Source organism: Halopenitus salinus (genome assembly GCF_055397165.1).
In genome coordinates this window covers 2,174,073-2,288,690 of sequence record NZ_AP043853.1, presented here as the reverse complement: position 1 = coordinate 2,288,690, position 114,618 = coordinate 2,174,073, and the positions used below count along the sequence as shown (strand labels likewise).

Genomic DNA, 114,618 nt, shown 5'->3' with positions numbered 1-114,618 from the left:
GCGTCCTCCCGACTGTCCCGGAGGACGAAGTCAATCCGATCCTATACCCGCGAAGTGACCTCAGCGACATCGACGACGCAACGCGGGAGTTCTACGAAACGGTCTTCTCACTGCGGGAGTTCCGCGACCCGAAAATCGACCGCCTTGCGGATGTGCTGAATGGCTACGATCATGAGAAGGTACTCATCTTCACGCAGTACCGCGCAACGGCGGACTACGTTTATCGGACGCTGCGAGATAGTCCCGATGCACCACTCACGGAGGCAAACAGTGCGGTCGTGAAGGGTGGCGACGAAAACAAACAAGATGTCATTCAGCGCTTCGCCCCTGAGGCCTCTGGCTATCAGCAAACACTATCTGAGTCAGGGGAATCAGAACTCCAGTACGTCGTGGCAACTGACACCCTTAGCGAAGGGGTCAACCTACAGGACGTATCGGTCCAGGTCTCGTATGACCTGCCGTGGAATCCGATGCGAATCGTCCAGCGCGTAGGACGTATCGATCGGATCGGGAGTACCGAGGAGAAGTACGTCCACAACTTCTACCCGGACGGGGATATCGAAGCGGCGATTAAGCTGCTAAAGCGGCTCCAAGCGAAAATTAACGACATCGCACTCATCGTCGGGAAGGAGAACAATATCCTCGACCCGAACGAAGACCAGCTTTTGGAGCAAACCGGCGTTGATACCGAGAAGACGATTGGGGAGCTACAGGTGGACGAAATCGAGGACTCACTCCAGAAATCGCGGGAAGTTGAGGACGTTAATGAACTCGATGACACGAGTAAGAATCCGCTGCTCCGGAATGCTGGCAGTAACGAACACGCGGCGTACGAGCGGTATTTGCTGAAGAAGGAATTGAACGAAGATTTCGGCCTCTCAGAAGACGACTTTGAGTACGCCGCAGACTACTTTGAGGAGTCCCCGGAGGAACGCGAACGTCTATACACGAACGTTACGGACCATGATTCAGGACCACGCCCGGGTGTGTTCGGGCTTGCGCACCTCTGGTTCGATGATGACGACCACGAATCACCACTGGGGCGTGTACGACGGGCCTTCTACTACAAGCCATTCACCGACGACGTGAAGGAACGACCAGTCAGCACGCTCAAGATTGATCCTTCAGTTAGTGGTAAGCCGATCACAGGGGACGCGGAGAATGTGATGTCGAATCGTGAGGCGATTCAAGATGTTCTGAATAGTCGTCTGGAGACGATTCGGGAGGGCCAAACAGAACAGATATTCAAGCAGGGTAATAGCATCTCGCCGGAACAAGAGACGATTCTGAATTTCATCGACCAGCATCTCCAACCAAAATACGCCGGGAGGTCTGCTCCGGTGGACGAGTACGAAACACTCGAAGAATGGGCTGACGACCTTGGGGAGCGCCTTGAAGCGGTGAAGCTGGCGAACACTGGCGAGGATCGGATTCTCCGGGATACGTTCCGGTATAACGATCAGTATGACTCGTTCCCAGATTGGCCGCCTGAGGAATTCCTAGAAGCGCTAGAAGACTTCCTAAAAGAGAACGTAGAGGGGTCGACGGAGTACCAAGCGAAACTTGTAGGCGAAAGCGATGTTCAGGCACAGTTGATGTGCTGGGGTGTGGTAGGCCGCTAATTACGAGAGCGGACCGTTCTCTGTAAGTTGTTCGTATTTCTTCTGGACCTGGTCAAAGTACTCTTCCGTCATCAGTCGTGGGTTAGAAACCTGGTAGAAATCGTCTAGGATGAACTCCATATCCTCATGTTCTAGATCATAGGCGTGGAACGCCGCAGCGTCAAGTTCTACGCGAATGCGCTTTCGAGCTTCCTGATCGGTTATCGGGTTGAGTCCGCCAAGACGCTCCCGCATTTCTTCGAACTTATCACCATAACAGTTGAGTCTCGCGGCCCGCTCGGAAATATACTCAAACCAGTCGTCACCTTTGGTCAGCCGAGGAATCTGGGACTCATTGAACTTGTACGTAACAACGGTCGTGTCGATTTTGGTCCGCATAATGAAGTCAAACGGAATACTATTCAGCAGACCAAGAGCCACGAACAGCTCCCAGCCAGTGAATGCCTTATTATAGGCTCCGTGGAGTGGGGATTCTTGGAGATCCTCTTCGGTAGGGGAAATTTCGTAAGGACGAACCGTGATTAGTTTGTCGTGACAGATAACATCCTTCGGAACTACAGACGCAATCATCGTCCGCTCATTCGTTGAGTTTGTGATGTTCCGGAAGACTATCCGATATTCCGACGAATCAAGCAGGATATCATCCATAGACAACGGTTCACCTCGGTACTGCTCTAATAGGTCATTCACGAACTGTTTCTGGGATTTACTCGTTTGCTTACCACCAAACTCAGTATAAATCGCCTTTTTAAGATTCCCACTATTGAATGCGCGTTCACGGGCACGATGTTTGGCACTCTTGTCGGGCGCATCGTCTTCTGCCAGGCTCCAATATTCAGCTGGTTCCGCTGACCCGGGTATCTCACTATTGTAAATAAACTGGTGAATGTTCCGACCACCGTAGACTGGATACTCACCCTGTTCAAAGAACCGGTCGGCATCGCGGGCACTATGGATCTCTCGATGCGGATGGATGCGCCATGTACCTTCCACGTCATCTTGAATTGATGGATGGTCTAGCAGCTTCGTGAGGACATCCACCTCCTGCTGGCTCGACACGAATGGGAAAATCCGTGCTTCGGGGGAGTACTCTTCGAGAACCTCGCGGGGAATTTTCGCAGTCTCCTGTTCAAGGTTTTGGAGGATAGATAGGTCATGCTGCTCAAAGATGCCCTTTAGATTTTCAGTGTATCCATCCTGCTTGAATGTCACTACCGCGAAATTGTACCGATCGTCAATCCCGTCGAAGATACCCTTATTTTCGAATCCGACAAGTGACGTAATTGTGGATTCGTTGAGCATCTTCATCCGCATATCCTTCGAGAAAGACCCGTTGAAGATGACCCCTGGAAGAACCTGAGCTATGTATCCGTCTGCCTTGACGAGGTCGAATACTCTCTCTACGAACAGTCCAGCGATGTTATTCTCATTCGGATCCTTTCGGCCGGCAACCTTCGGTGTCTGGAGTTGGTATTTCGGACCATCCGTGAAGTACCTCATCTGTACCTCTATGTTTTCTTGGTACTCTTCCCACTGTTGAGCTACTTCGTCATCCTCCAACAGCTCACTCTGAATCTCATCTTTCTCAGAGGGACGCCGAGTTCGGAACCGTTCGTCGTACTTTGGGAAGAAATCGTCTCGACTTGGCCGTATCTGATCCCATGGAGGGTTTCCGATTACCACATCAAACCCTTCTTGTGCGAAGACATTGGCGAACTCCAACGGCCAATGGAGCGGTTCCCATTCACGTATTTTACCCACCGTGATTTCGTCCTGCCCTGCGTCTTGGAACTCTCGTCGAAGAATATGGTCAAACTTTCCACGGTGTTCTTCAATCCGTTCTTCCGCTTCCTGACGCCATTTACGCGCCTCTCCGCTGCTTTCAGTATTTTTATGTTTTTGGATTGCTTTTTGAACGTCCTCAAACCGAGCTTTCTGCTCCCAGGAATCAAGATCGCTATCGCCATTATCATCTCCTTCAATCTCGATTTTTGCCTGGCCGAGGAGACTATTCCCCTGTCGAATATTGAAGTCGATGTTCGGGAGGGGTTCCACCTCGTTCGGCTCGTCTTCGATGTCCGCAACCATCGACAGCCACAGTCGTAGCTTACAGATATCAACTGCTCCGTCGTCGATATCGACGCCGTACAAATTATTCAAAATGACTGTACGCTTCGCGTATAGCGATGCCCCACCCTGCCCTTCGGTAAACTTCTCCAGTTCATCGCGGGTACGAGCGTCTAACTCCCAGGCTTTGCCTTCTTGTTCGAGTTCTTGGAAGTACTCAATGCTCTGGAGGACCCAATGATATGCTATAATATACTATTCTACAGTAGAAAACAAATAACACTCTAAGATATTGGGTTCTACTCTCGATTTTTAGTCACACCGGCACGGCCAGTCCAGTCAGAACTAAGGGAAAAGTCACCGACAACATTGATAACAAGACGTGGCTTTGTGGGAATATGACTCTCCAGCAGATCACAGCGGACGATATCGCGAACTGGGTTTCGCTTGGAGATATTGCGGATTCATTCGAGAAACGGGGGCTAGAACGGCGTCCGGATCTAGGCGGAGACAACGAACTTGTGCTCAAACTTGCTGATGATGAGTTCATTCGCTTAGTGAATGCTTCACCTGGAGAAACAGCAACAGACCATACACCGGACAATCGGTCTCAGCACACGAACCTCGTCGCCACGGACAATTTTGAGGAATTCACGTTTCTCACCCGGATGCGGAGTTGGGAAGGGCAGCAACACGGTCGCATCAAACATCAGAAGATGTCCTTTACCAAGGACCAATTCACCCGTGAGGACGGGGAGAAGAACACTATCCTAAAAAAGCTCAACTCTATCGAAAAGGGCTCTTCTACGGCAATCTATGATACGCTGTACGATACACAAAAGGTCGTCAAGGAGTTCTACCAGGAGTTTGAAGCGCTACGGACTGACCTCGTTCAGGAAGTCTCGGGAATCCCCGAGGACCGTGGTGGCGCAAAGCAACGCTACGTACAGGTTATTCTCGACCGGATGATATTCCTGTACTTCATCCAGGAAAAGCGACTCCTCGATCGTAATCCGAATTACCTCCACGAACAGCCAAATGAGGTCGTTGACACAGGTAATGACCGATACGAGAACTTCTATTGCCCGCTGTTCTTTGACTACCTCGCAGAAGACAGTCAGAACCCCGCCTTCGGAAGTCTCCCCTATCTTAACGGTGGGCTATTCGCGAAGAATCCAGTTGAAGAGGAATTCCCAGACGCCAAGCTCGGTGAATCGGCAGGAGAGACAAACGCCCTTTTCGATGATATTCTAAACTTCCTATCGGACTGGAACTGGAACGTAGACGAACGCCTCGATATTGTTGATCCCAAGAATCTCTCCCCGGCGATTCTGGGCCATATCTTCGAGCAGACGGTGAACCAGAAAGAGATGGGCGCGTACTATACGCCCGAAGAAATTACTGGGTTCATGTCTCGCAGGACAATCCACCCGTACCTGCTTGACCAACTCAATGAGGCCGTTGATGCCGACTATGACGAAATTGATGATGTCTTTGGCTTCCCGGCGGCGAAAGCTAGGGGTGGGACCGAAGCCGTAGCGGATGGTGGAGCGATTACTCAGCAAGTTCCGACTGAAAATGTCGAGACGAAGCACGTCGAAACGCTCTATCACGATATTCTGAAAGAGGTGCATGTCCTTGACCCGGCAGTCGGAAGTGGGGCATTCCTTCTCGCCGCCCAAGATGTCCTCGTTGATATCTACCTCCAGAGCATTGAGTACTTCCAAGAACTCGAACAAGAAGGCAAAGCCTGGGAGTTAGACGCTCGTACCCGTGATGAGCTAGAAGAAATTAACGAAGGGCGAGGCGGAGCGTCGCTGTTCGCAAAACGCACAGTGATACTGAACAACTTGTATGGCGTGGATATTGATGAGGGTGCGGTCGAAATTTGTAAACTGCGGCTGTGGCTGTCAATGGTTGCGGACATCGAAGATGAGCCGAGCGAAGTAGAACCTCTCCCAAACATCGACTTCAACATCCGTCAGGGGAACTCGCTCATCGGTTTTACTGAGGTTCAAGAGATCGCCAATGATGAGGGTGATGCGTCTCTGACTAACTATGGTGGTGGGGTGGGTCAGAGTGTCCGAGAAATGTATGACGATGTTATTACTGCTGTAGAACGCCATCGGGATGCTAGATCTACAACTGAGGCGACAAATGCAAGAGATTTAGCGGAGTCGCATATTGAAAGACATAGCCGAAGTCTCAATAAGAAGATTCTAGAACAGTTCCAAACAGCAGGATTAGAAGACGCCACGCTTAGAGAAGTTGAAAACAACCATCCCTTTCACTGGGTGCTGGAATTCGCAACCGTCTATCGGGATGGCGGGTTTGATGTTATCATCGGTAATCCTCCCTGGGAAGTCCTGTCGCCAAATCGTGATGATTACTTCGTAAAATACGATGAGGCATTCCGCACTCGGATGCCCGATAGCAAAGATTCAAAAATGGAGGAACTCCTCCAAGAAGATTCCATAGCAGAGGGGTGGGAGGAGTACAAAGAGGAACTGGAACGGGGGGCAGCATATTTCAATGAGAGTGACGAATACCAACTTCAAACTCCCGAAGTGAACGGAAAACAAGTACAGAATGAAAATGACCTATCAATGCTCTTCTTTGAGCGTGTTTTTGATTTACTAGGTGGTGGAAGTTACACGTCTCTGATACTACCTGGGAACATCTTTAACGGTGCTTCTGCCAAGGACTTGCGCAAGCACGCATTAGACCATACTGAAATCCAAGATATAATCGGATTCGAAAACAAGGGCATATTCAAGGAAATCGACTCTCGATACCGATTCGGAATTATTTCCTTGAGGAATGGGGGGAATACAGAAGAGGTGAGAGGCATATTTGAACAGAACAGCCTTGGCGTTCTTCGGAATGTTGAACAAAACACTTTCCTTATTCCAAGTCGTGTTCTGGATCAATACTCTCCAGAAGCTCGAATTTTTCCAAATATAACCTCTGAAAGAGAGGTGGAGGTACTCAACAAAATCCTATACCATCCACCCGTTTCTGCGGATATTGATAATACCTGGTATGCGTCAATGTATGCTGAAGAGCTACATCGGGCAAAGGAATCTGACTACCTTGTCGAAGAAAAAGACAAAGGCGATTATCCTGTCTTCGAAGGTAAGAATATCTATCAATATTCGTATGATGATACATATGCCGATGACTTGGCTCCAATTTCTCTCTGGAGCGTTAACGAAAATAGACCTGAAAAGAGCGGAAAGCATCGGGTGAGGATGAAAAATTTCCGATCACATAATCCAGATATTAGCATAAAGAAGGCCATCTATCAGAAATTCAATGGAACCGGGTCACAGAAAGGATTCGTAAATAGTCTACTAGAGGAATACGACCGGCCAGAACTATCAAAAGAGGATGTTCTTCTAGATTGTACTGAATACCGTATAGCAATACGTGAAATAGCGAACTCAACAAATGAACGAACGCTGGTCGCGTCAGTCATCCCAAAGGGCGCAATCACAGTTCACACCCTCTCAACAATTCGCCCATACAAAGTAAATCCTACTGAGGAGGATCTAAGCGAATATCCGATGCACGATATTTATGAACGGGTGTTTACTGACCAGGAATTATTCGCTGCTCTCGGGGTCCTCAATAGTATCCCATTTGACTATCTGATGAGGACGAAGGTGGATACTCATATTGTTAAGTATAAATTCGAAGAATCACAGATGCCGCGTCTCACAGACGGAGACAATTGGTTTAATTATATTTCTGATCGGGCTGCAAAACTCAACTGTTATGGTGATCAGTTTAAGGAAATGCGCCAGCGGCTAGGCGATATTCAGCCAGCAACCATTACCAAAGAAAGGCGTCGTATTCAGGCCGAAATTGACGCGGCAGCCATGCACGCCTACAACTTGGACAAAAAAGACGTTCAGTTTATTCTCGATGACTTCCATCGGGTGTCAAATCCTCGGATTATGGACAGGGACTACTTTGAAATGGTCTTTGAAAAATACGATGTGCTCGAACAGAATGGTCCCAAGCCATAATCGCTAGTGGATAGCGTCGAGTGCGCGTCGGGTCATTGCGCCGTCGACATTGAGATACTGCCGTGCGGTGTTGATATCTTCCCAACCGAACATTGCCCGAAGCGCGGCTAAATCCAGCCCGCGACTGGCATGATGTGACGCCGCTGTTGCCCGTAATCCGTGTAACGACGTCGCATCGCTGGAAAGTTGTGGCGCGCAATCCAGTGCCGTGTTTAGTCGTCGCTGTAAGGTCGAAAAGGAGTACGGCCAGCCGCCGTGTTCCGCCACCAAGAGTTCGATAGCAACCCGAACCCGGTACGAGAAATGAAACGGGATTGCTCGAGTCGCCGCCTCCGTTTTCGGGAGCCAATATTGGGCTGCGATATCGTCAAAGTCACGTTCGGGGTTGTGGCGTACTCGCTGTTCGACCGCTTGTCGGCAATACCCGCAGATGTCGCCGTCTCGTCCTTTGGTACAGGTATGGTGGTCAGGGATTTGGATCATCTGTCGCTCGAGGTCCACCCATGATTCGCTTAGATGAGTCGTCTCCCCTGGGCGTAAGCCGAGTCGGCCTCCGATAAGAATCGCAGCGCGGGCTTCGAGTCGACGCGTTGGGTCATCAATGCGTCCTGCGCCTTCTAGCAAGAGTTCAAATTCCCGCTCGCTAAGTGACTTTTCACGTGTGGGCGCCATACTGGGCGTGGGTGAGCGGGCAGTAACGTTGTTCTGAATAAGAGTTGTAAACGGTTATTAGATGATATCGGACAGATGGTATTCAGATAGAGCGGATATGCGAACTAGTTAATCTTCAGAATTTCGGTTATCGTCCTGGTCTTCGTCAACAGTAACACTATGATCTTCTGGCTCGTTATCTGACGCATTTATCCCGAAATCGAATCGGCCACTATCCCGAAGCTTGTGGATATTGGCCTCGGGGTCCCGGTATTTTGTCATAGGTAGGTCAGAATACTTGGTGATACCATCATCAAAAAGGGAAACATCTTTTAGACTCTTTTTAGATCTTCCAACACTAGCAACGACACTATTCGTTTTTAGACCGGTGTCTTCAGTAATCTCCCGAATCTCTTCATCGGTAACATGCGGGTTTGGCTCTCGTTCTCTGATATTTTGTGCTTTGATGAATTGATGGAGCAGCACCAAACTTCACCACAACTGGCGACCTCATTTCTAAAACCTAGTCGATTGACTTCGTGAGAGAGAACACGAGGAAGGGGATCAGAAGCGTGGCAATAACGCCCTCAAGACTTGTCAGGAATCGACCGGGCAATCCATAAAACGTTTCACTCGGACCGAATACCAGTGTCGCAAATGCTTGAAAGCTTAGCGTAATTCCGGTGAGGAAGTTGTCAGCTGTTGTCCCAGTGCCGCAGAGCATCCATGTGTATATCACGGCAAATATGCTGATCGTTCCAATCGCAATCAGAACCGGGCGACCAGGATCCTCGCCATAGCCGCAAATCCAGTCCAGTAACCGCAACTCGAGCCATTTGAACAGGGAGTCCCAGTGCCGGTCCTCACTCCACCTGTCTCGAAGAATATCGCCTCGATACTGCATTTCACGTTTGTAAAACCCGGCGCGGGCATCTTCTTGGTTGGAAGCTCCCGCACTGGCACGGGCTGATTGGTACGTCTGGTAGGCTTCCAGTTGGCCGGGATCAAAGTCAGCGTCTTCAAACTCTGGGGTAACATTCAATCGCCAGGTAGGGGCGAGTTCGGCTGTGTAGTCGTCGAACGGGAAATTATCGAAGTCGGGTGCAACAAAATGTGCCTGCTGTAGATCGTCGCCGTTGATATTGTGGAATTGAATATTTCCAACGGTGGTTTGGTAGAAAGCAAATCGGAAACAGCCGCTGTCTGGTTGGTGAAGATCGCCTTCCTCAAGAGATCCACCAATAAACCTGATTTCGGCGTTCCTGTCTACGGGACATCCTCGCCAGCTAATATCGTGTACATCGGTGTTTCTAAACCTCGCATCCCCGATTTCGTTCTGTTGATGATCGCCGTTGATTGTAACCTCAACGAGGTTCAGCGAATGAATCTCACAGCCGATGATGGCGAAATCTCTAATGACGGAATCAGTTACCCCGATTGAGTCATATTCGCCATCGCTAATGTGGAGTGACGGGAGATCGGAGGACTTGATATGGAGTTCGTCCACGTGATCAGCTGAGATGACGAGTTGATCGACATCGATATCAAAGATATCCACTTTGTCCGTTGTGACATCGCTAAACCATGCCTTCTCGCAGGTTATCTTAGAAGCCCGGAGCGTTTCCCCGAACATTGCTTGAACCCACAGTTCCTCGTCGATGGTTGCGGCATCTAGGACCAGTGTGTCTATTGTACAGTCTGAAATCCGCAGATCGCCGGCCACATCTGCATACGCTAGCCCTACGCCTTGGAGTGTCGAGCCTTCGATTTCGAGACCGTCGTCAAACGTTGACTCTTCCAGACGGAGCTTGTCCGTGAACTCAGCCTCACTGATGGTACAAGAACACTCGAACGTAGTCTCTTGCCCATCAACTACAGTCTCAAACATCGCATTATCAACAGTAAATTCCTCGTAAAATGTCGCCTCAGTCAGAATTACGGAGAGATTGGCGTTGGGGCAGCGGAAGACATCGATATGTGCTTCGTGGAACCCGGCACGGTCGATCTCGGCCTCTGCAAGGTCGATTTCGGCAGCTGTCAGTCCTTCTCCGTATATTCTGTCTAAATCCGCCATCACTGCCGAAAACGTGCCGTCAATTACGACGCGTTGGAGGCCTAATGCGTGGTCAAACACGGCGTGGGAGACATCAAAATCAGTAAACGTACTGTAGTCTAGCAGTATGGCGCTTCGTACCTGAGCATTCGTAAATGACAGTTGTTGAAATGTGTTCGCCCGCAAGTTGATCGGCCGGTCTGCTGTGTTCCGAAGTGAAAGAAAATCCAGCGGTAAATCGTCAAGAGTCGCTCCATGTAATTCATTTTCCTCTCCCCGGAGGATGTCCTCGATAAACCGTTCCCGAAACTCCCCCTCACCAATCCCTGCAGCATCTCGAGCATGGCTCGACATGTGGAATATACATCGCTCAGTGTTCTCTCCGTATTGCTCGTGGGGACAGTCCCACGTCCAGTGATCAATAATATCTACCCCGCGCTCCTTCTGCCAGTCCTGCGAGTCAAATGAATATGTACACGAGGCCATGTGTGCCGGAAATGCGATGTTACCACTGAGAACATTCGGTGTTCACATAAAACCCAATAATTGACAGTTAGAGCAATGGATGTTCGCGCCCGCGTATCGTGTTGTCCAGCCTCGGTATGTAGGCGTCTCTATTGTCAAAATCCAAGTAGATTGGTGACTGGGGCGATAGCGTGCTCCTCTGTATCTACTAATCCGGACGACAAGCGTTCCCGCACATTCATGTGGCTGATTCGCACCCAAGTATCTCGCACGACTATCAGCCTCTCCTTGAGCTGGTAGAACCCTCGACAGGCAGTAAGCACGCATCTGATCAGATAACACACGACAGACCCACCGAAATAGACTCCCTAGGAACGATTTTAGCACACCCTAAGGAACTCGTTCAAACCTCCCCTAAGCTTATTACTCTCGCCGGGTTTGTACATTACGAGTCCCAGACGGAGGCGGGGTCCGTACGCAGTCCGCACGGTTCCAACGAAATCACGGGGGATTATACGTTCCCTCGAAACCTGCAAAATGGCTCGCAGGACGTTGAAACACGAGAAAACCGGACTGTTACGGACCGTACGGACTGCGTATGGGTTGGGGCGGATTCGAACCGCCGGCCTGCTCCGTGTGAAGGAGCCGTCATAACCGGGCTAGACCACCAACCCGCACCGATCGCTACCCGACGTTCCGACTTAAGGATTACCTTGTCGCGACCGGCGGCGACGCCGGTTACTCCTCGTCGGCGTCGGTGCCGCGATAGTCCGCGAGCTTCTCGCGAGCCGAGACGACGGCCTCGCGCGCCTCGCCTTCGGCCCGCTCCTCCAGCTCGCGAAGGTCATCCCTGATCGCGTCGATCCGCGAGGGCTCCGGCTCCTCTTCCTTGCCGACGAGGTCTCGAACCCGCGCCTCGATCGGCTCCAGTTCCTCCTTGATGCCCGCAGTCGCGTGTTCCGCCGCACGTCCCAGGTAGTATCGAGCGTCCTCGAAGTGCTTGCTCATACCTGCTCGTTGGCGGCCGACGGATATAGTCCTTGTGGGGACGACAGAATGTGGTCCTCTCATGTCCCCCTCGCCGGGATCGCCGCTCAGTACGTCGGCGGATCGCCGCTCAGTACGTCGGTGACTCCTCGCGTTCGCCCTCGCGGGCGTTGACCACGCGAGCGAGGGTGAAAAGCGCGTCCGAAAGCCGGTTCAGATACGCCACGACCGTCTCGTTGATCGACTCCGCACGCGCGAGTTGGACGGCCCGACGCTCCGCCCGGCGGACGACCGCCCGGGCGTGATGGAGGGCCGCCCCCGAGTCCCCGCCGCCGGGGAGGACGAACGACCGGAGCGGCTCCAGCTCCTCGTCGAACTCGTCGATCGCGGTCTCCAGCGCGTCGACGTGGTCATCGTCGATCCGGGGATCGTCCGGATCGGGATCCGGATTCGCGAGGTCGGCCTGGACGACGTGCAGCTGGTTTTGGACGTCCGCGAGCAGGTCGTCGACGTCGTCGTGTCCGGTCGGCCGGACGGTCCCGATCAGGGCGTTCGCCTCGTCGACGGTGCCGTAGGCCTCGATCCGGGGGTCGGTCTTCGAGACCCGCTCCATCGTCCGAAGGTCGGTCTCGCCGGCGTCGCCGCGGCCCGTGTAGATGCTCATGCGAGCGTCCGCTCCACGTAGGTCTCGATGTTCGCGCTCTCTGCCATGGTCACGCCGCGCTCCTCGTCGACGAGCACGGGCACCGCACGCTGGCCGCTGACGCGTTTGACCTCGTCGCGATCGGAGTGCAGCGGGTCGACCCACTCGATCCCGTATTCCACCTCGGCCGCATCGAGCGCCTCCCGGACCGCCTCACACCACGGACAGCCCTCGAGCGCGTACAGGGTGATCGCCATGGCGGGCCTTGGCCCGCGAGCGTATCAAGGTTGGCGGCCGGATGACCGTGATCGTTGACGGCCGGATGACCGTGATCGTTGACGGCCGGATGACCGTGATCGTTGACGGCCGCACATCGCAATTGCCGGCGGTGCGATCGGGACGGCTCTCCCAATCGACCTACTCGTCGTGATACTCGCGGATCGTGGAGCGCCAGTCGTCCGGGATCGGTACGGAGGTCTCCGCCTCCGTGTCGTAAAGCACCTGCACGGATTCGGCCTCGGCCGCGACGCCGCGGTCCGTGCGGACGGTGTACTCCATCGGGATGCTGGAGGTGCCGACATCCGGAACCGTCACCTCGACCGTCGCCGACTCGTCCTCGAGGAGGATCGGATCGCGGTAGTCGATGGAGAGCGTGGCGATCACCGTCGACGTCTTCGCGATGTCCTCCTCGAGAACCCGACGAAAGTAGTCGGTTCGAGCCTGTTCGAGATACGTCGCATAGACCGCGTTGTTGACGTGCCCCATCGCGTCGATGTCGCGAAATCGGACGTCGATGCTCGTGACGAAGGCGTCCATACCGGGGTGAGACCGGGCGGGACCATGTAGCCATCGGCCGCGGATCGAGCGATCGTGTTTCGATCCGACACCCATCCGCGGTCGCCCACTTCCCATCCGCGATCGTTCAGGTCAGTCGTCCGCGACCGCAGCAGGAGCGATCGGCTCTCGTCCGTTCGTCTCGTGCCGTTCGAACGACGGCGTCCACTCCAGAGCGCCCTCGTAATGGAACGCGCGGTGATCCCGCGTCGGGTCGACGACCGTGAGGGAGAGCCAACCGTTGTCCAGTAGCTTCGCCACGGTCTCCTGGTCGGCGAGGACGTCGTTGACGCGTTCGACGGGGGCGTGGACGACCGTCGAGAGGCGAAGCGGCTGGTGGTACGGTTCGTCGGAGGCGGACATCACGGACTGCTGCGGGAGGCCGGTCATCAGGTCGCCGCCGTTGCCCTGATAGACGCCGATGTTGCCGACGGGATTGTGGGTCACCTTCGACCCGCTGCCGTACGCGGCGTTGTCGACGGTCGAGAAGTAGTACTGGGCGTTTATCCACTGGGTGACGACCACCGGCCCGGCGAATATCGCTTCCAGCGCCTCGCCGTCGGGATCGGTCGACCAGTCGTACGAGTGGAGGAACGCGCGACCGTCGAGGTCGAGATCGCTCGTGAGTTCGCGGGGGCCGACGACGAAGCCGGCGTTGCCGGCCAGCCCCCACTCGGGACGGGTCTCGGCCCAGTCGGCGGCGCGACGCTCCGTCTCGCGGACGCCAGAGGATCCGTCGCCGCCCATCGACTCGACGCGCTCTGCGGCCGCGTTCGCGCGAGCGGCGTCGAGGTCCTCACGCAACCGCTCGAGGTCGTCCGCGTGACTCTCGGGCACGTCGCGGTCGTACAGCTCGATCTCGTCGGTCGTCGTGTTGTGCTCGCCGGCGAGGAAGACGGTGTCCTCGGGGACGTCGAAACCGCGTTCCCGGAGCGCCGTCTTGACCTCGGGATCGTTGCAGATGGCCGCGAGTACGCGGGCGTTCGGTCCCCCGGGGCTGCCGGCACAGGCACCGCAGTCGAGACTCGAATCGTAGGGGTTGTTGGTCGTCTCGCTGGCGTGGCCGGTGAAGACGACGAGCCGGCCGAACTCGGTCCAGCCCATCAAATCGAACGCGGTGGCGGCGTACTCGACCTTCTCCTCGGTGGTCAGTCCCACCGGCAACTCGCCGGCGTACGTGTTCGGATGGTGGACGAGCGGGTCACAGAACTCGTGGTCGTCGGGCGCCAACCCGTCGGCGACGTCGAACAGGTCGCGAACGCGCTCGGGGACGAGCGTGCGGGCCGCGAGCGCGAGGCCGTACCCGCTCCCGGCGCTCTCGACGTAGCCATAGGCCGTGGTGGCGTTGGCCTGTAGCGTCTCGATGACTTCGTCCGCGGCCCCGCGGATACCCGACCAGCGGTCGTATCTCCCCTGCGTGTCGTCGTCGATCGGAACGTCGGTGATGTGGTGTTGTGGCTCGAGGATGGGCGGGCACGCATCGACCGACACGTCGGCGTCGTATCCGTGGTACTCCATCGGAATGCCGAAGAAGCCGGCGTATCCGTGGGTCTCGTAGTTGCCGGTCGCCTCGACGTGACGCCGGATGACCTCCGAGCGGGTGTCGATACAGAAGACCAGTTGGGCGTCCGGCCGATCCGACGTATCGCCGTCGTCCAGCGATCGGCTCTCCGCGGCGACGGTTTCGACGAGGGTGTCGCGATACGTCGCCTCCCACGCGCGCAGGAACGCCCCGGCGAGTTCGTCGGCCGGGGTCACGTCGACGGCGTCGTTCGACGGCTCGATGTCGGCGCCGACGGCATCCAGCAGTGCCAGCCGCACCGCCAGGTAGCCCTCCAACGAGATCGGGTACGTCGACTGCCAGGATCCCTCGTCGTCGACCCGCTGTTTGATGAACCCGGTCCAGCCCGGAAGGGCGGCCAGTTGCTCCTCGAAGATCGACGCCCACCGGTCCTCCGGGTGCGGCTCGAGCACCGTCCCGATGGCCTCCGTCGGCGTCGCGGGCAGGTCGGCGAGGACGCCTTCGTCGGGGATCTCTCCGTCGTATTCGGCCACCTCACGGAAGGCAACGTAGAATCCCGAATCGCGGTTCGGCATCGACCAGTGGGCGCTGCCCTCCTCGAGGAAGGCCGACAGCCACTTCGTCAACGCGCGGTCGACGTGGTCCTCGACGGTGTCCGAATCATCCCCCTCGGCGTTGGCCGCATCGGACATGCGGTCGAGAAGCACCTCGGGATCGTCGTCGTAACCGGCCTCGTGGAGCTCCGATTCGAGGGTTTCGGGGTCAATCCGGCCGCGTTTCAGCGCCTCCCGGAACGTCTCGGGGTCGGGGTAGCCACGGCCACCCCGGAGGTCGGCCGCCCGTACGACCGCCTCGTCGAACGGCCGATGTTCGAATCCCGAGAGGGGGTTCGCCGTCACGAACGAGTGGATGGGCCAGAGGGATCCGACGGTGGCTGCCGCTTCGTCGATGGCGTCGGAAATGGTGGATTCAGTGCTCATTGTAGTCCTCCGTGGAGGTCAACACCGTATCCGATGACGGTTGGCTGGCGTTCAACAGAGCCACGTAGAGACGCCGGCTGTGTTCGTGGATGCCGGTCTCGATGCCGAGGTAGATCCCGACGAAGACGGCGGCGATGACGCCGTGTATCAGGGTCAGTTCGGTGGTTGCCGTGTCGACGGCCAAAAGCCCCGAGACGCCCTCATAGACCACGCCGTAGACGGCGATGGCGGGAAAGAAGACCAACGGAACCGCAACGTAGCGGGCCGTCACGGAAAGCGTGGTGTGCTGGACCGCGCCGCGGGCCGCATGGAGCGTGGTGAAGACCACGAAGAATATCAACAGGAGCCCGCTGTCCGCGTTCGCTCCCTTCCCCGTCAATGCCGCGAACAGGACGCCGCCGCCGAGGCCGGTCAAAAGCGCCACGACGATTCCGACGACGCTCGTCACGTGCCCGACCGTGTGCTTCGTCGTCCCGCTCGGGGCGGCGTGTTCGATCTGTCCGCCCGCGCCGAGGAACTGGTAGGCCTTGTAGAAGCCGTGCAGGATGAGGTGGGTGATGGCGGCCCCGAAGAAGCCGAGTCCGGCCTGCATGATCATGAACCCCATCTGGCCGACCGTCGAACAGCCGAGCTTGCTCTTGACGTCAGTTTGGACCGACTTCAACAGCTTCCCGCCGATGGCGCTCGCCCCACCGACGGCGACGACCGCGAGCATGAGCGCGTGATCGACGGTGATGACCGGCGCGAAGCGAGTGAGCAGGATGCCTCCAGCGTTGACGAATCCCGCATGCATCAGCGCCGACGCCGGCGTCGGTGCCGTCATCGAGGAGAGCAGCCAGCCGTGAAACGGGACGAGAGCGGATTGAATCATCGCCGCGAGCACGAGCGCGACGGCGGCGACGAGCCACGCCGGACCGCCGAGCGCGCCGTCGGCCGCAGCGATCCCGGAGACGGTCGTCGCTCCGGTCGCCCACCACAGCGCGGTCAACGCGATCCCGAGGAGCGCGCTGCTGGCGAAAAAGTACTTGCGTGCGACCGTCCCGGCCGCCCGCGCCTGGTCCCAACCGCTGACGATGCCGACGAGCTTCGCCATCAGCACGCCCATCGTCAGCCACAGGAGCCCGAACAGGGCGATGTGATCGGCCGCGACCAACCCCATCACGACCACGGTGAAACCGAACACCGTGGCGAAGAAGGTCGTTTCGTGGGCGCTTCCCGCCATGTAGCGGCGCGAGTAGCTGTGAACGATGCCGCTGAAGAAGGTGACGACCACCCACATCAGCGCGGTCAGTCCGTCGACGACGACCAGGCCGGGGATCTCCCACGTGGCCCCGGTCCGGATTCGGACGCCGAGCGTGGCGATGCTCGCGAGCAAGAGGGACCACGCGAGCCACGTGAGTGCGACGGACGCGAACGGCGACTTCGCCGTCGCGTCCGGAAGTGCTCCGACCGTCGTGGTTGAGTCGTGTCCTGACATCGTTCGGCACGTCCGTGATCCGTCACGACAACCGAGGAAAACTCGGGAGTCGTTTTCCGTCTTCATCACCACTACGAACATACTGGTTATTAAATCCACCTATATTACCAAAACGTTCTTTAGAAAGTGTATTATAGAACGTTATGTTTAGAAAAGGGATGACGTGACCAGAGAGGAAGGAGAAGCGGTCGCCATCGGTCGTACACGGCCGGTTCGACGCGATCGCATGGCGGATCGAGACCACGTGGAGGACGCCGCGAACGACGACGATCGCGGGTTTCGAGATCGGACGAGGTCACGGAAGCGAGCAGGACCACGAAATCGAACTGGGCCCCGGGATCGAACTGGAACCACGGGAACGGCGCTTCCGGTAGACGGGTCGTTTCGCCCCTCTCGAGGCAGCTCGGACGACTGATCCGGTCGATCCGATACGTACCGTTCGGTGTGTGACCGGGCGGGTCCCGGATACGTCGCCGGCTACTCGTCGTTTTCGGGGTCGAACTTGCCGAAGGGGGTCGTCTCGTGGCTCCGAACCAGCACCTCGTCGGCGACCGTCAGTCCCATGTCGAGGAGTTCCTGCGCGACGGGCGTGATGTCGCTATCCGACTCGCCGATGACCGTCACGAGGAGGTTCTGTTCGCCGGTGACCAGTTCTTGAACCGATACGACGCCGTCGATCGCCAGGATTTCGGGGATGAGGTCGCCCCGTTCGGATATCGAGGCGGTACAGTAGAGCAACATCCGAAGCGGGTAGCCCGCCGTCTGATAATCGACGCTGGCGCTGTATCCCTTGATCACGCCCTCGGACTCGAGGCGCTGGATGCGCTTGCGGACAGTGCTGTCCGAGGTGTCGGTTCGCTCCGCGATGTCCCCGGACGACATGTTTCGAGCGTCCTCTTGTAATGCGTACAGAATCGCTCCGTCCACGTCGTCGATCTCCTCGTCAGCCATGCAGGTGTCAACAAAGGTACCGGACCTTTATAGATTCGCAAGGCAGGGACCGACGGCTCGCCCGTTTGCGGTCGCGAACGATGAACCGGCCTCAATCGCTGGACCAGCACATTGTATATTGCGTTATCTGATTTATAGACTGCCCATCGACGTGAGGAGACGCCGCTTTCCCTCGATCGACGACGGTCGGGTCGGGCTTGGGAGACAGACGTCCCCGCCGAAACAACATCTTCAACATGATTCCCCGTAAATCCGCGATCATGGCGCTGGAGAAATCCGTCGACTGCCCGCGTTGTGAGGAGGCGCAGACGTTCTACAGAACCGCGGCGATGACGCTACACCTCGGCGAGAAGCGGAAGTGGCGGTGTCCCGAGTGTTCGTTCGGGTTCATCGAGGTGAACGGGATCGACACGCTTCCGGCCTGAGTCGAACACGACGATCGGCGATCGCGCGCGACTGTTCTTTTCGCGGATGACTCGAACGGGGCTTTGGCGGATGATGCGAACGAGGTGTATCCTGTTCGCGACGACTCGAACGAAGAACCACGGTTCGAACGGATGACGCTCGTGCGTTTCTCGTGGGAATCCGATCGTGGCCAATCCACACCGCGGCACCGATCGAATCACGGTCACGGGGGAGCCGGAGAGTGATACCCACGCGGCAGAGCCGGAGCGTGGTCTCACGACGGCGTCGAAGGATTCGCTATCGCTCTCGAAGGCGAGCGGAGAGTCCCCGAGATCGGCGTGAAACCCCCGGGATCGACGGCCGTATTTACACGGATCCGGCAAAGCGGCGCGAATACGGCGAGCGTGTGCGTCCGGATAAATCACATAGAGCGATATCAAATGTGGAATTCCGTATCCAGACCGACTGTATCAATGCAGATGGCTTTGAGAACCTCTCCTCCTTGCTTCGTACAGTCACGCCTCGGCCGTCCGTACCGTTGAGGATCCGGGTTAACGATACGGGTTTCCGAGAGATCCGTGAAGTGGCTATTCCATGTTCGCGCGAACCGATGTCCCGACTGGACATGGTGGGACTACAAATGAGCAACTCAGAACAACGAATCTCGACCGAGACGGCACTACGGCTGCTGATCAAACAGCAGCGACGACAGATCCTCCGCCGGGTGGGTGACGCTCCAGGCGCGACGACCGTCGACCAGCTCATACGACATCCGGAAGGGACGGATTCACAGCAACCAGAAGAAAGCGGCTCCGTAGAACGTCGGGATCTCGAACTTCACCACGTTCACCTGCCGATATTACAGGACGCGAACGTGATCGAGTACGACGCCAACCAGGGAACCGTGCGTCGAAGCCGGGAGTTCCAAGACGTCCTCTCCCTGCTTGAGGCCATCGACGATCACCGAGAGGACGCATCGCCTTCCCCCTGATCGCGGACTCGCTCGATTCGATCCGGATCTCGATCGGTTCGTGTTGAGTATGCGGGTGATTACTCGTCGTGCGAGTCGTGGTCGTCGTCGAGTTGCCAGGTGAACAACGCTTTCAGGACGACCACCAGGCTGTTCGTCCGGCCCGCACCCCAGATCGCAGTCTCATCGCGTGGTTCCGGCGGATGCTCACCGTTACCGTCGACGAGGACGCTCACGAGCGTCCTCTCTCGATCGACCATCAAAAGTCGGCCGGCGGGCGTGTCCGACCAGTCCCAAAGCGACTCGAAGGGTCGTGCGCCGGGGACGGTTCGTTCGAGGCGGTCCTCAGTACCGTCCGACATCTCCGCGAGGCGGATCGACACGCCATCGTCGCTTGCACGAGCTAAACTTTCGACGATCTCCTCCGTGAGGAGCTCCTCGGCGGTCATATAGACGACTTCGTCGTCAGCCGCCGAAATGAGATCAACCACGCGCTCGGCCACGGTTTCGCGGCCGGTCACCGTCCAGACGCCCCGTTGTTGACTGGACCGGTTCGTGGTTTCGAGCCCATCGAGGGCGTCCGTGAGGGCCGTCACGCGGCGGTCGTATTCCTGTTCAAAGTGCCGGCCAGCCGTCTCCGTCGAAATCGCCCAGAATCGTTTGGGGTTCGATCGCTTCACGTCGACGAGGCCGCGGTCACGAAGTTCGTCAGCTGCGTCGTAGACGCGTGTCCGGGGGACATCGGCGAGTTCACTCACATCTCGGGCGGTTCCTTGGCCGAGACTGACGAGTGCAACGAACGTCCGGGCGGCGTAGGCACTGAGCCCGAGGGCCTTCAGTTGCTTGATAGCTGTGGACCGTGCGTGGTCTGATGGGTCGCCGGACATTAGATCCTCACCAATCCCGTGAAAATCACCAGGTGTGGTGATTTCTGGCGTGTAGCGACAGAGAGGTTGGGACCAGATCTGCGACTACACGCCGACCTACTGTCCGTGCTACCCCCACATAGATGTATTGTGATTAAGTGAGTAAATGGGTGTATTGTACCGTTTTCGCTGGTCTCGAAAAGCTCGATTAGGCCGCTATCGTGTGATCATTCGAATTACACGGGAGAATCTCGGTACGACGTACTAAACACCCAGGGAACGAACGGGACGATTGCAGCCGAGGTTGGGACCAATGGATGATGTTACAAACCAAGAACAAGCGATCGAATTGCTCCAGGAACTCGGGCTCAAAGAGTACGAGGCCAAGTCGTTCGTGGCGCTCACACGCAGACACCGCGGGACGGCCAGGGACATCAGCGAGACATCCGAGGTGCCCCGAACGCGGGTCTATGACGCGATTCGCGTGTTGGAATCGAAAGGACTGGTGGAGACTCAACATTCAAACCCACAGGTGTTTCGAGCGGTCTCCATCGACGAGGCCGTCAATACCCTCCAGTCGGAGTACGTCGAGCGCACCGAGTCCCTTCGAAGCACCCTGAGCGATCTCGAGCCGACCGATGATGGAGAGTCGACGGAGGCCACCCACGAGGTGTGGGCCATCTCGGGCGACCAGGGCATTACCAGTCGGACACGACAGTTGATCGAGGGTGCGACGGAGGAGTTGATCCTCGTGATCGGCCACGGAAGTATTTTGACCGACCGATTGGTCGAACAGTTGCGGTCGGCCCAGGAACGGGGCGTGAACGTCATTATCGGGACGGTTGACGAGGATCTCCGGACCGCGGTTCGAGACGTCCTTCCGGATGTCGAAGTGTTCGTCTCGGGGTTGGACTGGTTGAGCCGGTCACCGCTTCCAGGTGACGATACCGAGATCAGCCGGCTGTTGCTGGCCGACCGCGAGGCGATCCTGGTAAGCTCGTTCACCGAAACTGGGGGAGACGGCCGTGAACACGAGCAGGGGGTCTTCGGCCGCGGATTCAACAACGGGCTGGTCGCGATCGTTCGACGGCTGATGGCCACGGGGCTGCTGTCCGGGAACGACCCCGAGGTCGAGAAGCCAGAGTCCGGCTCGTGACCGTCGGAGCGGGCGGAATTTGCAGTGTGACGAGATCGGCCGTTTGAGGGGGGATCTGAGGAGGTTTTCGCTGATCGAACCGGTCAAATTCGCGCATTAGGGGCCGCTAGACTCGTTGTAGTCTCAATTTCCGTTTGTAGTCTCGACTTCCGCTCGTAGTCTCAACTTCCGCTGGCTTCACCGATCGACACGTCGCACGAGCGAAACGACGACCAGACGCGGCCGAATCGGGCGAAACGAGCGAAGTCGATCCAACATGCCGGATCGACGACCACGATCGGAAGATGAGTGTTATTGAAGAGAAAATATTATCAATATGGCGTATACAGGAGTGGATAGGATATAGAGTCCAGACGATGCCAGAGTTACAATCCGTCGGGATAGACACCGACCTCAGCCTCTTCAAATACGATAATCTAGAACAGTTACCCGTTCAATATCGAGAGTTGGACGAGGAAGATCGAACGGAACGGATCGAGAGCGCACGCGAACGACTCGGCGACGACGTCGTCGTCCTCGGTCACAACTACCAGCGACGGGAGATCGTCGAACACGCCGACTTCGTGGGCGACTCCTACGAGTTGAGCAAACGCGCCGCGGCGGCCGACGCCGAGTACGTAGTCTTCTGTGGGGTCACGTTCATGGCCGAGTCGGCGGACGTCATCACCGACGACGACCAGACCGTGATCCTCCCGAGCATGGAGGCGTCGTGTCCCATGGCCGGGATGGCCGAGGCGCTGCAGGTCGATACGGCCTGGGAGGAGCTGACCGCCGCCGCGCCGGACTCGGAGATCGTTCCGGTCACCTACATGAACAGCTACGCCGACCTGAAGGCGTTCTGTGCCGACCAGGGCGGACTCGTTTGCACCTCCTCGAACGCCCACGAGGCCTTCGAGTACGCGCTGGATCGCGGCGACACCGTGCTCTTCCTGCCGGACAAACACCTCGGAGAGAACACCGCCCATCGTCTGGGGATGGCCGACGCGATCGCCGAATGGGACCCCTGGGATCCGGACTCGAAGGACGCCGCCGCGGTGGCGAAGGCGGACGTCATCCTGTGGGACGGGTACTGCCAGGTCCACGAGCGCTTCACCGCCGACCACGTGGCGAGCGTTCGCGAGCGGTTCGACGACGCGAACGTCATCGTCCACCCCGAGTGTCGCCGGGAGGTCGTCGAGGCCGCGGACGTGGTCGGATCGACGGCGACGATCCGGGAGACGGTGGCGGACGCCGACCCGGGCGACACCTGGGCGATCGGCACGGAGATCCACCTCGCCGAGCACCTCGGACGGTGGCACCCGGAAGTGAACGTGGTGCCGCTTTGCGGGGACGCCTGCATGGACTGCAACGCGATGCGACAGGTCGATCCGAACTACCTGACCTGGGTGCTGGAGGAGCTCGTCGCGGGCGAGGCGCGAAACGTGATCGAGGTACCCGAACGCGAGGCCGAACTCGCCGGGCTCGCGATCGAACGGATGCTGGAGCTTTGAACATGGACGACCGAACCACCGACCTGCTCGTGATCGGCAGCGGAATCGCGGGCTGTGCGGCCGCGCTCGCGGGGGCTCGAGCGGGCGCCGAGGTGACCCTCGCGACGAAGGCCAGCCGACCCGGAGATTCGACGAGCTACTGGGCACAGGGCGGGATCGCCGTGACCCGCGGCGATCCCGAGGCGCTCGAGCGCGACATCCTGGCGGCCGGCGACGGCGAAAGCGATCCCGAGGCGGTCGAAGTGCTCGCAAACGAGGCGGACGGGGCTGTCCGGGACGTCCTCGTCGACACCCTCGACGTCGAGTTCGATTCGGACTACGGACGGGAGGCCGCCCACGAGGAGGCGCGCATCCGACACGTCGACGCCTCGACGGGAAAACACGTCCTCGTGCCGTTCCTCGAACACCTCGCGTCCCGCGAGGAGGTCACGCTGCTCGAGGACGCCGCGGCCCTGGAGCTTTGTACCCACGAGGGGCGCGTCCACGGAGCGATCCTCGAACGAGGGGACGAGCGGGCGCCCTGCTTTGCGGGCGCGACGATCCTCGCGACCGGCGGGATCGGCGCCTGCTACCGACGCTCGACGAACCCGCGGACGGCGACCGGAGACGGGATCGCGATGGCCGCCCTCGCCGGTGCGGACGTCGCGGACATGGAGTACGTGCAGTTCCACCCGACCGCCTTCGCCGGTGGAGCCGGCGATCGGGACGCCAACGGTGGAGCCGGCAACGATACCGACCGCGACGACGGCGGGACCTTCCTCCTCAGCGAGGCCGTCCGCGGCGAGGGTGCGGTGTTGCGGAACGCGGACGGCGACCGGTTCATGCCCGACTACCACCCGGACGCCGAACTCGCACCGCGCGACGTGTTGGCGCGTGCGGTCGCCGCCGAGCGCGATCGAACCGGCGAGGTGGTCCTCGACGTGGAGCCGATCGACTTTACGGGTAGCTTTCCCGACCTCGCGGACGCCTGCGCGCAGCGAGGCGTCGAGATCGAATCGGGAATCCCGGTCGCGCCCGCCGAGCACTTCCTGTGTGGCGGGATCGACGTCGACACGGTGGGGCGGGCGTCGCTGGATCGCCTCTTCGCGGTCGGCGAGTGCGCGCGGACGGGCGTCCACGGCGCCAACCGGCTCGCGTCGACGAGCCTGCTCGAGGGGTTGGTGTGGGGGCTACGCGCGGGCGAGGCGGCCGCAGGCTTCGAGCCCGAGCCGATCGAGGCGCCCGAGCTCCTCGATCGCGATCCGGACCTGCCCGAGCGGTTCGCCGCCGAGAAGTTCACCAGGCTGCGGCGGGTCATGGACGAGCATCTCGGGATCGTCCGGGACCCGGGCGGAATCTCGCGCGCACAGGCGGTCCTCCGCCGGCTGAAGGGCGAGGTCGACGCCTACACCCGGACGCGAACGAGCCGGGAACTCTACGAACTCCGCGGGGCGTGCGTGACGGCGCTGCTCGTCGCCAGAGCGGCGGCGGAAAACGACGAGTCCCGGGGGTGTCACCACCTCGAGACGGAAGCGGAGGGGGAGAACGGCACCGAGAAAGAGGAGGCGCCCCTCGATGCGGATTGAACGGTCGACGGTCGAGGCGTGGCTCCGCGAGGACGTCGGGCATCACGACGTGACCAACGACGTGCCGGGCGAGACGACCGGGCGGCTCGTCGCGAAGGAGCCGGGCGTCGCCGCCGGGATCGATGCGGTCGCGGCCGTCTTCGAATATCTCGACGTCGAGGTGACGGACGCCGTCGCGGACGGAACGACGGTCGAACCGGGTGATGCCGTGCTCTCGGTCATCGGGCCGGCTGCGGACGTCCTGCGCGGCGAGCGCGTTGCGGCCAACGTCGCCGGCCACGCGTCCGGGATCGCGACGCGGACGAGGCGGGCCGTCGACGCGGCCCGGACCGTCTCGGAGTCGGTTCGGATCGCCGGGACGAGAAAGACGACGCCGGGACTGCGCGGACTGGAGAAACGGGCGATCGTCGCGGGCGGCGGCGACACCCACCGGCTCGACCTCTCGCACATGGTCATGGTGAAGGACAACCACGTCGCCGAGATGGGGCTCGAGACGGCGATCGAGCGCTTCCGGGAGCGGGCCTCCTTCGCGACGCGGATCGAGGTGGAGGCGGAGGATCCGACCACGGCCGAGCGGGCGGCCGCGGCCGGCGCGGACGTCGTCCTCCTGGACAACATGGAACCCGAGGAGGTCGAAGACGCCGTGGATCGCATCGAAAGCGCCGGAGAAACCGCGGCGATCGGGGACGAGGTGATCACGGAGGCGAGCGGCGGGATCGCCCCGGACGACGTCCGCGAGTACGCGGCCACCGGCGTCGACGTGATCTCGATGGGATCGCTGACCCACAGCGCGCCGGCGCTCGATCTGTCCTTCCGGACGGGCGGGTCCGGTGATTCGGACGGCTAGAGCCCGACTAAAGACCGGACTCGTCGGCGTGCGATCGGACCCACAGCTCGCCGATGCGCGAGAGGCGCGTCCGGTAGGACTTGCCGTGTTCCTCGCGTTCGATGTAGCCCTTGCCGCCGGGACCGAGCTGGTCGACGTTGTAGATGACCTTCGAGCGGAACGAGTCGGTGTACTCCTCGCCGAGCTCGCGCGCGAGCGTCTGGGCCAGCTCGGAGACGGACTCGAAGACGCCGTGTTCGCCGAGGGTGAAGAGGATGAGCTCCTCGAAGGGTTTGACGTTCGAGAAGGAGGCGACCGGCAGCTCGATGATGTGGTCGTCGCCGAACTGTTTCGCGCCGATCGTCGTCCCGCGCTCGTCGAACTCGGCGAGGAGGTCGCGGGCCTCGGCGAGGTGTTCGGCGAGCCGGTCGTCGCTCCCGTCGACCTCGCCGTCGCGCAGGTCCTCGAGGAGGTCACACTGCGTCCGGAGCGCCTCCGCCAGCTCCGTCTCGAGGTACTTCTCGGGGACGGTGTAGTAGGTGTGGATGCGGTCGCGATCGCCCTCGCGTTCGACCATGATCGAGTGGGCCGCGGTGGCGAAGGCGAACGAGACGGTCCGCGGCATCGCCGAGACGTTGACCCACACCTCGCTGCCGGCGTCGAGCTCGTCGTTGATCAGCCCGTAGGCCTGCTCGAAGGCGGCGTCGTAGTCGTAGACGTCCTCGACGACGAACCGCTCGGTCTCGGCGCCGAGCAGGTTCCGGAAGTCCTTCTCGAGCTTCTCGGCGAGCCGCCGGGAGTACTCGACGTTGGCCTCGCTGCCGACCGCGCCCTCGAGCAGCACCACCTGGTCGACGTCGAGCTGGTCCCGCACGAGCGGGGCGATGAGCCGGTCGTAGTCGAAGCCGACCGGGACGATGTGGGTCTGCATACGCTATACTACGTCGGGGCGTTTATATATCCCCTCAAGTAGCATACCGTTCAATTGTACATCGTTCGTGTGCGTGCCTGCTCCCGTCACGGGCTTCGTAAGAATCGGCAGGTGTTACGGTGTTAACTCTACGTGTTCGAACTCGGCAGGAAGGAGCTCTTAGAAGGAGAAGGTCGACTCAGAAATCGCCGATCGTCCGATCGCCACCGAGGATACGTCGATAGACGTCGTCACCGCTTGCATCGGCTAGCTCACCACAGAGTTCCCGCAGGTCGTCAGGTACCGTCCACTTTTCGAGGTAGTTCTGAATCGACTTGCCTTGCTCGTAGCGATGACGAAGGAATTGGGCTTTGTCAAGCGGGGTCAATCCATTGTCGCCCTCGCCGTTCACCCGTTCTTGGATGTACGCCTGCCGCTTTTCGTCGTCCCACGTTCCGAGGATGAACTCTCCGGCAGCCATCCGGTAGAGAAGCGTCTGTTTCATCTTATCGGGGTTTGCACTCGTTCCTCGCGTCAGCATATTCAGGTCGTTGTACGTGGGGTCATCTATCTCAAGCAGGTCAAGGAATACATCAACCTCGCCAATATCACTCCCCTGTTGGATGATACCATAGATTTCGTCCACAACCTCTTTGGCGCTCATCACTTCCCCGCCACGCTGTACTTCCCCGTGATGTTTCGAGTATTCGTGGAAGGCCCGTCCCATCTCGATAACCCCAATGTTGCCCTCGGAGAGTTCGCGATTTTCGGTGAGGCGCTGATGAGTTTGCTTGGCCGTCCGAACGATATTCCGGCGGAGCGAGTTCCACGAAATTGGCTGTCTGTCGCCCGCAGGGCGGGCAACAATGATAATGTCGAACTCAATTGATTCTCCCCCGATGAACTTGTTCATATCCGCAGAGATGGGATAGGTTGCAGTTACCTCGAAACCAACTTCGCAAAGCGATTCAAGTAATTCACCCCACGATTCGGAATTGCTGTGGTGGTAAGTAAACGTGAGAACGCCGTCCTCTTTGAGTGCTTTGTGAATTGCAGAGAACGCTTCGTGAAGTTCCGACTCGAACTCTTCCGACCCCTTCCCGAGATACGGATTGGCAACTATACTCTCGGCTCGTGGCGTTTTTTCTTGGTCGAACCCTTCGTATTCGTCTTCAAGCAAGATTTTCTGCCAAACATAGAAGAAGTCAGAAACTTCTGAATAGATGATATTATCGTAGTAGGGTGGGTCAGTAATGACGGCATCATATTCATCTTCAGCCTCAATCAATCGCATATCTCCCTGATGAACGCTTGCGTCCTCTCCAATCGGCTTGTTGAATGGCGGGCTTTCTTTTGTGTCTCCGCCTTCTACGTACCTTTCTGTTGGTGAATTAGCGTACTCTACTCCCTTCTTCACCATTTCCCACATTGAGGTGAAAGTTCCTGTACCGTATTCCGTTCCCCAAACGTTGTTTTCGATTGGTTCTGTAGGCGGGGTAAACGAATTATTCTTAAATATATTCGTGTTTTTATTATAATTTGGATTGTATATATTCATCAACGTGTTGTAATTCAACGCTTCAGAAAATGTTAGGAGAAGAAATTCTCGGGTATTAGAATCCTGAATCGTGCTTATAGATCTCAGTATACTTCCGAGGCAGAGCAATTGTCTCTCATTGTACATATCCGACCAATGTGTGTAGTTGTGTTGGAAAACATCGTTTCCGGAAACTTCGGATGCCGCTGTTATCGCCCCTTCAGGTATCTCCTCTTCGGGAATGTACTCTCGTAGGTCTTCACGCCTTTCCCACTCCGATTGTGCCTGTTGAACCCGGTCAAAGTCGGCCTGTTCGGCCTCTTTGTATCCCTTGTATGTACCTCTTGACTCACCCGCTTCATCGCAGACCTGGCAGTAATATTCTATCCCATACAATCGGAGATTGTAGCCCTCTTGTTCCTCAATCGCATCTACAATATTGTACTTCTGCCCACATTCAGGACAGGCGTATTTTCCACCCCGACTCGTGTTACCCTCACTTGGAATCCATTCAAATCCGCAGTTTTCGCAGGTTGAATCACTTCGGTAATCCTCAACGTGTACGACCTTATCGCAATCCGGACACACACAAACGTCTTCATCATCGTGTTCATATCGCCCTGCCGCTAACCGGAAGTCGTTGAAGAGAGGAACGTCGTGGCCACAAGAGACGCAATCAACTTCCTTTACCCAAAAGTTGTACATTACGTCGGCATCGTGGTCGCCATGCGGACACGGGGTCTTGTAGTAGTCAAGAATCTCGTCGGCTACGTCTTCTTTGACTTGCTCGAATGCTTCTTCAAGTTCCTCAACGTCGCTCTGCCCCGCGTCAAGTTGCTTCTTCGTGACGAACCACGCGACCGGATTTAGGTCGTATCCATCCGCTTCAATACCGAAACGTGAGGCTTCGACAAGAGACGTGCCACCGCCCATAAATGGGTCGAGAATCTTCTTGTCTCCAATCCTCACATCTTTTGGATAGAGTTCCCACAGACTCTCCGGGTCGGCCATATCGACGCTTTCAATTAGATTCTCAACCTCGCTGTGGCCCCCACCGAAAGCCCCGAGTGTTCCGTTCTCGCCCGGCTCGTGAACTTCGACCTTATCAGAGTCATCCAAGAGGGAATACAGAGAGATAGACCGAAAGACACAGCCGAGACGCCGTGCCCACCACTTGTGCATCGTGTAGATAGGCCGGTAGTACTGCTTTGCGCGCCCTTCTTTCTGTGCGATTTCATTCACTCGCTCAATCGGGAACCCCCGTTCAATCGGGAGTTCCTTCCGTTGACTTCGCTCAGAAGAGCGACCCGTTTCCTTAGACATAGTGGATATGTCCATCCAACCTGTCCGAGTGTCATAAATCCCGCCGACTACTCCGGCCCGCGACCGCGTCTTTGAGTGTAAGGCATCTCCTGATGAAGCGAGGGTTCACCTATAATCCAACAGGATCTGCATACGGATGCCGCTCTCCGAAAACCGGACGACATTAGCCTGTCAGAAGAGTACGCTCCGCGACCTTCGTAGTCTGAAGCGTGGCGGAATCAGTTACGCCGAACTCCAGCAACAGATGATATACAAACCGACACTAATCGCAACCCGTGCCCAATAGTTAAGAGCTCTCAGCGGATATTTGCGATCGAGATGGCTAAGAAACGTGACGTCCCCACGGCTGAGAAGGTTGCCACAGTGGTTGACGGTGACGTAGTGACCGCTCAGCGTGCGCTCCGTGCTGTCAAATTCAACGACGACGCGGACGAATAGCGGTTTCTGTGTCCTCTGATTCTTCATCTGAGTGCGAATTCCAAATACAGGAGATCGCCGGACTAGCCGTAAGGCCGGATAGAGGGATCAGCGATGGCAACAGAACGCGTCTGAGCGTAGCCAAGCGTACCCTTGATCAGAATTACTTTGAGATAGATGAGTATGTTGACGGGGATCTCGAGACGAATCCAATATTCATCTGCCACAATGATGAGCGGGAAGAGGAAGGGTTTGAAGCACTCCGACTCCTCCACAATTACCTCGCATCGCTCTATTCGTTCAATGAGACGATTCGGGTACTCTTCAATCAGCATTCCCCCGATGGAATATCTCTAGCAAGCCGTGACTTCACCCCGACTTCAGGGGGGACAGACCGACTTCTCTATAGCAGAAAATTGGCCTTCCTTCGCGGGTTGAGAACTGATTTCCAACACGGTGGGTTCTCTTGTTTTGCCTTCAATAAAGCGGGAGATCTTGGGGATTTCGCCGGCTATCACATCGTGTTTGAAAGAGAGGCGTTTATGAATGACAGCGGCCTGAGCGACCCAAATCGCTTCCTACGACACACCAACACAAGCGAACAGCAGTATCCCCTGTGTTTCCTTGGACTATTCCATAAGAATACTCTTCAGACCTTTTATGAAGATACTGACGAGTGGTTCTGTTCGTACTAAACAGAATTTCGTCCGATGTTCTCTCTCCGCGTGAAGACGACGTGGGTCTGCATACGCTACAGTTCGTCGGGGTCGTTAAATATCCCGTCACGTCACGGAGGTAGCGATCGCCGACCGCCCGCGATTCGGACCCCTGCTGTTTCGAACCCCCCTCACTCGTGTATCTTCTCGCCGCGGTGGAGACGATCGGCGATGCGGAACGTCTGATCGCGCTCGCGCCGGGTCGGGGTGTGTGCGGCGAGGTAGCGGGCGGTTCCGATCAGGTAGCGGTCCGAGCGCTCACCCGCGGTCCGGCTGCCGCGGAACGCCGCCTCGACGTTCTGGAAGACGTGGAATCCGACGTCCTCGCGAACGAGCGCGTGTCCCAGCCGCTCCCTGAGACGGGCCGGATCGCCGCCCGCCGCGAGGAAGTCCGCCACGCGTTCGCCGGCCGCGTTCACCTCGCCCTCCGTCTCGAACGTCTCGAGGAGCCCCCGGAGGGCCGCCTCGGAGTCGACGCTCGCGTCGCCGTCGGGCATCGGTGCCGGCGGGGTGTTGAGGAAGCGGTCGAGGTAGACGTTCATCGCCGCGTCGAAGACGCCGCGGTGGAGCTCCCACGCGTCCGTGCGACGCGTCGCGAAGTACACCGCGTTCGCGTAGGTGAAGGTGTGGTGAACCGTGTTCCAGTCGCCGAACTCGTTCCCCGTCGAGAACCGCACCACCCTCGTGGCGGCGGCGTCCCGCACGACGCCCGCGAGGTCCCGCGGCGTCGCGCCGGCATCGACCGCATCGAGCAGCGCGTCCGCGATCGCCTCGGGATCGTCGCCCAGCAGGGTCTCGAGGAGGTCGTCCGGTTCGGTCCACCCGTCGCCCGACGCGCGCTCTGGAAGCTCCTCGAAGGCGTCGTCGAGGAGGGCGGCGAGGTCGACCGGCTGGCGCCACTCCGCCGTCTCCTCGGCGCGCTCGGCATCGGTGAGGCTCGACACGAGGCTCGGGAGGACCCGATCCGCGCGATCCCACCCGACGTGATCGAGCGACTCGAACGCCTTGTTCAGGAAGTCGAGCGTGTGCCCGCCGTCGAGATAGCGGTGGTCGGTCGCCGCGGCGAAGAGGAGGTTCGCGACGGTCGCCTCGTCGAACGCCTCGATCGCCGTCCGGAGACACCGCTCCGCGCCGTCGCGATCGCGCACCTCGACGGTCTCTCTGAACCACGACTTCAATCGCTCGCGCGAGGGGTCGCGCGTGTCGAAGGCCGGCTGGTCGAACCGCGGCGGCTCGCCCGCGCAGTCGCCGGCCACCTCGACGATCCCCTGATAGAGCGCCCGTCGACGGTCATCGTCCGCGAGGTCGTCGAGAACGTTCGCCATCGCCGTGTGGATCGTGAGCCCGGACGACCACCCGGCCTCGCGGAACTCGGTCCCGAACGTGAGGGCTTGACCGAACGGCTCGACGTAGTCCACGCCCGCGTCGTCGAGGCCGACGACCGACTTCGCGATCACGAGCCGGAGGTTCTCCTCGAGGCCGGTGCGCAGCCGCTTGCGCCAGTGTACCCGGGGCGGGTCCTCGCGCTCCTCCTCGGGGCGGACGTAGACGTCGCCGTCGCGCACCGCCACGGGATAGGTCGGCACGTCGTCGGCCCACGGATCGAAGGTGTCCCCACACGAGAGGTCGAACCGGGCGTGGTGCCAGTGACACGTGAGGATCCCCTCGTCGACCGTCCCCTCGTCGAGCGGGAACCCCATGTGGGGACACCGGTTGTCGACCGCGTGGACCTCGCCGCCCTCGTAGAAGACGGCGATCGCCTGCCCGCCGGCAGCGAGGAGGCGTCGCCCCTCCCGGGCGAGGTCGTCGAGCGAGGCCACGTGGACGAACTCCGTGTCGTTCATGGTACCAACTACCATGCCCACGGGCAAAGCGTTGCTGCCGCTGGCTCGATCCCGACAGGCTTTTAGGTCACCCTAAAAGGAGTGGAACAACGATGAGTCAGGACGTCTGCGTCGTGGTTCCGACGATCCGCGAGTACGAGTGCATGCGGTCGTACTTCGAGAACGCGCGGGAACACGGCTTCGATCTCTCGCGGCTGCACGTGGTACTGGTCACCGAGGACTTCTGTGATACCGAGGAGATGGCGGCGATGCTCGCCGACGAGGGCGTCTCGGGGGAGGTCTTCGACGGGACGCGTCGCGAGGAGTGGTACGAGGAGCACGGGATATCGGAGTACGGCCACCTCGTTCCGGCGGCGAGCCACGCCGAGACGAGCTTCGGGCTCCTCTACATGTGGGCGAACGACCGCTTCGAGTACGGGTTCTTCATCGACGACGACACCCTTCCGGAGCCGGAGGACGACTTCTTCGGACGCCACTTCGAGAACCTCGCGTTCGAGGGCGAGATCGAGTCGGTCTCCTCGGACCAGCGGTGGGTGAACGTACTCTACCAGCGCGCGGACGAACACGGGCTCTACCCGCGCGGGTACCCCTACGCGGCGATGGACGAGACGGTCGAGACGTCGACGGAGACCGTCGACGACGTCGTCGCCTCCCAGGGGCTCTGGACCAACGTTCCGGACCTGGACGCGGTCCGAATCCTGATGGATGGCGACCTGCAGGGGCAAGCACAGACCCGCACGAGCCGGTCGGACTTCACCGGTGACTTCGTGGCCGCGGAGGGCAACTACCTGACCGTGTGTTCGATGAACCTCGCGTTCAAACGGGAGGTCATCCCCGCCTTCTATCAGCTCCCGATGGACGACAACGAGTGGGACGTCGGCCGCTTCGATGACATCTGGAGCGGCGTGTTCTTGAAACGCGCCTGCGACGTCCTCGGAAAGACGATCTACAACGGGTTCCCGCTCTGTGAGCACAACAAGGCGCCGCGGTCGACCTTCGACGACCTCCAAAACGAGGTCGCCGGCCTCGAGCTCAACGAACACCTCTACGAGATCGTCGACGACGTCGGCGGCGACGCCGACTCCTTCGCCGGCGTCTTCGAGGCCATGGGCAGGGAGCTGGCCGAGGGATCCCACGAGGAGTACAACAACGGTGCGTTCTTCACCCACGTCGGCGAACACATGCTCGAGTGGATCGAGTGTCTCGACGCGCTCGAGACGCCGGCCCGGACCCCTGCTGCGGCGGACGACTGAATCGACGACTATTTAATGATTTAGGTTGACCTAAAACACATGACGTCATCCGACCCTTCACGCGAACGAGAGGACACGGAATCACGGGAAGGAGAACCTCACGACCGGCGCGAGACCGCCGATCGTCGGACCTTCCTCGCGACCGCGGGCGCGATCACGGCCGCGGGGCTCGCGGGCTGTACCGGAAACGGCGGAAATGGCAACGGGAACGGCGGAAATGGCAACGGCGGCGGCAACGGAAACGGCGGCGGCAACGGCGACACCGGCTCCGACGTCGGGCAGATCGGGTCGGGTCGCGAGGGACGCGGCGCCCCCGGCGGCACCTCCATGGAGGAGATGCCCGACCTCGAGGGCGAGCTCACGGTCTACTCCGGCCGCGGCGAGTTCCTCGTCGGGGAGCTCGTGAGCTACATCGACGAGCTCTACGACGACTTCTCGCTCACGGTCCGCTACGGCGGCTCGACCGACCTCGTCAACCAGATCGCAACCGAGGGCGAAGGTACCTCGGCCGACGTCTTCTACTCCGTCAACGCTGGGTCGCTCGGCGCGCTCGCCGACGAGGGGTACGCCGCGTCGCTCTCGAGCGACCTCACGGACCTCATCCGTTCCGAGTTCCACACCGAGAACTGGATCGGAACCTCCGGCCGAGCGCGAACGGTCCCCTACAACACGAACGACGTCTCGGAGGACGGCCTCCCGGACGACATCATGGCGTACCCCGAGGAGTTCGACGGCGATCTCGGCTGGGCCCCCTCGTACGGGTCCTGTCAGGCGTTCGTCACCGCCATGCGGATCATCGAGGGCGAGGAGGCGACCCGCGAGTGGCTCCAGGGCGTTCTCGATGCGGGCATCCAGGAGTATCCCGACGAGTTCGTGACCTGTCAGGCGATCGCCGACGGCGAGATCGACGCCGCGTTCACGAACCACTACTACATCCAGCGCGTGCTCGACGGGAACCCCGAGGCGCCGATCGCGACCTCGTTCACCGAGGGCGACGCCGGGGCGGTCTTCAACGTCGCCGGCGCCGCGGTCGTCGAGGGGACGGACGTTCCGGACGTCGCGGAGAACTTCGTCCGCCACCTGCTGTCGGCGGAGGCGCAGGACTACTTCGCGACCTCGACGTTCGAGTACCCGCTCATCCCGGGCGTGGAGCCGGTCGGCGACCTCCCGACGATCGACGAGCTCGACGTCCCGGACATCGACCTCGCGCAGCTTTCCGACCTGGAGACGACCGTCGACCTGATGCGGGACGTCGGCGCCCTCTGAGATCGGTACCGACTCGCCTCCGTCGACCCGCACCCGAATCGTGTTAGAACGAATCCGCGCCACGATCGACCGGACGCTCGCAGCCGGCCAGCGCCGGGTGCGCCGAGCGCTACCGGAGACGTGGCTGGCGGCCCTGATCGCGGGAGTTTCGGGAGTCGTCGTCTTCACCGTCGCGTCCACCGTCTTCGCCTATCACTCGAGCAACCACGACGAGGCGGTCTATCTCATGCAGGCGGCGATGCTGCTCGAGGGGCAACTGGAGCTTCACGCCGGTGAACTGGCGGACGCGTTCCACCCGTGGTTCTTCATCGAGGACGGAGGGCGGCTCTACCCGAAGTACTCGCCGGTTCCGTCCGCGATGTACGCGGTCGCGATGGGCCTCCTCGGCGAACCGCGCGTGACCCTCGCGGCGGTCGCGGCCGCGAACGCCTTTCTCGTGTATCGGCTCGCCTCGATGGCGTGGGACCGGCGGGTCGGCGTGGTCGCCGCGGTCGTCTTCGCGGCCGCGCCGATGGCGGTCGTCACCACGTCGGTCTTTCTGCCGTACGCGCCGACCACCGCGTTAAACCTCGCGTTCGCGGTCGCGTACCTCCGGGGCGTCCGCGAGGAGTCGATCCGGTGGGGCGTTCTCGCCGGGATCGCGGTCGGGATCGCCTTCTTCTCGCGGCCCTACACGGCCGTGCTGTTCGCGGCCCCCTTCATCGCACACGCCGGATACGCCGTGATCGCCGCGGGCAAAGACGAGGGGGTCCTCGGCCGCATCCGCGAGCGCGGACCGGACGCGCTCCGGTGGGGGGTGCTTCCCTCCCCGATCCGGCGGAACCTCGCCACCGCCCTGTTCGGGCTCCTCTTCGTCGGAGTCACGCTCGCCTACAACGCCCGCATGACGGGGTCGGCGACCACGTTCCCCTACGCGGTGTTCGCTCCCCTCGACGGACCGGGATTCGGGCGCCGGCGGATCCTCGGCCACTCGATCGTCTACACGCCGGAGCTGGCGCTGCGCGCGAACGGATACGTCCTGTGGTACCTGTTGACCCGGTGGTTCACGGCCGGCGCGCTCGGCAGCGCGGCGGCCGCCGGCGGGCTCGCGGTGGCGCTCCGCCGATGGAGCCGAGCCGGGCGGCGGCGAGCGGCACGGATGGGCGAGGAGGCCGGCGGGCGTTCGATCGGGAAGTTCGACGACCGTTCGATCCGAGGGACGTCCGGGAAGCTGCTCGCGGGACTGTTCGTGACGGTTCCGCTCGGCAACGTCGCCTTCTGGGGCAACTACAACGTCCTCGCGACGATGGACGACCCGACGAACGGGATCGTCTCGCAGTTCGGGCCGATCTACCACTTCGACCTGCTCGTTCCGCTTTCGGTGTTCGCCGCGATCGGCGTCGTCGTGGGATGGCGTCGGGCTCGGGAGGCGATCCGGGACCTCCTCGAGTCGGACGGGACGGGGATCGATCCCGACGGAACCGTCGTCCGCGCGTGCCTGGCGGCCGTGGTGCTCGCCGGCGTGCTCCTCGCCGGGGGAGCGAACGCGGCCGTCGTCGCGGAGCCCGTCGATCGAAACGCCGCCCACGCCGAGAAGTACGAGACCGCCTACGAGCCGATCGAGACGGCGGAGTTCGAGAACGCGCTCGTCATCATCCCCGCACCCTACGGCGAGTGGCAGAACCACCCGTTCCAGTATCTCCGCAACGATCCGGGCTTCGACGGGCCGGTCGTCTACGCGCTCGATCGGGACCCGGGCGAGGACTTCACCGTGTTCGACGCCTATCCCGACCGCGAGTATCACCGCTACACCTACCGCGGCGAGTGGACGCCGACGGGCGACCGGCACGTGACGCCGAGGTTGGAGCGGATCGAGGTCCGCCGCGGCGCGGTCCTCGAAGGCGAGGCGACGGTGGGGATCCCGGACCGCGTAACTAGCGCGAGGGTTCGCATCGAGGGTGCGGGCGACGAGCACGCGAGCTACGTCGTGGCCGATCCCGACGGATCCCTCGCCGTTCCCTGGCGGATGGATGCCGAGCGCGTTCGGTTGCCGGCGGCTGGAAGCGACGGCGGGGAGGACGCCGTCGACGCGGCGGCCGTCCCCGTGCCCGAGGACGACGGCAGGGTCTCGCTTTCGATCACGCTGACCCAGCCGGACGGGGGGACGCTCACCTACCGACAGGATCTCGACGTTCGAGTGAGCGAAGTGGATGGATCCGAGGCCTCGGACGCCGACGCGGAGGGACGCGACGGGAGCGTGGTCGAGGTCGTCTGGCCGCCCGAGCGGAAGGTGTGTCGCCTCGCCACCGACTGCGGGAGGGAGGGAACGTACCTGCCGAACCATCCGGACGCCCACCTGGACGGCGTGAGCTTCGAGACCTCGATCACCACGGGCGACGAGGAGCGAGACGGCGACGGCGGCACGTGAGCCGTGGAGCACAACAGCTATACCCGTGAGGTCGGTCGGTTGGATCGATCGGATGTCGCCCCCACAGGACGAGACGCCCGACGGTCGAACCGTCTCCCGCCGCCGGTTCCTGGCGGGACTGACCGCCGGCTCGCTGGCCGGGATCGCCGGCTGTTCGGGACTCCGGACCGGGCCGCGGTACGACCGCAGCCAGGCGGACTTCGACCCGGAACCGCTTCCCGGCGATCGGACGTATCCGGACGACGACGGCGTGACGATGTTCAGACGCGGGCTGCGCCGGCTCGGGTACTACCCCGATGCGACCGTGCCCGACTCGGTGGCGGTGAACTGGCAGTTCCCGGCCAACTACATCGGCCACACGGCCGCGAAGGCGAGTCCCCGCCCGACGCCGGACGGCGAGACGATCGTCATCCCCGCGGACACGGGGCTCGTCCACGCGGTCACCCCGAAGGGGCGCAGTCGGTGGACGGCCCGGACGGGCGCGACGTCGCTCGGGATCCACGGAACGCCCACGATCGTCGACGGCGTGGCCTACATCGGCGGCTACGACGGTGACCTCTACGCGTTCGACGTGCGGACGGGCGAGCAGGTCTGGCGGACCTCCCGGATCGCCTTCGACGGCGCCATCGCCATCGGATCGAGTCCGGCCTACTGGGACGGCGTGTTGTACGTCGTCGTCGAGTACAACCACCCGCCGGCCGGCACGATGTGGGCCGTCGACGCGGAGACGGGCCAGCCGCTGTGGAGCGACGACCGGCTGTGGGGGATGCCCCACCCCTCGACGTCGATCGACCCCGAGTACGAGCGGATGATCACCGCCTCGAACGACGGGGTCTGTTACAGCTGGGAGTTCCCGTCCCTCGAGTTCGAGTGGTCCTTCGAGACCGACCACCACGTCAAGGGGACGATCCCCCAGTACGACGGGCGCGCGTTCGTCGGCTCCTGGGACGGCTTCTTCTACTGTCTCGACGTCGTCGACGGCACGGAGCTGTGGTCCTTCGAGACGGGCGAGATCATCATGTCGAATCCCGGCGTGGACCCGGAGACGGGGATCATCTACGTCGGAAGCGACGACCGCCACGTCCACGCGCTCGACATGGAGACCGGCGACCGGATCTGGTCGCGAAACGTCCACGGCAGCGTGATCGGGTCGCTCACCGTGACTTCCGACGCCGTGCTCGTGGGGTCCTACGACGGGAACCTCTACGCGCTCGAGAAGGACACCGGCGAGGTGCGCTGGACGGTCGCGAACAACGGCCACGTCACGAGCGCGGCCGTCCCCCACGACGGACGGATCTACTACGCCGAACGCGCCGTCCTCTCCGGGTACTGGAACGACGACGAAGAGACGAGGGTGGAGGTTCCGGGCCACGCGTACTGTCTCGTCCCCGATGAGTGATCGGGCACGCTTTCGAGAGAAAGCCCCGAAAGCGGTAAACCGACGCGTCGAGAACGCCGGGTATGGACCGATACATCGTCGACGAGGAGAACGACGAACTGCTCTCGCCGATCGTGGTGATCGCGACCGTCGTTCTCGTCGGCGTGTTCGCGATCGGGTTCCTCAACCAGGCGATCTCGCTCGTGCTCTAGGACGGTCTCGGAGGGATCGAACCGGACGGGTCTCCGGCCACACGACGACGGGCCCATGTTTCCGGCCTCACGACGAGACGGACCCATTTTTCAGACCACGCGACGAGACGAGATCATGGACGAACGCGTACGCGAGCACGCCGCGGTGCTGGTCGACTGGAGCGCGCGGATCGAGGCCGGAGACGACGTGGTCGTGAGCGTCGCCGAGGACGCACACGACCTCGGCGTCGCGGTCGCGAGGGAGCTCGGCGAGCGGGGCGCGAACGTCGTGACGCTCTACGGGTCCGGGGAGGTCGAACGCGCGATTCTGAAGGGGCGTGAGGACGCGAGTTCGGGCGACTTCGAGGCCGAGCCGCCCGAGTTCGACTCGGACCCGCCCCACGAGCTCGCGCTCCTCGAGGCGGCCGACGCGTACCTCCGGCTCGGCGGCGGCCGGAACACGGCCGCGACCGCGGACGTGTCCGACGGGATCCGGCAGGGGTACGCCAGGTCCCGACGCGGGATCCGGGAGGCCCGCATGGAGACGGACTGGGTCTCGACGGTCCACCCGACCCGGAGCCTCGCCCAGCAGGCCGGGATGGCCCACGAGGAGCACCGTGAGTTCGTCTACAATGCGGTCCTCCGCGACTGGGAATCGCTGGCCGAGGAGATGGCGATCCTGAAGGAGCTCCTCGACGACGGCGAGATGGTCCGAATCCGCACGGAACGCGACGGCGAGCCCGAGACGGACCTGACGCTGTCGATCGCCGGCCGGACCGCGGTCAACTCGGCGGCCTCCGTAGCCTACGACTCCCACAACCTCCCGTCCGGCGAGGTGTTCACGGCGCCCGCGGGCGTCGACGGCGAGATCCGCTTCGACGTTCCGATGACGATCGAGGGAACGCGGGTGCGCGACGTCCGGCTCACCCTGGCGGACGGCGAGGTCACGGACTTCGAGGCCGAGACGGGCGCCGAGGCGATCGCGTCCGTCCTGGAGACCGACGGCGGCGCGAGGCGGATCGGGGAACTCGGGATCGGGATGAACCGCGGGATCGACCGGGCCACGGACTCGATCCTGTTCGACGAGAAGATGGCCGGGACCGTCCACCTCGCGCTCGGTCGCGCCTACGACGCCTGCCTGCCGGCCGGCGAGTCGGGCAACGACTCCGCGGTCCACGTCGATCTGATCGCCGACGTCTCCGGCGACTCCACGCTCGAGATCGACGGCGAGGTCGTCCAGCGGAACGGCACCTTCCGGTGGGAGGACGGCTTCGAGGGGTGAGGTGGGATTCGAGAGGTGAGGTGGGATTCGAGGGGGAGTCGGACCCCGAGGACCGTCGATGATCGGGCGCGAAGATCGGCCGGCTTCGACGGGAATTTGTCTCCCCCGCTCCAATCCCGGCCGTGAACGCGGCCGTCACCGTCGGACCGGCGCTTCTCGAACTCGCCGCGATCGCCGCCCGCGCCGTGATCGCGGACCCCGGCTCGACCCTCCAGAGCGCCCCGGCCGTCGTCCCGGGCGCCGAGGCGTTCGCGGCGGAGGCGGCGTCGCTGCTTCGTGAGGTCCTCCCGCGGATCGTCCGGATCGCGGTCTTCATCGCGCTCGGGGTCTACGCCGCGAACCTCGCCGTGGAGTTCGGACTGATCGAGCACGTCGCGGGGGTCGCCGGCTATCTGACGCGGCCGGCGAACCTGCCGGACGAGGTCGGAACCGCGATCCTCACCACCGCGGCGTCGACGACGGCCGGCTACGCCACGCTCGCGGAGTACCGCGAGTCGGGGCTGCTCGACGACCGGGCGACGATCGTGGCCGTGATGATAAACACGTTCTTCGGGTTCCTCCAGCACGTCTTCACCTACTACGCGCCGGTGTTGATCCCGATCCTCGGGCTTCGAACGGGCGTGTTGTACGTCTCGATCCGGGCGGGGATCTCGCTCGCGATCACCGTCTGTGGGGTCCTCATCGGGGGGCTCGTCCTCTCCGCACGCAACGTCGACCGGTCGGCACTCGCCGCGATCGACGGGGTCTCGGAGGGAAGCGACGGCACCGGGAACGATGGCGGCGGAGGCGACGACGGTGGCGGTGATGGCGATGTCGACGCGGGGACGGACGCGGACCGCACCACCCGGGATCGGGCGGTCGCGGCCGCCGAGAGCTCCTACGGAACGCTTGCCCGGATCGTTCCCCGGCTCGCGATCGTCTACACGCTCGTGATCGCGCTGGTGAACAACGTGGACGTGGAGGCGCTGACCGGGGTCGCGGAGCCGCTGACGTCGGCGCTCGGGCTGCCCGGCGCATCGGTCGCGATCGTCGCCGTCTACTCGCTCGATACCACCGCCGGGGCGGTCGCGATCGCGCCGCTCATCGGGGAGACGTTCACGCCGCGGACCGCGGTCGCGACGATGTTGCTCGGCGGGATCGTCTCCTTTGCGGTCTCGACGTTCAAGCGGTCGATCCCCTTCCAGTTCGGCATCTGGGGCCCGGAGTTCGGAACGAAGGTGATCGCGGTCAACACGGCGATGAAGCTCGTGTTCATCTCGATCGCCGTCGGGGGATTGCTCCTCGCACCGTGATCCGGTCGGCTTTTGCACAGGCGGGCGAAACACGCGGGGCGTGGTCAGACGCCGCGTGTACACGAGCCTGTACGCGAGCCTGCTTTTCACCGTCCTCGGCGCGGTCGCCTGGGCGACGGGACAGCCGTTCGTCTTTCCGAGCCTCGGCCCCTCCGCGTTCCTGCTGGCCTTCGACAGGCGCGGGGGGCGTGATCGGGCCTACCGCGTCGTCGGCAGCCACCTGATCGGGGCGATCGCGGGGTTCGCGGCCTACCACCTGCTGGCGGAGGGCGTCGCCCTCACGGCCTCGCCGCCGCCGTTCTCGATCGACGGGCTCCGGCTTGCGGCCTCCGGCATGGCGTCCATCGCGGCGACGAGCTGGGCGATGATCGCCACCCGGACGAACCACGCGCCCGCGTGTGCGACGACGCTCATCGTCTCGCTCGGCCTCCTCTCGACGGCCCGTTCGGCAGCGACGATCGTCGTCGCGGTCTGCGTGCTCGTGGGCGCACACGAGACGGTGCTTCGGATCGCGAACCGGGTTCGAGGCGGGCTGACCGGCTGAGCGGCGACCCGAACGGTTGGATTCAAGTCGACCCCGTGGCAATCGGGGCGTATGAACCCAGGGGACCGCGTCCGAATCGAGCGCGCGGGCGTCACGAACGAGGGCGTGTTGATGCCCTCCACGACGCCGGATCGGCTCGTCTTGAAGCTCGAGGGAGGCTACAACGTCGGCGTCGACCGCGAGGAGGCGACCGTCGACGTCCTCGAGACGGACGTCCACGCGATCGACGACGGGGACGGCGCCGAGACCGGCGCCGTCTCGGAGATCGACTTCGGCGAGGACCTGCCCACGATCTCGCTCATCTCGACTGGCGGAACGATCGCCTCGACCGTCGACTACCGGACGGGTGCTGTCACCGCCCGGTTCGACGCCGAGGACGTGCTCCGGGCGGTCCCGGACCTCGCCGGACGGGCGAACTACCGCGGGCGGGTCGTGGCCAACATCCTCTCGGAGAACATGGATCCCTCGATCTGGCGCGAACTCGCCCGGGCGGTCCACGAGGAGATCGAGGCCGGCGCCGACGGCGTGGTGGTCATGCACGGGACGGACACGATGCAGTACTCCGCGGCCGCGCTCTCGTTCATGCTGGAGACGCCGGTTCCCGTCGTCCTCACCGGAAGCCAGCGGTCGGCCGACCGCCCCTCCTCCGACAACGTCATGAACGCGGTCTGTGCGGTCGAGGCGGCCAAATCCGACTGCGCGGAGGTGCTCGTCTGCATGCACGCCGACGAGTCCGACCGGGCGTGCGCGCTCCATCGCGGCACGCGCGTGCGCAAGAACCACACCTCCCGACGCGACGCCTTCGAGACGATCGGCGCGAAGCCGCTCGCCGAGATCGACTACGCGACCGCGAGCGAGGCGGGCGCCGACGGCGAGGCCGCGGAGGAAGCGATCACGTTCCGCCGCGAGCACACGAGCCGGGGGGCGACCGACCTCGACATCGACCCGGACCTCGACCCCGAGGTCGAGCTTCTCAAGTTCACGCCCGGGATGGATCCGGCCGCGCTCGAGTACCTCGAGGGAAAATCGGGGGTCGTCGTCGAGGGGACCGGGCTCGGACACGTGAACACCGACCTCATCCCGCGGATCGAGGAGCTGGTCGACGACGGAACGCTCGTCGTGATGACGAGCCAGTGTCTCGCCGGGCGGGTCTGCGATCGGGTCTACGACACCGGCCGGGACCTCCTCGATGCGGGCGTGATCGAGGGCGAGGACATGCTTCCGGGCACCGCGACGGTAAAGACCATGTGGGCGCTCGCGAACGCCGAGGATCCAGTCGAGACGATCCGGACGCCGATCGCCGGCGAGATCACGGACGAGTCGCGGCCCTGGAGATGACCCCTCTCGACGGGATCGCGCTCTTCGTCTCCCTCGCTACGGTCCGAGCCGGGGTCTACTACGCCGTCGTCTACGGCGTGGTCGTCGCCGCCGCGACGTGGATCTACCGGGACGCGTGCGATCGGGAGATCTCCTACCCGTGGGCGTGGGCCGCCGCGACGCTCTTTTTGACCATCGTCCCGGTGCTCGCGTACCTCTACGTGCGTCGAGGAACGGCGTCGAAGTGATCGAGGCGCCCACGGGCCGTTCGCGGGCGCGCCGACATCACTCCATCCCGTCGCGGGGCAACGCGATGACGGGGAGGTCGCTTCCGGTGACGAGTTTCGTTCGAACGCTGCCCGAGAGGAAATCGAGTATCCGTCCGCCGCCACGCGATCGGAAGGCGATCGCGGTCGCGTCGCGTTCGTCGGCCGCGGCGTTTATCGTCTCCGCGACGTCGGTTCCGTAGTGGATCCCGGTCTCGACCGGGACGTCGTCGGCGTTCGCGAGGCCTCGAACCGCCTCGAAGGCCGTCTCGGCGATCTCCTCGCGCTGTTCGACGCCCGCCTTGTCGATCCCGCCGCCGGCCTTCTCGATGACGTGGACGACGAGGATCGTCGTCTCCGAATCGAGGTACCCGGAGAGCGAATCGTAGGTGTCGACGGCGTCCGCCTCGTTGGCGATCGGGACGAGCACGCGGGAGAGCAGCTCGGTCATACCGGCGCTTCGATCCCCACCCGTATAGTCTTGATCGGACGATCGCCGGCGATCGGAGGGCCTCAAACCGCGGTGACCCACGCGCGGTAGTCCTCCTCCAGCTCGAAGACGCGCAGGAAGGCGGCCTCGATGAACCCCGCGATCCGGTTCGGGTCCGAGCGGGCGGTGATGACCGCGTTCGTCCCCTCGGCGTCCTCCGGGCTCTCGAGCTCGTCGATCCGGAACTCCGGGTACTCCCCGAGGAGGTCCTTGAGACGCTCGAGCTCCGCGTCCGTGACGTCGAGGACGACCTCCGTCCCGGCGAGCTGGATCCACGGCGCGACGTCGCCGCCGTCGGTCGTGTCGTCGTCGGGGTCGACGTCCACCGTCATCACCGGGCTCGAACGGCGCCTGTGTGCGGCCACCGCGTCCGCGAACAGCCGTCGCCGCTCGGTCTCCGTCGCGGCGTCGAAGCGGGTCATGGGACCCAGTTGTCGTCCATCGCCAATAAGCCGGCGGGTGGCCGCGGAGGGTCGACGGAGCGACCCACCGACCGAGGAAGGCCCCGTCCGGGTTGGAGCGACCCGCAGACCTTTCTACCGTGCCCCCGAGGAGCGGACATGGACCGACGGGAGCTCGCGAGCCGGATCGACCACACCGTGTTGGGCCCGGAGACGACCTGGAGCGACGTCTCGTCCGTGCTCGATGCCGCCGAGGAGTACGGCATGAACGCGTGTATCCCCCCGTGTTATCTGGAGGGTGCGACGGCGACGAGTCCGGTCACGATCGCGACCGTGATCGGGTTTCCCCACGGGCAGTCGTCGGCGGCCTCGAAACACGACGAGGCGGAGAACGCCTGGAACGACGGCGCCGACGAGCTCGACGTCGTGATCAACGTCGGCCGGCTGCAGGCCGGCGAGACGGACACGGTGACTGCGGAGCTCGCGGACGTCGTCGCGGCCGTACCGATCCCGGTGAAGGTCATCCTCGAGACGGCGCTCCTCTCGGAGGCCGAGATCCACCGCGCCTGTGAGGCGGCGGTCGCCGCCGACGCCGACATGGTGAAGACCTCGACGGGGTTCGCCGACGGCGGCGCGACGGTGGCCGACGTGGAGCTGATGAGCGAGTACCTTCCGGTGAAGGCCTCGGGCGGGATCGGAAGCTACGAGGAGGCGATGGCGATGTTCGAGGCGGGCGCGGAGCGCATCGGCGCCTCCAGCGGGGTGGAGATCGTTCGGGGACACCCGGACGGATAGCGAACGTCGAGCGGCGGGGCGAGCGGGGTTGGGCCAAGCGTGGAACGTCGAGCGGCGGGTGAGGACCGAACCGACGATCACCCGAAGACGATCGGCGTCGAGCCGGCGGCGGTGACGACGATGACCGGACAGACCGCGTCCGATCGGACGGTTCCGGTCGTCGATCCGAGGACGAACCGCTCGACTCGACCGCTCGTCGGGGCACCGAGGACGACGGCGTCGTAGTAGGAGGACTGTTCGACGATGGCGCTCGCCGGCGAGTCGCCCTCGAACAGCCAGGTGTCGATCCGGTCGCACTCGCCGACGCGGTCCTTCGCGGCCGACAACAGCCCCTCGCCGGCCGTGATCGCGTCGTCGGGTCCGTCCGAGTCGTCCGAGTCGTTCGCCGCGTCCCGGTGACGCGGCGAACTCGCGTCCTCGACTTCGGTGGAAACGGCTCCGCCACCGCTGCCCCCGTCGGGGACGACGTGGAACAGCTCGAGCCACGCACCGCTTTCGCGTGCGAGCGCGCTCGCGAGATCGACGGTGGCCCCGGAGTGCGGGCCGTCCCCGATCGCGACGAGGATCGAGGAGAGACCGTCCGGCGTCCCCGAACCGGACGGAAGCGTCGTTTCGACCGATTCGACGGTCGAAACGTCGTCGACGATCCCCGTCGCGTCCGCGACGTCGAGGAGGGTCGCAAGGTCGACATCGTCGGAGGACGCCTCGCTCGAACCGGGCCCACCGTCGACGCCGTCGTCCGCGTTCATACCACCCTCTACCGCGGTATCGGATAAAAAGGACGGGGTACGGAGGGTCCGGTTATCGATCCTCGGGGGGGCCCTCCGTAGATCCGGCGGAGGGGCCCTCCGCAGAACCGTCGGAGGAGTCCTCTGCGGGCTCCTCGAAGGAGCCGTTCGTCGACTCGTCGTCGGAGTCGAGCGAGGCGGCCGTGCTCGAAACCTCGCGTTCGCGGGCGCCGGCCCCGAACAGCCGCTCGCGGAGCCCGCGTTCGTGTTTCTTCTCGGCGAGGAGGACCGAACAGTCGACCTCGTAGAGGACGTCCAACACGAGGGACCCGCGGACGAGCCGCGAGAGGAGGCCGCGCTCGGTGGCGCCGATCACGAGCATCGTGGCGTCGGCCGCGGCCTCGGCGATGCGTTCCTGGACGTCGCCGGTCTCGACGCGGATCGCCGCGTCCTCGAGGTCGTGCTCGGTTGCCCACTCGCGGAGGAACCGCTCGCCGGCGTCGCGATCGTCGGCGACGTGGAACAGCGTGATCTCGGAGTCGAACTCCGCGCGCAGCATGCGCGCGACCGCGGCGGAGAGATCGGAGTCGGGGCCGCCGGCGGTGGGAACGAGGACGCGGGAGGTGTCGAACCCGCGGTCCTTGAACACGAGGAAGTCGCTCGGCAGCGAGTGGGCCAGCTCGTCGACCGCGGACTCGGCCCGGCCGGGCGATCCGTGGGAGTCCTCGCCCCACCCCATCACCGTGAGGTCGGCCCCGTAGGTCCTCGCGGCGTCGAAGATCTCCTCGAAGGTCCGGTGTGAGAGGATGACGTGGGTCTCGACGTCGACGTCGAAGGTCTCGACGTCGTCCTTGGCGCGATCGAGGAGGTCGTAGGCCGCGTCGTGGGCGCCGCGATCGCGGGCGGCCGCGAGGGAGGTCTGGTCGGGCACGTTCGCGATGTTCACGGCGACGACGGTCCCGTCGTGCTGTTTGGCGATCGCGGCGGCCAGCGAGATGAGGTGTGCCTCGGTGTTCGGGTTCGCGAGGGGGACCATCACCCGATAGGTCCCGCCGTCGGGCTGGACGGACGTGGCGGCGGAGACGGCGGCGTCGGGCAGCTCGTCGGAGCGGTCGAGGATCCACTCCGCGAGAACGCCGGAATCCTCGACGCGCGAGCGCGCGTATCCGAAGTACCAGACGATCGCGAACGCCACGAGGACGGCCGAGAGCGCGATGACCAGCGGCTCGATGTAGGCGATGAGCGCGAAGGAGGTGACGGCGCCGACGATGGGGACGACGGGATAGAGGGGTACCTCGAAGTCCGGGTCGTAGTCGGCGGGTTCGGCCTCGCGCATCACGATCAACGCGAGGTTCAACAGGCCGTAGACGATGAGGTGCAACACGGAGCCCGCGGTGGCGAGCACCTCGAGGTTGCCGAAGACGAGAAAGACCACGATGAGCACGCCCGTGACGGCGATGGAGCGGTAGGGCGTCCCGAACCGACCGTGGATCTCGTTGAGCTGCGGGGTGACGATCTTCTCCCGGCCCATCGCGAAGTTGATCCGCGAGGAGGAGAGGATCGACGCGTTCGCCGAGGAGGCGGTCGCGAGCAGCCCGCCGAAGAGCAGGAGCCCCCATCCGACGATTCCGAGCCCGGCGCCGAAGATCGAGTACCGACCGAAGAGCAACTGTGCGGCCTCGACGACGGCGGTGTCGTTGTTCGCGACCATCTCGTTGGGGACCGCCGCGAGCAACACGACGAGGAACAGCGCGTAGATGGTGGTGACGATCACCACGGAGCCGATGACGGCCCGCGGGAGGTTGCGTCCCGGATCCTTGATCTCCTCGGCGACAGAGGTGATCTGGACGAACCCGAGGTAGGAGACGAAGACGATCGCCGTGACGGGAAGCACCTCGCCCGCGGTGCCCGGCGGCGCGATCGGCCGAAGCGTTTCGAGGTCGGCGTTGAACAGCCCGACGACCGTGAACAGCCCGAGAATGGCCAACAGCGTGATGACGATCACGTTCTGGAGGCCGCCGGTCTCCTTGGCACCGACGTAGTTGACCGCGATGAACAGGAACGCGCCGACGAGGCCGATCGTCTGAGCCGCGGAAAGCGAGACCGGGCCGAGCGCGAGCGCGGGCGCGCCGACGAGCGCGTTGACGTACTCGCCGAACCCGTACATGTAGAACGCGGAGGCGAACGCCAGCCCCAGCCAGTTGGCCCAGCCGCTTATCGATCCGAACAGGGGACCGAGCGCGCGGTTGATGTAGAAATAGGCGCCGCCGGACCGCGGCATGGCGGTCCCGAGCTCGGAGGCAGAAAGCGCCGTGAACAGCGCGATCACGCCGCCGATGACGAACGTCGCGGCGGAGAGGGGACCGGCGCGGGCGACGGCGGTGCCGGGGAGGACGAAGATCCCGGCGCCGATCATCGTCCCGATCCCGATCGTCAACGCCGCCAGCAGTCCGAGGTCCTTGGCGAGTTCCTCGTCGCCGCTCACGTCGTCGCCCCCCCGAATCGGGAGCGACGGGAGGCCCCCGGGAACGGACGAGTCGAACGCCGGGCGTCGAAGCACGGAGCGGGGTCCGTGCCGCTACACCGGTTTCGCAACGGTCGCTCGATCATGTCCTCCCGTTCGCCGTCGAACCGCTTAGTTCGTTCCCTCTGTCGTCGAGATTCAGCGACGTCGAGATGAATATCAAAAGTATAGTTAAAAACGATACATAACGATATACAGATAAAAATAATGCCAGCCAGTTCACCGACGGTGAAGATCGGAAACATCGCTTAATTCAACCGAATAACCCATGTAAACGACATTTATCGAATCGATAGTGTATGAAACGGTCCGGGATGGATCGATGTAGTATTTATATTCTATATTTTTATCTAAGTGATAATTATTCCGAGAAACGCGCACGTCAAATGACACGCGAAAACACCCCACACGGTCATCGGAGCGGTATCGATACCCGGGATCGCACATCTTTTTGCGCGGACCGATCGAAGGCCGATTCATGAACGGGAAACAGGCGGTCGTAGAGAGGCTCGAGGAGAGCGGCGTCGTCGCGGTGTTGCGCGGCGTTCCGGCCGACCGGGTCGGGGAGATCGCCGAGGCGATGTACGACGGCGGCGTGACCGCCCTCGAGGTCACCGCGGACGCCGACCGCTACGCGGAGATGATCGGGACCATCGACGAGCGTCTCGGCGACACCGACGCGGTCGTCGGGGCCGGGACGGTGCTGGACGCGCCGACCGCACGGAAGGCGATCGACGCCGGCGCCGAGTTCGTCCTGGCGCCCGACTTCGACGAGTCGGTCGTGGAGGCCTGCAACGAGGAGGACGTCGTCGCCGTCCCCGGCGTGATGACCCCGACCGAGGCGGTCGAGGCGATGGACGCCGGCGCGGACGTCCTCAAGCTGTTTCCGGCCTCCACGGTCGGACCGGACCACATCGGCGCCCTCCACGGTCCGCTGGGCGACGTCCCGATCATGCCGACCGGCGGCGTCTCGGCCGACAACGTCGCGGACTACTTCGAGGCGGGCGCGATGGCGGTCGGCGCGGGCTCGGCGCTCGTCGACTACGAGGCGATCGAGGCGGACGACATGGACGGCGTGCGCGAGAGCGCCCGCGAGTTCGTCGACGCGGTGGAGGCGGCTCGCTCCGCTTGAACGGTGCAGTGAGACACCACCGGTCTCGACGATCGCCGGATCGCTTCGATCCGAATCATCGTCCCATATAATAAAACGACCTGGTCACGGAGACGAACTGATGCGTCCCGAGCCGGATGGCGTGACGCGCATATGCGTGTAACGTTCGCACGGATCGGCGGATCGGTAAAGCCGGCCACACGCACGGTGGAGACGATGGACAGTGCTGAAGGGAAACCCGACGTGGTCGTCTCCCAATACCGAACTGATCGGACCGCGTGGAAGTCCTCGCTCTGGTCGGGCTGATCGGTGTTTTTCGTCGCCTCGATCCGCTCGCGCGAGAGTACGCCGGTCGGAATTCCGGGATCGATCGACGAACTCGTCAAATGATCGTTTTACATCGTGGGACGGGATCGTGCGTCGAGGGCGATCAGCGTCGGCCTCGAGCAGGAGTCGAAACGGACGGCCGAAGCTCAATCGCGTCGAACCGTGTGTTCGAGCGTTCGGATCCCCTCGATGTCGACCTCGACACGGTCGCCGTCGGAGAGCGGAGCGACGCCCTCGGGCGTTCCGGTCGAGACGACGTCGCCCGCCTCGAGGGTCATGTAGCTCGTGATCTCCGCGATCAGTTCGGGAACGGTGAAGATGAACCGCGAGAGCGTGGAGTCCTGTCTGGTCTCGCCGTTGACCCGGAGGCTGATCCGGGCGTCCTCGGGAACCTCCTCCGGCGTCGCGAGGACGGGCCCGATCGGACAGGAGTTGTCGAACGCCTTCCCGCGGACCCAGTTCCGTTCGATCCGCTGGTCGTCGCGGTTCGAGACGTCGTCGAGGCAGGTGAAGCCGGCGACGTACTCCATGGCCTCCTCCTCGGGTACGTTTCGACACTGCTCGCCGATCACGACGGCGAGTTCGGCCTCGTGTTCGACCCGCTCCTTGCCGGCCGGCAGCGGAACGGTGTCGCCGTGGGCCGACAGGGCGTTCGGCGGCTTGAGGAACAACAGCGGTCGGTCGGGGATCTCCGAGTTCGTCTCGGCCGCGTGCTTCGCGTAGTTCCGACCGACACAGACGACCTTCGTCGGCTCACACGGCGGCAGGATCTCGACCGATTCGGGAGCATAGGTCCGGCCGTCGAAGACGATCCCCTCGTCGGTCCACTCGCCGGTTCGAACGCTTCCCGCCGGGTCGCAAAATCGCACTCGATGCATACCCATAGGGTCGATCGTGTGGAATAAAGCGTTTCGAAACGCACACGGGTTCGACACGCGCCGTCGCCGGCACCGACGCGGACGGGAACGTATTTGCGATCCCGGATCGATCGATCGCGCATGTCCGAGACGAACGACGATCGGGAGGAGTCCGGTGGCGAGCGTGAGGAGTTCGAGTACGCCCCGGTGAGCGTTTCCGGAAAGACGGCCGTGGTCGTCGGCGGAACGAGCGGGATCGGGCGGGCGATCGCGCTCGCGTTCGCCGAGGAGGGCGCGAACGTGGTCGCAACGAGCCGGACGGACTCGAAGGTGGCGTCCACGGCCGAGGAGATCCGCGATCGCGGGGCCGAGGCCCTGGAGGCGACCTGCGACGTGACCGACCGGGACTCGCTGGAGGCGCTCACCGAACGAACCGTAGAGCGTTTCGGTGGCGTCGACGTCCTCGTGAACTCGCCGAGCGCGATCGCCAGGTCCTCCGTCCGCGACGTGACGGACGAGGAGTTCGAACACGTCCTGGACGTCCAGCTTGTCGGGGTCCACCGGACGGTGCAGACGTTCGCGAACGCGACGGATCTGGAGTCCGTGATCTCGATCGCGTCGATCTCCTCCGAGCAGGGGATGTCCGACCTGGCGGCCTACGCCTCCGCGAAGGGGGGGATCGACGGGTACACGCGCGCAGCGGCGAAGGACCTGGGACCGGAGATCCGCGTCAACGCGATCCGGCCGGGATTCATCGCGACCGAGCAGACGGCCGACGCCTACGCGGAGGGGTCGTACCGATACGAACGCGTCACGGAGCGCGCGTCCGCCGGCCGAATGGGTCGCCCGGAGGACGTCGCCGGCGCGGCGGTCTACCTCGCGAGCGACGCCGCGGCCTACGTGACCGGCGAGATCGTGGTCGTCGACGGCGGGTTCTCCGCGAGTTCGTTCTGAAGAGACGGTTCCGATCGGACGAAACGGGAGGAAAGATTCGGGCCGAACCCGCTACATCGAGGGGCCGACGCGGGTGATGGCGAACTGCGTGATGCCGTGGGCCTCCGCGCGACACTCGTCGCCGTTGGCGACCTCGAGAAGCCGATCGACCACGTCGTCGGCGTCGGTCTCCGTCGCGAGCACGTCGATGTCCTCGGAGAGCGCCTCGCCGGTGTCGGCGTCGCCCGTGACCTTGAGGACGGGAACGATCGGGTGGCCGGCGACGACCCCGTCACCCGTGATGTGAACGACGAGGTTCGCGCCCGCGGCCGCGAGACCGGTCGTCGCCTCGGCGAACCGGGAGGGCGCGTCCACGACGGCGACTCCCTCGTCGATGCCGACCTGATCCCCGTACTCGACGACCTCGGAGACGGGGTGGCTACCCCACGATCCCGTCGCGTCCTCGAAGGACATCCCGCGTGCGGCGCGGCCGACCCGAGTCGCCCGATCCGGGTTCTGGCCGTGCCGTTCGATCAGTGCCGACATCGACTCCTCGACGTCGTCGCCATCGGTCGCGGCGCGTGCCGCGTCCGGGTGGGCGGCGATCCGCTCGTTCCCGGAGACGACGACGCGACCGCCGGCGTCGACGACGCGATCGACGACCTCGCGGACGAGCGGATCGGCCTCGGAGACCGTCGACTCGTCGAGGTCGCTCGAGACGACCCCGACGGTGAGGTCCTCGAGGGAGGACGGCGACCGGTCTGCCACGTGGTCGTCGACGAGCTCCGCCGCGGCGGCCGCGCCGCGTTCGATGCACTCGTCGACGCCGCCGGCGCCCTGAATCGACAGCTCGCGGACGGGAACGTCCATCTCCTCGAGCGCCTCCGCGACCTCGTCGCTCTGGACGACCTCGCAGCCGAGCCCGACGACGACCGTGCCGGCCACGTTCGGGTTGCGCGCGAGCGCGAGGAACGTGCGCCGGGTCTGATCGGCGTCGGCGCCGATCTGGGCGCAACCGTGGTCGTGTGGCGCCGCGATCGCGTTCGGAACGCGTTCCGCGATCCGTTCGGCGACGACGTGCGAACAGATGACGGAAGGCAACACGAGGACGGAATCGCGGACCCCGACCGTGCCGTCCCCACGGCGAACGCCCTCGAAGGTCCCGGCTGGAGCGTCGGCGCCGCTCATGCGGATCCCTCCTCGGCCGCGGCCTGGTCACCGCGTCCGCGGGTGCTGTCGCAGTTGTGGGTGTGGACCCACTCGCCGGCCTCGATCGGCGCGCTGGCGGTGCCTATCACTTCGTCGTACTTTCGGATCGCGTCCCCGGCGTCGTGGGGTTCCAACGCGACCTTGTGGCCGAACGGGACGTCCTCGGAGACGACGATCCGGCGGTCGTCGAAGACGACCTCGGTGCCCGCCTCGAGGTCCTCGACTGCGGTGGAGACCGAGTCGTCCTCGGCCATCATCAAAAGCAGGTCGTCGAGAACGCGTCCCTTCATGCGCTCACCTCCGAGGTCAGCTCACGCGGCTGGATCTCGTTGATCGCGAACTCCTCGAGTCGGCGGTTCTCCGCCTCGGTCAGGCGGCCGTCCGCGACCTCGAGTAAGGTCTCGTAGACGCGCCCGCCGACGGCGTCGATGGAGTCGCCGTCGAAGACGGTGCTCGCGTTCACGTCCATGTTGTTCGACATCCGGTCCCAGGTCTTCGGGTTCCCGGTCACCTTGATCACGGGGGCGATGGGGTTGCCCGTGGTGCTGCCGCGTCCGGTCGTGAAGGCGATCACCTGCGCGCCGCCGGCGACCTTTCCGACCACGCTCTCGACGTCGTAGCCCGGCGTGTCCATGAGGACGAGCCCGCCGCCGACGGGCAGGTCCTCGCCGTAGTCGACGATGCCGCGGACCGGCGAGGTGCCGCCCTTGGAGATCGCGCCGAGGCTCTTCTCCTCGATCGTGGTCAGCCCGCCCTCCTGGTTGCCGGGGGAGGGCTGTGCCCCGCGGATGTCGACGCCCATGTTCTCGGCCAGGGCCTCCCTGGCGTCGACGCGCTCGAGGAGCCGCTCGCGGGTCTCCTCGTCGACGCAGCGCTCGGCGAGGATGTGTTCCGCGCCGATGAACTCCGGCGTCTCGCTGAAGCAGGCCGTCCCGCCCGCCTCGACGAGCCGGTCACAGCCCGCGCCGACGCCGGGGTTGGCCGCGATCCCGCTCGTGGCGTCGCTGCCGCCACACTCCACGCCGAAGACCAGCTCGGAGGCGTCCGCCTCCTCGCGCCGGTCGGATTCGGCCTCCCCGTTGAGCCGATCGAGGGCCTCGACGCCCGCGGAGACCGCGCCCGCGGTGCCGCCGACCTCCCGGATCGAGAGGGTTTCGACGGGCGTGCCGTTGGCGGCGATGCCGTCCGCGAGCGTCCCGGCGTCGATGTCCTCGGTCCCGAGTTCGACGACGAGCGCGCCGCCGGCGTTCGGGTTCTGGCCGATGCCCTCGAGGACCCGTTCAGTCTGTTCGCGCGCGGCTTTCGGCTGGCTCGTTCCGAGCTGGTGGGGCGTCGCTCGCGCCCACGCCCCCGCCTCCTCCGCGACCGCGGAGGCGACGGCGGAGGCCGCGACGGACGTCGGGATCACGGCGACGTGATTCCGCACCCCGATCCGTCCGCCAGGTCGTCGGTAGCCGGTGAAGGTTTCTACCATGTGCGGGTATCTGGCAAACGACGGCCATAACCCTTTCGTTGGGGCCGAACGCGGGTCGCCCGGAATACCGCCCGTTTCGGAGGAATCTCGAGGGAGGAGTAACCGATGAAACCGACGGAGAACCGTCCGGCGGCGGTACGTTTATGCTGACGCTTGCGGGTGATCGAGACGCAATGGACGCAGACACGCTCGATGACGCGGCGGCGTTCGTCACGGGAGCGACCTCCGGAATCGGCAGGGCGACCGCGCTCGCGCTCGCAGCGGAGGGCGCGAACGTCGCCCTCGCGGCCCGCAGGGTGGAACGGCTCGAGGAGATCGCGGCCGAGATCGAGTCGGAACACGACGTCGAGGCGCTCGTCGTGCCGACCGACGTCCGGGAGCCGGACCAGGTCGAGGCGTCGATCGAGGAGACGGTCGGGGCGTTCGGCGCCCTCGACGTCGTCGTCGCCAACGCCGGGCTCGGGGTCGGCAAGGACGTCGAGTCGCTGACCGAGGAGGAGTATCTCCTCATGACCCAGGTGAACGTCAACGGGATGTTCTACACCGCCCAGCGGTCCCTGCCGCACCTCCGGGAGTCCTCCGGGAACATCGTCTTCCTCGGGAGCTTCTCCGGGCAGTACCCGCGGCCGTTCAACCCGGTCTATGCCGCCACGAAGTGGTGGACCCGCGGCTTCGCGTTGAGCCTGGAGGGCGCGGTGGGCGACGACGACATCGGCGTAACGGTGGTCAACTCGACCGAGGTGCGCACGGAGTTCGGTTCCGAGAGCGACGACCCGCTGAAGGACCGGTTCGAGCCGGGCGAGGTGACGGAACCCGAGGAGATCGCGGAGGCGATCGTCTTCGCGGCCAAACAGCGGCCGCCGAACACCGTGAGCGAACTCGACCTCTACCGCCGGGACAAGTTCGCGCACTTTTGAGACGACGGCGGCGCGTTCGGGGCGGAACCGGCCGGAATCAAAAGTATATGTACCCCCGCCCTCGAAACGCCGGGCATGGAAACCGATACGCGGCTCCAGAACGCGGCGGAAGCATCGAGGCCGTTGGTCGGCACGTGGGCGACGTTCCCGTCGCCGGCCGTCGGCGAGCTGCTCGGCGAGGTCGGCTACGACTTCGTCAGCGTCGACGCCGAACACTCCCCGACCTCCTACGAGACGATGGAGAACATCCTTCGGGGGATCGACTGCGCCTCCGGCGACTCGGAGGCGCTCGTTCGAGTGCCCGACGGCGACCCGACGACGCTGAAGAAGACGCTCGACCTCGGCCCGGACGCGGTGCTCGTCCCGATGGTCGAGACGGCGGAGGAGGCCGAGGCGATCGTCGAGGCGAGCCGCTATCCGCCCGAGGGGCGACGCGGACTGGGGATCAGCCGCGCGTCCTACGGCCGCGACCTCGGCGAGCACGTCGAGACGGTGGAGCGATCGCTCGTCAGACACGTCCAGCTGGAGTCGGAGCCGGCGATCGAGAACGCCGCCGAGATCGCGGCCGTCGACGGCATCGACGGGGTGTTCATCGGTCCCGTCGACCTGTCGATGTCGATGGACCTCTTCGGCGAGTGGGAAAACGAGGAGTTCCAGGCGGCGATCGACGAGGTCGTCTCGGTCGCCCACGACGCCGGCGTCGCGGTCGGAACCCTCGCAACGACGGCCGAGGAACGTGAGGCGCGCCTCGAGTGGGGCGTCGACTACATCATCGCCGGCGTGGACGCGGTCCACCTCGCGGAGAGCGCGGCCGCGGCGCTCGAACACACCCACGAAGCGATCGACGACGCCGAGTGAACGACGAAGCGATCGACGGCGTCTTTGATACATTTATTAAACCGGATCGAGAATCCCCTCGTGTGAGCCCAGAGATCACACGCATCGAGAGCACGGAATTCAGCTATCCCCTCGAGAACGTCGGGATGGACGAGTCCGGGTTCAACATCGTCTACGAGCCCGGATCGACGCTCGAACGCAAGCTGTTCGCGATCGAGGTCCACACGGACGAGGGGATCACGGGCGAGTACGTGGGCGGGAACTCGCCCGGCGCGGCCCAGATCAACATGTTCGCGGACTACCTGATCGGGAAGAACCCGCTCAAGCGCGAGCGCCACTGGTCGGAGATCAAGCGCGCGCTGCGGAAGTACGACCGGATGGGAATCGGTCCGATCGACATCGCGCTTTGGGACTTCGCCGGCAAGTACTACGATGCGCCCATCCACGAGCTGCTCGGCACCTACCGCGAGCGCCTCCCCGCCTACGCCTCCACCTATCACGGCGACGAGAACGGCGGGCTCGACTCGCCCGAGGCGTTCGCCGACTTCGCCGAGGACTGCCTCGAGATGGGCTATCCCGGCTTCAAGATCCACGGCTGGGGCGGCAGCGACGCCTCCCGCGACCTCGATCGGGAGATCGAGACGGTGCACGCGGTGGGCGAGCGCGTCGGCGACGAGATGGACCTCATGCTCGATCCCGCCTGCGAGTACGAGACGTGGGGCGACGCGCTGCAGGTCGGGAAGGCGTGCGACGAACAGGACTTCTACTGGTACGAGGACCCCTACCGCGACGGCGGCATCACCCAGCACGGCCACGGGAAGCTGATGGAGAAGATCGACACGCCGATCCTCCAGACGGAGCACGTCCGCGGGCTCGAACCGCACGTGGACTTCATCGCGAACGGCGCGACCGACTTCGTCCGCGCGGATCCCGAGTACGACGCAGGGATCACGGGCGCGATGAAGATCGCTAACGCCGCGGAGGGCTTCGGGCTCGACGTCGAGTATCACGCGCCCGGCCCCGCACAGCGCCACTGCCTCGCCGCCACCCGCAACGCCAACTACTACGAACTCGCCCTCGTCCATCCGGGCGCCCAGAACCCGGCACCGCCGGTCTACAAGGGCGACTACTCGGACCTCATCGACACGATCGACGAGGACGGGACGGTGCCCGTGCCGGACGGTCCCGGCCTCGGCGTCGAGTACGACTGGGAGTTCATCCAGGACAACGCCACCGGCAGCGTCCACGTCTACGAATGAGCGAACCCTACCGCGCCGGGATCATCGGAACCGGCGGAATCGCCGGGATGGGCATCCTCGGGATGCACGACGAGGAGGCGATCGGCAGGGAGAAGATCGACGCGAGCCACGCCGGCGGCTACGACCAGACCGACGACATCGAGCTGGTCGCGGTCGCGGACGTCGACGAGGAGAAGCTCGAGACGTTCGGCGAGGCCTGGGAGATCCCCGAGTCGGGCCGCTACGTGGGCCACGACGCGATGCTCGAGGCCGAGGACCTCGACGTCGTCTCCGTGTGTACGCCGTCGTTCCTCCATCACGACCACGTCGTCGACGCCGCCGGGTCGGCCGCGGATCCGGACGTGATCTGGTGTGAAAAACCGATCGCCTCCTCGGTGACCGACGCGGAACGGATGGTCGACGTCTGTTCGGAGACCGACACGGAGCTCGTGATCAACCACTCGTTCCGGTTCACCGACAAGCTGCGGACGCTTCGCGATCACGTCCAGGGGGGCGAGCTGCTCGGCGACGTCAAGTCGGTGAGCACCCAGTTCCGCATGGAGCTGTTGCGGAACTCGACGCACCTGCTCGACACGCTCGTCTACCTGCTGGACGCCCGCGCCGAGCGGGTGAGCGGGTACATCACGGGCGAGAACGAGGCGGTCGACTCGCTTTCGGCCGACCGCGACGTCGACGACGCCGGCGGCGGCGGGTTCGTCGTGATGGACGACGGGACCTTCACCACGATCGACTGTACGATCCCCCGCGAGGAGTCCTCGATGACGCTCAACGTCATCGGCTCGGAGGGGAAACTGTACATGAACAACGACGACGGCGAGTGGCGCTACTGGTCGCTGGAGGACGGCGAGCACGTAGAACGGGAGATCCCCGACATCGACGGCTCCTGGACGTGGGAGGACGACTACAAGCGGTCGTTCGCGAACGCGGCCGACCACCTCCAGGACCTGCTCGACGGGAACGCGGAAAACCAGTCGACCGGTGAGGAGGCGACCCGCTCGCTCGAGATCATCGTCGGGTTCTACGTCTCACACTACACCGGCGGACAGGTCTCCGTTCCGCTCGACCGCCCGCTTCGCGACGTGGAGATCACCTCCTGGTGAGCGGTCTCCGGGTGGGCGTCTCCCCGGCGTGAACGACCGACCGCAGTTTTTATACCGTTCACCCGCAACCGTTCGAGACGACAACCGATCGCGACGTCGATCGGGAGACCCATCATGCAGTATTACCGACTGGACGATACGGCGGACGGACTGGTAGCGAGCACCGACGACGGCGTCTTCGATCTCGGCACGGCGGAGACGCCGATCGGGTCGTTCCGCGCGCTGGCGGCGGCGGCCGCGCGAAGCGGCTCGACGATCGACGCGATCGCCGAGGCGGCGATCGAGACGTCCGACGAGCTGCCGGCGGGCGCGCTCTCGGCGGCCACGCTCCCCGCGCGCGCCGACGAGGTGTGGGCGGCGGGCGTGACCTACGAGATCAGCGAGCAGGCCCGCGAGGAGGAGAGTTCCGAGCCGGACATCTACGACCACGTCTACGACGCCGAGCGCCCGGAGATCTTCTTCAAGGCCACGCCCAACCGGACCGTCGGCCACGGCGAGTCGGTCGGGATCCGCGAGGACTCGACGTGGGACGTCCCGGAGCCGGAGCTGGGGGTCGTCCTCTACCGCGGCGAGCCGGTCGGGTACACGATCGGAAACGACATGAGCAGCCGGTCGATCGAGGGAGAGAACCCGCTTTACCTCCCGCAGGCGAAGGTCTACGACCGCTGCTGTTCGATCGGCCCGTCGGTCGCCTCCGCCGATTCCATCGGGGACCCCCACGACCTCGAGATGCGGATGTCGATCGAACGGGACGGCGGAACACGGTTCGAGGGGTCGACCTCGACGGACCAGATGAAACGGAGCTGCGAGGAGTTGACGTCGTACCTCACCCGCCACAACGCCGTCCCGGAACTGGCCGTGCTCCTCACCGGGACCTCGCTGGTTCCCGAGGACGACTTCACGCTTCAGGAGGGCGATACGATCGCCATCGAGATCGACGGGATCGGTCGGCTCGAAAACGACGTCATCGTCGTCTAACGGCGATCGTGTGCTCACTCGACGGGCGCCCACGGGCGTCGGATAGCGACGTCCCCGGACATGGACGCGATCCCGGGCGTGGACGCGGTTCCGGCGACGCCCTCGGACATGGACGCGGTTCCGGCGACGGACGAGGCCGCGGATCGCCGCGCCGATCGACGCCGCCGTGATACGGAACCGACGATACCGCGATACCGTCCTCGCGCTGTGTACGCTCGCCTTCTTCGTCACGATGGTCGGCCGGCTGGCGATCAGCCCGGTCGTCCCGACGGTGACGGCGGAGTTCGGCGTCTCGAACGCGGTCATCGGCACGGCGCTTTCGGGGATGTGGCTCGCCTACGCGCTCACGCAGTTCCCGAGCGGGATCCTCGCCGACCGATACGGCGAGCGGCTCGTGATCCTCGTCTCGGTCGGCGGGACCGGCCTCGTCAGCCTGGGGCTCGCCTTCTCGCCGCACTTCGCCGTCTTCCTCGTCGGCACCGTCCTGCTCGGCGGCGCGGCCGGGCTCCACTACAGCGTCGCGACGACGTTCCTCACGCGGATATACGACGACGTCGGGACCGCCGTGGGGATCCACAACGGCGGCGCGCCGGTGGCGGGACTCCTCACGCCCGTCGCCGTCGCGTGGGTCGCCGCGAGGTACGGTTGGCGACCGGCGATCGCCGTCGGGGCGTTCATCGCCGTTCCGACGTTCGTCCTCTTCGCGCGGTACGTCCGGCCGACCGAACCGCGCAAGCCCGACCGGTCCATGCGCGAACAGATCGATCCGGGTGCCCTCCTGGACATCGTGACACGGCCGTCGATCGTCTTCTCGAGCGCGATCGCGATCCTGGCCGACTTCACCTGGCAGGCGCTCGCGTCGTTCCTCCCGACGTTCCTCATCGAACACCACGGCCACTCGACGGCGCTCGCGAGCACGTTCTTCGCCGCCTACTTCGTCGTGCAGGGAGTCCTCCAGATCGGCGTCGGGGCGCTCTCTGACCGCTACGGACGGGACCTCGCGACCGGCGTCTGTCTGCTCTCCGGGATCGGCGGCATCGGCGTGTTAGTGGGCGGGTCAGGCCTGCTCGCGGTGAGCGCCGGGATCCTCCTGCTCGGGTTGAGCATGGGGTGGGGTGCGGCCGTGATCCCCAGGGTGATGGATCACCTCACCGCCGAGGAGCGCGGGACCGCCTTCGGCTTCGTCAGAACGGCGTACATGATCGTCGCCTCCACGGGATCGATCGTGGTCGGGCTCTTCGCCGACCGGTTCGGGTGGGGGACGTCGTTCCTGCTGCTCGGCGGCCTGATGGCGCTCGGGGTGGCGTTGCTCGTCGGAAATCGGGTTCTCGGAGCCGACCTTTGAGGCCGTCCCGCGGAGGCCGTTCGAACGGATCGATGACCGGCACCACGGAGGCCGTTCGAACGCGTTTGACGGGGGGTCGGACGCGAACCGGCCACCGAGTCACGGCGTCCGTATCGCCACGTAGATCCCGAACAGCGTGAGCGCGCCGCCGACGAGGGTTCCGACGCCCGGAACCTCCGCGAGGAAGACGAGCGCGTAAATCGAGCTGACGACGGGAGTGCCGAGGTAGGAGACGCTGACGACGTTCGAGGGGACGTACCGGATCGCCCAGTTCGAAAGCGACTGGGCGACGAAGCTGGGACCGAACCCCATCGCGAAGAACAACAGCCACTCGTACCGCGGATACGCCCACAGCGCGACCGACTCGCCGGTCCCGGCGGCAAAGAGGAAGGCGACCACGGTCGCGAGGAGGTGGACGACGGTGACGTACGGGATGGCCGCGACGCGCTGGCGGATCCAGCGGCTGATGAGGATGTATCCCGCAAACAGGAGCCCGGCGGCGATGGCCAACAGGTTCCCGAGGACAGGGTTCGCGCCGTTGAGAAGCGATCCCACGGCGAGGCCGCCGAGCGACATGAACGCGGCGCCGGCGACCGCGAAGACGAGGCCGGCCACGGTCCGGCGCGTCACGTTCTCATCGAGGAGGAGGTACGCGAGGGCGGCGACGAATATCGTCTGCGTCTGAACGAGCGTCGTCGACGCCGCCACGGTCGTCCAAAGGAGGCTCTCGAACCAGACCAGATAGTGGCCCCCGAGAACGATCCCGGAGGCCGACGCGACCAACAGGTCCCGACCGGAGAACTCCCGGAACGCGTCGCGATATGCGATCGCCGAGAACGCGGCGAAGCCGAGCGTGGCGAACCCGAGCCGATAGCTGACCTTGACGGCGCTCGGCGCCGAGCTCAGCTTGACGAGGACCGCGCTCGTCGCGCCGACGAGGACGACGAGGGGGAGGACCGAAAGTGCCTGCGTCGTCGTGTCGTCGCCGAGCGCTCCCCGGTGGTCCAACTCGAACACGGCCTGGTGCAGGCACCCTCCCGCAAAGAAGCTACCGCCGTGGCGAACCGCCCGTCATCGAAAACATCGAACTCGAAACCCCGACGTACCCGAACCACCCGCCGCACGCGAACCACGCCGAGAACCTCACGCGTCGATGCATTCGCGGGAGCCTCACGCGTCTATACGTCCATCCCGGCCGATCGCGCCCGCTCGAGCGTATCGCGAAGCTGGTCGACGACCGGCTTGTCGATCGCGACGCCGTCGATCACGGCGACGCCCTTCTCGCGCGCCTCGAAGGCGTCGACGAATCGTTTCGCCCGATCGACCTCCTCTCGCGAGGGCGTGAAGACGTCGTTGATCACCGCCGCCTGCTCGTCGGACATCGCGGCCTTGCCGTCGTATCCCACCGCCTTGGCCGCTCGGGCCTCCGATCGGGTTCGATCGCGATCGTGAACGGCGGCGAGGTTCGGCTTGTCGATCGCCGAGATGCCGGCGGCACCCGCCGCCATGGAGAGCACGGATCTCGGAACCGAGAGGTCGGTCTCGTCGAGGATGGACATGCCCACGTTCATCTGGAAGTCGATAGCGGCGAACAGGAGACCGCGAACCCGATCGGTCGACCGGGCGATGGAGCGGGCCTCGAAAAAGGCGTCCGGCTGTTCGAGCAGCGGGACGATCCCGACGTCGGCGCCGTGGTCGGCGAGAATGTCGTCGACGATCCGAACCTCGGTCGGGCCCCGCACGTCGGGGACAAACACGAGTTCGGGCGGATGGTCCGCGGCGGCGATCGCCCGGACGTCGGCGACCCCGTGTTCGGTATCGAGGCCGTTGACGCGGACCGTGAGACGGGGGCCGTCGGCCACGTCGCCGGACGAGCCGCTCTCGATCAGGTCGAGAACGCTCTCGCGGGCGTCCGCTTTCGCGCCCTGACGGACGGTGTCCTCCAGATCGACGATCACGACGTCGGCGACCGAGCCGAGCGCGTCCGCAATGGCCTCCGGGTCGGTGCCGGGAACGAACATGTAGCTCCGTTCGAGGGACATCACGACTCGAATGCGCGTCCGTCGGCCTAAGCGTTGTGGCGCCTCGAAAGTCCCGTTTCGGCGGTCGGTGGTTGGCGACCGTGTGGTCGATCGGGAACTCGGACGAGGATCAATGAGGGGCGATGAGAACCGGCGAGGGGCGACGAGGAGCCGTGAGGATCGGCGAGGAACGACGGGGAGCGGTGAGGACCGAGGCGACGTCGCCGAGCGGCCTCACCGCTCGGGGACGATGGAGGCGCGGCCGACGTCACGCTCGTCGGATCGGCGGATGGCCTCCTCGGCCTCCGCGAGCGGGAAGTCCGAATCGAAGAGGTCCTCGAAGGGATACTCGTCGCCCGCAGTCTCGAGGAACTCGATCGCGGTTCGCAGATACCACGGGTCGTACCGCATCGCCGACTCGACGTCGATCGACTTGCGGGTCATCCTCGCCGGGTCGAACTCGGTCGTGTGACCGGGGACGACGTTCCCCATCTCGAGGTACCGCCCGCCCTCCCGGAGGAGTTCGATCCCCTCCGAGAACGCGTCGGGCACGCCGGCCACCTCGACGCCGACGTCGGCCCCGTCCCCGTCGGTCAACTCGCGGACCCGTTCGGCGCGCCGGTCGACCGTATCGACCCGCCGCATGTCGACGACGTGGTCGGCGCCGAACCGCTCGGCCAGCTCGAGTCGAGCCTCCACGCCGTCGATGACGATCGTTCGCGCGCCGCGCTCGCGGGCGGCCGCGACGGCGGCGAGTCCGAGCCCGCCGGCGCCCTGAACGACGACCGTGTCGTCCCACCCGACCTCGACTGCGTCGAGGCCACAGAGGACCTGCGAGAGCGCGCAGTTGGCGCTGGCGACCGGCCCCTCGTCCAGGCCCGAGGGGACCTTGTAGAAGAACTGATCGGGGTAGACGTAGTAGTGTGAGGCGAAGGTTCCATGGAAGTGCGGATGGACGTCCGCCGACTGCGACCAGTGATCGTAGGCGTGCTCACAGAGCCGAAACTCGCCCTGTCCGCAGCGGACACACGACTCGCAGGTCGCGAAGTAGGCGGGAACGATCAGGTCGCCCTCCTCGACGGGCCGGCCGGCGTGGTCGGTCGAAACGCCGTCGCCGAGCTCGAGGACGCGAAAGAGCCCCTCGTGGCCCAGCGGACCGTCGGTGATGTGCGGGTGGCCGCCGCTCCAGATGTGGATCTCCGATCCACAGACGTTCGCGCGGACGACCTCGGTCACGATCGCTCCGGGCTCGGGTGAGGGGACCTCGAACTCCTTCAGCTCCACGTTCTTCGGCCCGTCGAGACAGGCGATCCGCCCCGTGTTCTGTGGCATGCCAACAGCTATCCCACCGCACGTCTAAAGGTATCGGTGTTCCTCCGAGGGCTTTCGGAGTCAGGTCGGACCGATCCTCCGAGTCGAGAGGCCGGTCGGCATCGGTCGCTCCAGGGGAGGATTAATGACGGACCGTGACGCTGTGGGTACCATGGCGGAGCGATTCACCGCGACCTACCGCATCGAAACGCCGCGATCGGCGAGGGAAGCCGCGGAGGCGATGGCCGGCGAGCAGTCGGCGAGCACGTTCGTCGACGTCGAGGCCGAGACCGCGGACCTCCAGGAGCGCCACGGCGGTGACGTCGTGGACGTGACCGAGATCGGCAGGGCTCCGGAGCCGACGCTGCCGGGTGCGACGCCCGAACCCGGAGACGTCGACGAGTACGTCCGCGCGGAAGTGACGCTCTCGCTCCCGCTCGAGAACGTCGGCGTGTCGGTTCCGAACCTCCGGACGGCGATCGCCGGGAACGTCTTCGAACTCCAGTCGCTGTCGGGGGTCCGGGTATTGGACGTCGACGTGCCGCCCGAATACGGCGAGGAGTGTCCGACCCCGGCGTTCGGCGTCGATGGCACGCGCGAGCTGATCGGCGTCCGGGACCGTCCGTTGATCGGAACGATCATCAAACCGAGCGTCGGCCTCGCCCCCGAGGAGACGGCGTCGCTCGTTGAGACCCTCGTCGAGGCGGGCGTCGACTTCATCAAGGACGACGAGCTCATCGCCGATCCGCCCTACTCCCCGTTCGAGGACCGCGTCGAGGCGGTCATGTCCGTGATCAACGACCACGAGGCGGAGACGGGCAAGAAGGTCATGTACGCCTTCAACGTGACGGGCGACGTCGAGGAGATGATCCACCGACACGACGTCGTGCGCGATGCGGGCGGCACGTGCGTCATGGTGAGTCTGAACAGCGTCGGGCTGGCGGCCGTTCGGGAGCTTCGACGGCACGCCGAGCTGCCGATCCACGGCCACCGAAACGGGTGGGGTGCGCTGTCGCGGTGTCCCCAGTTGGGGTTCGAGTACACGGCCTACCAGAAGCTCTGGCGGCTGGTCGGGGTCGACCACCTCCACGTCAACGGCCTCGAGAACAAGTTCGCCGAGTCGGACGAGTCAGTGATCGCGTCCGCGCGCGCGGTACAGGACCCGATTCCCGGCGACGACGGCGCGCTCCCGGTGTTCTCCTCGGGCCAGTGGGCGAAACAGGCGCCCGCGACCTACGAGCGGCTCGGGAACGCGGACCTGCTGTATCTCTCCGGGGGCGGAATCATGGGCCATCCCGGCGGGCCGGCCGACGGCGTCGCGGCCCTGAAGCAGGGCTGGGAGGCGGCCACCTCGGGAATACCGCTCGAGGAGTACGCACGCGATCACGAGGAGCTCCGGGCCTCGATGGAGGCGTTCGGGGACGATGAGTGAATCGGACGTCGACCTGGCCTACTACGGGGACGACCTGACGGGATCGACCGACGCGATGGAGGCGCTCGCGCTGGGAGGCGTTCGAACCGCGCTGTTCCTCGACCCGCCGAGCCCGGAGGAGTTGACCGGGCGATTCGCGGATCTGGAGGCCGTCGGGGTCGCCGGCCGCAGTCGATCGATGAGTCCGGCGGAGATGGACGAGCGGCTCCCGGCGGTGTTCGAACGGTTCGCCGAGCTGGACCCCTCGCTCGTCCAGTACAAGGTCTGTTCGACCTTCGATTCCGCCCCCGAGACGGGAAGCATCGGACACGCCATCGACGTCGCACAGCCCGTGTTCGAATCGCCGTTCGTCCCGGTCGTCGTCGGCGTTCCGGCGCTCGAGCGATACGTGGTCTTCGGAAACCTGTTCGCCACCGTCGGGGACCGGACCTACAGGCTCGATCGGCACCCGACGATGAGCGAACACCCGACGACGCCGATGACCGAAAGCGATCTCGGCCGACACCTGCGAGACCAGACCGACCGCGACATCGATCGGTTCGATCTCCTCGCGCTCGAGAGCGGGGACGCCGACGCCGAGTTCGCCGGCCTGCTGGAGACCGACCCGGAGATCGTCGTCTTCGACGCCGTGGACGGAAGCCACCTCCAAACGGTCGGGCGATTGGTCTGGGAGCGGGCCGCCGAGTCGACCGAGGGCCCGGTCTTCGCGGTCGGATCCTCGGGGCTCGATTACGCGCTGACGGCCCACTGGAGCGAAACGGACGGGACTTCGCGGCGAGACGTTCCGTCGGGACCCGATCCCGTCGACCAGCTGCTCGTGATGTCCGGGAGCGCGTCGCCGGAGACCGCGAACCAGATATCGAACGCGATCGCGGACGAACGGTTCGACGGGATCCGCCTCGATACGTCCGCGCTCGTTCGTCCGGATGGCACGGAGTCGGAACGCGAACGGGTGATCCGGGAGGCGATGGATGCTCTCGAGCGCGGCCAAAGCGTCGTGATATACTCGGCCCGTGGGCCCGACGATCCGGCCATCGAGGAGACCCGGACGGCCGCGCCGGATGACGTCGACGTCGGCGAGCGGATCGGGACCACGCAGGGAGAGATACTCGAGGCGGTGCTCCGCGAGTCGAACGTCGACAGGGTGTGTGTCGCGGGCGGCGACACGAGCGGGTACGTGACCCCGGCGCTGGACGTCTACGCGCTCGAGTACCACCGCCCGCTCGCGCCGGGGAGCCCGCTCTGTGTCGCGAGCTCCGACGACGAGCGGTTCGACGGAATACAGGTGTGTTTGAAGGGCGGACAGACCGGCGGGGAACACTTCTTCGAGACGGTCCGGCGGGGCGGAAGCGACGCCTGGCCGTAGCCGCCTCAGTAGATCGACCAGCCGCCGTCGATGGTCAACAGCTCGCCGGTCACGTATTCGGCCTCGTCGCTGGCCAGGAACAGCGCGCCGGAGGCGATCTCCTCGGGCTGGGCCGGACGACCGACCGGGATCGGTTTCACCAGGTCGCCGCTTTCGGACCACTCCTCCGCCTTCTCCGTGAGCTCCGAGAGTCCGGTCGACGTCCGACCGGGGGAGATTCCGTTGACGCGGATCCCGTCCGCTGCGAGTTCGATGGCCGCGGAGCGCGTTATCATCTTGATCGCGGCCTTGGTCATGTTGTAGAGTATCTGGTCCTCGCGGACCGTGTCCGTCCGGATGGAGGCGGTGTTGACGATGCGTCCCTCGACGTCCCGCTCGAGCATGTCCGCGGCCGCGATCTGACACCCGAACAGGACGCCGCCGGTGTTGACCGCCTCCATCATCTCGGCCTCCTCGGACGTGACGTCGAGGACCGAGCCGGAGACGTGCGCGCCGGCGTTGTTGACCATCACGTCGACGCCGCCGTACTCGCGGGCCGCCTCGACGACCGTCTCGATGTCCCGACGGTTCGAGACGTCGGTCTCGACGTACTCGGCGTTCCCGCCGCGGTCCTCGATCAGTTCGTGGGTCGGGAGGCGATCCGCGTCCTCGGGAGGGTTCGGCCGGAGGTCCGCATTTATCACGGCGGCTCCCGCTTCGCCGAACTGGGTCGCGATCGCCCGTCCGATCCCCGAGCTGGCTCCGGTGACGATGACCGTCCGTCCGTCGTAGTCGTATGTCACGTTCGACATGGATCCCCACCCGCGGACCGGAACCAAAAGTTCACCGGCGATCGGGGGTCGAGGTCGTCCGGCGTGGGACGTCCGTCCAGCGCGAAGCGTCCGCCCGGCGTGAAGCGGCCGGCGTAAAGCGACGAGAGGAGGGAACTCGTGAACGACCCCTCGGGGCGACCATAGCTATATTACCGACGCGACACACGCCCGGGCATGGACACGCGAATCGACCTCGACCCGCTCTTTTCGCCGTCGTCGGTGGCGGTCGTCGGCGCCAGCCCCGACTCGTGGTACTCATCGCAGCTGATGGACAACCTCCTCGAGTACGGGTTCGACGGAACGGTCTACCCGGTCAACCCGAGCCGCGAGGAGGCGTGGGGGAGAACCTGTTACGACGACGTCTCGGAGCTCCCCGAGGTGGTCGACCTCGTCGTGGTGAGCATTCCCCGCGAGTACGTCGTCGAGACGGTCGCGGAGGCGGGCGGCATGGGCGTTCCGGCGGCGCTCGTCATTACCGCCGGATTCGCGGAGGCGGACGAGCGGGGACGGGAACTGGAGGCGGAGCTGGCGGCGACCGCACAGGAGTACGACATTCGCGTCGGGGGGCCGAACTGCATCGGTCTGGCGAACGCGCTCGAGGGGACCGTCCTCACGAGCACCTGCTCGCGGCGGCCGGAACCGGGATCGATCGGGCTGGTGAGCCAGTCCGGGGCGCTGGCGTTCACCACGTTCTTCGAGCGGGCGGCCGACGAGGACGTCGATTTCGCCTACATCGCCTCGACGGGGAACGAGGCCGATCTGAGCGTCACGGACTACGTGGACTACATGGCCGACGACCCGGAGGTGTCCGTGATCTGCGTCTACCTCGAGGGACTCGAGGACCCGCGCCGGTTCATGGACGCGGCGGCGAGGGCACGTCGGAACGGGACGCCGGTGCTGGTGGTGAAGACCGGGCGAACGTCGGACGCGGAGGCGGCCACGCTCTCGCATACGGGCTCCGTGGCCGGCGACGACGACGTCTGGCAGGGCTCCTTCGACCAGGTCGGAGTCGAGCGGGTCGACGACATCTCCGACCTTCTCGTGCGGGCGAGCGCGCACGCGGCGTTCGATCCGCCGGAGTCGGACCGCGTGTGTATCGCCTCGACGAGCGGCGGACTCGCGGGTCACCTCGCCGATCTCGCCGGGGAACGGGACCTCTCGCTTCCGGACATCGACGGCGACACCGAGCGCGCCCTCCTCGACATCGACGACCTGTTGACCTTCGGGGAGATGCACAACCCGGCCGACATCAGAGGATACGGTGCCGACGTTCTCCCCGAGATAACCGACGCACTCCTGGCCGACGACGGGTTCGACGCGTACGTCCTCGCCGTCGGGCTGCCGGCGGTGGACGAGCGCGCGGACGCCATCGCGGACGACCTCCTGGAGATAGGGGAGACCGCCGACGCGCCCGTCTTCGTGCTGTGGACCGGGAGGAAGGATCCGGCCGACCTCGACGACCCCCAGCCGTACGAGCGGGTCAGAGCGGAGATGCCGCTTTTCTACGACCCGGCGCGGTGTATGGACGCCGTCGCCTCGCTCGTGCGGTCGGGAGCCCCGATGGCGGAAAGCGACACCCCGGATCGCCGATGGGCGAACGGCGATCCGAGGCGGTCGGCGAACGCGACGGACGGAACGATCGACGAGGGATCGACCCGGTCGACCGGATCGACCGGACCGGCCGGATCGACCGGATCCGACCACGATCTCCCGGACGATCGGGTCCTCACCTGGAGCGAGGCCGAATCGCTGGTCCGGTCGTTCGGGATCGACCTCCTGCGGACTGGCGTGGCCGGATCGAGTGATGAGGCCGTAGCGTACGCGGAGGAGATCGGCTATCCGGTCGCCCTCAAGGTCGACTCGCCGGACGTTCCACATCGCAGCGACGCCGACGCGGTTCGGCTCGGCCTCTCGGATGCGGATTCGGTTCGCGACGCCTACGACGCGGTCCTCGAGAACGCGCGGTCACACGTTCCCGGAGCGGACGTCGAGGGAGTCCTCGTCCAGCCGATGATCGCGGACGGCACCGAGGCGTTCGTCGGCGCGAGCACCGAGGAGGCGTTCGGGCCGACCGTCACGGTCGGCGCGGGCGGGACCCTCGTCGAGGCGTTCGACGACGCGGTCGTTCGCATCCCGCCGGTGACCCGCGAGGAGGCGCGGGAGGCGATCGACGAGACGGAACTGAGCCGGTTGCTCGAGGGGTACCGCGGGGAGGAGCCGGGTGACGTGGAGGCTCTCGCGTCGCTTCTCGAGAACGTCTCGCGGCTCGCGAGCGAGGTCCCCGCCATCGAGGAGCTCGACCTCAACCCGGTCGTCGTCCACGCCGAGGGCGAGGGCGTGTCGATCCCGGACGTGCTCGTCAAAACCCGGTGATCGGTCGGGGCGACTGACGGAGCGTCGGGTCGACTACCGAAGCGGTCGGATCGCGTTACGTTTGCGGGGTGGGGGAAGTTTTACTACGATCGGGGGGTTGCTCCGGAACGCCATGGAGCACATCTCGATCATCGGCGCAGGAGACATGGGACACGGGTTCGCGGTACACTTCGCGTTACACGACTGGGACGTGACGGTCGTCGATCACCGACAGTCGAACCTCGACGAGGCGAGCGAACGTATCGAGGAGACGGTCGAATTCCTTCGCGACGAGGACCTCACCTCGGAGACGCCCGAGGCCGTCCTGGATCGGGTCTCGTTCACGCTGGACCGGGCGGACGGCGTCGCCGACGCCGACGTCGTTCTCGAGAGCGTTCCGGAGGAACTCGAGATCAAACGCGAGGTGTTCGAGGACCTCGCGGAGTCGGCCCCCGCGGACGCGCTCCTGGCGAGCAACACGTCGGGGATCCCGGTCACCGACATCGCGGAGGGCAACGAGGCCGCAGACCGTATCGTCGGCTGTCACTGGTGGTACCCACCCTACCTGCTCACCCCGGTCGAGGTCGTCCGCGGCGAGCGGACGAGCGACGAGACCGTGGCGCGGACCGAATCGCTGCTGGAGGGCGTCGATCGCGACCCGATCGTCGCCGAGCGTGACGTCCCGGGGTTCGTGTGGAACCGGATCCAGTTCGCGGTGCTTCGCGAGTGTCTCCACCTCGCCGAGGAGGGCGTCGCCTCGCTCGAGGACATAAACGCCGCCGTCCGCGACGGCTACGCCCGCCGGACCTCGATCATCGGTCCGATGGAGACGGCCGACATCGCGGGTCTCGACCTCTTCGAGACGAACGCGAGGAACCTCTATCCCCACCTGTGTGACGACGACGAGCCGGGCGAGCTGTTCGCCGACCGGCTGGAGTCGGGACGGGGCGGGATCGAGGACGGCGCCGGGTTCTTCGAGTACGATGAGTCGCCCGAGGAGATAACGCGTGATCGCGACGAGCATCTGGCGGCGCTCAAGCGGGTGCTCGACGAGTAGCCGGGCGACGAACAGCGGGTCGGATCGAGAAAAAACGGACCGGGATGGGGTTCCCGGGAAACTACAGCGATGCCTCGGCGTCCTGCAGCATCCGAAGCCGGTAGAGGAACGACTCCTGATCGACTTCGACGTCGTCGAAGGTCACGATGTCGTCCTTCTCGAGGTCGGTGGTGACGGTCGCATCGTCGAGCAGCTCGAGGGGGACGTAGTCCTCCTCGGTGGCCGTCTCCGCGTCGACGAGCAGCCCGTAGACGGTGTATCCGCCCCCGCCGTCGAGTTCGTCGCCGGGCGCCAGGTCCTTTTTCGCGGCGCCGACGACCTCGGCCTCGCGGTTCTTCGGTACGCCGGTCGGCTCGTTTCGAAGCGCGGCGTTCGCCACGCTGACCGACGTCTCGGTGCCCGGGAGGTGGTGCGGGCGGTAGAACAGCTGGTATTTGCCCTCGCTGGCGATGTACATCCCCGACCCGCCGTACTGGTCGAGGTACTGTTGGACGCGCTCGTTGGGGGTCGTCGTGACGATCCAGACGCCGAACTCGATGTCGTTTTCGACCTGGGTCTCGTCGGGTTTGAGCGAGCTGATCGTGTCGACCACGCCCGTACGATCGAGGAGGCCGCCGTCCTCCTTGGGACGCATCTTCTCCGGGATGTCCTCGAGTTCGGCGGTGGGAAGGTGCATCCCCGGAACGTCCGGCTTCAGGCCGGTCGCGTTCGCCACCGCGCACATCTCGACGGCGACCTTCGTTCCGTCGAGGAAGGAGTTGTACATGTACGGGTTGAGCTGGTTCTCCTCGACGAACTCCTCGTCGAAGCCCCAGCGCTCGAAGACGTCCTCGGGGGTCCCGTAGCGGTACTCCTCGATGAACGGGTTGCCCTTTCCGGCGGCGACGACGTCGAGGCCGATCGTCTGCGCCCAGTCGTAGAGCTCCGCGAGGAGCGCCGGCTGGTCGCCGTAGGCCATCGAGTAGGTCACCCCGGCCTTCTCGGCGAGCCGCGCGAGGGTCGGGCCGACGACGGTGTCGGCCTCGACGGTGACCATGACGACGTGTGTCTCGTTCATGATGGCCGTATAGGCGTGTCGGGCCCCGAACTCGGGGATCCCGGTCGCCTCGACGACGACGTCGACGTCGGCGTTAGCCAGATCCACACCGTCGGCGATGACGGCCCGGTCGCCGCTTTCGATCGCCGCCTCGAGGGATTCGGTCCCGTCGACCTGTTCGATGAGCGCGTCGTCCACGCCCGCGTTCTGAAGCGTCTCTACCGCCTTGTCGGTCTCGATGTCCGCGAGCGCCGCGGTCCGCATGCCGGGAGCGCGTTCGACCTGATCGACCAGCCGCGTGCCGAACAGGCCGGCTCCGATGACGCCGACATCGATCGGTTCGTCGAGTTCCGTAAGCTGTGATGGGATGTTGAGCATTATGTATCGTCCGCTAGTTCCTCATGACTCGTCCGCTATCTCCTCGACGAGCTGGAGGTAGATCCCCTCGCTCGTCTCCTCGTCCATGTCGAGCAGTTTGCAGTCGGGGAAGGTCGGCGCGATGATCGGCTCGTCCCACGCCGGTTCGATCCCGCGTTCCGCGAGCGCGGCGACCGCCTCGTCCATGTCGTCGACCTCGTAGGCAACGTGGTTGAGTCCGTTCCCGTGCGTCTCGTGGAACTCCTCGATCTCCGGGTGTCCCCGGGGGAGCTGCACCTCGATGTAGGTCTCGCCGACCTCGAAGACGGCGGCGTCGTAGCCGGCATCGGGCATCTCCCGGTGGGCGACGAACGACATGCCGAGCGCGTCCTCGAAGAACGGGCGGTACCGGTCGAGGTCGTCCACGGTGTACGCCACGTGATGTACGCGTTTGAAGAGGTCCTCGTCGTCGAACATCACGGTCACTCCGAGAGCAGCTCGATCACGTTTCGGTCGGGATCGTACACGTAGGCCACATCGGCGCCGTTATCGAGCGTCTGTGGGGGATTGATGAACTCGACGCCCTCCGATCGAAGGTCCTCGTAGGTCGCATCGAGGTCGTCGACCTCGAGACAGAAGTGGGCCGCGCCGACGTCGTTGTTCGAGACCCCGCGGTTCGCGTCGTCCCCCGGGGGGTCGTGGTACTCGAGCAGCTCCACCGCACAGCCGTCCGCATCGAGGAATACGATGTCGACGTCCACCCCCTCGACGCCGACGAACTTGCTGAACTCCTCGCTCGCGAACGAGAGCTCGTCGACCACCTCCATGCCGAGGGTGTCCCGATAGAACGCCAGTGCGTCGTCCATGTCCGATACCGTCACGCCGTAGTGGTGCGCGCTTCCTATCATCGTGATCTCCGTTCGCGGTCGCGCCGCGGTTGCCCCGCAGTCGTCCTGCGGTGTGGTTTCGACTGCCGTGTCGGGAGGTCAGATCGGACCCGAGCCCGACAGCGGCTCGATCCGAAGCTCCCATCGAACGCGCCGTCTGTGTGCCGGCCGCCGATCGATGGTTCGCCTCGGACACAACCACCGTATTGGGGGATATATAGCTTACTATGGCAGTCGATGACTATCGAAGCACCTCGAAGACGGGAAGCCCCGTCGGAGGGGAGGAGATCCGGGTGAAGGGAGGAGATCCGGATGAAGGGAAAATCTCCGGGTGGGGGGAGAAGAGCAGCGGAACGAAACAGGTGAATGGGTAATGAGTTCTCGAAACGGGAGCGGTCCGGGCGAACGCGGGATCAGATGATCCGACCCTCGCTCTTCGAGCGTCCCTCCTCCGTGGATTCGATCTCGGCGTCGAACATGTCGGCGTAGAACTGGAGCAGGTCGGGGTGGGGGCGGTCGCCGTATCCGGCGTTTATTCCCTCGCGGTGGAACTGCTCGACGAAGTTTCCGAGCGGGAGGTAGGTCTCGTATTTGTCCGCGAGGCTCTTGAGCTCGACGAGGTCCTTGTGTGCGACGTCGAGGTGGAACTTGTTCCTGTAGACGCCGGCGTCCTCGTCGATCGCGAAGTGCCGTTCGAACTCCTCGAACTCGTTCGAGAAGAAGGAGTCCAGCTTGTCGTCGTATATTTGGGTGTAGTGGCGAAGCGTTCGATACAGCGTCGAGGGATCGACGCCGAACTCGTCGGCGAGGAGCAGCCCCTCGATGAAGATGACGAGCGTCGTCTGGCCGACGTGGTTGTGAATGAGCTTGACGAACTGCGCGTCGCCCACCTCGCCGATGTGGTAGACGTCGGTGGCGATGGCGGAAAGCACCTCCCGATTGTCGGAGATCCGGTCCGCGTCACCGCCGATCATGATGGTGAGTTCGCCCGTCTGCGCGCCGACCTCGCCGCCCGTGATGGGGCTGTCGTGGTAGTTTATGCCGGCGGAATCCGCCTGCTCGGCGAGCTCGCGTGCGGTCAGCGCCGAGAGCGTGCTCGTGTCGAAGACGTCGGTCCCGGCGTCCCCGTGCTCGACGATCGCATCGAGCGCGGCCCTGGAGGCGTCGGGGTGGGGCAGCGAGAAAACGATCGTCGAGGCACGCCGAGCGATCCCGACCACGCGGGGATCGACACCACGGTCTCGCTCCACGAGCCGCTCGGCGACGAGGTGTTGATGTACCTCGACGGTCCCCAGGGCGAGCTCCGGACGGTCATGCCGGTCGACTCCGAGATCGACGAGGGCAAGCACGCCTCGATCGTTCCACGGGTGGAGTCGCTGTACCTGTTCAACGAGAAGACCGGCGAGCGGTTCGTGCGCGGCGACCTCCAAAGTGACGCCACGGCCGAGGTCGTCTCGGACGCCGCGAACTGACCCCACAACGATCCGTCCCGACCCGGAGGACGCTCGTCGACGACCCCCGGTCGGGAGGCGTTCTTTATTGCTCGACTCCCAGAGAGGATAAAGACGTATATAATTATTACGATTACAACACTACGACAGTAATGCCGACCGGACGAGCGATACGTCGTCGACTCACGACGGCGCGAAGCGAATGGCGAACCCGTGGCCGACGAGGTTCGCCGAGCGATCAAAACGATCCGGACGAGGCGGGACTGGACGGCGGACGCGACGTCGATCGACCGATCAGTCGTCGGTGACGACCTCGATCTCGTGGCCGTCCCGGTACTTCGTGAACGCGTAGCGGTCGTCACACGATTCGGGATCGCGGTAGTCCTCGGCGTCGCGAGCCATGAGGTCCTCCCAGGTCCCGTGGAGGTCGTCGGTACGGACCGCCAGGTGGCCCCAGGCGTCGCCCATGGTGTAGGTCCGGTCGTCGTAGTTGTAGGTCAACTCGACGGCCATCTGCTCCTCGCTCGCCCCGACGGGCTTCATGAAGTAGTTCGCGAAGGTGTCGGCCTCCCACCGCTTGCCGGTGTAGGCGTACTCGAGCTTGCGGGCCCACCAGCCGAGCGCCTCGTCGGGGTCCTCGATCCGGATCATGGTGTGATCGAGGCTCCAGGGCGCGCCGTGGTCGCGCTCGACGATCTCGACCTCGTGGCCGTCGGGGTCCTTCACGAACGCGTAGTCGCCGCCGCAGGACTCGGGATCGCGGTAGTCGTCGACGCCGCCCTCCATCAGCCCCTCGTAGGCGCTCTCGAGGTCCTCGACGCGGACCGCGATGTGTCCCCAGGCGTCGCCCATCTCGTAGCTTCGCCCGTCGTGGTTGTAGGTCAACTCCAGCTTGGCGCCGTCGTCGGCCATGTCCTCCGGGCCGAGGAACACGTTGGTGAACGTGTCGGCCTCCCAGCGGCCCTTCTCCTCGTACTCGAGGTGGGTCTTGTACCACTCGAGGGATTCCTCGAGGTCCTCGACGCGCATCATCACGTGATCGAGTGACAGCATGTGGATGATCGGGCGTCGCGTGAGCGTAAAAGCGTACCGAAGACGAGGAAACGCGTACAAAACGAACTGGGCGTTGGGTCGCGTCGATTCTTGCCGAATTGGAGCGGCAGCGAGGCCTTGGAGGCGGGGCTCTGTGGTCCGTGGATCGATGTATCTAAACATATTTGAGATCAGTAATGTTTGCTATTCTATTTTTTAAGTTATATGTTCGATGGAGTTCCAAGCCCCGTGGGAAATCACCTGAAATCGGTCGCCGTCCTCAGCGAGGACAGCTCCCGAGTAATCGGCGTCATCGACGAGAAATTCGACACTATCGGATCGATGACGGCGATGTATCTCGACTGGAAACCATCGTGTCGTTTGTCGTCACGTCGAACGGACCCTGAAATCTCGAACTTTGCTCGCTTCAGGACCCACAGCACCGTACAGCCAGTCGTCATCGATGATGCAGATCACTGCCTCGTCAACCGCGAGCGGATCCACATTTACCGCCGAGATCGGATGTAAATCGGCGTTCTTCACCCGATCGTGAATAGAGACGTGACTACGTTTGAGCCAAATACATCTAAAATATTACTTTTATCCAATATTGATATGAAATATATTAACATCTAATCGCAACTCAAGTGATTCACTTCAGGTCCCGATCGCGCTCCGCGAACAGCGGATCGAACCACACGAGAGACTCGCCGAGGCGGTCGGATTCCGTCGCAGACGCGCAGAACTCGCCCGCTTCGTCCCCTAAATTAAACGTGAGCGGCGGAAGATCCCGAAACGGACTACACGAGCCCGTCGACCAGGATCCCCAGCTCGCGGAACGGTCCGGTTCCGTACGGCAATGCGATGTTCATGAAGTTTCTGAACAGTATGAACACCAAAACGGTGATGAGAACGCTATATATCGCCGCTCTGGGCATCGAATGGTACTCTAACGTCCAAAGGATCGCAAAGAGGAATCCCGGTGTTGCGACGAGGAACCCGACCTCCGGCAGGAGCAGGAAGTACGGGATCATCAACACGAGCGAGAGGACGAACCGACGGGTCTCGGGAGTGAACGCGGCGGGATTCAGACTATCCAGGGCGTCGCCGGTCGGGAGAAGCCCTCGAAAGTCGATGTCATCGCTTCGACGGTAGATGTTGAACGCGTTGAGCGCACAGGCGGCCATGATAATGACGAGGGCGATACGGGGCCAATAGGCGGCGCCGGGATCTCCAGATGCGGTGCTGACGCCCGAAAACCGGCTCGATCGGACGAACAGGAATATCGATATCACACCGATCGCCAGCGAGATGAGCAGGTCCACGGTGTCGTCGTACTCGTCGTCCCCGTCGAACGGCGACGTCTCGGGGGCCGAATCGGACATCACCGATCACCTCCGAGAGTGAGGAATCGGCGACCGACCGCGGTATCCTGTAACAGCGGGATCGTGAACAGGAGCACGGCGACGACGAGAAGCACCGCCGAGATCGGCCGCTGGAGGAATACGACGAACTCCCCGCTGGCCTTTACCAGTCCTCTGCGGAGACTGGACTCCGCGATCGGGCCCAACACGAGTCCGATGACGAAGGGGGCGATCGGGTAGTTGTAGCGGTCCAGGTAGAAGCCGGCGATGCCGAAAGCGAACATGACCCAGAGATCGAAGAGAATGTTCCGCGTGGCGAACGCCCCGATGATGGAGAAGACGAGGATCAGCCCGAAGAGGATCTCCTGTGGGACGTTGCGGATCTTGGTGAAGAGTTTGACGATCGGGCCGTTCATGAAGAGGATCATGACGTTCGCCAACAACAGCGCGGCGAAGATCGTCCACACGAGCGACTGGTTGTCGGCGATAAACGAAGGGCCGGGAGTGAGTCCGTGGAGAATGAACGCCGCCAGAATGACCGCGGTGGTTCCGCTCCCGGGGATCCCGAGCGCGAAGAGGGGCACGAACGCCCCGCTCGCCGCGGCGTTGTTGGCGGTCTCGGGCGCCGCCACGCCCTCCGGCACGCCGGTGCCGAACCGTTCGCGGATGTCCTGGGGTACGATCCGCTGGCCGAAGGTGTACCCGAACAGCGCGCCGGTCGTCGCGCCGGCTCCGGGGAGAATGCCGATCAGCGTTCCCGCGATGGAGTTGACCGACAGGATCCGCCGAAAGCGCTTGAAGTAGTGTAACGGCGGTCGCAGCGATCCGATCGAGGACCCCGCATCGTCGTCCGCATCGCCGATCATCTGTCCGCCGCTTTTGATCTGTTTGAGTACCTCTGCGACGGCGAAGACGCCGAGAATCACCGGGATCAGCTCCACGCCGCTAGTGAGCCGCTGGATGCCGAAGGTGAACCGCGGCGTCCCCGCCAGCGCGTCGAGTCCGATCGTGGCGGCGAGCACGCCCAACATCATCGTGATCACCGCCTTCGTGACGTTGCCGGCGCCGATCGTCGAGACCAGGGCGAGACCCAGGATGACGACGGCGAAGTACTCGGGATCCGAGAGGGTTCGCGACCAGGAGGCGAGCGTCGGCGAGAACAGGATGAGAATGATGACGCCGACGATACCGCCGACCGCGGAGCTGAAGACCGCGACGCGGATGGCCTCGCCCATTCGTCCCTGCTGGTTCATGGGATAGCCGTCCAGGGTCGTCATGATCGCCTCCGGAGCGCCGGGGACGCGGAACATGATGGCGCTAATCGACCCGGCATAGACGGCACCAACGTAAATGACCGAGAGCAACATGATCGCCGTGATCGGGCCCATCCCGTAGGTGAGCGGGATGAGCAACACGACGGTCATCGTCCCGTTGAGGCCCGGGATCGACCCGCTCATCATCCCCAAGAACAACCCGATGAGGAAGATGGCCATGTTGAACGGGGTGAAGATGTTCGCGAACCCGCCGAGCAGCTGTTCGACTACCATGATCCGTGTGTGGGTCCGGTGAGCCGATCGGGGGCGAACCTCGGAATTGCCCGACCGTACCGTTGTGGCGTGTACGCCCGGACGAACGGTGCTGCATGTCGGTCCGGGGCCCGCGATACCCACGTGTGAGGTTGTAACATCACGTAGGTCTATGTAGGACAGGTATTATTTAATTGTTGTGGTGGCGAACCGACGGACGTCACGGGGGACGCCCGACGAGCCGCTCGCCACGTGTCAGGATCCGAACGCCCCGGCCTCCCGAAGCGACTCGATCTCCGAGGAGGAATAGCCCGCCGCCCGGAGCACCTCGTCCGTGTGTTCACCCAGATCGGGTGCCGGGTTCTCGAACCCGTTGTCGGCGTTCTCGAAGTTCAACGGATGCTCGATGACCGGGACGTCGCCGTGTGTTTCGTGTTCGAGCTCGGTAAGGACCCCGCGAGCCTCGACCTGTTCGTTGTACAGCGCCTCCTCGACGGAGTTGACGGGTCCGGCGGGGATCCCCGCCTCCTCGACGAGCAGGTCCATCCACTCGTCCGTCGTTCGTTCGACCATCGACCGCTCGATTTCCGCCTCGAGCTCGTCCATGTGGGACACCCGGTCCGCGTTGGTCTCGAACCGATCGTCCTCGAGGAGTTCGGGGCGGTCGATCGCCTCACAGAACAGGGTCCAGAGCTTCGTGTTGAGACAGGCGACGTTGATGTATCCGTCGGCGGTCTCGTAGGTCTGATACGGTGAGAGGACCGGGTCTCGCGTCCCCATTCGACCGGTGGATTCGCCCGCGAACACCTTGCCGGCCTGTTTCGTCAGCCAGGGGATAGCCGCGTCCAGCATGCCGAGATCGATGTATTCGCCCTCGCCGGTCCGTTCGCGTCGATAGAGACTGCTCGAGATGCCGAAGGCGGCCCACATCGCGGTGATGAGGTCCGTCTGCGGGAGCCCGACCTTGACGGGCTGGCGGTCCTGTTCGCCGGTCACGTGCATGATCCCGCTCATGCCCTGGATCAGGAGGTCATAGCCCGGACGTTCCCGCCACGGCCCGGTCTGTCCGAACGCCGAAATCGCACAGTAGACGACGTCGTCGTTCTGCCGGCGGATCGACTCGTAGTCGACGTCGAGTTTCTCCGCGGTGCCGGGCCGAAAGTTCTGAATGAAGACGTCCGCCTCCGCCGCGAGATCGTAGAGCACCTCGGTCCCCTCCTCCGTCGTGAGGTCGATCTCGATGCTCTTTTTGTCGTAGTTGACCGTCCAGAAGTAGGGGGATTCCCCGTCAATGAACGGCGGTCCGGAGTGTCGATTGTCGTCGCCGACTCCCGGCCGTTCGACCTTGATCACCTCAGCCCCCTGGTTGGCAAGCATCAACGAGCAGAATCCACCGGTAACGAACGTCGTCAGATCCAGTACGACGATGTCCTCGAAGATCGTCTCACTCATGGCGTATCTACACGGCGACAGCAAGTATACATAAAGGTTGTGCACGGGTTCGGTTGCGACTCGACGAAGACGATCCCGGAGGGAACGGCCGGCGTTCGCACCCAGGATGAACGGATCCTCATCGGCGGCGGACGGACCACCCCTCCGCGGCGGCGGACCGTCTGACGGGACCGAACGTGTCTACCCCAAGATAAGAATAATTTATATATGATGACTTGAGATAAGTACACGCATGACGCAGGGATCACTAGAGCACATTACGGTTATCGATTTCTCACGGTTCCGTGCCGGACCGTGGTGTACGAACCTCCTCGGCGAACTGGGCGCCGAGGTGATCAAGGTCGAGCGGCCGGGAGTCGGCGACGCCGAACGGCACAGCTTCCCGGAACAGGAGGGGATGGGAGTCAGCTTCATCCCCCGTAACCGAAACAAAAAGAGCGTCACGATCGACATGAAGACCGACGAGGGGCGACAGCTCGTCGAGGACCTCATCGCGGACGCCGACGTCGTCGTCGAGAACTTCAGCCTCGGAGTCCTCGAACGGCTCGGCCTCGGGTACGACTACCTCCAAGAGGAGGTGAATCCGGGGCTGATCTATGGGTCGATCAAGGGGTACGGCGAGAAGGGCCCGTACAAGGACCGCAAGGGCGTCGACCTCGTGATGCAGGCCGAAGGCGGGCTGATGAGCGTGACGGGGACCGAGGATGGCGACGTCGTCAAGGTCGGACAGGCGATCGGCGACATCGGCGCCGGACTGTTCACGACGGTCGGGATCCTCTCCGCGTTGAACCACCGCGAACGAACCGGGGAGGGCCAGAAGGTCGAAACCAGCCTGTTCGGGACGATCGTCTCGTTCATGGAGGAGTACCTCACGATGTACGGCATGACGGGCGACGATCCGGGGCCGCTCGGGACGCGCCACCAGACGGGCGTTCCCTACGAGCTGTTCGATACGGCCGACGGGCAGATGGTGATCCACGTTCCGAGCCGGCGCTGGCAGGAGTTCGCGACGGACGTCCTCGACGCTCCCGACCTCGCCGAGTACGACTCACAGCAACAGCGGCAGGAACACTACGACGAGATCATGGAGGTCCTCCGGCCGAAGCTGCGCGAACGGACGACCGAGGAGTGGCGCGGGATCCTCGACGAACTCGGGTGTCCAAACGGACCGCTGAACCAAGTCTCGGACGTGGTCGAACACCCACAGGCACGCGATCGCGGCTACGTCTTCGAGTACGAGGACGAGAACATCGGCGAGGTGACGATGCAGGGCCACCCGTTCCACCTCTCGGAGACGCCGGGAAGCGTTCGGTCCGGCCCGCCGCTGCTCGGCGAGCACACGGGCGAGGTCCTGCGGGAGAAGCTCGGCCTCTCGGACGACGAACTCGAAACGCTGGTCGAAAAGGACGCGATCGCCGGCGACGTCTAGGTATTCGAACGCGAATCGGTCCGCCTATCTTCCCTCGAACTCGGGTTCTCTGTCGTTCATGAACGCCTCGACGCCCTCCTCGTGATCGCGGCTCTCCTTGGCCTGCTCCTCGAGTTCCTTCGACCACCGTTCCTCCGTTGGGGTGAGACCGTCCTTGTCCATGATGGCACGGATGATCCGCTTCATCCCGCTGAGCGAAAGCGGCGCGTTGCTCGCGATCGATTCGGCCATCCCGTAGGTCCGTTCGTCGAGATCCTCGCGGGGGACGACGTCGTTGAGCAGTCCCATGTCGTACGCCCGATCCGCGTCCACGAACTCCGCGGTGTAGAGGAACTCCTTGATGTCGCCGGGCCCGATGTGCGCCATTATCTCGCCGATCTCCCCGGCGCCGTATATCATGCCGAGTTTGGCGGGTGTGATACCGAACTGGGCGTCATCGACCGCAATACGGAGGTCACAGGAGGCGATGAGATTCATCGACCCGCCGAAGGTACCGCCGTTGATGCGGGCGATAACGGGATACTCGAAGTGTTTGATCGCCTCGATCATCTCCTCGAACTCGGCTTCCTCGGCTTCGACCTCGGGGCCATCGCCGTAATTTCGCTGATGATAGGAGATGTCGAATCCGGAGCTGAACGCCTTCTCTCCGGCGCCCGTGAGAACGAGACAGCGGACGTCACCACGCTCCTCGAGTTCCTCGACGGCGGCGATGATGTCCGCCAGAAGCGGGGGGCTCAACGCGTTTCGCTTGTCCGTATTGTCGATCGTGATCGTTGCAACTCGCTCGTCGACGTCAGTGCGAATCTGACCTGCCATCCGTTGTGGGGACAACTCCCTCATATATTAAATTTGTGTAGATCGAAGGACACCCATCCGCCGGATCCGGATCGGTCGCTCGAAAAAAAAAACCGGGTTCAAAGCGGGAGACGCCGATTCTCGACGGCGAGCCTCGAAATCGTCGGCCGCTATTCTCGAAAAACCCGTGGCTATCCCTCGTTGAACTCGTCGACGAGTCGACGTCGCTCCTCGGTGGCGAACTGCTCCCACCAGATCTCGGATTCGTGCTCGTGGGCCGTCTCGAGGTCGGGAGCGTTGGCACTGTGGTTGATCGCCTGCTTGGAGGCCTTCACGGCTCCCCGTCCCGTGTCCTGAATCGCGTCGACGATACCGTCGACCTCGTCGTCGAGGTCCTCACGCGGGACGACGCGATTCACGAGGCCGATGTCGTGTGCCTCCGCGGCGTCTATCAGCCCCGCGGTGTAGACGATCTCCTTCGTCTTGGGCTCGCCCACGAGCTGAACCATCCGGTAAGTGGAACCGCCCCCCGGGATCTGTCCGATGTCGGTCGTCGGGACGCCGAACTTCGCGTCGTCGACGGCGACGCGGAGGTCACAGAAGCTCGCGAGAACCAGCCCGCCGCCCACACAGTAGCCGTTGATCTTCGCGATCGTCACCGGATGGATCTCGTAGATGCGTTTGTACACCTCCTCGAATGCCATCCGCTGGCGGTCCTTCTCTCTCGGGTCGTGTTCCTCGGCCGGGCCCGCGTACTGTTCGATGTCCGCGCCGCTCGAGAAGGCGTCCTCGCCCTCGCCGGTGAGAACCACGACGTCGATGTCCCGGTTCAGCTGTATCTCCGAGAGGGCACGACTCAGGTCCAGGTACACCTCGGTGCTCAACGCGTTGTACACCTCGGGCCGGTGGAACTCGATCGTGGCGACTCCGTCGGCGACGTCTACGGTAATGCTCTCGTAGGCATCGTAACTTACCATGCGACGAGTATCCGACTAGGAGTACATAATGATTGTGTATGCGGAACGGCGGCGAAAGAACGGTCCGTCGAACGTCGGCATGTCCCTCACCCGGTCGTTCGGATCGGCGTTCGACGGTGCGGCGCGGAAACGAAACGGGCGGACGCGCGATTATGGGTCGTAGGCTTCCAGCGCCTCCTCGAAGAGGTCGACCATGTCAGCGAGATTCTCCATGTGCTCGGGTCCGGAGAGGTACCCCTCCCGAAGGTCGAGGTAGTTCGCCGACTCGAACTCCCGGTAGGCGTCGGTCTCCATCGCTTCCTGGACGATATCGGACCAGAAGTCGATCGCCTCCTGAGGAGTCCCGTCCTGGACGACGAGGGCTCGCTGGACGCCGAACTGAGCGTCCCATCCCGTGTCCTCGACGTTGGGGACGTCCTCGTACCCCTCGACTTCGTCCTCGATGCCGACGAAGAGGAGCTGGGCCTCGCCCTCCTCGACGATGGGCTCGATCTCGACGAGCTCGGCGTAGCCGCAGTCGATCTCGCCGGTGATGATGTCGTTTTCCATCTGGCCGGCATCGTCGTAGGCGACGATCTCCATGTGCTCGAGGATGTCCGCCTCCTGGGCGAACTGGATCGGAAACACCGCACTGTCGAGGCCGCCGGTGACGCCGAACTGGATCCCGTTCTCCGGTGCGCTGTCGACGAGTTCGTAGATGTCGTCGTAGGTGTCCTCGACGCCGCTCGTCCAGATCCAGCTGGTGTCGTACTGCATCCGGGCGATGCCCCCCCAGTCGTCGAGGGTGAAGTTCGCCGTTCCATCGGCGATGTTCGGCGCCAGGACGTTCGTGTCCGCGAAGATCGTGTGGCCATCGGCCGGTTGATCCATGACCGCCTGGGCGCCGTTCATTCCGCCGGCGCCCGTGATGTTCTCGACGTTGAGTTCGACGTCTATTCCGCGGTCACTGAGGATCTCCGCCGCCGGCTGGGCGACCTGTCGCACGGCGGTGTCGGTACCGCCACCGGCTCCCCACGGGACGACGAGCCGAACGTTCTGTTCGGGCTGCCAGCCGTCGTTTCCGCCGTTCCCGCCATTCCCGCCGTTTCCGCCGTTTCCGCCGTTCCCGCCGTTTCCGCCGTTTCCGCCGTTCCCGCCGTTCCCACCGTTTCCGCCGTTCCCGCCGTTCCCGCCGTTCCCGCTGCAACCGCTGAGGCCGGAGAGACCGACGGCACTCAGGATTCCGGCGTGTTTGAGGTAGCGACGCCTCGTGCTCGACGTGTCGTGTGATGGCTTGTCTGCCATGTGAGAACACATAGAAATGCCATTATTTATAATTTGTTGTTCGTGCGTGAGATGTCACGTTCAAAACCAATAGACGTTCCCAGGAACGGGGACACTGTCAGCGACTCTCGATCGCGGTTCGACGGACTCTCGATCGCAGTTCGATAACTGCACGCGGGCGATCGCTGTTCGTCGGGTGCTACTGCTTTCGCCGGGTGCCACTGCTTGTTTTCCGGCGCTACTGCATCGTACCCTGATCGCGGTACTCCGCGCCCAGCTCGACGTAGTGCTCCTGAATGCGACGGATCTCCTCGCGTTGTTCGTCCGTGATCGGGCGCGTCTCAGCGGGAATCCCGTAGGCGACGTGGCCCTCCGGGATGATCTGGTCGTGTCGGACGACGCTTCCGGCGGCGACGATGCTGTTGGATTCCACGGTGGCGCCCTCGAGCACCACGCTCGAGATGCCGATGAGCGAGTCGTCGCCGATGTCCGAATAGTCGATGACGACCCCGTGTCCAACGGTGACGCGATCGCCGATGTCGGACCCGTGGATCATGGAGAACTCCTGGACGTTGCTGTCCTCGCCTATCGTGACCTCGCCGCCGTCGCCCCTGAGGCAAACGAACGGCCACACGCTCGCGTTCTCCTCGACGGTGACGTCGCCGACGACGTAGGACATCTCCGAAACGAACGCCGAATCATCGATTTCCGGGGTGCTCCCGCGGATTGATCGGTTCATGATAGAGACCCACACCACAGTATTACTTATAATGATCGGTGGCGGCACCTTCGCGTGGTGAGACGCCGAACGGGAACTCGAACCGCTACCGGACGGTGGAGACGATCGCCGCTACCGAATGGTGGAGACGACCGGACAATCGGCGTTGAGCAGGATCGACTGCGCGACGCTGCCGAACAACGCCTTCCCGGTCGGGGAGCGTTTTCGGCCGCCGACGACGACGTACCGGGCATCGTTTCGCTCGGCATACTCGGTCACCATCTGGGAGGCCTCCCCGACCAATCCGACCGGTGTGTACTCGTCCGCGACGTCCGTTGCGACGTCGGCGGCGTGTTGGGACGCGAATTGCTTCACCTCGTCCATGGGGGCGGGCTGTCCAGTCTCCTCGTAGCTCGTCTGTTCCATCTTCCGGAACTTCGAGTTACTCAGCACGTGTACGACGTGAAGCGGAACGTCGAGGGCGGTAGCGAGGAACTCGCCCTCGGTGACCACTTCGCTGGCTTGTTCGGATCGATCGACTGCGGCGACGACGATCATGGACAGAAGGTTTCGGGGATAGGATATAAAAACACCGGATCGGTGAACGTGGCGCCCGGTGAGCGAATACGATCGTCTACAGCGTAGAACAGCAAGACATAATTGTGCCGTGTTCGACTCATCAGGTATGGCACCGTTCAACACAGATGGGAAGACGATCAAATCGACGAAGACTGCGTTCGACATCATAGAAATGATCGCGCGCGAGGACCGCCCCACGACGTCGCAGATCGCCTCGGAGATCGAATACTCCAGAAGTACGACGCACTATCACCTTCAGACCCTCCAACAGAACCGATACGTGGTCCACGACGGCGACGGATTTCGGCTCGGATTGCGGATCGCACACCTCGGAAACATGGCCGTTCGACAACACCGACTCGGCGGGATGGTCGAACAGGTGGCCGACGATCTGGCCGCGGACACCGGACGGATCGCGCAGGTTGCAGTCATGGAAGCCGGCGAGGGGGTCTGGCTGTACTCGTCGGGACATGCCGAACTCGAGGAATGGTCCACCGAGGTCGGTACCGGATTCGATCTCCACGCCACGGCCTACGGACAGGCGATCCTCGCGTACCTTTCCGAGGAAACGGCCGACGAGTGGATCACAGCCCACGATCTGCGGTCACATACCGAACGGACCCCGACGAGCCGTGACGCGCTGGAGGAACAGTTGAGCACCGTTCGAGAACACCGGTTCGCCTACAGTTCCGACGAGTTCGTGCCCGGAATAACCACCCTCGCAGCGCCGATCCTGGGGGAAAAGGAACGGACCATCATCGGTGCGATCGGGATCACCGACCACACGGATCGGATCGATGATCCCTACAGACATACCAAGGCGAAGCGGTTCTCGGACGAACCCCGAAAGCTCGTCCAGCGTGCCGCCAGGCTCACGAGCGACAGACTGAGCGATTGAACGGGGCCACAACGCGGATCTGATCGACGATATAGAACGGCTGGGTCGTTTGTCGAGGACGATGTGGCGCTTTCGACGGTTCTTCCCCGTCTCGAGGAGTTCCCCATTCGACAGCAGTACCACGGTTCGAGGACATGTAAAACGGATAATCTAAGAAGCTATGTGGTATCGGGGCGTTCGGTCGGGTATGACAACCGAGATCGCAGACGACGTGTACGGCTGCCTCATCGGGGGCGCGATCGGGGACGCGCTCGGCGCCCCGGTCGAAGGATGGACATACGAACGCATCGAAGAGGAGTACGGGACCCTACAGGATTTCAAGCAGTACGACATGCCGTACGCGAACACCCATGCGGGAGCGGTGACCAGCGACACCACGTTGAGACAGATCCTGAGTTTGGCGATCGTCGAGAACGGAAGCCGAGTTACGCCCGAGGAGTTCGGTCAGGTGTTCTGTGATCGACTCAATCCCGACCGGGTATGGATCAACGAGGAAATCATCGTAAACAAACTGAGCGCAGGCATGGACCCATGGAGCTCCGGAACCGGTTCCATACCCGACAACAAGATGACCTCCGCGATCACCCCCGTCGGGATCGTAAACCTCGGAGCTCCGACGCAGGCGTATCAGGACGGGTTCGTCCTGGCCTCGGTACTACAGGATGGGCCGGATCGACATGGAACGGCGACGGTCGCGGCAGGCGTCGCGGAGGCCATCACGCGGGGTGCGACGATCGACACGGTGTTGGCGACCATGACCGAACACGCGACCGGAAAGATGGATCGGGCGATGGACATCGCCATCGGGCTCGCCGAGGAGAGCGACACGCCGGAGGACCTGATCGAACGGCTGTACGACGAATTTCTCGACTGGAGGTGGCTCCCGTCGCGCTGGGATCGCGAAAAGTACCACGAAGGGGAGGTCTTCAGTGCGAATACGTTGGAGGTCGTCCCCGTCGCGGTGGCGATGTTGCGGATCTGTGACGGCGAGGTCAACCGGTCGATCATCGAGGGAGTGAACTACGGTCGCGATAGCGACGCCGTTGCGACGATCGCGGGAAGCATTGCGGGGGCACTACACGGGGCAGACGAGATCCGAAGCGACTGGAAGAGCAAATGTGAGACCGCAAACCGGGAGTTCTTCGCGGAACTCGAGGACGATCCCGATGCGGACTTTCGATCCATGGCGGATCGACTAGTGGGCGTACTGGAACGGGAGCGCGACCGGGCCGAGGAACGGGCCCGAATGCTCTCGGAGGTACTGGAGTAATTACAAACTTAGGTTTGTAATACCCTGGTGGGAGTACATCTTCGACCGCCAGGATTCGAACCCCGACATAGCATCCATCCAGATCCGATCCGGATCATAAACACGACCTAATGAAGCTCAGAAGTGCTCGGTGTGCCGGTCAACCACCGATTAGAGGAGTACGTCGCCGGTCGAAAACCCGAATTCACTCCCCGAAGCGAACGATCTGGAGCACATGGGACACCTTTACCAGATCTGGTTTCATGTCTAGATATAGTTTTATTGATATATAATATTACATATAGTATATGTAACAACATCAATATGTTATGTCGGGGCAGATCGGAGTAGCAAAGCATGGTCGTTACATGCGTTACTGGATTTGAAGAGCGCTACTCTCTGTATCGTGAGTAATGCCGGAGTTAAATCCAGAGTATGAATGATCACAAATACAAGAAATATAATATTAGAGTAACTATCACCCCGAAATATAAGGAACATTCAGACCTCGCCATGATTTATGGTGGTCGACCCCGACTCGACGCTCGAAGATGCCAACGATCACGAGGATCGAGACGACGGAGTTCGAGTTTCCGATCGAGGACATGGGCTATTCCGGCCACGGCTTCGATCCGGTCTACGAACCGGGGACGACGAGCTGGCGCAAGCTGTTCGCGTTCGAGGTCCACACGGACGTGGGGATCACGGGCGAGTACGTCGGAGCCAACTCACCCGGCGCGGCCCAGATCAACATGTTCGCGGACTACCTGATCGGGAAGAACCCGCTCAAGCGCGAGCGTCACTGGTCGGAGATCAAGCGCGCGCTGCGGAAGTACGACCGGATGGGGATCGGGCCGATCGACATCGCGCTGTGGGACTTCGCGGGCAAGTACTACGACGCCCCCATCCACGAGCTGCTCGGCACCTACCGCGAGCGCCTCCCCGCCTACGCCTCCACCTACGCGGGCGACGACGCCGGCGGGCTCGATTCCCCGGAGGCCTACGCGGACTTCGCCGAGGACTGTCTCGAGATGGGCTACGGCGGCTTCAAGATCCACGTGTGGGCCGACGAGCTGCGATCCGTCGATCGGATGGTCGAGACGGTCCACGCGGTGGGCGAGCGCGTCGGCGACGAGATGGACCTCATGCTCGATCCCGCCTGCCACCTCGAGACGTGGGGGGACACGCTCGAGGTCGGCAAGGCGTGTGACGAACAGGACTTCTACTGGTACGAGGACCCCTACAAGGACGCGGGACTCTCCCAGCACGGCCACGGGAAGCTGATGGAGAAGATCGACACGCCGATCCTCCAGACCGAGCACGTCCGTGGCCTCGAACCACACGTGGACTTCATCGCGAACGGCGCGACCGACTTCGTGCGCGCGGACCCCGAGTACGACGCCGGGATCACGGGCGCGATGAAGATCGCCAACGCCGCGGAAGGCTTCGGCCTCGACGTCGAGCTTCACGCCCCCGGCCCCGCACAACGCCAGTGCTTGGCGGCCATTCGTAACGCCAACTACTACGAACTCGCCCTCGTCCATCCCGACGTCGACAACCCCATCCCGCCCGTCTACAAGGGCGACTACGACGATCACCTCGAGACGATCGACGAGGACGGGACGGTGCCCGTGCCGGACGGCCCCGGCCTCGGCGTCGAGTACGACTGGGAGTTCATCGAGGACAACGCCACCGGCAGCGTCCATGTCTACGAGTAGGACGCGCCGCGGCGCGAAAACGTCGATCGAACGAAAACGGGGTGACCGACCCTACACTCCCGTGAGCCGCGGGAGCATGAGGGTTAGCTGCGGGAAGTAGACGATCGCCAACAGGACCGCGAGGTCGGCGGCGTAGAACGGGAGGATCTTCTTGCTGATCTCCCAGACTGGGACCTCGGAGACGCTGGACGCCGCGAACAGACAGATGCCGAGCGGCGGCGTGATGAGCCCGAAGTTCAGCGTCACGATGAACATGATGCCGAACTGGTAGGCGGGAATGCCGAGCGTCTCCGCGATCGTCGCGAGCGTCGGGGCCAGGATGATGGCCGCGGCGCCGATCTCGAGCCACGTCCCGACGAACAGGAGGACGAGGCCGACGACCAGCATGAAGCCGACGGGGCTGAGGCCCATCTCGACGAGCGTGTTACCCAGCTGGCGGGTGATTCCCTGGATCGCGAGCATCCACGAGAGGATGGACGCGAACCCGATGATGGCGTAGAGCTGCGTCGAGCGCTCGAGGGTGACCCGAAGCGACTCGACGATCTTGTTGCCCGTGAGCGAGCGGTAGAAGCCGCCGCCGATCAACAGCGCGTAGACACACGCCACCGCGGCGGCCTCTGTCGGCGTGAAGACGCCGCCGAGGATGCCGCCGAGGATGATCGCGGGCATCGTCAACGCCACGAGGGAGTCGAACAGCATCGAGGGAAGCTCCGAGCGCGTCATCTCGGGCGTGTGGCTCGGGAAGTCGTACTGGATCGAGAGGATCCCCGTGATCACCATGAGCGCGCCGCCGAGCAGGATACCCGGGATCACGGCGGCGGCGAAGAGGCCGCCGATCGAGTTGCCCGTCACCGAGCCGTAGATGACGATGATGATGCTCGGCGGGATGATCGGACCGATGATCGAGGAGGCCGCCGTGATCGCGGAGCTGAAGGCGTCGTCGTACCCCTCCTCGCCCATCGCGGGAATGAACACCGAGCCGAGGGCCGCCACGTCGGCGACCGCGGCGCCCGTGATCCCGGCGAAAAAGAGGCTCGCGAGAACGTTCGCCTGCGCGAGCCCGCCGCGGATCCGGCCGATCGTGTAGTTGGCGAAGTTCACGATGCGGTTCGTGATCCCCGATCGGTTCATCAGCTCCCCGGCGAGCAGGAAGAAGGGGATGGCCAACAGGACGAACGAGTTGAGCCCGCTGAAGATCCGGGTCACCCCGGTCGTCATCGACTCGCCGGCGATGTACAACCAGAGGTACGACACCGTTGCGATCGCGAACGCGATGTCCACGCGCAAGAAGATGAGCGCGAGCAGGACGATGAGGAGGGGAACGAGCTCAATCATCGGAGACCTCCCGTCGATCGGACGCCTCGTAGATCATGGCGTTCGACTCCCGCTCGAGGATGGCGAGTCTGAGCACTCGCGACAGCGAGAACAGCGCGACGAGCGCGCCGCTTATCGGAACGACCGAGTAGACCCACACCATCTGGAACCCCAACGCCGGCATCGTCGACCGAAAGCCGGCATCGAAGGCGTACTGTGCGCCGAAGAACACCCAGATCAGCCCGAGAACCGTGTAGAGAGCGGCGATGGCGATCTGGATCCCGTACCGGGTCGACGGGGAGAACCGGTCGTAGAACAGCCCGACGTGGAGGTGGTCGTCGGTGTTGACGAGCGACGCGGTGATCAAGAGCGCGAACCAGATCATCAGGTATCGCGACACCTCGTTGGCCCACAGAAGCGACTCGCTGAACACGTATCGCATGACCACGTTCAACATGACCACGCAGACGAGCAGCGAGAGAAACACGAGACACAGCTGTCGAATCCTGGTGTCGACCTCGTCCATGACGCCGTGGTACGTGCTCGCCACCTGATAGAGCGAGCTGTTCTTGTCGACGTTAATTCGTGGCATGGTTCGATTGAACGACTGACGGACGAATGGTCCGTGGTTGATCCGGGACGCGTCGGGAAACCGACGGCGACGCGGTCATCGATCCTCCTCCGATCCCGCTTCCGGAACGACCGTGACGGGGACGTCGGCGTCCAGAATGACGGACTGGACCGTGCTCCCGAAGATCGCCTTGCCGGTCGGCGACCGCTTTCTGCCGCCCAAGACGATCTGGTCGACGTCCCGATCGGATGCGAGGGAGACGATGGCGTCGTCAGGGTGTCCCTCCGCGACGAGTGCGTCGACGTCGAATCCTTCGTCCTCGAGCGCGTCGCGCGCCCAGGTGACGGTCTCGGGGACGTCGTCGTACTCCTGAAGGGAGAGCGTTCCGCCGAGGTCGGAGTCGATCTCCTCGAAGACGTACAGGACGGTCACCGACACCTCCTCGGATCGAACCGGGAGGTCGGAGACGGCGTTCACCTGTCGCCGCGTGCGCGTCTCGTCCTTTCGAACTGGAATGAGTATGTGGTACATGCTACGATGATGAGTGGAAAACGGTTGTGAGGCGAGGCGACCCGCTACCGGCTTACTGGTAGCCGAGTTCCTGTTCCGCCTGCTCGATCGCGTCGGTCATCTCGTCGACGAGCCCGGGGTCGTCCATCTGCTCGCGGACGATCTGGCCGACGGGCTCCTGGGTCGCCTCCTGGAACTCGGTGATGAGGTCCTGGGGCGGATCGAAGACGGTGACGCCCGCGTCCTCGACGGTCTGGACGCCGCGCTGGCGCTGGATGCGGTTGATCATCCGAGCGTCCTGGGAGGCGAGGCGGCCGGCGGTGAGCACGATCTGCTGGTAGTGCTCGGGCAGGTCCTGGAACCACGACTCGTTGGCGTGGATGAAGTTCATCGTGAAGACGTGTCGGTCCAGGATGATGAAGTCGAGCACTTCGTGGAGGTCGCCCGAGATGACGGTCGGGATGGAGTTCTCCTGGCCGGCGACGACGCCCTGGTCGATCGCCTGGTAGAGCTCGTTCCAGTCGATCGGGGTCGGGTTGGCGCCGAGCTGGCGAACGAGCTCCTGGTGGGCCTCGATCTGCATCGTCCGGATGTCGAGCCCCTCCATGTCGCTGAGCGAGCGGATCTCCGAGCCAGCGATGCCGAACGAGCGGAAGCCGCCGTTGTCGTACCACGTCAGCATGCGCAGGCCGGTCTGGTCGCGGAAGTCCTCCCAGAGCGTGTCGCCGAAGCCCTTGTCGAAGACGTAGTTCGCGACCTCGACGTTGCGGAACGCGTACGGAAGCGCGTACACGTTGATGTTGGGGTAGAACGGCGCGATGTGTCCCTCCGCCGTCGAGCCGACGAGCTCGAGCGAGCCGGACTGGTTCTGCTCGATCATCTCACGGAGGCTGCCGAGGGCGCCACCGGGCGAGATCTCGACCGTGAAGTTGCCGTTCGTCTGCTGTTCGACGTAGTTCTTGAACGTCGTCGCGGCGCGGTGCTGGTGCTGCTGGATGTCCTCGGGACCGGAGTGGCCGAGAGTCACCGTCATCTCGGGCATCGCCAGATCGTTCGCGTTCTGGGAACTCCCGCCGTTCCCGTTGCCGCCGTTGCCGCCGTTGCCGCCGTTTCCGTTGCCACCGCTGCCGGTCAGGGAGCTACAGCCCGCCGTGGAGGCGACGCCGGCCGTGATCCCGAGCGCGGAGGCTTTCCTCATGAATGAACGTCTGTTTTGAGTCATCGCATTCGTCGATTGGAGAGGACTATAATAAAAGTTATCAAACGACGCTCATTGCTCGAATTGGAGAAGTAAAACGCATGAAAGAACGTTGAATATCTAGATAATAATTATAAATACATATAACAAAATTCCGAGATAATAACTAAATTGACGAATACGGATCATTAATGAGTGGGTGGCGAACGGATCCGGAACGACGGCGACGATCGGAGGGCTTCATTCGCAAAACGGGAACACCCGTTGAAAAGAATGACGTTCGAGTCCCGCGGATCGGCGGACGATCGGTGCATTGAGGGTCGTGTCATCACAACGCATATGGCCGTACGCGATGAGGGAACGGCATGGAGCGATCACGACGGGGATTCCTCAAGGCGTTCGGCGGCGGCGGCGCGCTCCTCGGGGGCGCATACGTCGCGACCCGCGGCGTTCGAGGCGATCGTCGACCGGCGGACCTCGAGGAGTGGCCGCCGTCCGAGTCGTCCGGCCGGCTCAGTTACTGGTCGTGGCAACACTACTGGCGATCGCAGGCCGAGGCGTTCCAGTTCGACGCCGACCTCGAGGCGATCGACAGCGAGACCGTCCCGGCCCGCGACCAGTACCGACGTCTCGTCGACGGCGAGACGCCGGACGTCGTCACCCTTCCCACGAGGCAGTTCGAACGGGCCGTCGAGAACGACCTCCTCGCGTCCTTCGATCCCGAGGTCGTCCCGTTCTGGCCGCCACGGAACGAACTGCAGACGCACGACGAATCACTGTACGTGCGCGAGGACGGCTGTTACGGCGTCCCACAGACGCCGATGAGCTACGCGCTCGCCTACCACCGCGAGGAACTCGAAGAGCCCTCCTCGTGGAGCCTGCTGTGGGACGAGTCGCTCACCGGACGGATCGGGATGCCGGCCGACCCGATACTCGCCGGACAGGTCGCCGCGCTCTACACCGGCCAGGACCCGAACGACCCCGACGACGTCGACGCGATCCGGGAGGCACTCGAGACCCAGCGCTCGCTCGTCGGAACCTACTGGACCGACTGGAACGACTGCTGGCGCGCGTTCCGCGATGCGAGCATCAAGGCCGCCGTCCTCCCCAACCCCCGAATGTGTCTCTGCTCGCAGGACGGCACCCCGATCGTCATGGCCGAACCCAACGAGGGCGTCCTCTACGGACAGAACACGCTCGCGATCCCCAAGGACGCCTCGAACCCCTACACGGCCCTCGAGTTCATCGACTGGGGCCTCGAGTTCAAGACCGGCACCGACGCCATGTGGACCCCCGAGGAGTGGCCGCTCCGTCCCCACCGCATGCTCGAGACCGACGCGCGAGAGGCCTACCTCGAGGCGGCCGAGACGGTCGGGATCGACGGGGCGGAATGAGGAAATTCACGAGGACCACACGGACACACGAGCCATGACCGACGCGCACGATCCGGTAACTGACCGTCACCGGGACACGTCATCGACCGACGTCGATCCCCTACCGATCGACGTCGATTCCCGGTCGCGTCGCGCGGCAGTGGCGACGATCGGCTCGCTCGGAGCCGGGGTGCTCGCCGGCTGTCTGGACCGAGGTGGGGTGAAAGGCGACGGGAGCGGAACCGGAACCGGCGGATCCGAGTCCGTCGAGACGCACCCGGCCACGAACGCCATCGAGGGCTCGCCGACGCTCGGCCCCGAGCCGGGAACGGCCGAGGCGACGATCGTCGAGTTCGGCGATCCCTCCTGTAGCACGTGTGCCGCGTTCGCATCCTCGACCTTCCCGAAGCTGCGAGAGAACGCGATCGATCCCGGGCGAGTGAGCTACGTCTGGCGGGCGCTACCGGGCGTCGAGCCGTGGGGCCGGCCCGCCGCCCGCGCGCTCTGGGCCGTCCAGCTCGCCGATCCCGAAGGGTTCTGGCGACTCAAGGCGTGGTACTACGACGAGCGGGCGTCCATCTCCGAGGACACCGTGCGCGACCGGACCGAGGAGGCGCTCGTGGATGGCGAAGTCTCGACCGACGCGCGCGTGGACCGCGTGCTGGCGGCGATCGACGACGAGGACGAGACGGTTCGGGAACGGCTCGAGCGCGACGAGCGGGCGGGCAAGGAGACCGACTTCACGGGCGTGCCCGCGTTCGTGCTCTTTCGGGACGGCGAGCACGTTACGACCGTCCTCGGCAACCAACCGTACGGCGTCTTCGAGGGGGCACTGGGGCTGTGACCGCCGACGATCGACGGTCGCGGCTCGCGCTCCCGTCCCGCCCGCCGCTTCCCACGTCGCGAGCGGACGTCGCGGAGACGGCTCGAACCGTCCGCAGGGTCCTGTCGCGTCCGGGGTACCTCGCCGTCGCCGTGGTGGTCGCGAGTACGATCACGGCCGCGTCCGCCGCGCTCGAGAACCCGGACCTCGTGGGGTATCTCCTCGGCGGCGACCTCCCGCTCGCCACGCGGACTCGGGTGTTCTTCATGCTGCTGCCGGGGGTGGAGACGGCCGCGCCGGTCGTGGACGCGGGACGGCTCCTCGTCGCGACGTTGACCGGGATCGTCGCGGCGGTGGCGACGTTCAGGGTTCGGCTGACGGGCTCGGCGGCCGAGGGCGGACGCGCGGGCGCGACGACGAGCGTCGGCGTCCTCGCGAGCGTCCTCGGCGGCGGGTGTGCGGCCTGCGGTCCCGCGATCGCCGCGGGACTCGCCGGCTCGGGACTCGCGGTCCCCGCGGCGGTACTCCCGTTCGGCGGGACGGGCGTTCTGTGGGGGTCGGTGCTGCTGCTCGCCTGCTCGGTCTTCTGGCTCACGCGCGGGATCGGGGGTGCGTGTGCGGTGGAATCCGGACGGTAGTCCCTCGGAAGGATCGTGAACCGACTCAGGCCAGCCAGGGAGCGCCCGCGCGCTCGACGAAGCGCTCGGTTCGATCGATCGCGTCGATCGCCGCCACGTCCTCGGGGTCGAGCTCGAGGTCGAGCGCGGCGAGGTTGTCGCGGATGTGCGCCTCGCTCGTCGCCTTCGGAATGACGCGGACGCGGTCCTTCGAGAGGAGCCACGCGAGCGAGACCTGCGCCCCGCTGACGCCGTGTTTCTCTGCGATCGACTCGATCGGAGGGAGATCGAGAACGCGACCGCGCGCGAGCGGGGAGTAAGCCACGAGGTCGTAGCCGTGCGTCTGTGCGTGCTCGAGGAGGTCGTCCTGCGGGAGAAGCGGGTGCATCTCGACCTGGTGGGCGAAGAGGCCCGATTCGAGGCGGTCGCGGGCCTCATCGAGGAGAGGCACGTCGAAGTTGCTAACCCCGACGTGGTCGATCCAGCCACGGTCGACCAGCTCGTCGAAGGCCGGAAGCGTCTCCGAGGCCGCGTAGTTGCCGATCGGCCAGTGGACGTACAGGAGATCGATGACGTCGACGTCGAGGCGGTCCAGGCTCTCCTTCGTGGCCTCGATGACCTCCTCGTAGGCGACGCCGGTCTCCTCGGGGTGGATCTTGGTCGCGAGCGTGATCTCCTCGCGGGGAACGTCGGCGGCGGCGATCCCCTCGCCGACCGCCGCCTCGTTGCCGTACGCCTGTGCGGTGTCGACGTGTCGATACCCCATCTCCAGGGCCGTTCGAACGCTCTCGGCGCAGACGTCCGGTTCCGCGTTCTGCCAGGTTCCGATCCCGATGTCGGGCAGGCTCATGGGGCGATCATCCGGGACCGGGGGGATATCTCTTTGGATCGAGGCCACGCAGTCGGTCGATCGCGTCGCGTCCAAAGAGCTATCCGTGGAGGTGTCGAATCGGCGCGCGAGACATGAGCGAGATCGTCGACTACGAGCTCTTCGAGGTGCCGCCGCGCTGGCTGTTCTTGCGGATCGAGACCGCGGACGGTCTCGTCGGCTGGGGCGAACCCGTCGTCGAGGGGCGATCGCACACGGTGAAGGCCGCGGTCGAGGACCTGATGGAGACCCACGTCCTCGGCGAGCCCGCCGCCCCGATCGAGGACCACTGGCAGACGATGTACCGCGGCGGGTTCTACCGCGGCGGCCCGGTGTTGATGTCCGCCATCGCCGGCATCGATCAGGCGCTCTGGGACCTCAAGGGCAAGCGGTTCGACGCGCCGGTCCACGAGCTGCTCGGCGGCAGGGCCCGCGACCGGATCCGGGTCTACCAGTGGATCGGCGGCGACCGGCCCTCGGCGGTGGCCGAGGAGGCGAGAAAGCGGGTCGACGCGGGGTTCACGGCGTTGAAGATGAACGCGACCGAGGAGCTCGAGCGCGTCGACGATCCCGCGACCGTGCGTCAGGCGGTCGAGCGGCTGAAGGAGGTCCGCGAGGCTGTCGGCGAGGAGGTGGACGTCGGCGTCGACTTCCACGGTCGGGTGAGCAAGCCGATGGCGAAGCGGCTCGCGGCGGCGCTCGAGCCCCACGAACCGATGTTCATCGAGGAGCCCGTCCTCCCCGAGCACAACGACGAGCTCGGCGACGTCGCGGCCCACACGACGATCCCGATCGCGACCGGCGAGCGGATGTTCTCGCGGTGGGACTTCAAGGAGGTCTTCGAGGACGGCTCCGTCGACGTGATCCAGCCGGATCTGTCGCACGCCGGCGGCATCACGGAGGTGAAGAAGATCGCGAGCATGGCGGAGGCCTACGACGTCGCGATCGCGCCCCACTGCCCGCTCGGGCCGATCGCGCTCGCCTCCTGCATCCAGGTCGACGCCTGCTCGCCGAACGCGCTCATTCAAGAACAGAGCATGAACATCCACTACAACGAGACCTCCGACGTGGTCGACTACCTGGCGGACCCGGACGTCTTCGACTACGAGGACGGCTACGTCGACATTCCGGAGGGGCCGGGCCTCGGGATCGACATCGACGAGGCGTTCGTCCGCGAGCAGGCCGAGGAGGACGTCGACTGGCACGGTCCCGTCTGGCGCCACGACGACGGCAGCGTAGCCGAGTGGTGAGCCGGCGGGAGCCGTCTCGAAACACCCCCGAGCGCGGACCGAGGAGGATTCCTCAAAGCGCCCGAAGCCGCTCCTCGAGACAGACGGTGACGATGGACTTCGCGATGGCGGCGCCGCCCTCGATGGGGTCGAGCTTCGTCTCGCCGGCGCGCTCGCCGTAGGGGATCGGAACCTCCCGGACGTCGAAGCCGCGCATCAGCGGGCGGATGAGGAGTTCCGCGGAGAGGCCCGTGTTCTCGGTCCAGTCGATCGACTCCACGACGTCGCGGCGGTACGCGCGCATGCCGTTCGTGGTGTCGTGAACGCGCGTTCCCATGAGGAGGCTCGCGATCGCGGCGAACGCGTGGTTTCCGAACCGGTTGAACGCCGGCATCGCGTCGGCGCCGTGATAGAGCCGATCGCCGCTCACGACGTCGTACCCCTCGTTGATCGCCTCGAGGAACTCGGGAAGCCGCTCCATCGGGTAGGTGTCGTCGCAGTCGGTCGTGACGACCACCGGGCGGTCGGGCGCGAGGATCGCCTCGCGAACCGCGATGCCGTAGCCCTGGGGCTCCTGTTCGATGACGCGCGCGCCGTGCTCGCGGGCGATCTCCGGCGTGCGGTCCGAGGAGCCGTCGACACAGACGACCTCCGCCTTCCCGTCGGTGACGCGCTCGACGTCCTCGAGCACCGTTTCGATCGCCTCCTCCTCGTTGTAGGTGCCCATGACGACGCTGAGGTCCTCGAAGGTGTACTCGTCGTCGACGCCGCCCGAGGCGGCCGCGGCGTCGAGATCGGTGCCCGCCGCGGTCGCCCGCTCCGCACCGTCCGGCGTCCCTTCGACGTCCGGCGTCCCTTCGGCGTCGTCGGATGTCGGCTCCGCGTCGTTGTCGGTCGTATCCGTCTCGATCGTGCTCGCAGTCCCGCTCGCCGTGTGTGCTGAATCGCTCATTACCTACACCTCAGGTCGCACGCACTTGAGTTTTTAGGTTTGCCTAAAACAGCGGCGTGATATCGTGTCACGAACCCGAGAGCCGGGCGTCGACGTCGTCGGCGACGCGGAGCGCGAGCGCGGCGATGGTGAGCGTGGGGTTCATCGCCCCGCCCGTGGGGAAGACGGAGCTGGAGGCGATCCAGCAGTTCGCCAGGTCGTGGGTCCGGCAGTCGGGGTCGACGACGCCGTCCTCCGGGTCGTCGCTCATCCGCGTCGTGCCCATGTGGTGGTAGGCGGGACCGGTCGCGTCCGGACCCGCGACCCACCCGACGTCGGCGCCGAGTTCCTCCAGGATCTCGACCTGGATCTCGTTGGCCCGCTCGATCGTCTCGAGCGCCCGGTCGTCGACGGTCCATTCGATCTGCGGGACCGGGTTACCGTGGTCGTCCGTGCGGTCGTCGGCGAGCGTCACGCGGCTGTCGGACCGGGGTCGCTGCTCGACGAGCCCGCCCATCGCGACGTGGTTGCCGTACCCGTCCCGCAGCTGCTCCAGGAGGGGGTCGCCCCAGTCGTCGCCCGAGAGCGCCATCTCGACGGGGGAGGGGCCGGCGTAGTTGAAGAACTCCAGTTTGAACGGCGCCTGCGACTCGTCGGCCTCGTCGTAGAACTGGTCGCAGCCGCTCGTGTAGAAGCCGACGTGGTTCTGTCGGGTCGGCTCCTCGAGCGTCCCGCCCGCGCCCGCGAACAGGTGATCCATGAAGAACTCGCCGACGTGACCGCTGGCGTTGGCGAGTCCGTCCGGGTAGCGGTCCGAGGCGGACAAAAGGAGGAGACGCGGCGTCTCCACGCCCCCGGCGGCGACGACGAACGCGTCGGCCTCCTGTCGGTGCTCCTCCCCATCCGGCGTCGCGTAGACCGCGGCGGTCACGCGATCCTCGTCGTCGTGCTCGAGCCGCTGAACCGACGCGCGGTCGATCACGGTCGCGCCGTGCTCCTCCGCGCGGTCGACGTGGACCGTCGCGTCGTACTTCGCGCCGCTCGGACACACGGGCTGGCAGGTGCCGTACCCGACGCAGGGCGACCGCCCCTCGTACGGCTCGGAGTTGCGCGCGTTCGGTACCGAGTGCATGTCGATCCCGAGCGACTCGCAGGCCTCGGCGAAGAGGGAGTCGCTGTAGGAGGGCTCGAAGGCGGGCATCGGGTGTGGCTCCTCGCGGGGCGGCGCGTAGGGGTTGTCGGAGGCTCCCGCGACGCCCAGTTCGCGTTCGGCCTCCGCGTAGTAGGGCCGGAGATCCGCGTAGTCGATCGGCCAGTCGGGACCGACGCCGCGGACCGTACCGGAGTTGAAGTCGTCCTCGTGGAGGCGCATCACCATCCCCTGCCAGTGGAGGGTCGACCCGCCGATCCCCTTCACGCGGGCGTGGTTCAGCGGATAGAACCGATCGCCGGCGTTCTCGTGGGCGTCGCGCGCGCCGCCGACGTCCCACACGTCGGGGCGATCGTAGGCCGGCCGGATCGCCCGCTCCTGGCGTTTCAGGCGGTCGCTCGGGTCGAACCTGGGCCCCGCATCCAAAATCGCGACCCCGTGGCCGCTCGCGGCGAGACGCTCGCCGACGATGCCGCCGGCGGGACCGGCTCCGACGATACAGACGTCGGCGTCCGGGATCGGCGTTCGATCGACGGCCGCTTGGTCGACTGCCGCTTGGTCGACGGGCGCTCGGTCCGAGCCTTCGGGTCCGCTCATCGCGTTGGTCCCCGCGTGTAGGTGTCGTGTCCCCCAGGATGTCCCTGCGGGTTCTCGATCCCGACGAGCTTCCCGCCGGTCGGCGAGGCGTAGAGGGCGAGCAGTAGCTCGTTGACGACGTAGTACCGAACCCGCTCGGCGAACGTCCCGTCGGGCGCCTCCTCGGCGGTGTGGGCGCCGACCTCCCGAAGCAGCCGGTCGCGGTCGGCGGTCGAGAGGGCGACGATCCGATCGCCGTGCCACTCCTCGGCGCGCCGGTCGAGCTCGCCGGCGACGGTCCGAAGCGATTCCGCGTGGTCCTCGCGATCGAGTCGTCCGTCGAGGAACGATCCGACGAACTCCTCGATCCCGGAGACCTCCGAGGGATAGACGATCTCGGCGACGGCGACGAAGGCGTCGACGAGTTCGGCGTCGGAAAGCCGGTCGCTTCCGTCGCGATCGGTTTCGTCGTGCCCACTTCCGTCGCGATCGCTTCCGAGACGGGCGGCTCCGCCGACCGCGGCGCCGCCGGCGCCGATGGCCGCGAGGGCCGCGACCGCGTCGCGTCTCGACAGCTCCATGTCCGGATTAGGCAAACCTAATCCTTATAGCCGTTGGAGTGGCTCCGTTTATACACGGAGGACATCGATGGGGGACATCCGATCGGTCGTTCGCGCCGCCCGCGGGGCGCTCGAGCGCGAGGAGCGTCCGCCGCTCGGGCTGACGCTTCTGTGTGCCGGAATCGCCGCCGCGATGGTGTTACCGTTGAGCTGGCTCGTGATCGAGGCCGGCACGGTCGATCCGGAGCGTGCGCGGGAACTCGTCTTCCGGATCGGGACCCTCGAGGTGCTGGCGAACAGCCTGGCGTTGACCGCCGGCGTCACGGCCGCCTCGATGCTGATCGGGGTTCCGCTCGCCTACCTCACCACCCGGACGAACCTCCCGTTCCGGCGCTTTTGGACCATCGTCGCCGCCCTGCCGCTCGTGGTGCCGAGCTACGTCGGCGCCTTCTCGTTCGTCTCGGCGTTCGGCCCCCGCGGCGAGTTCCACGACCTGCTCGCGCCGCTGGGCGTCGATCGAGTTCCCGAGATATACGGACTGGGGGGCGGGATCCTCGTCATCACGCTGTACACCTACCCCTACGTCTACCTCACGACGCGGGCGGCGCTTCTGTCGCTCGACACCACGCTCATCGAGGCGGCGAGAACCCTCAATCACACGCGCTGGGGAACGTTCAAGCGCGTGACGCTTCCGCACATCCGGCCGGCCGTGGCCGCCGGCAGCCTGCTCGCGGCGCTCTATGCGATCTCCGACTTCGGGACGCCGGCCATCATGCGCGTCGAGGTCTTTACCCGCCAGATATACGTCGAGTACAACTCCTTCGGCCAGGAGTACGCGGCGCTTTTGTCCCTGCAACTGCTCGGGGTGGTCCTCCTCGTGTTGGCGCTCGAACAGTGGATCCGCACGGACCGAACGGTCGAGGCCGGATCGGGCTCCGGCGGCGAGACCCGGGCCGACCTGGGCGTCTGGCGGTGGCCAGCGATGCTGCTCCCGGGAAGCGTCGCCGCCGTCTCGCTCGTGGTTCCGGTGTGGATCCTCCTCCTTTGGCTCACGAGCACGGGGACGGACCGCCGCCCCTCGCTCGCCTTCGAGTGGAGCTTCGCCCTCAACTCCGCGACGGTCGCGCTCGCGGCGGCCGTCGTCGCCTCGGCGGCGGCGCTGCCGATCGCGTACTTCTCCGCGCGCCACGAGTCGGTGCTGGCCACCGTCTTCGAGCGGGCGACCTACGTCGGGTTCGCGGTTCCGGGGATCGTCCTCGCGCTGGCGCTCGTCTACTTCGGCGCGGGCTATGAGGCCCTGGAGATCCCCTACGCGCCGGCAATCTACCAGACGATCCCGCTTTTGGTCTTCGCCTACGTCGTCCGGTTCACCCCGCAGGCGGTGGGCACCCTCAGATCCGGCGTACTCGGCGTCGATCCGACGCTCGTCGAGGCCGCTCGGTCGCTCGGCGAGACCCCCGGCGGAGCCTTCAGACGCGTCACCCTTCGTCTCATCGCGCCGAGCGTCACGGCCGGGGCGGCGCTCGTCTTCCTCACGACGATGAAGGAACTCCCGGTGACGCTCATCCTGCGGCCGACCGGCTTCGAGACGATCGTCACCCAGATCTGGCGCGCCCAGGCGGCCGCCTACTTCCAGTACGCGGCCGTTCCGGCGCTGTTGCTTTTGGCCATCTCGGGGCTCTCGATGGTGGTGTTGCTCGTCGGGAGCGGACGAGAGGGGCTTTGAGGAGCGACCGCGTACGGAGAGGGGAGTCGCTCCTCGTCGGCCCGCGCCCCTACTCGTCGACGCGCGCCTCGCCGCCCGAGAGCATCTCGAGGACCTGCATCACGCCGGAGTTGTCGTCGTGGTCCATCCCGTTTTGGAGCATCGTCTTGTAGAGCTCGTGGTTGATCGCCGTCTGGGGCATCGGCGAGCCGAACTCCTCGCCCGCGTCCGTGGCGATGCGCAGGTCCTTGTACTGGTAGGCGGCGAAGAATCCGGGATCGAAGTCGCCCTGGATCATGTCGGGCGCGCGGTTGTCGAGGGCCCAACACCCGGCCGCGCCGCCGCTTATCGCGTCGACGACCGCCTCGAGGTCGGCGCCGGCGTTGTCCGCGAAGACGAGCGCCTCGCTGACGCCGACCATCTGGGCCGCGACGACGATCTGGTTGCACGCCTTCGTCGTCTGTCCGGCGCCGCTCGGGCCGCAGTGGGTGATCGTCTCGCCCATGGCCTCGAGCACGTCCATCTGGGCCTCGAGCGCGTCCTCGTCGCCGCCGACCATGATCGAGAGCGTCCCGTCGATGGCGCCCTGCTCGCCCCCGGAGATGGGCGCATCGAGCATGTCCACCCCTTCCTCAGCGAGACGGTCCGCGACCGACTCCGCCACCGTCGGCGAGATGGTCGAGTGGTCGATCACGGTCATCCCTTCGCTCAGACCGTCGATGACCGGATCCGACTCGGAGCCCTCGCCGAGAACCACGTTCTCGACGTCGGGCGAGTCGGGCAGACAGAGGAGCACGACGTCGCTTCGCTCGGCGACGCCCGCGGGCGATCCGCCGTCCTCGCCGCCGTACTCGACGAGCTCCTCGGTCGGCTCGTCGGAGCGGTTGTACCCGACGACGGAGTAGCCCGCGTCGATCAGGTTCTTCGCCATCGGCAGTCCCATGATTCCGAGTCCGACGTATCCAACGGTTGGTGTTGGCATGGCTCCATATGGGGGCATGGTGCCTAAAAGTCTAAGCCCGATCGAGGCGATCGACCGGTCGGAATCCGATCGCGGAGGTCGGCTGTCGGGAGCGAGTCGGAGAGGACGACGTTCCGAACCCGATCGCGGCTTGCGCTCCGTCGACGGCCGGGCGATCGCCCAGGGTTTTTAAGCCGACGTCGCCGCAAGGGCGAGCCATGTGTACCCATGGTCGGTGAGGCACGAACCCCGACGGAAGGGGAGGGACCGCTCGACGGCGTGACCGTCCTCGACGCTTCACGGGTGCTCGTGGGGCCGTTCTGTACGATGCAGCTCGGCGATCTCGGCGCCGAGGTGATCAAGATCGAACGCCCGGGCGAGGGCGATCAGACCCGCGGATGGTACCCGCCGTCGTTCGGCGGATCGGAGACCGACGGAGGAGCGGATCGAAACGTCGGCGACCTGGAGGGTGGCGACGGGAGGGACGGCGACGGGAGCACCGGATCCGACGCGGGAGATTCCGAGGACGCGGGCGAGAGCGCCTACTACGTGAGCGTCAATCGCAACAAGCGCTCCGTCGAGTTGAACCTCGCGAGCGAGGCCGGCCGCGCGGTGTTTCGCGACCTCGCGGGCGAGGCCGACGTGCTCGTCGAGAACTTCCGGGTCGGCAAGATGGCCGAGTGGGGACTCGACTACGGCGACCTCCGCGAGTCGAATCCCGGGCTCGTCTACTGTGGCATCTCCGGCTACGGCGAGTGGGGCCCCGACCGCGACAAGCCCGCCTACGACATCATGATGCAGGCGCGCGGCGGGCTGATGAGCATCACCGGAGTCGAGGGAGGCCCGCCCGTTCGAGTGGGCGTGGCGCTCGCCGACGTCGGCGCCGGGATGTACGCCACCCAGGCGATCCTCGCGGCGCTGCTCGAGCGCGAGCTCGGCGACGGGAGCGGCCAGAAGGTCGACGTGAGCCTCCTCGACGGGCAGGCGGCCTGGATGAGCTACATGGCGACGAACTACTTCGCCTCCGGCGAGCCGCCGGGTCGAATGGGCAGCAAACACCCGAACATCGCGCCCTACCAGGCCTTCGAGACGCGCGACGGCTACGTCGTCGTCGCCTGCTCGTCGGACCCGTTCTGGCCGCCGCTCTGTGAGGCGCTCGACCGCCCCGATCTCCTGGCCGACGAGCGCTTCGAGACGAACACGAAGCGGGTGAGAAACCGGGAGATCCTCGATGCGGAACTCGACGCGGAGTTCGCCGAGTGGACGACCGAGGAGGCGCTCGAGGCGCTCTCTGCCCACGACGTCCCCGCCAGCCACGTGCGGGACATGGAGGAGCTGTTCGAGGACCCACAGATCCGCGCCCGGGGCATGCGCGTGGAGATGGACCACCCGACGGCCGGCACCGTCGAGATGCCCGGATCGCCGATGCACCTCTCGCGGACGCCGACCTCCTACCGGCGCCACCCGCCGCTCCTCGGCGAGCACACGACGGACGTCCTCTCGGAGTACGGCTACGGCGAGGACGACCTGCGGCGGCTTCGCGAGGCGGGAGCGATCCCGGAGGAGTGAGCCGGTTCGGCCGTCTCCTCAGTCGCCCAAGTCGCGCCAGGACAACACGGGATCGCGCGCGGCCGACACCTGGTCGATCCGGCGGGCGGTCGTCCGGTTCGGCGACGACTCGATCGTCTCGTCGTCGTCGCCGAAGGCGCGGTCGAAGGCCTCGCCGAGATCGTCGAGCGACGACCGGCTCTCGATCTCGGTCGGCTCGGTCAACATCGCCTCGGGGACCATCTCCGGCCACTTCGTCGTCGGCGGGTGGACGCCGTAATCGAGCATCCGCTTCGCCACGTCGGCGGCGTCACGCTCGCCGGCCGTGGCCGCGAACTCGTGGTGGAAGGGCCCGTAGGGCACCTCGAGGTCGATCCGCTCGGCGAGGTAGTTGGCGTTGAGGACCGCCTTCGCCGAGGCGTCGAGGAGTCCCTCCCCGCCGAGACGGGCGATGTAGGCGTACGCCTTGATCAACACGAGCCAGTTCCCGGAGAAACCGTGGACCTTGCCGATCGAGCGCTCGGGCTCGGTCAGCTCGTAGCCGGCTCCGCCCTCCCGCTCGCGAACGTGCGGGGTCGGCAGGAACTCAGCGAGTTCGGCCGTCACCCCGACCGGACCGGCGCCCGGACCGCCGCCGCCGTGGGGCGTCGCGAAGGTCTTGTGGACGTTGTAGTGCATCACGTCGAATCCCATGTCGCCCGGTCGAGCCCGGCCCAACAGCGCGTTGAGGTTGGCGCCGTCGTAGTACAACAGCCCGCCCGCGTCGTGGACGATCGCCGCGATCTCCTCGATGTCGCGCTCGAAGAGCCCGACCGTGTTCGGGTTCGTGAGCATCAACGCGGCGGTCTCCCCGGAGACCGCCGCCCGAAGCGCCTCGAGGTCGACCCGGCCGTCGTCGTCGGAGGGCAGCTCCACGACGTCGTAGCCCGCGAGCGCCGCGGTGGCGAAGTTCGTCCCGTGAGCGGAGGCGGGCACGATCACCTCCGAGCGGTCGTCGCCGCGGGACTCGTGGTAGGCCTTCGCGATCCGGATGCCCGTGAACTCGCCGGCGGCACCGGCCGGCGGCTGAAGCGTCACCGCGTCCATCCCGCCGATCGTCGCGAGGTACTCCTGGAGGCCGTGGCGAACCGCGAGAGTCCCCTGGGTAGAGGCCGCGGAGCGGTCGGGGTGGACGAGCGCGTTCGGGTCGGCGGCGACGTCCTCGGTGAACGGCGGATTGTACTTCATCGTACACGACCCGAGCGGATAGGGCCCGGAGTCGATCGACCAGTTCATCTGGGAGAGCCGGGTGTAGTGGCGGGCCAACTCCGGCTCGGAGAGCGAGGGGAGCGTCAACTCCTCGCGGGTCAGATCGTCGGGCAGCGGGCTCTCCTCGCGGACGTCGACCGTCTCCTCGCGCTTTTCGGCCAACAGCGGCTCGTGTCGGTCCTCGTCCTCGCGGGTGTACCGGGCCTGGTCGTGGCGCATTCAGGCCACCTCCTCGAGGGCGGCGACGAGGCCGTCCATCGCGCGGGCGTTCTCGTCCGTGACACACGCCTGCAGCAGGTGGTCGTCGATCGCGTGAACCGCGAATCCCTCGGCCTCGAGGTCGTTCGCGAGCGCCGGCGCGGGCTGGTCACAGCGGATCGCGAACTCCCGGAAGTGGTGCCGGTCGTGGACGGGCGCCTTGTACCCCGTGAGGTCGTCGATCCGTTCGGCGAGCCTCCCGGCGTCGCGCACGCACCGGTTCGCGAGGTCGACGAGCCCGTCGGGACCGAGGTGGGTCGCGTGCATCGCCGCGCGCAGGGCGACCCACGCCTGGTTGGTACAGATGTTCGAGGTCGCCCGCTGTTTGCGGATGTGCTGTTCGCGCGTCTGGAGCGTGAGCGTGTAGGCGCGGTCGCCGGCGGCGTCCTCGCTCGCGCCGACGAGCCGGCCCGGAACCTGCCTGAGGAACGCCTCGCGACAGGCGAACAGTCCGAGCCCCATGCCGTCGGCCACCGGCAGGCCGAGGGCCCCGGCGTCCCCGACGACGACGTCGGCGCCGACGCTCGCGGGCTCGCGAAGCACGGAGAGCGCGAGGACGTCCGAACCGAGCACGAAGAGCGCGTCGTCGTCCGCGGCGAGGTCGCCGATCGCGGCGAGCCGTTCCTCGATGCAGCCGCGAACGGTCGGGTTCTCCGCGTAGACCATGACGACGTCCTCGCCGAGACGCTCCGCGAGCGCGTCGACGTCGGCGATCCCGTCGTCCATCGGGTAGGACTCGACGGCGAGGCTCGCGCCGTCACAGTATCCCTCGAGCACCGCGCGCTTTCCCTCCCGCAGGTGATCGGGGACGAGAACGACGTTCCCGTCCGCCGATCTGGTCCGGTCGGCGAGCGTCGCGGCCTCCGCGAGCGCCGTGGCGGCGTCGTACATCGAGCAGTTCGCGACGCCCAGTCCGGTGAGCTCGACGAGGATCGACTGGTACTCGAAGAGCGCCTGGAGGAACCCCTGTGCGATCTCCGGCTGGTACTGGGTGTAACTCGTGAGGAACTCCGAGCGGTCCGCGAGGTGATCAACGACGCTCGGCACGTAGTGTGCGTAGTGACCCCGACCGAGGAACTCGACGAGGTCGTCGTTTCGCGCGAACGTGCGCGAGAGCTCCTCGCGAACCGCCCGCTCGGAGCGTGCGGGAATGTCGAGTTCGCCGTCGAAGGCGACGGGGCCGGGAATGTCGAAGAGGTCGGCCTCCCTCTCGACGCCGATCGTCTCGAGCATCGCCGCGACCTCCGCGTCCGTGTGCGGGGCGTACGGCGTCCCGGAGCCGGTAGGAACGCGGCTCGCTCCGCCGGACTCGGACTCGGAGCCGATCCCGCCCGATCCGTCGGAGTCGGAGCGGTCGCCCGTCATTCGATCCGGTCTCGGTACTCGGCGGCGGTGAGGAGATCGTCGAACTCCCCGTCGTCCGCGGGGTCGATCTCGAGCATCCAGCCGTCGCCGTAGGGGTCCTCGTTGACCAGCTCGGGCGCGTCGAAGAGCGCCTCGTTGACGGCGACCACCTCGCCGGAGACCGGGGCGTACAGGTCCGAGACGGCCTTTATCGACTCGACGACGCCGAAGGTCTCGTCGGCCTCGATCTCCTCGCCGGGGTCGGGCAGTTCGACGAAGACGACGTCGCCGAGCTCGTCCTGTGCGAACGCGGAGATGCCGATCCGCACGGGGTCGTCGGTGGTCGTCCACTCGTGTGATTCCAGGTAACGACGGTCGTCGGGTACATCGAAGCTCATGGTGTGGTGAAATGGAGGGTCAACGGTCGAGAAACGGGGGCGATCGCACGCGAGCACGCTTCCTCTCGCCGCGAACGACGACGCCGACCTCGGCGCCGTCCTCGGCGGCGTCCGCATCGAGGTAACCCAATCCGATGGGCTCTCCGAGGGTCGGGCTCATCGTACCGGAGGTGAGGTGACCGATCTCCTCCCCGTCGACGTCGGTCACGGCGTATCCGTTCCGGGGGACGCCGCGTTCGGTCAACACGACCCCCGTAAACCGCTCGTCGGTCCCCGCGTCCGACTGGGCCGCGAGCGCGTCCCGGCCCCGGAAGTCGACGTCGAGGTCGACGACGAATCCGATCCCGGCCTCGTAGGGGGTCCGCGGCTCCGCGTCCGGATCGAAGTCCTGTCCCGAGAGCAGAAAGCCCATCTCGATGCGGAGGGTGTCGCGGGCGCCGAGCCCGCAGGGGCGACACTCGAGGGCGCCCCAGACCGGCTCGGCGTCCTCGCTCGCACAGAGGACCTCGAAGCCGTCCTCGCCGGTGTAGCCGGTCCGCGCGAGGAGGCACTCGACGCCGGCGATGCGGGCGTGGTCGAACTCGAAGCGGCCGAGGTCGCGGACGTCCGCGAGATCGGGGCGTCCCGTCCCGGAATCCGGGTCGGCAGCCTCGGCGACCAGGTCCGGCGCGTCCGGGCCCTGGACGGCGACCATGGCCCACTCGTCTGTAACGTTCTTGACGGTTGCGTCGAGGTCCGCCGCGTCGCGGTGGTCGACCCAACGTTCGTAGGCCGCCTCGTCGTGGCCCGCGTTCGGGACGAACAGGTAGGCGGGGTCGTCGGAAAACCGGCGGTAGACGACGACGTCGTCGAGCATGATCCCCTGGTCGTCGGTGACCGCGGTGTACTGCGCCTCGCCCGGATCGAGGGCGGCGACGTCGTTCGTGGTGAGCCGCTGCATCAACGCCGTCGCGTCCGGTCCGGCGACCTCGATCTCGCCCATGTGGGAGACGTCGAAGATCCCCGCCGACTCGCGGACCGCCGCGTGCTCGGTCCGGATCGAGTCGAACTCGACCGGCATGTCCCACCCGCCGAAGTCCACGAACGAGGCGCCGGCCGCCTCGTGGACCGCGTGAAGTGGCGGTGTGCGTCGGGCCATGTCGACACCTCGCCCGCTCGCGCCAAAGGTTTTGCCATGGCGTCCGCGCGGACGGGACCCGGGACCGTTCGCGGGAGGAGCGAGGACGACCGATCGACGGCGAAGCGATCAGCACGCATATGCCGACGCGAGCGATACGGGACGTATGGACGCGGAAGGAGACGGAACGGACCGGGACTCGGGGACCGCCGGGGACGCGGGTCCGGAGGTCGGCGGTGAGAGGGGTCCGGACCCCGACGCGAAGGCGACTGTGGACCCGGAGACGGATCCCGTCACGGACCCCGAAGCGGATCCCGTCCCGGATCCGAACCCGAGCGGGATCGGCGGCTTCCACGTCGACCGGACCGTCGGCGTCGCGCTGTTCGTCGACGGGCCGAACGTGTTGCGCGACGAGTTCGACGTCGACCTCGACGACGTTCGCGAGGCGGCGGGCGAGGAGGGACCGCTCGTGACGACTCGGCTCTACCTCGACGAGCACGCGACGCCGGGGCTCATCCAGGCGGCGGAGGCCCGCGGCTTCGAGGTCGTGATCACCTCGGGGGACGTCGACGTGAAACTCGCCGTGGACGCGACGCGGTTCGCGGCGGAGGGGCGGATGACCACCCTGGCGATCGCCTCGCGCGACACCGACTTCAAGCCGGTCCTGGAGACGGCGAACGGATACGGCGTCCGCACGGTCGCGATCGCGCCCGGCGAGTTCGGCCGGTCGGACGCGCTCCGAAACTCGGCGACGGACTCCGTCACGCTCGACGGCGACGTCTGAGCGAACGCGGGGGCTGAGGGCGGACAAACGGAACGGTCAGGAGCGAGGTCTCAAGCGGAGACCGGCTCGCCGAAGGCGTAGACGGTGTTGTGGCCGGTCACCTCGACGGTGGCGAACTGGCCGGGCTCGAGGCCGTGTTCGTCCGCGTTCTGAACGATGACCTGTCTGTACGCCGAGTCGCGACACTTCACCGAGTCGCCGGTCCCCTCCCGGACGACGAGCACGTCCCGGACGGTCCCGACCATCGACCCGTAGGCCTCGCCGACGACGTCCATCTTCAGCTCGGACATCGCCTTCGAGCGCTCCTTCTTCACCGTCCCGCCGAGGCCCTTCATGTCGGCGGCGTCGGTGCCCGGCCGCTTCGAGAATCGTGTCACGTTGATCTTCTCGGGCCGGACCTCCCGGAGGAGGTCCATCGACCGCTCGTGGTCGTCGCTCGTCTCCGTCGGAAATCCGACGATGAAGTCCGTAGAGAGCGTCCAGCGGTCGAGGCGATCGTCGAAGGTCGAGACGATCTCGCGGAACTCGTCCACCCGGTGTTGTCGCCGCATCGACTCGAGGACCTCGTCGCTGCCGGACTGTACGGGCGCGTGGATGAAGTCGTAGAGCTTCTCGTTGCGGGCAAAGACGTCCGCGAGCTCCTCGCGGATGCCGTGGATGCCGCCCGGGTTGGCCATGCCCAGGCGCACCCGAAAGTCGCCCTCGATCTCACAGATGCGGTCGAGCAGCTCGGGGAGCTTGCGCTCGCCGTCGTCCCACCCGTAGACGCCGGTGTCCTGGCCGGTCACGCGGATCTCCTTCGCCCCGGCGTGGACGAGCGCGCGGGCCTTCTCGAGGTTGTGCTCTATCGGCGGGGAGTCGACGCGGCCGGTCGCGAACTTCGTGATGCAGTACGAGCAGTTCGACATGCAGCCGCGGGCGATGGGGAGGATGCCGACGACGCCGTCGAGCACCGGCTCGGCGTCGGCGGTGGGTGTCGGACACTCCCCGTTTCGCACGTGGGTCGGTACCTCGTCCCAGTGGAGGACCTCGGCGTCGATGCCCGCCTCGCGGAACTGTTCGCCCTGCGCGAGCGCCATGCATCCCGTGACGACGAGGTCCGCGGTCTCCTCGGCGAGCTCCTCCGCGCGCCGGAGCATGTTGCGTTCGGTCTTCTCGACGACGGTGCAGGTGTTGAGGATGGCGACGTCGGCGTCCCCGGGACCGTCGGCCGGACGGTGACCGCCGTCCCGCAGGGCGCGTTCGATCTGCCGGCTCTCACCCCGGTTCGACGTACAGCCGTACGTCTCGATGTGGTACGTCGCCATCGGTTGTCCCCGATAGCGCGCCTGCGGGCAAAAGGACGACGGATCAGGCTTGGAAAAATACGGGTCGAATCCGGACACCCCCGCGGAGACCCCGACCGAACCACGGTACCGAACCACGTCGTCTCCCCGTGTCGTGCCGGTTTTCACGCCCCCGACGCAAGGCGGCGTATGGGCTTTGGAAGCTACGACGAATCCGAACAGGAGACGCAGAGCCAGGACGACGAGGACGACTCCGAGGCCGTCAACGTCCACGAGAACGAACACGACGGCTCGGTCTCCTTCGAGAGCGAGGCGTCGACGGACGACCTGGTCGGGCGACTCTCGGAGATGCGGGACGCCGAGGACGACGCCGAAGGCGACGCCGACACCGCGTGAGCCTGCGCGGTCGGAGAGACGCACGGACGCCGATCGCCGCGGAGGGGCGTCCGGGAGGACTTTACGGCCGCGTCCGGTACGTCCACCGTGAATCCCGCCGACGTCCACGACCAGTGGGCAAGCCGATCCGGGGAATACTCGCCGCAGTACTACGCCTACTACGGGCCCGACGAGCGGAGCGAGCGGGTCCGCGAGGTGTTCGATCGGGTTCTCGAGCGGGACGCGTCGATCCTCGAGTTGGGCTGTAGCTCCGGGCGTCACCTCGCGCACCTGTATGACGCCGGCTTCGAGGACCTCTCGGGGATCGACCTCAACGACGAGGCGTTCGAGGTGATGGCCGAAGCCTATCCGGAACTGGCCGAGGCCGGAACGTTCCACGTCGGGTCGATCGAGGAGATCGTTTCCGAGTTCGAGACCGACCGATTCGACGCGGTCTACTCCGTCGAAACGCTCCAGCACCTCCATCCCGACTCCGAGTGGGTCCTCGAGGAGCTGTGCCGGATCACGGCGGATCTCCTCGTTACGGTGGAGAACGAGGGCGATATCGAGGATGACGCCCAGGACGACGTCGGGGATGACGCCCAGGGCGATCTGAACGCCGACGTCGAGAACGACGTCGAGAACGGAAGCGGGACGAACGCCGCCCCCGAGGTGAACTACGTCGACGAGGACTTCCCGCTTTATTATCGCGACTGGAACCGCGAGTTCACGGAACTCGGACTCACCCAGATCGAGGTCCGATCGGGCGACCGCGACGTTCTTCGGGCGTTCCGAGTGGAGTGAAACGTCGAGAGACCTCGGGACCCCTCAGTCGGATCGCTCCGCGTGCGCTCCCCACGTCTCCCAGATCCGGGCCGCCACGACGAGGTAGCCGACGATGACGATGAGCAGCCGCTCGCCGGAGTAGGCGAGCGGGAAGATCCGTTCGACGTCCGCGGGTTCCTCTCCGGGAGAGGGATTGACGCCCGTGTAGTAGTGGGTGTTCTCGGTCGTCCCGCCGACCGTGCCGCCTTCCTCTAAGTCGACGAACGTCTGAACGAACCCGCGCTGGTTCGAGAGGAACGCCCGTCCCTCGAGCTCGTAGAAGCGGTCGTGGAGCGGCCACAGGAGGTTGACCCCGTTGACGAAGGCGTCGTGGAGCGTGTGTCCGAGGGTGGCCGCGACGACGGCGACCCAGAACACCCGGACCCCCCGATCGCCCCAGCGTGAACGAACGGCGGATCGGTCCCGCCACCGCACGTCCCACGCGAGGAGCGCGAGCGCGACAGCCGGCCAGACGAGGTTGTGAAACAGCGCGCGGTGGAGTCCGGTGGCCCACACGTCCACGAACGTGTCGAGATCGATCAGGGCGGCGACGAGCAGGACGGCCGCGATTCCCTTCGCGTCGAAGCGTCGCCCCAACAGCGCGGTTCCGATCAGTCCCGCGAACGCCACGTGAACGAGGGTCGACGGCATACCGATCCCAGGACCCGTTCGTGATTAGGGGTTTCGTCGGAGCGGGAGGGTCAAAGGGACGTCACTCGATCCGTTCGACCCGCTTCGAGACCGTCTCCTCGAGGGCGGCGGTCAGGTTGTAACAGACCGAGACGCAAAGCCCCGCGGAGAAGATCGTGACCCGAGCGCCGATCGGGGCCTCGATCAGAAAGTGCGTGAGGCCGATCGGAACGAGCGCGGCCAGATAGTGTACGGCGGCCAGGACGTGATACGACGGGGACGAATCGAGCTCGATGGTGTCTATCGCCCCGCCGAAGGTGGTGACCGCGAGCAGCGCGAACCCCGTGATCGCGCCGGTGGCGTAGGCGATCACGCCGGGGGAGGCGAGGACGCCGAACCGTTCGATGAGGAGCAGTCCGGAGCCCCAGAACGCGATGGTGAACCCGTAGGCGAACGACTCGTCGACGAGGATGCCCCGGAGGAGCGTGCGGTTCATCGATCCGTCAGTCACGCGCGCGAGACATAAGTGCTCGCGGCATCGTCCGAGA

General features: G+C 64.5%; 103 protein-coding genes and 1 tRNA gene (1 of these 104 cut by a window edge). 47 read left to right on the top strand and 57 right to left on the bottom strand.

The features are described 5' to 3' along the window. Positions 1-1,622, top strand: the 3' end of a protein-coding gene (locus ACZ5YD_RS13235; RefSeq protein WP_379743843.1) for a helicase-related protein. Its footprint begins 2,206 nt before the window's first position; only the last 1,622 of its 3,828 coding nucleotides appear in the window; its start codon lies beyond the left edge, outside the window; it ends in the stop codon at positions 1,620-1,622. Here the strand turns inward: ACZ5YD_RS13235 and ACZ5YD_RS13230 are convergent, their stop codons facing one another. Next, positions 1,623-3,773: an Eco57I restriction-modification methylase domain-containing protein gene (locus ACZ5YD_RS13230; RefSeq protein WP_379801108.1), complete on the bottom strand. Its 2,151-nt coding sequence runs from the start codon at positions 3,771-3,773 to the stop codon at positions 1,623-1,625. It abuts the gene before it with no gap. Between the two features lie 314 nt (positions 3,774-4,087). Here ACZ5YD_RS13230 and ACZ5YD_RS13225 point away from each other — a divergent pair, with 314 nt between their 5' ends. Then, positions 4,088-7,720, top strand: coding sequence for an Eco57I restriction-modification methylase domain-containing protein (locus ACZ5YD_RS13225; protein WP_379801106.1), 3,633 nt, complete (start codon positions 4,088-4,090; stop codon positions 7,718-7,720). 3 nt (positions 7,721-7,723) lie between these two features. Here ACZ5YD_RS13225 and ACZ5YD_RS13220 read toward each other — a convergent pair whose 3' ends face one another. The 11 genes from ACZ5YD_RS13220 to ACZ5YD_RS13170 form a co-directional block, all read right to left on the bottom strand. Continuing rightward, complete coding sequence (locus tag ACZ5YD_RS13220; RefSeq protein WP_379743849.1) at positions 7,724-8,392, bottom strand: tyrosine-type recombinase/integrase; 669 nt, start codon at positions 8,390-8,392, stop codon at positions 7,724-7,726. A gap of 108 nt (positions 8,393-8,500) precedes the next feature. Further along, the gene (locus ACZ5YD_RS13215) at positions 8,501-8,860 is read right to left on the bottom strand and encodes a hypothetical protein (protein ID WP_379743851.1); all 360 of its coding nucleotides are present in this window, start codon (positions 8,858-8,860) and stop codon (positions 8,501-8,503) included. A 34-nt stretch (positions 8,861-8,894) separates the two neighbouring features. Next, on the bottom strand, positions 8,895-10,910 hold the full coding sequence (locus ACZ5YD_RS13210) for a hypothetical protein (protein WP_379743853.1): 2,016 nt from the start codon (positions 10,908-10,910) through the stop codon (positions 8,895-8,897). Positions 10,911-11,488: 578 nt separating this feature from the next. Further along, positions 11,489-11,563: transfer RNA gene (locus ACZ5YD_RS13205), tRNA-Val, on the bottom strand. A 64-nt stretch (positions 11,564-11,627) separates the two neighbouring features. Then, positions 11,628-11,897 (bottom strand): DUF7553 family protein, encoded by a 270-nt coding sequence (locus tag ACZ5YD_RS13200; protein ID WP_379743855.1) that lies wholly within the window; start codon positions 11,895-11,897, stop codon positions 11,628-11,630. A 109-nt stretch (positions 11,898-12,006) separates the two neighbouring features. Continuing rightward, a complete protein-coding gene (locus ACZ5YD_RS13195) occupies positions 12,007-12,540 on the bottom strand; it encodes a cob(I)yrinic acid a,c-diamide adenosyltransferase (protein ID WP_379743857.1) in 534 nt (177 codons plus the stop codon). After that, positions 12,537-12,776 carry a glutaredoxin family protein gene (locus ACZ5YD_RS13190; RefSeq protein ID WP_379743859.1) on the bottom strand — a complete coding sequence of 80 codons (240 nt, stop codon included), beginning with the start codon at positions 12,774-12,776 and terminating at the stop codon, positions 12,537-12,539. Before ACZ5YD_RS13190 ends, ACZ5YD_RS13195 begins: the two co-directional genes overlap by 4 nt. Positions 12,777-12,936: 160 nt before the next feature. Further along, positions 12,937-13,335: an acyl-CoA thioesterase gene (locus ACZ5YD_RS13185; RefSeq protein ID WP_379743861.1), complete on the bottom strand. Its 399-nt coding sequence runs from the start codon at positions 13,333-13,335 to the stop codon at positions 12,937-12,939. Between the two features lie 111 nt (positions 13,336-13,446). Beyond that, a complete protein-coding gene (locus ACZ5YD_RS13180; protein ID WP_379743863.1) occupies positions 13,447-15,855 on the bottom strand; it encodes a DUF2309 domain-containing protein in 2,409 nt (802 codons plus the stop codon). Next, positions 15,845-17,332 carry a proton-conducting transporter transmembrane domain-containing protein gene (locus tag ACZ5YD_RS13175; RefSeq protein ID WP_379743865.1) on the bottom strand — a complete coding sequence of 496 codons (1,488 nt, stop codon included), beginning with the start codon at positions 17,330-17,332 and terminating at the stop codon, positions 15,845-15,847. Before ACZ5YD_RS13175 ends, ACZ5YD_RS13180 begins: the two co-directional genes overlap by 11 nt. 477 nt (positions 17,333-17,809) lie before the next feature. Next, a complete protein-coding gene (locus ACZ5YD_RS13170; RefSeq protein ID WP_379743867.1) occupies positions 17,810-18,283 on the bottom strand; it encodes an Lrp/AsnC family transcriptional regulator in 474 nt (157 codons plus the stop codon). 260 nt (positions 18,284-18,543) lie between these two features. On the opposite strand from ACZ5YD_RS13170, the gene ACZ5YD_RS13165 reads away from it, so the two are divergent. Beyond that, entirely contained in the window at positions 18,544-18,708 is a 165-nt protein-coding gene (locus tag ACZ5YD_RS13165) for a DUF7838 family putative zinc beta-ribbon protein (RefSeq protein WP_379743869.1), read from the top strand. A gap of 620 nt (positions 18,709-19,328) precedes the next feature. Continuing rightward, on the top strand, positions 19,329-19,679 hold the full coding sequence (locus tag ACZ5YD_RS13160; protein ID WP_379743871.1) for a DUF7344 domain-containing protein: 351 nt from the start codon (positions 19,329-19,331) through the stop codon (positions 19,677-19,679). A 59-nt stretch (positions 19,680-19,738) separates the two neighbouring features. On the opposite strand, the gene ACZ5YD_RS13155 is transcribed toward ACZ5YD_RS13160, so the two are convergent. After that, complete coding sequence (locus tag ACZ5YD_RS13155; protein WP_379743873.1) at positions 19,739-20,545, bottom strand: TrmB family transcriptional regulator; 807 nt, start codon at positions 20,543-20,545, stop codon at positions 19,739-19,741. A gap of 292 nt (positions 20,546-20,837) precedes the next feature. Here ACZ5YD_RS13155 and ACZ5YD_RS13150 point away from each other — a divergent pair, with 292 nt between their 5' ends. The 4 genes from ACZ5YD_RS13150 to nadC all read left to right on the top strand — a co-directional run bounded on the left by ACZ5YD_RS13150 (position 20,838) and on the right by nadC (position 25,582). Further along, positions 20,838-21,680 (top strand): TrmB family transcriptional regulator, encoded by an 843-nt coding sequence (locus tag ACZ5YD_RS13150; protein ID WP_379743875.1) that lies wholly within the window; start codon positions 20,838-20,840, stop codon positions 21,678-21,680. 356 nt (positions 21,681-22,036) lie between these two features. Continuing rightward, on the top strand, positions 22,037-23,170 hold the full coding sequence (gene nadA / locus ACZ5YD_RS13145) for a quinolinate synthase NadA (RefSeq protein WP_379743877.1): 1,134 nt from the start codon (positions 22,037-22,039) through the stop codon (positions 23,168-23,170). Between the two features lie 2 nt (positions 23,171-23,172). Then, the gene (locus tag ACZ5YD_RS13140; RefSeq protein ID WP_379743879.1) at positions 23,173-24,735 is read left to right on the top strand and encodes an L-aspartate oxidase; all 1,563 of its coding nucleotides are present in this window, start codon (positions 23,173-23,175) and stop codon (positions 24,733-24,735) included. Further along, positions 24,725-25,582 carry a carboxylating nicotinate-nucleotide diphosphorylase gene (gene nadC, locus ACZ5YD_RS13135; protein ID WP_379743881.1) on the top strand — a complete coding sequence of 286 codons (858 nt, stop codon included), beginning with the start codon at positions 24,725-24,727 and terminating at the stop codon, positions 25,580-25,582. Before ACZ5YD_RS13140 ends, nadC begins: the two co-directional genes overlap by 11 nt. Before the next feature lie 7 nt (positions 25,583-25,589). Here nadC and ACZ5YD_RS13130 read toward each other — a convergent pair whose 3' ends face one another. Beyond that, entirely contained in the window at positions 25,590-26,492 is a 903-nt protein-coding gene (locus ACZ5YD_RS13130) for an HFX_2341 family transcriptional regulator (protein ID WP_379743883.1), read from the bottom strand. Positions 26,493-26,670: 178 nt separating this feature from the next. Continuing rightward, positions 26,671-29,331, bottom strand: a complete 2,661-nt coding sequence (locus ACZ5YD_RS13125; protein ID WP_379743885.1) for a DUF1156 domain-containing protein — start codon at positions 29,329-29,331, stop codon at positions 26,671-26,673. Positions 29,332-29,777: 446 nt separating this feature from the next. Here ACZ5YD_RS13125 and ACZ5YD_RS13120 point away from each other — a divergent pair, with 446 nt between their 5' ends. Next, positions 29,778-30,443: a hypothetical protein gene (locus tag ACZ5YD_RS13120; protein WP_379743887.1), complete on the top strand. Its 666-nt coding sequence runs from the start codon at positions 29,778-29,780 to the stop codon at positions 30,441-30,443. Positions 30,444-30,595: 152 nt separating this feature from the next. Here the strand turns inward: ACZ5YD_RS13120 and ACZ5YD_RS13115 are convergent, their stop codons facing one another. Beyond that, positions 30,596-32,308: a Rieske 2Fe-2S domain-containing protein gene (locus ACZ5YD_RS13115; protein WP_379743889.1), complete on the bottom strand. Its 1,713-nt coding sequence runs from the start codon at positions 32,306-32,308 to the stop codon at positions 30,596-30,598. A gap of 92 nt (positions 32,309-32,400) precedes the next feature. On the opposite strand from ACZ5YD_RS13115, the gene ACZ5YD_RS13110 reads away from it, so the two are divergent. The 10 genes from ACZ5YD_RS13110 to ACZ5YD_RS13065 all read left to right on the top strand — a co-directional run bounded on the left by ACZ5YD_RS13110 (position 32,401) and on the right by ACZ5YD_RS13065 (position 43,486). Next, positions 32,401-33,561 carry an alpha-1 4-glucan-protein synthase gene (locus ACZ5YD_RS13110; RefSeq protein ID WP_379743891.1) on the top strand — a complete coding sequence of 387 codons (1,161 nt, stop codon included), beginning with the start codon at positions 32,401-32,403 and terminating at the stop codon, positions 33,559-33,561. Between the two features lie 39 nt (positions 33,562-33,600). Beyond that, positions 33,601-34,827, top strand: a complete 1,227-nt coding sequence (locus ACZ5YD_RS13105) for an extracellular solute-binding protein (protein WP_379743893.1) — start codon at positions 33,601-33,603, stop codon at positions 34,825-34,827. Positions 34,828-34,867: 40 nt separating this feature from the next. Continuing rightward, complete coding sequence (locus ACZ5YD_RS13100; protein ID WP_379743895.1) at positions 34,868-37,234, top strand: DUF7846 domain-containing protein; 2,367 nt, start codon at positions 34,868-34,870, stop codon at positions 37,232-37,234. A gap of 52 nt (positions 37,235-37,286) precedes the next feature. Beyond that, on the top strand, positions 37,287-38,633 hold the full coding sequence (locus ACZ5YD_RS13095) for an outer membrane protein assembly factor BamB family protein (protein ID WP_379743897.1): 1,347 nt from the start codon (positions 37,287-37,289) through the stop codon (positions 38,631-38,633). 62 nt (positions 38,634-38,695) lie between these two features. Then, positions 38,696-38,824 carry a hypothetical protein gene (locus tag ACZ5YD_RS13090; protein WP_379743899.1) on the top strand — a complete coding sequence of 43 codons (129 nt, stop codon included), beginning with the start codon at positions 38,696-38,698 and terminating at the stop codon, positions 38,822-38,824. Positions 38,825-38,939: 115 nt separating this feature from the next. Then, complete coding sequence (locus tag ACZ5YD_RS13085) at positions 38,940-40,085, top strand: aminopeptidase (protein ID WP_379743901.1); 1,146 nt, start codon at positions 38,940-38,942, stop codon at positions 40,083-40,085. Positions 40,086-40,354: 269 nt separating this feature from the next. Next, positions 40,355-41,377, top strand: coding sequence for a nucleoside recognition protein (locus ACZ5YD_RS13080; RefSeq protein WP_379745564.1), 1,023 nt, complete (start codon positions 40,355-40,357; stop codon positions 41,375-41,377). Positions 41,378-41,417: 40 nt separating this feature from the next. Then, on the top strand, positions 41,418-41,921 hold the full coding sequence (locus ACZ5YD_RS13075) for an HPP family protein (RefSeq protein ID WP_379743903.1): 504 nt from the start codon (positions 41,418-41,420) through the stop codon (positions 41,919-41,921). Between the two features lie 51 nt (positions 41,922-41,972). Further along, positions 41,973-43,259, top strand: a complete 1,287-nt coding sequence (gene gatD, locus ACZ5YD_RS13070) for a Glu-tRNA(Gln) amidotransferase subunit GatD (RefSeq protein ID WP_379743905.1) — start codon at positions 41,973-41,975, stop codon at positions 43,257-43,259. After that, positions 43,256-43,486 carry a hypothetical protein gene (locus ACZ5YD_RS13065; RefSeq protein ID WP_379743907.1) on the top strand — a complete coding sequence of 77 codons (231 nt, stop codon included), beginning with the start codon at positions 43,256-43,258 and terminating at the stop codon, positions 43,484-43,486. The genes gatD and ACZ5YD_RS13065 overlap by 4 nt, the downstream gene beginning before the upstream one ends. A gap of 37 nt (positions 43,487-43,523) precedes the next feature. Here the strand turns inward: ACZ5YD_RS13065 and ACZ5YD_RS13060 are convergent, their stop codons facing one another. Then, positions 43,524-43,955, bottom strand: a complete 432-nt coding sequence (locus tag ACZ5YD_RS13060; protein WP_379743909.1) for a universal stress protein — start codon at positions 43,953-43,955, stop codon at positions 43,524-43,526. Between the two features lie 62 nt (positions 43,956-44,017). Next, positions 44,018-44,416, bottom strand: a complete 399-nt coding sequence (locus tag ACZ5YD_RS13055; protein ID WP_379743911.1) for a hypothetical protein — start codon at positions 44,414-44,416, stop codon at positions 44,018-44,020. A gap of 138 nt (positions 44,417-44,554) precedes the next feature. On the opposite strand from ACZ5YD_RS13055, the gene deoC reads away from it, so the two are divergent. Continuing rightward, the gene (gene deoC, locus ACZ5YD_RS13050) at positions 44,555-45,190 is read left to right on the top strand and encodes a deoxyribose-phosphate aldolase (protein ID WP_379743913.1); all 636 of its coding nucleotides are present in this window, start codon (positions 44,555-44,557) and stop codon (positions 45,188-45,190) included. A 77-nt stretch (positions 45,191-45,267) separates the two neighbouring features. Here the strand turns inward: deoC and ACZ5YD_RS13045 are convergent, their stop codons facing one another. Further along, complete coding sequence (locus ACZ5YD_RS13045; RefSeq protein ID WP_379743915.1) at positions 45,268-45,939, bottom strand: universal stress protein; 672 nt, start codon at positions 45,937-45,939, stop codon at positions 45,268-45,270. A gap of 52 nt (positions 45,940-45,991) precedes the next feature. Next, a complete protein-coding gene (locus ACZ5YD_RS13040; RefSeq protein ID WP_379743917.1) occupies positions 45,992-48,403 on the bottom strand; it encodes an amino acid permease in 2,412 nt (803 codons plus the stop codon). 517 nt (positions 48,404-48,920) lie between these two features. Here ACZ5YD_RS13040 and ACZ5YD_RS13035 point away from each other — a divergent pair. Then, positions 48,921-49,574: a bifunctional 4-hydroxy-2-oxoglutarate aldolase/2-dehydro-3-deoxy-phosphogluconate aldolase gene (locus ACZ5YD_RS13035; protein ID WP_379743919.1), complete on the top strand. Its 654-nt coding sequence runs from the start codon at positions 48,921-48,923 to the stop codon at positions 49,572-49,574. A gap of 452 nt (positions 49,575-50,026) precedes the next feature. Here ACZ5YD_RS13035 and ACZ5YD_RS13030 read toward each other — a convergent pair whose 3' ends face one another. After that, positions 50,027-50,758, bottom strand: coding sequence for a fumarylacetoacetate hydrolase family protein (locus tag ACZ5YD_RS13030; protein ID WP_379743921.1), 732 nt, complete (start codon positions 50,756-50,758; stop codon positions 50,027-50,029). 120 nt (positions 50,759-50,878) lie between these two features. Between ACZ5YD_RS13030 and ACZ5YD_RS13025 the strand changes: the two genes are divergently transcribed. Continuing rightward, a complete protein-coding gene (locus tag ACZ5YD_RS13025) occupies positions 50,879-51,691 on the top strand; it encodes an SDR family NAD(P)-dependent oxidoreductase (protein ID WP_379743923.1) in 813 nt (270 codons plus the stop codon). Positions 51,692-51,742: 51 nt separating this feature from the next. Here ACZ5YD_RS13025 and ACZ5YD_RS13020 read toward each other — a convergent pair whose 3' ends face one another. Genes ACZ5YD_RS13020 through ACZ5YD_RS13010 form a run of 3 tightly spaced genes read right to left on the bottom strand, consistent with a single transcriptional unit; the run spans position 51,743 to position 54,353 of the window. Next, positions 51,743-52,858: a UxaA family hydrolase gene (locus ACZ5YD_RS13020; protein ID WP_379743925.1), complete on the bottom strand. Its 1,116-nt coding sequence runs from the start codon at positions 52,856-52,858 to the stop codon at positions 51,743-51,745. Then, the gene (locus tag ACZ5YD_RS13015; RefSeq protein WP_379743927.1) at positions 52,855-53,169 is read right to left on the bottom strand and encodes a UxaA family hydrolase; all 315 of its coding nucleotides are present in this window, start codon (positions 53,167-53,169) and stop codon (positions 52,855-52,857) included. The genes ACZ5YD_RS13020 and ACZ5YD_RS13015 overlap by 4 nt, the downstream gene beginning before the upstream one ends. Beyond that, entirely contained in the window at positions 53,166-54,353 is a 1,188-nt protein-coding gene (locus ACZ5YD_RS13010) for a UxaA family hydrolase (protein ID WP_379743929.1), read from the bottom strand. Before ACZ5YD_RS13010 ends, ACZ5YD_RS13015 begins: the two co-directional genes overlap by 4 nt. Before the next feature lie 173 nt (positions 54,354-54,526). Between ACZ5YD_RS13010 and ACZ5YD_RS13005 the strand changes: the two genes are divergently transcribed. The 6 genes from ACZ5YD_RS13005 to ACZ5YD_RS12980 all read left to right on the top strand — a co-directional run bounded on the left by ACZ5YD_RS13005 (position 54,527) and on the right by ACZ5YD_RS12980 (position 60,789). Next, positions 54,527-55,270, top strand: coding sequence for an SDR family oxidoreductase (locus ACZ5YD_RS13005; RefSeq protein ID WP_379743931.1), 744 nt, complete (start codon positions 54,527-54,529; stop codon positions 55,268-55,270). 75 nt (positions 55,271-55,345) lie between these two features. Further along, positions 55,346-56,128: an HpcH/HpaI aldolase family protein gene (locus ACZ5YD_RS13000; protein WP_379743933.1), complete on the top strand. Its 783-nt coding sequence runs from the start codon at positions 55,346-55,348 to the stop codon at positions 56,126-56,128. 62 nt (positions 56,129-56,190) lie between these two features. After that, entirely contained in the window at positions 56,191-57,366 is a 1,176-nt protein-coding gene (locus ACZ5YD_RS12995; protein ID WP_379743935.1) for an enolase C-terminal domain-like protein, read from the top strand. Further along, a complete protein-coding gene (locus ACZ5YD_RS12990) occupies positions 57,363-58,466 on the top strand; it encodes a Gfo/Idh/MocA family protein (protein ID WP_379743937.1) in 1,104 nt (367 codons plus the stop codon). Before ACZ5YD_RS12995 ends, ACZ5YD_RS12990 begins: the two co-directional genes overlap by 4 nt. A 114-nt stretch (positions 58,467-58,580) precedes the next feature. After that, positions 58,581-59,444: a fumarylacetoacetate hydrolase family protein gene (locus ACZ5YD_RS12985; RefSeq protein ID WP_379743939.1), complete on the top strand. Its 864-nt coding sequence runs from the start codon at positions 58,581-58,583 to the stop codon at positions 59,442-59,444. 232 nt (positions 59,445-59,676) lie between these two features. Continuing rightward, complete coding sequence (locus ACZ5YD_RS12980; RefSeq protein WP_464384476.1) at positions 59,677-60,789, top strand: MFS transporter; 1,113 nt, start codon at positions 59,677-59,679, stop codon at positions 60,787-60,789. Between the two features lie 99 nt (positions 60,790-60,888). Here the strand turns inward: ACZ5YD_RS12980 and ACZ5YD_RS12975 are convergent, their stop codons facing one another. From ACZ5YD_RS12975 to ACZ5YD_RS12965, 3 genes are all read right to left on the bottom strand, one after another. Next, positions 60,889-61,806, bottom strand: coding sequence for a DMT family transporter (locus ACZ5YD_RS12975; RefSeq protein WP_379743941.1), 918 nt, complete (start codon positions 61,804-61,806; stop codon positions 60,889-60,891). A gap of 161 nt (positions 61,807-61,967) precedes the next feature. Further along, a complete protein-coding gene (locus ACZ5YD_RS12970) occupies positions 61,968-62,831 on the bottom strand; it encodes an HpcH/HpaI aldolase/citrate lyase family protein (RefSeq protein ID WP_379743943.1) in 864 nt (287 codons plus the stop codon). Positions 62,832-63,044: 213 nt separating this feature from the next. Further along, positions 63,045-64,142: a zinc-binding dehydrogenase gene (locus ACZ5YD_RS12965; protein ID WP_379743945.1), complete on the bottom strand. Its 1,098-nt coding sequence runs from the start codon at positions 64,140-64,142 to the stop codon at positions 63,045-63,047. A gap of 124 nt (positions 64,143-64,266) precedes the next feature. On the opposite strand from ACZ5YD_RS12965, the gene ACZ5YD_RS12960 reads away from it, so the two are divergent. Continuing rightward, positions 64,267-65,553 carry a ribulose-bisphosphate carboxylase large subunit family protein gene (locus ACZ5YD_RS12960; RefSeq protein ID WP_379743947.1) on the top strand — a complete coding sequence of 429 codons (1,287 nt, stop codon included), beginning with the start codon at positions 64,267-64,269 and terminating at the stop codon, positions 65,551-65,553. After that, positions 65,546-66,919: a four-carbon acid sugar kinase family protein gene (locus ACZ5YD_RS12955; protein WP_379743949.1), complete on the top strand. Its 1,374-nt coding sequence runs from the start codon at positions 65,546-65,548 to the stop codon at positions 66,917-66,919. Before ACZ5YD_RS12960 ends, ACZ5YD_RS12955 begins: the two co-directional genes overlap by 8 nt. A 5-nt stretch (positions 66,920-66,924) precedes the next feature. Here the strand turns inward: ACZ5YD_RS12955 and ACZ5YD_RS12950 are convergent, their stop codons facing one another. Beyond that, positions 66,925-67,710, bottom strand: a complete 786-nt coding sequence (locus ACZ5YD_RS12950) for an SDR family NAD(P)-dependent oxidoreductase (RefSeq protein ID WP_379743951.1) — start codon at positions 67,708-67,710, stop codon at positions 66,925-66,927. 195 nt (positions 67,711-67,905) lie between these two features. On the opposite strand from ACZ5YD_RS12950, the gene ACZ5YD_RS12945 reads away from it, so the two are divergent. Together ACZ5YD_RS12945 and ACZ5YD_RS12940 are read left to right on the top strand one after the other, a co-directional pair. Then, positions 67,906-70,104, top strand: coding sequence for an acetate--CoA ligase family protein (locus tag ACZ5YD_RS12945; RefSeq protein ID WP_379743953.1), 2,199 nt, complete (start codon positions 67,906-67,908; stop codon positions 70,102-70,104). Between the two features lie 112 nt (positions 70,105-70,216). Next, complete coding sequence (locus ACZ5YD_RS12940; RefSeq protein ID WP_379743955.1) at positions 70,217-71,140, top strand: 3-hydroxyacyl-CoA dehydrogenase family protein; 924 nt, start codon at positions 70,217-70,219, stop codon at positions 71,138-71,140. Between the two features lie 61 nt (positions 71,141-71,201). Here the strand turns inward: ACZ5YD_RS12940 and ACZ5YD_RS12935 are convergent, their stop codons facing one another. From ACZ5YD_RS12935 to ACZ5YD_RS12925, 3 genes are read right to left on the bottom strand one after another with little or no spacing between them, the layout of a single operon-like run. Continuing rightward, positions 71,202-72,554, bottom strand: coding sequence for an NAD(P)H-dependent oxidoreductase (locus ACZ5YD_RS12935; protein ID WP_379743957.1), 1,353 nt, complete (start codon positions 72,552-72,554; stop codon positions 71,202-71,204). A gap of 21 nt (positions 72,555-72,575) precedes the next feature. Further along, the gene (locus ACZ5YD_RS12930) at positions 72,576-73,010 is read right to left on the bottom strand and encodes a VOC family protein (protein ID WP_379743959.1); all 435 of its coding nucleotides are present in this window, start codon (positions 73,008-73,010) and stop codon (positions 72,576-72,578) included. A gap of 5 nt (positions 73,011-73,015) precedes the next feature. Further along, the gene (locus ACZ5YD_RS12925; RefSeq protein WP_379743960.1) at positions 73,016-73,441 is read right to left on the bottom strand and encodes a VOC family protein; all 426 of its coding nucleotides are present in this window, start codon (positions 73,439-73,441) and stop codon (positions 73,016-73,018) included. A gap of 206 nt (positions 73,442-73,647) precedes the next feature. Here ACZ5YD_RS12925 and ACZ5YD_RS12920 point away from each other — a divergent pair, with 206 nt between their 5' ends. Continuing rightward, entirely contained in the window at positions 73,648-73,794 is a 147-nt protein-coding gene (locus tag ACZ5YD_RS12920) for a hypothetical protein (RefSeq protein ID WP_379743962.1), read from the top strand. Positions 73,795-73,833: 39 nt separating this feature from the next. Here ACZ5YD_RS12920 and ACZ5YD_RS12915 read toward each other — a convergent pair whose 3' ends face one another. Further along, positions 73,834-74,640 carry an NAD(P)-dependent oxidoreductase gene (locus tag ACZ5YD_RS12915; RefSeq protein ID WP_379743964.1) on the bottom strand — a complete coding sequence of 269 codons (807 nt, stop codon included), beginning with the start codon at positions 74,638-74,640 and terminating at the stop codon, positions 73,834-73,836. Between ACZ5YD_RS12915 and ACZ5YD_RS12910 the strand changes: the two genes are divergently transcribed. Then, the gene (locus ACZ5YD_RS12910) at positions 74,590-74,892 is read left to right on the top strand and encodes a hypothetical protein (RefSeq protein ID WP_379743966.1); all 303 of its coding nucleotides are present in this window, start codon (positions 74,590-74,592) and stop codon (positions 74,890-74,892) included. The two genes, ACZ5YD_RS12915 and ACZ5YD_RS12910, sit on opposite strands and share 51 nt — an antisense overlap. Positions 74,893-75,165: 273 nt before the next feature. Here the strand turns inward: ACZ5YD_RS12910 and ACZ5YD_RS12905 are convergent, their stop codons facing one another. From ACZ5YD_RS12905 to ACZ5YD_RS12890, 4 genes are all read right to left on the bottom strand, one after another. Beyond that, positions 75,166-75,924 carry a VOC family protein gene (locus ACZ5YD_RS12905; protein WP_379743968.1) on the bottom strand — a complete coding sequence of 253 codons (759 nt, stop codon included), beginning with the start codon at positions 75,922-75,924 and terminating at the stop codon, positions 75,166-75,168. Between the two features lie 779 nt (positions 75,925-76,703). Next, positions 76,704-77,228 (bottom strand): tripartite tricarboxylate transporter TctB family protein, encoded by a 525-nt coding sequence (locus tag ACZ5YD_RS12900; RefSeq protein ID WP_379743970.1) that lies wholly within the window; start codon positions 77,226-77,228, stop codon positions 76,704-76,706. A 59-nt stretch (positions 77,229-77,287) separates the two neighbouring features. Beyond that, positions 77,288-78,814, bottom strand: a complete 1,527-nt coding sequence (locus ACZ5YD_RS12895) for a tripartite tricarboxylate transporter permease (RefSeq protein ID WP_379743972.1) — start codon at positions 78,812-78,814, stop codon at positions 77,288-77,290. A gap of 234 nt (positions 78,815-79,048) precedes the next feature. After that, positions 79,049-80,245: a CaiB/BaiF CoA transferase family protein gene (locus ACZ5YD_RS12890; protein ID WP_379743974.1), complete on the bottom strand. Its 1,197-nt coding sequence runs from the start codon at positions 80,243-80,245 to the stop codon at positions 79,049-79,051. Between the two features lie 232 nt (positions 80,246-80,477). Between ACZ5YD_RS12890 and ACZ5YD_RS12885 the strand changes: the two genes are divergently transcribed. Then, positions 80,478-81,674 (top strand): CaiB/BaiF CoA transferase family protein, encoded by a 1,197-nt coding sequence (locus tag ACZ5YD_RS12885; protein ID WP_379743975.1) that lies wholly within the window; start codon positions 80,478-80,480, stop codon positions 81,672-81,674. A 24-nt stretch (positions 81,675-81,698) separates the two neighbouring features. On the opposite strand, the gene ACZ5YD_RS12880 is transcribed toward ACZ5YD_RS12885, so the two are convergent. From ACZ5YD_RS12880 to ACZ5YD_RS12860, 5 genes are all read right to left on the bottom strand, one after another. Then, positions 81,699-82,490 (bottom strand): enoyl-CoA hydratase/isomerase family protein, encoded by a 792-nt coding sequence (locus ACZ5YD_RS12880; RefSeq protein ID WP_379743977.1) that lies wholly within the window; start codon positions 82,488-82,490, stop codon positions 81,699-81,701. Positions 82,491-82,660: 170 nt separating this feature from the next. After that, entirely contained in the window at positions 82,661-83,446 is a 786-nt protein-coding gene (locus tag ACZ5YD_RS12875) for an enoyl-CoA hydratase/isomerase family protein (RefSeq protein WP_379743979.1), read from the bottom strand. Between the two features lie 150 nt (positions 83,447-83,596). Next, a complete protein-coding gene (locus ACZ5YD_RS12870) occupies positions 83,597-84,730 on the bottom strand; it encodes a Bug family tripartite tricarboxylate transporter substrate binding protein (protein ID WP_379743981.1) in 1,134 nt (377 codons plus the stop codon). Positions 84,731-84,947: 217 nt separating this feature from the next. Then, entirely contained in the window at positions 84,948-85,448 is a 501-nt protein-coding gene (locus tag ACZ5YD_RS12865; protein ID WP_379743983.1) for a gamma carbonic anhydrase family protein, read from the bottom strand. A 111-nt stretch (positions 85,449-85,559) separates the two neighbouring features. After that, entirely contained in the window at positions 85,560-85,985 is a 426-nt protein-coding gene (locus ACZ5YD_RS12860) for a universal stress protein (protein WP_379743985.1), read from the bottom strand. Between the two features lie 127 nt (positions 85,986-86,112). Between ACZ5YD_RS12860 and ACZ5YD_RS12855 the strand changes: the two genes are divergently transcribed. From ACZ5YD_RS12855 to ACZ5YD_RS12845, 3 genes are all read left to right on the top strand, one after another. After that, positions 86,113-86,904, top strand: a complete 792-nt coding sequence (locus ACZ5YD_RS12855; RefSeq protein WP_379743987.1) for an IclR family transcriptional regulator — start codon at positions 86,113-86,115, stop codon at positions 86,902-86,904. Between the two features lie 187 nt (positions 86,905-87,091). Continuing rightward, positions 87,092-88,174: an ADP-ribosylglycohydrolase family protein gene (locus ACZ5YD_RS12850; RefSeq protein ID WP_379743989.1), complete on the top strand. Its 1,083-nt coding sequence runs from the start codon at positions 87,092-87,094 to the stop codon at positions 88,172-88,174. A 530-nt stretch (positions 88,175-88,704) separates the two neighbouring features. After that, positions 88,705-89,871 carry an enolase C-terminal domain-like protein gene (locus tag ACZ5YD_RS12845; protein WP_379743991.1) on the top strand — a complete coding sequence of 389 codons (1,167 nt, stop codon included), beginning with the start codon at positions 88,705-88,707 and terminating at the stop codon, positions 89,869-89,871. A gap of 51 nt (positions 89,872-89,922) precedes the next feature. Here ACZ5YD_RS12845 and ACZ5YD_RS12840 read toward each other — a convergent pair whose 3' ends face one another. The 4 genes from ACZ5YD_RS12840 to dctP form a co-directional block, all read right to left on the bottom strand. Next, positions 89,923-91,206: a TRAP transporter large permease gene (locus ACZ5YD_RS12840; RefSeq protein ID WP_379743993.1), complete on the bottom strand. Its 1,284-nt coding sequence runs from the start codon at positions 91,204-91,206 to the stop codon at positions 89,923-89,925. Continuing rightward, the gene (locus ACZ5YD_RS12835) at positions 91,199-91,777 is read right to left on the bottom strand and encodes a TRAP transporter small permease (protein WP_379743995.1); all 579 of its coding nucleotides are present in this window, start codon (positions 91,775-91,777) and stop codon (positions 91,199-91,201) included. The genes ACZ5YD_RS12840 and ACZ5YD_RS12835 overlap by 8 nt, the downstream gene beginning before the upstream one ends. Before the next feature lie 75 nt (positions 91,778-91,852). After that, complete coding sequence (locus ACZ5YD_RS12830; RefSeq protein WP_379743997.1) at positions 91,853-92,287, bottom strand: universal stress protein; 435 nt, start codon at positions 92,285-92,287, stop codon at positions 91,853-91,855. Between the two features lie 52 nt (positions 92,288-92,339). Beyond that, positions 92,340-93,464, bottom strand: a complete 1,125-nt coding sequence (gene dctP, locus ACZ5YD_RS12825; RefSeq protein WP_379743999.1) for a TRAP transporter substrate-binding protein DctP — start codon at positions 93,462-93,464, stop codon at positions 92,340-92,342. A gap of 365 nt (positions 93,465-93,829) precedes the next feature. Between dctP and ACZ5YD_RS12820 the strand changes: the two genes are divergently transcribed. Genes ACZ5YD_RS12820 through ACZ5YD_RS12810 form a run of 3 tightly spaced genes read left to right on the top strand, consistent with a single transcriptional unit; the run spans position 93,830 to position 96,298 of the window. Beyond that, the gene (locus tag ACZ5YD_RS12820) at positions 93,830-94,858 is read left to right on the top strand and encodes an ABC transporter substrate-binding protein (protein ID WP_379744001.1); all 1,029 of its coding nucleotides are present in this window, start codon (positions 93,830-93,832) and stop codon (positions 94,856-94,858) included. A gap of 34 nt (positions 94,859-94,892) precedes the next feature. Further along, positions 94,893-95,681, top strand: coding sequence for a DsbA family protein (locus ACZ5YD_RS12815; RefSeq protein ID WP_379744003.1), 789 nt, complete (start codon positions 94,893-94,895; stop codon positions 95,679-95,681). Beyond that, positions 95,678-96,298: a hypothetical protein gene (locus ACZ5YD_RS12810; RefSeq protein ID WP_379744005.1), complete on the top strand. Its 621-nt coding sequence runs from the start codon at positions 95,678-95,680 to the stop codon at positions 96,296-96,298. Before ACZ5YD_RS12815 ends, ACZ5YD_RS12810 begins: the two co-directional genes overlap by 4 nt. A 25-nt stretch (positions 96,299-96,323) precedes the next feature. On the opposite strand, the gene ACZ5YD_RS12805 is transcribed toward ACZ5YD_RS12810, so the two are convergent. Then, positions 96,324-97,127, bottom strand: a complete 804-nt coding sequence (locus ACZ5YD_RS12805) for an aldo/keto reductase (RefSeq protein ID WP_379744007.1) — start codon at positions 97,125-97,127, stop codon at positions 96,324-96,326. Positions 97,128-97,240: 113 nt separating this feature from the next. On the opposite strand from ACZ5YD_RS12805, the gene dgoD reads away from it, so the two are divergent. Then, on the top strand, positions 97,241-98,395 hold the full coding sequence (gene dgoD / locus ACZ5YD_RS12800; protein WP_379744009.1) for a galactonate dehydratase: 1,155 nt from the start codon (positions 97,241-97,243) through the stop codon (positions 98,393-98,395). 52 nt (positions 98,396-98,447) lie between these two features. Here dgoD and ACZ5YD_RS12795 read toward each other — a convergent pair whose 3' ends face one another. From ACZ5YD_RS12795 to ACZ5YD_RS12785, 3 genes are all read right to left on the bottom strand, one after another. Continuing rightward, a complete protein-coding gene (locus ACZ5YD_RS12795) occupies positions 98,448-99,101 on the bottom strand; it encodes a dolichyl-phosphate hexose transferase (protein WP_379745570.1) in 654 nt (217 codons plus the stop codon). A gap of 292 nt (positions 99,102-99,393) precedes the next feature. Further along, a complete protein-coding gene (locus tag ACZ5YD_RS12790) occupies positions 99,394-101,052 on the bottom strand; it encodes a GMC family oxidoreductase (protein WP_379744011.1) in 1,659 nt (552 codons plus the stop codon). Then, positions 101,049-101,612, bottom strand: a complete 564-nt coding sequence (locus tag ACZ5YD_RS12785; protein WP_379801102.1) for a gluconate 2-dehydrogenase subunit 3 family protein — start codon at positions 101,610-101,612, stop codon at positions 101,049-101,051. The genes ACZ5YD_RS12790 and ACZ5YD_RS12785 overlap by 4 nt, the downstream gene beginning before the upstream one ends. Before the next feature lie 67 nt (positions 101,613-101,679). Here ACZ5YD_RS12785 and ACZ5YD_RS12780 point away from each other — a divergent pair, with 67 nt between their 5' ends. Continuing rightward, positions 101,680-103,317 (top strand): ABC transporter permease, encoded by a 1,638-nt coding sequence (locus ACZ5YD_RS12780; protein ID WP_379744015.1) that lies wholly within the window; start codon positions 101,680-101,682, stop codon positions 103,315-103,317. A 49-nt stretch (positions 103,318-103,366) separates the two neighbouring features. On the opposite strand, the gene ACZ5YD_RS12775 is transcribed toward ACZ5YD_RS12780, so the two are convergent. Next, entirely contained in the window at positions 103,367-104,278 is a 912-nt protein-coding gene (locus ACZ5YD_RS12775; protein WP_379744017.1) for an NAD(P)-dependent oxidoreductase, read from the bottom strand. A gap of 207 nt (positions 104,279-104,485) precedes the next feature. Between ACZ5YD_RS12775 and ACZ5YD_RS12770 the strand changes: the two genes are divergently transcribed. Further along, entirely contained in the window at positions 104,486-105,826 is a 1,341-nt protein-coding gene (locus tag ACZ5YD_RS12770) for a CaiB/BaiF CoA transferase family protein (RefSeq protein ID WP_379744019.1), read from the top strand. A gap of 18 nt (positions 105,827-105,844) precedes the next feature. On the opposite strand, the gene gcvPB is transcribed toward ACZ5YD_RS12770, so the two are convergent. The 4 genes from gcvPB to gcvT form a co-directional block, all read right to left on the bottom strand. Then, positions 105,845-107,272, bottom strand: coding sequence for an aminomethyl-transferring glycine dehydrogenase subunit GcvPB (gcvPB, locus tag ACZ5YD_RS12765; RefSeq protein ID WP_379744021.1), 1,428 nt, complete (start codon positions 107,270-107,272; stop codon positions 105,845-105,847). After that, complete coding sequence (gene gcvPA, locus ACZ5YD_RS12760) at positions 107,273-108,544, bottom strand: aminomethyl-transferring glycine dehydrogenase subunit GcvPA (protein WP_464384475.1); 1,272 nt, start codon at positions 108,542-108,544, stop codon at positions 107,273-107,275. Between the two features lie 128 nt (positions 108,545-108,672). Beyond that, on the bottom strand, positions 108,673-109,053 hold the full coding sequence (gcvH, locus tag ACZ5YD_RS12755; protein WP_379744025.1) for a glycine cleavage system protein GcvH: 381 nt from the start codon (positions 109,051-109,053) through the stop codon (positions 108,673-108,675). Between the two features lie 19 nt (positions 109,054-109,072). Continuing rightward, positions 109,073-110,191 (bottom strand): glycine cleavage system aminomethyltransferase GcvT, encoded by a 1,119-nt coding sequence (gcvT, locus tag ACZ5YD_RS12750; RefSeq protein WP_379744027.1) that lies wholly within the window; start codon positions 110,189-110,191, stop codon positions 109,073-109,075. 319 nt (positions 110,192-110,510) lie between these two features. Between gcvT and ACZ5YD_RS12745 the strand changes: the two genes are divergently transcribed. Continuing rightward, on the top strand, positions 110,511-110,954 hold the full coding sequence (locus ACZ5YD_RS12745; protein ID WP_379745573.1) for an NYN domain-containing protein: 444 nt from the start codon (positions 110,511-110,513) through the stop codon (positions 110,952-110,954). Positions 110,955-111,004: 50 nt separating this feature from the next. Here ACZ5YD_RS12745 and ACZ5YD_RS12740 read toward each other — a convergent pair whose 3' ends face one another. Further along, a complete protein-coding gene (locus tag ACZ5YD_RS12740; RefSeq protein WP_379744029.1) occupies positions 111,005-112,261 on the bottom strand; it encodes a tRNA (N(6)-L-threonylcarbamoyladenosine(37)-C(2))-methylthiotransferase in 1,257 nt (418 codons plus the stop codon). Positions 112,262-112,429: 168 nt separating this feature from the next. On the opposite strand from ACZ5YD_RS12740, the gene ACZ5YD_RS12735 reads away from it, so the two are divergent. Further along, on the top strand, positions 112,430-112,636 hold the full coding sequence (locus ACZ5YD_RS12735) for a DUF5786 family protein (RefSeq protein WP_379744031.1): 207 nt from the start codon (positions 112,430-112,432) through the stop codon (positions 112,634-112,636). 87 nt (positions 112,637-112,723) lie between these two features. Further along, the gene (locus ACZ5YD_RS12730; protein ID WP_379744033.1) at positions 112,724-113,419 is read left to right on the top strand and encodes a class I SAM-dependent methyltransferase; all 696 of its coding nucleotides are present in this window, start codon (positions 112,724-112,726) and stop codon (positions 113,417-113,419) included. A gap of 24 nt (positions 113,420-113,443) precedes the next feature. On the opposite strand, the gene ACZ5YD_RS12725 is transcribed toward ACZ5YD_RS12730, so the two are convergent. Continuing rightward, positions 113,444-114,091 carry a metal-dependent hydrolase gene (locus ACZ5YD_RS12725; protein ID WP_379744035.1) on the bottom strand — a complete coding sequence of 216 codons (648 nt, stop codon included), beginning with the start codon at positions 114,089-114,091 and terminating at the stop codon, positions 113,444-113,446. 61 nt (positions 114,092-114,152) lie between these two features. Continuing rightward, positions 114,153-114,566 carry a hypothetical protein gene (locus ACZ5YD_RS12720; protein ID WP_379744037.1) on the bottom strand — a complete coding sequence of 138 codons (414 nt, stop codon included), beginning with the start codon at positions 114,564-114,566 and terminating at the stop codon, positions 114,153-114,155. Between the last annotated feature and the right edge of the window lie 52 nt (positions 114,567-114,618).

Coding starts and splice junctions, on each gene's coding strand:
- ACZ5YD_RS13180 (WP_379743863.1), bottom strand. CDS start 15,855: ATGAGCACTGAATCCACCATTTCCGACGCCATCGACGAAGCGGCAGCC.
- ACZ5YD_RS12835 (WP_379743995.1), bottom strand. CDS start 91,777: ATGCCACGAATTAACGTCGACAAGAACAGCTCGCTCTATCAGGTGGCG.
- ACZ5YD_RS12985 (WP_379743939.1), top strand. CDS start 58,581: ATGCAGTATTACCGACTGGACGATACGGCGGACGGACTGGTAGCGAGC.
- ACZ5YD_RS12720 (WP_379744037.1), bottom strand. CDS start 114,566: ATGAACCGCACGCTCCTCCGGGGCATCCTCGTCGACGAGTCGTTCGCC.
- ACZ5YD_RS13020 (WP_379743925.1), bottom strand. CDS start 52,858: ATGAGCGGCGCCGACGCTCCAGCCGGGACCTTCGAGGGCGTTCGCCGT.
- ACZ5YD_RS13045 (WP_379743915.1), bottom strand. CDS start 45,939: ATGAACGCGGACGACGGCGTCGACGGTGGGCCCGGTTCGAGCGAGGCG.
- ACZ5YD_RS12925 (WP_379743960.1), bottom strand. CDS start 73,441: ATGATAGGAAGCGCGCACCACTACGGCGTGACGGTATCGGACATGGAC.
- ACZ5YD_RS12785 (WP_379801102.1), bottom strand. CDS start 101,612: ATGGAGCTGTCGAGACGCGACGCGGTCGCGGCCCTCGCGGCCATCGGC.
- nadA (WP_379743877.1), top strand. CDS start 22,037: ATGCCAGAGTTACAATCCGTCGGGATAGACACCGACCTCAGCCTCTTC.
- dctP (WP_379743999.1), bottom strand. CDS start 93,464: ATGAGGAAAGCCTCCGCGCTCGGGATCACGGCCGGCGTCGCCTCCACG.
- ACZ5YD_RS12725 (WP_379744035.1), bottom strand. CDS start 114,091: ATGCCGTCGACCCTCGTTCACGTGGCGTTCGCGGGACTGATCGGAACC.
- ACZ5YD_RS13090 (WP_379743899.1), top strand. CDS start 38,696: ATGGACCGATACATCGTCGACGAGGAGAACGACGAACTGCTCTCGCCG.
- ACZ5YD_RS12980 (WP_464384476.1), top strand. CDS start 59,677: ATGGTCGGCCGGCTGGCGATCAGCCCGGTCGTCCCGACGGTGACGGCG.
- dgoD (WP_379744009.1), top strand. CDS start 97,241: ATGAGCGAGATCGTCGACTACGAGCTCTTCGAGGTGCCGCCGCGCTGG.
- ACZ5YD_RS12970 (WP_379743943.1), bottom strand. CDS start 62,831: ATGTCCCTCGAACGGAGCTACATGTTCGTTCCCGGCACCGACCCGGAG.
- ACZ5YD_RS12855 (WP_379743987.1), top strand. CDS start 86,113: ATGGCACCGTTCAACACAGATGGGAAGACGATCAAATCGACGAAGACT.
- ACZ5YD_RS12845 (WP_379743991.1), top strand. CDS start 88,705: ATGCCAACGATCACGAGGATCGAGACGACGGAGTTCGAGTTTCCGATC.
- ACZ5YD_RS12805 (WP_379744007.1), bottom strand. CDS start 97,127: ATGAGCCTGCCCGACATCGGGATCGGAACCTGGCAGAACGCGGAACCG.
- ACZ5YD_RS13095 (WP_379743897.1), top strand. CDS start 37,287: ATGTCGCCCCCACAGGACGAGACGCCCGACGGTCGAACCGTCTCCCGC.
- ACZ5YD_RS12890 (WP_379743974.1), bottom strand. CDS start 80,245: ATGAGTGAGACGATCTTCGAGGACATCGTCGTACTGGATCTGACGACG.
- ACZ5YD_RS13025 (WP_379743923.1), top strand. CDS start 50,879: ATGTCCGAGACGAACGACGATCGGGAGGAGTCCGGTGGCGAGCGTGAG.
- ACZ5YD_RS13220 (WP_379743849.1), bottom strand. CDS start 8,392: ATGGCGCCCACACGTGAAAAGTCACTTAGCGAGCGGGAATTTGAACTC.
- ACZ5YD_RS12775 (WP_379744017.1), bottom strand. CDS start 104,278: ATGCCAACACCAACCGTTGGATACGTCGGACTCGGAATCATGGGACTG.
- ACZ5YD_RS12905 (WP_379743968.1), bottom strand. CDS start 75,924: ATGCTGTCACTCGATCACGTGATGATGCGCGTCGAGGACCTCGAGGAA.
- ACZ5YD_RS13155 (WP_379743873.1), bottom strand. CDS start 20,545: ATGTCCGGCGACCCATCAGACCACGCACGGTCCACAGCTATCAAGCAA.
- ACZ5YD_RS13200 (WP_379743855.1), bottom strand. CDS start 11,897: ATGAGCAAGCACTTCGAGGACGCTCGATACTACCTGGGACGTGCGGCG.
- ACZ5YD_RS13150 (WP_379743875.1), top strand. CDS start 20,838: ATGGATGATGTTACAAACCAAGAACAAGCGATCGAATTGCTCCAGGAA.
- ACZ5YD_RS13225 (WP_379801106.1), top strand. CDS start 4,088: ATGACTCTCCAGCAGATCACAGCGGACGATATCGCGAACTGGGTTTCG.
- ACZ5YD_RS13160 (WP_379743871.1), top strand. CDS start 19,329: ATGAGCAACTCAGAACAACGAATCTCGACCGAGACGGCACTACGGCTG.
- ACZ5YD_RS13125 (WP_379743885.1), bottom strand. CDS start 29,331: ATGTCTAAGGAAACGGGTCGCTCTTCTGAGCGAAGTCAACGGAAGGAA.
- ACZ5YD_RS12820 (WP_379744001.1), top strand. CDS start 93,830: ATGGAGCGATCACGACGGGGATTCCTCAAGGCGTTCGGCGGCGGCGGC.
- ACZ5YD_RS13115 (WP_379743889.1), bottom strand. CDS start 32,308: ATGAACGACACGGAGTTCGTCCACGTGGCCTCGCTCGACGACCTCGCC.
- ACZ5YD_RS13105 (WP_379743893.1), top strand. CDS start 33,601: ATGACGTCATCCGACCCTTCACGCGAACGAGAGGACACGGAATCACGG.
- ACZ5YD_RS12865 (WP_379743983.1), bottom strand. CDS start 85,448: ATGAACCGATCAATCCGCGGGAGCACCCCGGAAATCGATGATTCGGCG.
- ACZ5YD_RS12770 (WP_379744019.1), top strand. CDS start 104,486: ATGGTCGGTGAGGCACGAACCCCGACGGAAGGGGAGGGACCGCTCGAC.
- ACZ5YD_RS12790 (WP_379744011.1), bottom strand. CDS start 101,052: ATGAGCGGACCCGAAGGCTCGGACCGAGCGCCCGTCGACCAAGCGGCA.
- ACZ5YD_RS12895 (WP_379743972.1), bottom strand. CDS start 78,814: ATGGTAGTCGAACAGCTGCTCGGCGGGTTCGCGAACATCTTCACCCCG.
- ACZ5YD_RS12965 (WP_379743945.1), bottom strand. CDS start 64,142: ATGCCACAGAACACGGGGCGGATCGCCTGTCTCGACGGGCCGAAGAAC.
- ACZ5YD_RS13000 (WP_379743933.1), top strand. CDS start 55,346: ATGGAAACCGATACGCGGCTCCAGAACGCGGCGGAAGCATCGAGGCCG.
- gatD (WP_379743905.1), top strand. CDS start 41,973: ATGAACCCAGGGGACCGCGTCCGAATCGAGCGCGCGGGCGTCACGAAC.
- ACZ5YD_RS13185 (WP_379743861.1), bottom strand. CDS start 13,335: ATGGACGCCTTCGTCACGAGCATCGACGTCCGATTTCGCGACATCGAC.
- ACZ5YD_RS13130 (WP_379743883.1), bottom strand. CDS start 26,492: ATGCAGACCCACATCGTCCCGGTCGGCTTCGACTACGACCGGCTCATC.
- gcvT (WP_379744027.1), bottom strand. CDS start 110,191: ATGGCCCGACGCACACCGCCACTTCACGCGGTCCACGAGGCGGCCGGC.
- ACZ5YD_RS12830 (WP_379743997.1), bottom strand. CDS start 92,287: ATGTACCACATACTCATTCCAGTTCGAAAGGACGAGACGCGCACGCGG.
- ACZ5YD_RS12850 (WP_379743989.1), top strand. CDS start 87,092: ATGACAACCGAGATCGCAGACGACGTGTACGGCTGCCTCATCGGGGGC.
- ACZ5YD_RS12930 (WP_379743959.1), bottom strand. CDS start 73,010: ATGTTCGACGACGAGGACCTCTTCAAACGCGTACATCACGTGGCGTAC.
- ACZ5YD_RS12840 (WP_379743993.1), bottom strand. CDS start 91,206: ATGATTGAGCTCGTTCCCCTCCTCATCGTCCTGCTCGCGCTCATCTTC.
- ACZ5YD_RS12780 (WP_379744015.1), top strand. CDS start 101,680: ATGGGGGACATCCGATCGGTCGTTCGCGCCGCCCGCGGGGCGCTCGAG.
- deoC (WP_379743913.1), top strand. CDS start 44,555: ATGGACCGACGGGAGCTCGCGAGCCGGATCGACCACACCGTGTTGGGC.
- ACZ5YD_RS13005 (WP_379743931.1), top strand. CDS start 54,527: ATGGACGCAGACACGCTCGATGACGCGGCGGCGTTCGTCACGGGAGCG.
- gcvPB (WP_379744021.1), bottom strand. CDS start 107,272: ATGCGCCACGACCAGGCCCGGTACACCCGCGAGGACGAGGACCGACAC.
- ACZ5YD_RS13010 (WP_379743929.1), bottom strand. CDS start 54,353: ATGGTAGAAACCTTCACCGGCTACCGACGACCTGGCGGACGGATCGGG.
- ACZ5YD_RS13055 (WP_379743911.1), bottom strand. CDS start 44,416: ATGACCCGCTTCGACGCCGCGACGGAGACCGAGCGGCGACGGCTGTTC.
- ACZ5YD_RS13110 (WP_379743891.1), top strand. CDS start 32,401: ATGAGTCAGGACGTCTGCGTCGTGGTTCCGACGATCCGCGAGTACGAG.
- ACZ5YD_RS13060 (WP_379743909.1), bottom strand. CDS start 43,955: ATGACCGAGCTGCTCTCCCGCGTGCTCGTCCCGATCGCCAACGAGGCG.
- ACZ5YD_RS13210 (WP_379743853.1), bottom strand. CDS start 10,910: ATGGCCTCGTGTACATATTCATTTGACTCGCAGGACTGGCAGAAGGAG.
- ACZ5YD_RS12935 (WP_379743957.1), bottom strand. CDS start 72,554: ATGCTCAACATCCCATCACAGCTTACGGAACTCGACGAACCGATCGAT.
- nadC (WP_379743881.1), top strand. CDS start 24,725: ATGCGGATTGAACGGTCGACGGTCGAGGCGTGGCTCCGCGAGGACGTC.
- ACZ5YD_RS12795 (WP_379745570.1), bottom strand. CDS start 99,101: ATGGGCACCTACAACGAGGAGGAGGCGATCGAAACGGTGCTCGAGGAC.
- ACZ5YD_RS12940 (WP_379743955.1), top strand. CDS start 70,217: ATGGAGCACATCTCGATCATCGGCGCAGGAGACATGGGACACGGGTTC.
- ACZ5YD_RS12920 (WP_379743962.1), top strand. CDS start 73,648: ATGGCAGTCGATGACTATCGAAGCACCTCGAAGACGGGAAGCCCCGTC.
- ACZ5YD_RS12955 (WP_379743949.1), top strand. CDS start 65,546: ATGAGTGAATCGGACGTCGACCTGGCCTACTACGGGGACGACCTGACG.
- ACZ5YD_RS13190 (WP_379743859.1), bottom strand. CDS start 12,776: ATGGCGATCACCCTGTACGCGCTCGAGGGCTGTCCGTGGTGTGAGGCG.
- ACZ5YD_RS13035 (WP_379743919.1), top strand. CDS start 48,921: ATGAACGGGAAACAGGCGGTCGTAGAGAGGCTCGAGGAGAGCGGCGTC.
- ACZ5YD_RS12945 (WP_379743953.1), top strand. CDS start 67,906: ATGGACACGCGAATCGACCTCGACCCGCTCTTTTCGCCGTCGTCGGTG.
- ACZ5YD_RS13165 (WP_379743869.1), top strand. CDS start 18,544: ATGGCGCTGGAGAAATCCGTCGACTGCCCGCGTTGTGAGGAGGCGCAG.
- ACZ5YD_RS13140 (WP_379743879.1), top strand. CDS start 23,173: ATGGACGACCGAACCACCGACCTGCTCGTGATCGGCAGCGGAATCGCG.
- ACZ5YD_RS12880 (WP_379743977.1), bottom strand. CDS start 82,490: ATGGCAGGTCAGATTCGCACTGACGTCGACGAGCGAGTTGCAACGATC.
- ACZ5YD_RS13195 (WP_379743857.1), bottom strand. CDS start 12,540: ATGAGCATCTACACGGGCCGCGGCGACGCCGGCGAGACCGACCTTCGG.
- ACZ5YD_RS12875 (WP_379743979.1), bottom strand. CDS start 83,446: ATGGTAAGTTACGATGCCTACGAGAGCATTACCGTAGACGTCGCCGAC.
- ACZ5YD_RS13175 (WP_379743865.1), bottom strand. CDS start 17,332: ATGTCAGGACACGACTCAACCACGACGGTCGGAGCACTTCCGGACGCG.
- ACZ5YD_RS13030 (WP_379743921.1), bottom strand. CDS start 50,758: ATGCATCGAGTGCGATTTTGCGACCCGGCGGGAAGCGTTCGAACCGGC.
- ACZ5YD_RS12860 (WP_379743985.1), bottom strand. CDS start 85,985: ATGATCGTCGTCGCCGCAGTCGATCGATCCGAACAAGCCAGCGAAGTG.
- ACZ5YD_RS12950 (WP_379743951.1), bottom strand. CDS start 67,710: ATGTCGAACGTGACATACGACTACGACGGACGGACGGTCATCGTCACC.
- gcvH (WP_379744025.1), bottom strand. CDS start 109,053: ATGAGCTTCGATGTACCCGACGACCGTCGTTACCTGGAATCACACGAG.
- ACZ5YD_RS12960 (WP_379743947.1), top strand. CDS start 64,267: ATGACGGACCGTGACGCTGTGGGTACCATGGCGGAGCGATTCACCGCG.
- ACZ5YD_RS12815 (WP_379744003.1), top strand. CDS start 94,893: ATGACCGACGCGCACGATCCGGTAACTGACCGTCACCGGGACACGTCA.
- ACZ5YD_RS12735 (WP_379744031.1), top strand. CDS start 112,430: ATGGGCTTTGGAAGCTACGACGAATCCGAACAGGAGACGCAGAGCCAG.
- ACZ5YD_RS12885 (WP_379743975.1), top strand. CDS start 80,478: ATGACGCAGGGATCACTAGAGCACATTACGGTTATCGATTTCTCACGG.
- ACZ5YD_RS13170 (WP_379743867.1), bottom strand. CDS start 18,283: ATGGCTGACGAGGAGATCGACGACGTGGACGGAGCGATTCTGTACGCA.
- ACZ5YD_RS12990 (WP_379743937.1), top strand. CDS start 57,363: ATGAGCGAACCCTACCGCGCCGGGATCATCGGAACCGGCGGAATCGCC.
- ACZ5YD_RS13015 (WP_379743927.1), bottom strand. CDS start 53,169: ATGAAGGGACGCGTTCTCGACGACCTGCTTTTGATGATGGCCGAGGAC.
- ACZ5YD_RS13085 (WP_379743901.1), top strand. CDS start 38,940: ATGGACGAACGCGTACGCGAGCACGCCGCGGTGCTGGTCGACTGGAGC.
- ACZ5YD_RS12870 (WP_379743981.1), bottom strand. CDS start 84,730: ATGGCAGACAAGCCATCACACGACACGTCGAGCACGAGGCGTCGCTAC.
- ACZ5YD_RS12740 (WP_379744029.1), bottom strand. CDS start 112,261: ATGGCGACGTACCACATCGAGACGTACGGCTGTACGTCGAACCGGGGT.
- gcvPA (WP_464384475.1), bottom strand. CDS start 108,544: ATGCTCGAGACGATCGGCGTCGAGAGGGAGGCCGACCTCTTCGACATT.
- ACZ5YD_RS13065 (WP_379743907.1), top strand. CDS start 43,256: ATGACCCCTCTCGACGGGATCGCGCTCTTCGTCTCCCTCGCTACGGTC.